Origin of the sequence: Flagellimonas marinaquae (assembly GCF_003992675.1) — a bacterium.
GTDB lineage: Bacteria > Bacteroidota > Bacteroidia > Flavobacteriales > Flavobacteriaceae > Flagellimonas > Flagellimonas marinaquae.
Genome location: NZ_RZMZ01000014.1, coordinates 203760 through 319102, shown reverse-complemented (window position 1 = coordinate 319102; position 115343 = coordinate 203760). Strand labels below are relative to the sequence as shown.

110 protein-coding genes, 1 tRNA gene and 1 riboswitch (1 of these 112 only partly in view) are annotated in these 115343 nt (G+C 43.6%); of the genes, 69 read left to right on the top strand and 42 right to left on the bottom strand.

Annotation, left to right across the window (positions count from 1 at the left end):
• The 17 genes from thrA to EO130_RS08955 all read left to right on the top strand — a co-directional run.
• On the top strand, nt 1-249 hold the 3' portion of the coding sequence (gene thrA / locus EO130_RS09035) for a bifunctional aspartate kinase/homoserine dehydrogenase I (protein ID WP_127141188.1). 3135 nt of this gene lie to the left of the window's left edge; 249 of the gene's 3384 nt are visible here — the last part of the coding sequence; its start codon lies off the left edge, out of view; it ends in the stop codon at nt 247-249.
• Nucleotides 250-350: 101 nt separating this feature from the next.
• Nucleotides 351-665: a GIY-YIG nuclease family protein gene (locus EO130_RS09030; RefSeq protein ID WP_127141187.1), complete on the top strand. Its 315-nt coding sequence runs from the start codon at nt 351-353 to the stop codon at nt 663-665.
• Between the two features lie 82 nt (nt 666-747).
• Nucleotides 748-1914, top strand: a complete 1167-nt coding sequence (locus EO130_RS09025; protein ID WP_127141186.1) for a trans-sulfuration enzyme family protein — start codon at nt 748-750, stop codon at nt 1912-1914.
• Nucleotides 1915-1970: 56 nt separating this feature from the next.
• Entirely contained in the window at nt 1971-2378 is a 408-nt protein-coding gene (locus EO130_RS09020) for an RrF2 family transcriptional regulator (protein ID WP_127141185.1), read from the top strand.
• A gap of 180 nt (nt 2379-2558) precedes the next feature.
• Entirely contained in the window at nt 2559-2822 is a 264-nt protein-coding gene (locus EO130_RS09015) for a DUF2061 domain-containing protein (RefSeq protein WP_127141184.1), read from the top strand.
• A gap of 11 nt (nt 2823-2833) precedes the next feature.
• Complete coding sequence (locus EO130_RS09010; protein ID WP_127141183.1) at nt 2834-3457, top strand: phosphoadenosine phosphosulfate reductase domain-containing protein; 624 nt, start codon at nt 2834-2836, stop codon at nt 3455-3457.
• 117 nt (nt 3458-3574) lie between these two features.
• A complete protein-coding gene (gene cysD / locus EO130_RS09005; RefSeq protein ID WP_262707326.1) occupies nt 3575-4483 on the top strand; it encodes a sulfate adenylyltransferase subunit CysD in 909 nt (302 codons plus the stop codon).
• Between the two features lie 50 nt (nt 4484-4533).
• Nucleotides 4534-5781, top strand: coding sequence for a sulfate adenylyltransferase subunit 1 (locus EO130_RS09000; protein WP_127141181.1), 1248 nt, complete (start codon nt 4534-4536; stop codon nt 5779-5781).
• 75 nt (nt 5782-5856) lie between these two features.
• Complete coding sequence (locus EO130_RS08995; protein WP_127141180.1) at nt 5857-7947, top strand: HEPN domain-containing protein; 2091 nt, start codon at nt 5857-5859, stop codon at nt 7945-7947.
• The gene (gene cobA, locus EO130_RS08990; protein WP_127141179.1) at nt 7940-8716 is read left to right on the top strand and encodes a uroporphyrinogen-III C-methyltransferase; all 777 of its coding nucleotides are present in this window, start codon (nt 7940-7942) and stop codon (nt 8714-8716) included. The genes EO130_RS08995 and cobA overlap by 8 nt, the downstream gene beginning before the upstream one ends.
• Before the next feature lie 92 nt (nt 8717-8808).
• Entirely contained in the window at nt 8809-9870 is a 1062-nt protein-coding gene (locus tag EO130_RS08985; protein ID WP_127141178.1) for an NAD(P)/FAD-dependent oxidoreductase, read from the top strand.
• 115 nt (nt 9871-9985) lie between these two features.
• A riboswitch (SAM riboswitch) is annotated at nt 9986-10098 on the top strand.
• Between the two features lie 112 nt (nt 10099-10210).
• A complete protein-coding gene (locus tag EO130_RS08980; protein ID WP_127141177.1) occupies nt 10211-11212 on the top strand; it encodes a homocysteine S-methyltransferase family protein in 1002 nt (333 codons plus the stop codon).
• Nucleotides 11213-11221: 9 nt separating this feature from the next.
• Nucleotides 11222-13951 carry a methionine synthase gene (metH, locus tag EO130_RS08975; protein WP_127141176.1) on the top strand — a complete coding sequence of 910 codons (2730 nt, stop codon included), beginning with the start codon at nt 11222-11224 and terminating at the stop codon, nt 13949-13951.
• 3 nt (nt 13952-13954) lie between these two features.
• Nucleotides 13955-14908: a methylenetetrahydrofolate reductase [NAD(P)H] gene (gene metF / locus EO130_RS08970; protein ID WP_127141175.1), complete on the top strand. Its 954-nt coding sequence runs from the start codon at nt 13955-13957 to the stop codon at nt 14906-14908.
• Between the two features lie 19 nt (nt 14909-14927).
• On the top strand, nt 14928-16028 hold the full coding sequence (locus tag EO130_RS08965; RefSeq protein WP_127141174.1) for an acyloxyacyl hydrolase: 1101 nt from the start codon (nt 14928-14930) through the stop codon (nt 16026-16028).
• 7 nt (nt 16029-16035) lie between these two features.
• Nucleotides 16036-16860: a head GIN domain-containing protein gene (locus tag EO130_RS08960; protein WP_127141173.1), complete on the top strand. Its 825-nt coding sequence runs from the start codon at nt 16036-16038 to the stop codon at nt 16858-16860.
• A gap of 117 nt (nt 16861-16977) precedes the next feature.
• Nucleotides 16978-18003, top strand: coding sequence for a serine hydrolase domain-containing protein (locus tag EO130_RS08955; protein WP_241244328.1), 1026 nt, complete (start codon nt 16978-16980; stop codon nt 18001-18003).
• Here the strand turns inward: EO130_RS08955 and EO130_RS08950 are convergent.
• Nucleotides 18000-19451, bottom strand: coding sequence for a pyridoxal phosphate-dependent decarboxylase family protein (locus EO130_RS08950; RefSeq protein WP_127141171.1), 1452 nt, complete (start codon nt 19449-19451; stop codon nt 18000-18002). The two genes, EO130_RS08955 and EO130_RS08950, sit on opposite strands and share 4 nt — an antisense overlap.
• A 96-nt stretch (nt 19452-19547) precedes the next feature.
• Nucleotides 19548-20441: a gliding motility-associated ABC transporter ATP-binding subunit GldA gene (gene gldA, locus EO130_RS08945; RefSeq protein ID WP_127141170.1), complete on the bottom strand. Its 894-nt coding sequence runs from the start codon at nt 20439-20441 to the stop codon at nt 19548-19550.
• Nucleotides 20442-20910: 469 nt separating this feature from the next.
• On the opposite strand from gldA, the gene EO130_RS08940 reads away from it, so the two are divergent.
• The 5 genes from EO130_RS08940 (at nt 20911) to EO130_RS08920 (ending at nt 25647) form a co-directional block, all read left to right on the top strand.
• Nucleotides 20911-21738 (top strand): prephenate dehydratase, encoded by an 828-nt coding sequence (locus EO130_RS08940; protein WP_127141169.1) that lies wholly within the window; start codon nt 20911-20913, stop codon nt 21736-21738.
• On the top strand, nt 21738-22880 hold the full coding sequence (locus EO130_RS08935) for a pyridoxal phosphate-dependent aminotransferase (protein WP_127141168.1): 1143 nt from the start codon (nt 21738-21740) through the stop codon (nt 22878-22880). Before EO130_RS08940 ends, EO130_RS08935 begins: the two co-directional genes overlap by 1 nt.
• A gap of 3 nt (nt 22881-22883) precedes the next feature.
• Nucleotides 22884-23744, top strand: a complete 861-nt coding sequence (locus EO130_RS08930) for a prephenate dehydrogenase (RefSeq protein WP_127141167.1) — start codon at nt 22884-22886, stop codon at nt 23742-23744.
• Between the two features lie 8 nt (nt 23745-23752).
• Nucleotides 23753-24835, top strand: coding sequence for a bifunctional 3-deoxy-7-phosphoheptulonate synthase/chorismate mutase type II (locus tag EO130_RS08925; protein WP_127141166.1), 1083 nt, complete (start codon nt 23753-23755; stop codon nt 24833-24835).
• 137 nt (nt 24836-24972) lie between these two features.
• Nucleotides 24973-25647, top strand: coding sequence for a head GIN domain-containing protein (locus EO130_RS08920; RefSeq protein ID WP_127141165.1), 675 nt, complete (start codon nt 24973-24975; stop codon nt 25645-25647).
• Between the two features lie 180 nt (nt 25648-25827).
• On the opposite strand, the gene EO130_RS08915 is transcribed toward EO130_RS08920, so the two are convergent.
• On the bottom strand, nt 25828-26268 hold the full coding sequence (locus EO130_RS08915) for a hypothetical protein (protein ID WP_127141164.1): 441 nt from the start codon (nt 26266-26268) through the stop codon (nt 25828-25830).
• Nucleotides 26269-26362: 94 nt separating this feature from the next.
• On the opposite strand from EO130_RS08915, the gene rsgA reads away from it, so the two are divergent.
• From rsgA to EO130_RS08865, 10 genes are all read left to right on the top strand, one after another.
• Nucleotides 26363-27295 carry a ribosome small subunit-dependent GTPase A gene (gene rsgA, locus EO130_RS08910; RefSeq protein WP_127141163.1) on the top strand — a complete coding sequence of 311 codons (933 nt, stop codon included), beginning with the start codon at nt 26363-26365 and terminating at the stop codon, nt 27293-27295.
• Nucleotides 27296-27303: 8 nt separating this feature from the next.
• Nucleotides 27304-27756 carry a D-aminoacyl-tRNA deacylase gene (gene dtd / locus EO130_RS08905; protein WP_127141162.1) on the top strand — a complete coding sequence of 151 codons (453 nt, stop codon included), beginning with the start codon at nt 27304-27306 and terminating at the stop codon, nt 27754-27756.
• The gene (locus EO130_RS08900) at nt 27756-28082 is read left to right on the top strand and encodes a nucleotide pyrophosphohydrolase (protein WP_127141161.1); all 327 of its coding nucleotides are present in this window, start codon (nt 27756-27758) and stop codon (nt 28080-28082) included. The genes dtd and EO130_RS08900 overlap by 1 nt, the downstream gene beginning before the upstream one ends.
• 69 nt (nt 28083-28151) lie before the next feature.
• Nucleotides 28152-29381 carry a 3-phosphoshikimate 1-carboxyvinyltransferase gene (locus EO130_RS08895; protein ID WP_127141160.1) on the top strand — a complete coding sequence of 410 codons (1230 nt, stop codon included), beginning with the start codon at nt 28152-28154 and terminating at the stop codon, nt 29379-29381.
• An 87-nt stretch (nt 29382-29468) separates the two neighbouring features.
• A complete protein-coding gene (queA, locus tag EO130_RS08890) occupies nt 29469-30518 on the top strand; it encodes a tRNA preQ1(34) S-adenosylmethionine ribosyltransferase-isomerase QueA (protein ID WP_127141159.1) in 1050 nt (349 codons plus the stop codon).
• Between the two features lie 72 nt (nt 30519-30590).
• Nucleotides 30591-31631, top strand: coding sequence for a dual-specificity RNA methyltransferase RlmN (gene rlmN / locus EO130_RS08885; protein ID WP_127141158.1), 1041 nt, complete (start codon nt 30591-30593; stop codon nt 31629-31631).
• Between the two features lie 185 nt (nt 31632-31816).
• A complete protein-coding gene (locus tag EO130_RS08880; protein WP_127141157.1) occupies nt 31817-32791 on the top strand; it encodes a polyprenyl synthetase family protein in 975 nt (324 codons plus the stop codon).
• A gap of 113 nt (nt 32792-32904) precedes the next feature.
• A complete protein-coding gene (locus EO130_RS08875) occupies nt 32905-33483 on the top strand; it encodes an RNA polymerase sigma factor (RefSeq protein ID WP_127141156.1) in 579 nt (192 codons plus the stop codon).
• Between the two features lie 5 nt (nt 33484-33488).
• Nucleotides 33489-34211, top strand: a complete 723-nt coding sequence (locus EO130_RS08870; protein ID WP_127141155.1) for a hypothetical protein — start codon at nt 33489-33491, stop codon at nt 34209-34211.
• Between the two features lie 85 nt (nt 34212-34296).
• Entirely contained in the window at nt 34297-35367 is a 1071-nt protein-coding gene (locus EO130_RS08865; protein ID WP_127141154.1) for a hypothetical protein, read from the top strand.
• 46 nt (nt 35368-35413) lie between these two features.
• On the opposite strand, the gene EO130_RS08860 is transcribed toward EO130_RS08865, so the two are convergent.
• Nucleotides 35414-35656 (bottom strand): zinc-ribbon domain-containing protein, encoded by a 243-nt coding sequence (locus tag EO130_RS08860; RefSeq protein WP_127141153.1) that lies wholly within the window; start codon nt 35654-35656, stop codon nt 35414-35416.
• Nucleotides 35657-35762: 106 nt separating this feature from the next.
• Between EO130_RS08860 and EO130_RS08855 the strand changes: the two genes are divergently transcribed.
• On the top strand, nt 35763-36392 hold the full coding sequence (locus EO130_RS08855; RefSeq protein ID WP_241244327.1) for a 2OG-Fe(II) oxygenase: 630 nt from the start codon (nt 35763-35765) through the stop codon (nt 36390-36392).
• On the opposite strand, the gene EO130_RS08850 is transcribed toward EO130_RS08855, so the two are convergent.
• From EO130_RS08850 to EO130_RS08840, 3 genes are all read right to left on the bottom strand, one after another.
• Nucleotides 36393-36704 (bottom strand): phosphoribosylpyrophosphate synthetase, encoded by a 312-nt coding sequence (locus EO130_RS08850; RefSeq protein ID WP_127141152.1) that lies wholly within the window; start codon nt 36702-36704, stop codon nt 36393-36395. It abuts the gene before it with no gap.
• 9 nt (nt 36705-36713) lie between these two features.
• Entirely contained in the window at nt 36714-37247 is a 534-nt protein-coding gene (locus EO130_RS08845; protein WP_127141151.1) for a flavodoxin domain-containing protein, read from the bottom strand.
• An 88-nt stretch (nt 37248-37335) separates the two neighbouring features.
• Entirely contained in the window at nt 37336-39159 is a 1824-nt protein-coding gene (locus tag EO130_RS08840) for a Xaa-Pro dipeptidyl-peptidase (RefSeq protein ID WP_127141150.1), read from the bottom strand.
• A 137-nt stretch (nt 39160-39296) separates the two neighbouring features.
• On the opposite strand from EO130_RS08840, the gene dnaG reads away from it, so the two are divergent.
• Nucleotides 39297-41270 carry a DNA primase gene (gene dnaG / locus EO130_RS08835; protein ID WP_127141149.1) on the top strand — a complete coding sequence of 658 codons (1974 nt, stop codon included), beginning with the start codon at nt 39297-39299 and terminating at the stop codon, nt 41268-41270.
• Between the two features lie 65 nt (nt 41271-41335).
• Here the strand turns inward: dnaG and EO130_RS08830 are convergent, their stop codons facing one another.
• The gene (locus tag EO130_RS08830; protein ID WP_127141148.1) at nt 41336-41965 is read right to left on the bottom strand and encodes a response regulator; all 630 of its coding nucleotides are present in this window, start codon (nt 41963-41965) and stop codon (nt 41336-41338) included.
• Between the two features lie 159 nt (nt 41966-42124).
• Entirely contained in the window at nt 42125-42913 is a 789-nt protein-coding gene (nadE, locus tag EO130_RS08825) for an NAD(+) synthase (RefSeq protein ID WP_127141147.1), read from the bottom strand.
• 66 nt (nt 42914-42979) lie between these two features.
• Between nadE and gldB the strand changes: the two genes are divergently transcribed.
• The gene (gene gldB / locus EO130_RS08820; RefSeq protein ID WP_164732908.1) at nt 42980-43969 is read left to right on the top strand and encodes a gliding motility lipoprotein GldB; all 990 of its coding nucleotides are present in this window, start codon (nt 42980-42982) and stop codon (nt 43967-43969) included.
• The gene (gene gldC, locus EO130_RS08815; RefSeq protein WP_127141145.1) at nt 43970-44305 is read left to right on the top strand and encodes a gliding motility protein GldC; all 336 of its coding nucleotides are present in this window, start codon (nt 43970-43972) and stop codon (nt 44303-44305) included. It abuts the gene before it with no gap.
• A 43-nt stretch (nt 44306-44348) separates the two neighbouring features.
• Here gldC and EO130_RS08810 read toward each other — a convergent pair whose 3' ends face one another.
• The 3 genes from EO130_RS08810 to EO130_RS08800 form a co-directional block, all read right to left on the bottom strand.
• A complete protein-coding gene (locus EO130_RS08810) occupies nt 44349-45077 on the bottom strand; it encodes a pirin family protein (RefSeq protein WP_127141144.1) in 729 nt (242 codons plus the stop codon).
• A gap of 110 nt (nt 45078-45187) precedes the next feature.
• Nucleotides 45188-45802: a ribosome biogenesis GTP-binding protein YihA/YsxC gene (yihA, locus tag EO130_RS08805; RefSeq protein ID WP_127141143.1), complete on the bottom strand. Its 615-nt coding sequence runs from the start codon at nt 45800-45802 to the stop codon at nt 45188-45190.
• A gap of 2 nt (nt 45803-45804) precedes the next feature.
• Complete coding sequence (locus tag EO130_RS08800; RefSeq protein ID WP_127141142.1) at nt 45805-46569, bottom strand: alpha/beta fold hydrolase; 765 nt, start codon at nt 46567-46569, stop codon at nt 45805-45807.
• Nucleotides 46570-46834: 265 nt separating this feature from the next.
• Here EO130_RS08800 and EO130_RS08795 point away from each other — a divergent pair, with 265 nt between their 5' ends.
• The 15 genes from EO130_RS08795 to EO130_RS08725 all read left to right on the top strand — a co-directional run bounded on the left by EO130_RS08795 (nt 46835) and on the right by EO130_RS08725 (nt 63123).
• Nucleotides 46835-47290 (top strand): division/cell wall cluster transcriptional repressor MraZ, encoded by a 456-nt coding sequence (locus EO130_RS08795; protein ID WP_127141141.1) that lies wholly within the window; start codon nt 46835-46837, stop codon nt 47288-47290.
• Nucleotides 47283-48185: a 16S rRNA (cytosine(1402)-N(4))-methyltransferase RsmH gene (gene rsmH / locus EO130_RS08790; RefSeq protein WP_127141140.1), complete on the top strand. Its 903-nt coding sequence runs from the start codon at nt 47283-47285 to the stop codon at nt 48183-48185. The genes EO130_RS08795 and rsmH overlap by 8 nt, the downstream gene beginning before the upstream one ends.
• A 129-nt stretch (nt 48186-48314) precedes the next feature.
• The gene (locus tag EO130_RS08785; RefSeq protein WP_127141139.1) at nt 48315-48632 is read left to right on the top strand and encodes an FtsL-like putative cell division protein; all 318 of its coding nucleotides are present in this window, start codon (nt 48315-48317) and stop codon (nt 48630-48632) included.
• Nucleotides 48632-50641: a penicillin-binding protein gene (locus EO130_RS08780; protein ID WP_127141138.1), complete on the top strand. Its 2010-nt coding sequence runs from the start codon at nt 48632-48634 to the stop codon at nt 50639-50641. Before EO130_RS08785 ends, EO130_RS08780 begins: the two co-directional genes overlap by 1 nt.
• Nucleotides 50638-52101 (top strand): UDP-N-acetylmuramoyl-L-alanyl-D-glutamate--2,6-diaminopimelate ligase, encoded by a 1464-nt coding sequence (locus EO130_RS08775; protein WP_127141137.1) that lies wholly within the window; start codon nt 50638-50640, stop codon nt 52099-52101. Before EO130_RS08780 ends, EO130_RS08775 begins: the two co-directional genes overlap by 4 nt.
• An 8-nt stretch (nt 52102-52109) precedes the next feature.
• The gene (gene mraY / locus EO130_RS08770; RefSeq protein WP_127141136.1) at nt 52110-53330 is read left to right on the top strand and encodes a phospho-N-acetylmuramoyl-pentapeptide-transferase; all 1221 of its coding nucleotides are present in this window, start codon (nt 52110-52112) and stop codon (nt 53328-53330) included.
• A 2-nt stretch (nt 53331-53332) separates the two neighbouring features.
• Nucleotides 53333-54667, top strand: coding sequence for a UDP-N-acetylmuramoyl-L-alanine--D-glutamate ligase (gene murD / locus EO130_RS08765; RefSeq protein ID WP_127141135.1), 1335 nt, complete (start codon nt 53333-53335; stop codon nt 54665-54667).
• Nucleotides 54668-54670: 3 nt separating this feature from the next.
• Nucleotides 54671-55876 carry an FtsW/RodA/SpoVE family cell cycle protein gene (locus EO130_RS08760; RefSeq protein ID WP_127141134.1) on the top strand — a complete coding sequence of 402 codons (1206 nt, stop codon included), beginning with the start codon at nt 54671-54673 and terminating at the stop codon, nt 55874-55876.
• Nucleotides 55863-56954, top strand: a complete 1092-nt coding sequence (gene murG / locus EO130_RS08755) for an undecaprenyldiphospho-muramoylpentapeptide beta-N-acetylglucosaminyltransferase (RefSeq protein WP_127141133.1) — start codon at nt 55863-55865, stop codon at nt 56952-56954. Before EO130_RS08760 ends, murG begins: the two co-directional genes overlap by 14 nt.
• A 115-nt stretch (nt 56955-57069) precedes the next feature.
• A complete protein-coding gene (gene murC, locus EO130_RS08750; protein WP_127141132.1) occupies nt 57070-58419 on the top strand; it encodes a UDP-N-acetylmuramate--L-alanine ligase in 1350 nt (449 codons plus the stop codon).
• Nucleotides 58409-59128, top strand: a complete 720-nt coding sequence (locus EO130_RS08745; RefSeq protein ID WP_127141131.1) for a cell division protein FtsQ/DivIB — start codon at nt 58409-58411, stop codon at nt 59126-59128. Before murC ends, EO130_RS08745 begins: the two co-directional genes overlap by 11 nt.
• A 3-nt stretch (nt 59129-59131) precedes the next feature.
• On the top strand, nt 59132-60466 hold the full coding sequence (ftsA, locus tag EO130_RS08740) for a cell division protein FtsA (protein ID WP_127141130.1): 1335 nt from the start codon (nt 59132-59134) through the stop codon (nt 60464-60466).
• A gap of 27 nt (nt 60467-60493) precedes the next feature.
• Nucleotides 60494-62482, top strand: a complete 1989-nt coding sequence (ftsZ, locus tag EO130_RS08735) for a cell division protein FtsZ (RefSeq protein WP_127141129.1) — start codon at nt 60494-60496, stop codon at nt 62480-62482.
• A gap of 99 nt (nt 62483-62581) precedes the next feature.
• Nucleotides 62582-63034, top strand: a complete 453-nt coding sequence (locus EO130_RS08730; RefSeq protein WP_127141128.1) for a GatB/YqeY domain-containing protein — start codon at nt 62582-62584, stop codon at nt 63032-63034.
• 12 nt (nt 63035-63046) lie between these two features.
• A tRNA-Arg gene (locus tag EO130_RS08725) sits at nt 63047-63123 on the top strand.
• A 183-nt stretch (nt 63124-63306) separates the two neighbouring features.
• On the opposite strand, the gene EO130_RS08720 is transcribed toward EO130_RS08725, so the two are convergent.
• The 3 genes from EO130_RS08720 to EO130_RS08710 all read right to left on the bottom strand — a co-directional run bounded on the left by EO130_RS08720 (nt 63307) and on the right by EO130_RS08710 (nt 68662).
• Complete coding sequence (locus tag EO130_RS08720) at nt 63307-65139, bottom strand: sensor histidine kinase (protein ID WP_127141127.1); 1833 nt, start codon at nt 65137-65139, stop codon at nt 63307-63309.
• Nucleotides 65140-65480: 341 nt separating this feature from the next.
• Nucleotides 65481-67883, bottom strand: a complete 2403-nt coding sequence (locus EO130_RS08715; RefSeq protein ID WP_127141126.1) for a hybrid sensor histidine kinase/response regulator — start codon at nt 67881-67883, stop codon at nt 65481-65483.
• A gap of 224 nt (nt 67884-68107) precedes the next feature.
• On the bottom strand, nt 68108-68662 hold the full coding sequence (locus EO130_RS08710) for a hypothetical protein (RefSeq protein ID WP_127141125.1): 555 nt from the start codon (nt 68660-68662) through the stop codon (nt 68108-68110).
• Between the two features lie 395 nt (nt 68663-69057).
• Here EO130_RS08710 and EO130_RS08705 point away from each other — a divergent pair, with 395 nt between their 5' ends.
• The 4 genes from EO130_RS08705 to EO130_RS08690 all read left to right on the top strand — a co-directional run bounded on the left by EO130_RS08705 (nt 69058) and on the right by EO130_RS08690 (nt 71806).
• The gene (locus EO130_RS08705; RefSeq protein WP_127141124.1) at nt 69058-69501 is read left to right on the top strand and encodes a YHS domain-containing (seleno)protein; all 444 of its coding nucleotides are present in this window, start codon (nt 69058-69060) and stop codon (nt 69499-69501) included.
• 66 nt (nt 69502-69567) lie between these two features.
• The gene (locus EO130_RS08700) at nt 69568-70053 is read left to right on the top strand and encodes a DinB family protein (RefSeq protein ID WP_127141123.1); all 486 of its coding nucleotides are present in this window, start codon (nt 69568-69570) and stop codon (nt 70051-70053) included.
• On the top strand, nt 70041-70757 hold the full coding sequence (locus EO130_RS08695; protein ID WP_127141122.1) for an NRDE family protein: 717 nt from the start codon (nt 70041-70043) through the stop codon (nt 70755-70757). Before EO130_RS08700 ends, EO130_RS08695 begins: the two co-directional genes overlap by 13 nt.
• A 5-nt stretch (nt 70758-70762) precedes the next feature.
• Complete coding sequence (locus tag EO130_RS08690; protein ID WP_127141121.1) at nt 70763-71806, top strand: ATP-grasp domain-containing protein; 1044 nt, start codon at nt 70763-70765, stop codon at nt 71804-71806.
• Nucleotides 71807-71809: 3 nt separating this feature from the next.
• On the opposite strand, the gene EO130_RS08685 is transcribed toward EO130_RS08690, so the two are convergent.
• From EO130_RS08685 to rpsO, 5 genes are all read right to left on the bottom strand, one after another.
• Complete coding sequence (locus EO130_RS08685) at nt 71810-72799, bottom strand: YpdA family putative bacillithiol disulfide reductase (protein WP_127141120.1); 990 nt, start codon at nt 72797-72799, stop codon at nt 71810-71812.
• On the bottom strand, nt 72799-73458 hold the full coding sequence (gene rpe / locus EO130_RS08680) for a ribulose-phosphate 3-epimerase (RefSeq protein ID WP_127141119.1): 660 nt from the start codon (nt 73456-73458) through the stop codon (nt 72799-72801). The genes EO130_RS08685 and rpe overlap by 1 nt, the downstream gene beginning before the upstream one ends.
• Nucleotides 73459-73645: 187 nt before the next feature.
• Nucleotides 73646-74509, bottom strand: a complete 864-nt coding sequence (locus EO130_RS08675) for a sigma-70 family RNA polymerase sigma factor (protein ID WP_100817395.1) — start codon at nt 74507-74509, stop codon at nt 73646-73648.
• Nucleotides 74510-74745: 236 nt separating this feature from the next.
• On the bottom strand, nt 74746-76986 hold the full coding sequence (locus tag EO130_RS08670; protein WP_127141118.1) for a polyribonucleotide nucleotidyltransferase: 2241 nt from the start codon (nt 76984-76986) through the stop codon (nt 74746-74748).
• Between the two features lie 218 nt (nt 76987-77204).
• Nucleotides 77205-77474 carry a 30S ribosomal protein S15 gene (gene rpsO / locus EO130_RS08665; RefSeq protein ID WP_127141117.1) on the bottom strand — a complete coding sequence of 90 codons (270 nt, stop codon included), beginning with the start codon at nt 77472-77474 and terminating at the stop codon, nt 77205-77207.
• Between the two features lie 175 nt (nt 77475-77649).
• Here rpsO and EO130_RS08660 point away from each other — a divergent pair, with 175 nt between their 5' ends.
• On the top strand, nt 77650-78528 hold the full coding sequence (locus EO130_RS08660; protein WP_241244326.1) for a hypothetical protein: 879 nt from the start codon (nt 77650-77652) through the stop codon (nt 78526-78528).
• Between the two features lie 72 nt (nt 78529-78600).
• Here EO130_RS08660 and accD read toward each other — a convergent pair whose 3' ends face one another.
• Genes accD through tamL form a run of 3 tightly spaced genes read right to left on the bottom strand, consistent with a single transcriptional unit; the run spans nt 78601 to nt 83195 of the window.
• A complete protein-coding gene (gene accD / locus EO130_RS08655) occupies nt 78601-79461 on the bottom strand; it encodes an acetyl-CoA carboxylase, carboxyltransferase subunit beta (RefSeq protein WP_127141116.1) in 861 nt (286 codons plus the stop codon).
• 27 nt (nt 79462-79488) lie between these two features.
• Nucleotides 79489-80556: a class II fructose-bisphosphate aldolase gene (gene fbaA / locus EO130_RS08650; protein WP_127141115.1), complete on the bottom strand. Its 1068-nt coding sequence runs from the start codon at nt 80554-80556 to the stop codon at nt 79489-79491.
• A 53-nt stretch (nt 80557-80609) separates the two neighbouring features.
• Nucleotides 80610-83195, bottom strand: a complete 2586-nt coding sequence (gene tamL / locus EO130_RS08645) for a translocation and assembly module lipoprotein TamL (protein ID WP_127141241.1) — start codon at nt 83193-83195, stop codon at nt 80610-80612.
• A gap of 60 nt (nt 83196-83255) precedes the next feature.
• Here tamL and EO130_RS08640 point away from each other — a divergent pair, with 60 nt between their 5' ends.
• The gene (locus EO130_RS08640; protein ID WP_313781335.1) at nt 83256-83939 is read left to right on the top strand and encodes a TrmH family RNA methyltransferase; all 684 of its coding nucleotides are present in this window, start codon (nt 83256-83258) and stop codon (nt 83937-83939) included.
• 1 nt (nt 83940) lies between these two features.
• Here EO130_RS08640 and porT read toward each other — a convergent pair whose 3' ends face one another.
• Nucleotides 83941-84639, bottom strand: coding sequence for a type IX secretion/gliding motility protein PorT/SprT (gene porT / locus EO130_RS08635; protein ID WP_127141113.1), 699 nt, complete (start codon nt 84637-84639; stop codon nt 83941-83943).
• A gap of 4 nt (nt 84640-84643) precedes the next feature.
• Nucleotides 84644-85372, bottom strand: a complete 729-nt coding sequence (ubiE, locus tag EO130_RS08630) for a bifunctional demethylmenaquinone methyltransferase/2-methoxy-6-polyprenyl-1,4-benzoquinol methylase UbiE (protein WP_127141112.1) — start codon at nt 85370-85372, stop codon at nt 84644-84646.
• A 195-nt stretch (nt 85373-85567) separates the two neighbouring features.
• Between ubiE and trkA the strand changes: the two genes are divergently transcribed.
• Complete coding sequence (trkA, locus tag EO130_RS08625) at nt 85568-86917, top strand: Trk system potassium transporter TrkA (RefSeq protein WP_127141111.1); 1350 nt, start codon at nt 85568-85570, stop codon at nt 86915-86917.
• Entirely contained in the window at nt 86917-88407 is a 1491-nt protein-coding gene (locus EO130_RS08620) for a TrkH family potassium uptake protein (protein WP_127141110.1), read from the top strand. Before trkA ends, EO130_RS08620 begins: the two co-directional genes overlap by 1 nt.
• 129 nt (nt 88408-88536) lie before the next feature.
• On the opposite strand, the gene EO130_RS08615 is transcribed toward EO130_RS08620, so the two are convergent.
• From EO130_RS08615 to EO130_RS08605, 3 genes are all read right to left on the bottom strand, one after another.
• Nucleotides 88537-91008 carry a DUF5686 and carboxypeptidase regulatory-like domain-containing protein gene (locus EO130_RS08615; protein WP_127141109.1) on the bottom strand — a complete coding sequence of 824 codons (2472 nt, stop codon included), beginning with the start codon at nt 91006-91008 and terminating at the stop codon, nt 88537-88539.
• A gap of 215 nt (nt 91009-91223) precedes the next feature.
• On the bottom strand, nt 91224-92411 hold the full coding sequence (locus EO130_RS08610) for a pyridoxal phosphate-dependent aminotransferase (protein ID WP_127141108.1): 1188 nt from the start codon (nt 92409-92411) through the stop codon (nt 91224-91226).
• A gap of 13 nt (nt 92412-92424) precedes the next feature.
• Nucleotides 92425-93528, bottom strand: coding sequence for a fatty acid desaturase family protein (locus EO130_RS08605; RefSeq protein ID WP_127141107.1), 1104 nt, complete (start codon nt 93526-93528; stop codon nt 92425-92427).
• A gap of 112 nt (nt 93529-93640) precedes the next feature.
• Here EO130_RS08605 and rsmG point away from each other — a divergent pair, with 112 nt between their 5' ends.
• Complete coding sequence (rsmG, locus tag EO130_RS08600) at nt 93641-94276, top strand: 16S rRNA (guanine(527)-N(7))-methyltransferase RsmG (RefSeq protein ID WP_127141106.1); 636 nt, start codon at nt 93641-93643, stop codon at nt 94274-94276.
• Here the strand turns inward: rsmG and EO130_RS15640 are convergent, their stop codons facing one another.
• The 6 genes from EO130_RS15640 to EO130_RS08575 all read right to left on the bottom strand — a co-directional run bounded on the left by EO130_RS15640 (nt 94277) and on the right by EO130_RS08575 (nt 100002).
• Nucleotides 94277-94399: a hypothetical protein gene (locus tag EO130_RS15640; RefSeq protein WP_262707325.1), complete on the bottom strand. Its 123-nt coding sequence runs from the start codon at nt 94397-94399 to the stop codon at nt 94277-94279.
• Between the two features lie 141 nt (nt 94400-94540).
• A complete protein-coding gene (locus tag EO130_RS08595) occupies nt 94541-95305 on the bottom strand; it encodes a creatininase family protein (RefSeq protein ID WP_127141105.1) in 765 nt (254 codons plus the stop codon).
• A 74-nt stretch (nt 95306-95379) separates the two neighbouring features.
• A complete protein-coding gene (pruA, locus tag EO130_RS08590) occupies nt 95380-97008 on the bottom strand; it encodes an L-glutamate gamma-semialdehyde dehydrogenase (protein WP_127141104.1) in 1629 nt (542 codons plus the stop codon).
• 73 nt (nt 97009-97081) lie between these two features.
• On the bottom strand, nt 97082-97468 hold the full coding sequence (gene apaG / locus EO130_RS08585; protein WP_127141103.1) for a Co2+/Mg2+ efflux protein ApaG: 387 nt from the start codon (nt 97466-97468) through the stop codon (nt 97082-97084).
• Nucleotide 97469: 1 nt separating this feature from the next.
• Entirely contained in the window at nt 97470-98726 is a 1257-nt protein-coding gene (locus EO130_RS08580; RefSeq protein ID WP_127141102.1) for a DUF3667 domain-containing protein, read from the bottom strand.
• A gap of 31 nt (nt 98727-98757) precedes the next feature.
• Nucleotides 98758-100002 (bottom strand): type IX secretion system plug protein, encoded by a 1245-nt coding sequence (locus EO130_RS08575; protein ID WP_127141101.1) that lies wholly within the window; start codon nt 100000-100002, stop codon nt 98758-98760.
• Between the two features lie 151 nt (nt 100003-100153).
• On the opposite strand from EO130_RS08575, the gene EO130_RS08570 reads away from it, so the two are divergent.
• The 8 genes from EO130_RS08570 to EO130_RS08535 all read left to right on the top strand — a co-directional run bounded on the left by EO130_RS08570 (nt 100154) and on the right by EO130_RS08535 (nt 107688).
• A complete protein-coding gene (locus EO130_RS08570) occupies nt 100154-101509 on the top strand; it encodes a Na(+)-translocating NADH-quinone reductase subunit A (protein WP_127141100.1) in 1356 nt (451 codons plus the stop codon).
• Between the two features lies 1 nt (nt 101510).
• Nucleotides 101511-102761: an NADH:ubiquinone reductase (Na(+)-transporting) subunit B gene (locus tag EO130_RS08565; protein ID WP_127141099.1), complete on the top strand. Its 1251-nt coding sequence runs from the start codon at nt 101511-101513 to the stop codon at nt 102759-102761.
• Between the two features lie 2 nt (nt 102762-102763).
• Nucleotides 102764-103513 carry a Na(+)-translocating NADH-quinone reductase subunit C gene (locus EO130_RS08560; protein ID WP_127141098.1) on the top strand — a complete coding sequence of 250 codons (750 nt, stop codon included), beginning with the start codon at nt 102764-102766 and terminating at the stop codon, nt 103511-103513.
• A gap of 1 nt (nt 103514) precedes the next feature.
• A complete protein-coding gene (locus EO130_RS08555; protein ID WP_127141097.1) occupies nt 103515-104162 on the top strand; it encodes an NADH:ubiquinone reductase (Na(+)-transporting) subunit D in 648 nt (215 codons plus the stop codon).
• Between the two features lie 11 nt (nt 104163-104173).
• On the top strand, nt 104174-104914 hold the full coding sequence (gene nqrE, locus EO130_RS08550; protein WP_127141096.1) for an NADH:ubiquinone reductase (Na(+)-transporting) subunit E: 741 nt from the start codon (nt 104174-104176) through the stop codon (nt 104912-104914).
• 3 nt (nt 104915-104917) lie between these two features.
• Nucleotides 104918-106228 carry an NADH:ubiquinone reductase (Na(+)-transporting) subunit F gene (gene nqrF / locus EO130_RS08545; protein WP_127141095.1) on the top strand — a complete coding sequence of 437 codons (1311 nt, stop codon included), beginning with the start codon at nt 104918-104920 and terminating at the stop codon, nt 106226-106228.
• A gap of 92 nt (nt 106229-106320) precedes the next feature.
• The gene (locus tag EO130_RS08540; protein ID WP_127141094.1) at nt 106321-106680 is read left to right on the top strand and encodes a Na(+)-translocating NADH-quinone reductase subunit F; all 360 of its coding nucleotides are present in this window, start codon (nt 106321-106323) and stop codon (nt 106678-106680) included.
• Nucleotides 106681-107688, top strand: a complete 1008-nt coding sequence (locus EO130_RS08535; protein ID WP_127141093.1) for an FAD:protein FMN transferase — start codon at nt 106681-106683, stop codon at nt 107686-107688.
• On the opposite strand, the gene EO130_RS08530 is transcribed toward EO130_RS08535, so the two are convergent.
• From EO130_RS08530 to gpmI, 3 genes are all read right to left on the bottom strand, one after another.
• Nucleotides 107689-108453, bottom strand: a complete 765-nt coding sequence (locus EO130_RS08530) for a class I SAM-dependent methyltransferase (protein WP_127141092.1) — start codon at nt 108451-108453, stop codon at nt 107689-107691.
• A 152-nt stretch (nt 108454-108605) separates the two neighbouring features.
• The gene (gene map, locus EO130_RS08525) at nt 108606-109424 is read right to left on the bottom strand and encodes a type I methionyl aminopeptidase (RefSeq protein ID WP_127141091.1); all 819 of its coding nucleotides are present in this window, start codon (nt 109422-109424) and stop codon (nt 108606-108608) included.
• A 43-nt stretch (nt 109425-109467) separates the two neighbouring features.
• On the bottom strand, nt 109468-110985 hold the full coding sequence (gene gpmI, locus EO130_RS08520) for a 2,3-bisphosphoglycerate-independent phosphoglycerate mutase (RefSeq protein WP_127141090.1): 1518 nt from the start codon (nt 110983-110985) through the stop codon (nt 109468-109470).
• A 207-nt stretch (nt 110986-111192) separates the two neighbouring features.
• On the opposite strand from gpmI, the gene EO130_RS08515 reads away from it, so the two are divergent.
• Nucleotides 111193-111585 carry an ankyrin repeat domain-containing protein gene (locus tag EO130_RS08515; protein WP_127141089.1) on the top strand — a complete coding sequence of 131 codons (393 nt, stop codon included), beginning with the start codon at nt 111193-111195 and terminating at the stop codon, nt 111583-111585.
• A gap of 105 nt (nt 111586-111690) precedes the next feature.
• Here the strand turns inward: EO130_RS08515 and EO130_RS15695 are convergent, their stop codons facing one another.
• From EO130_RS15695 to EO130_RS08495, 5 genes are all read right to left on the bottom strand, one after another.
• A complete protein-coding gene (locus tag EO130_RS15695; protein ID WP_306456993.1) occupies nt 111691-111858 on the bottom strand; it encodes a DUF6747 family protein in 168 nt (55 codons plus the stop codon).
• A gap of 114 nt (nt 111859-111972) precedes the next feature.
• Nucleotides 111973-112737, bottom strand: a complete 765-nt coding sequence (locus tag EO130_RS08510) for a M48 family metalloprotease (RefSeq protein WP_127141088.1) — start codon at nt 112735-112737, stop codon at nt 111973-111975.
• Nucleotides 112738-112777: 40 nt separating this feature from the next.
• Entirely contained in the window at nt 112778-113512 is a 735-nt protein-coding gene (locus tag EO130_RS08505) for a M15 family metallopeptidase (protein ID WP_127141087.1), read from the bottom strand.
• 69 nt (nt 113513-113581) lie between these two features.
• Complete coding sequence (locus EO130_RS08500; protein WP_127141086.1) at nt 113582-114748, bottom strand: gliding motility-associated C-terminal domain-containing protein; 1167 nt, start codon at nt 114746-114748, stop codon at nt 113582-113584.
• Between the two features lies 1 nt (nt 114749).
• On the bottom strand, nt 114750-115343 hold a 594-nt coding region (locus EO130_RS08495), incomplete at its 5' end, for a hypothetical protein (protein ID WP_206513141.1).

Below are 115343 nucleotides of genomic sequence, written 5' to 3'. Positions count from 1 at the left end.
CACGTGCTTCGCTACATAGGGGATTTACATGGCGATTTGCAACAGGACAAGGGTATTTTAGACGTAAAATTGGTGTCCGTTCCTAAAGAAAGTGCATTGGGGCAGGTAAAGGGTTCTGATTCCATCATTGAAATTTATACGGAATCCTATGGAGAGCAGCCCTTAGTGATTCAAGGCGCTGGTGCTGGAGCTGCGGTGACAGCGAGAGGCGTCTTTGGCGATATTTTACGAATAGCGGAGAAAGTGTAGTTTGGATCTTGGGTATAATTTTTTTGGGAATATGTGTTTGCTCCTAGTGAACTAACATTATCGGAACGGTGGCTGAGCGTAGTCGAAGCCATACTATAGAAATGAAAGGATACGTCTACATATTGGAGTGCTCAGATGGAAGTTACTACACAGGAAGTACTATTGATTTGGATAAACGGTTAAAGGAACATCAAGATGGCCGTGGTGCCAATCATACCAAAAAGAGGTTGCCTGTAGAGCTGTTATATGTTGAAGAGTATTTAAATATTGCGACGGCATTTGAACGGGAAAAGCAGATTCAAGGATGGTCAAGAGCAAAAAAAGAAGCATTGATAAATGGAGAATGTAACCTCCTCCGTAATTTGTCCAAATGCACGAATGAGACAAACTTTAAATATTATAAGGAAAAGCAATAAGTGGTTTCGACTACGCTCAACCACCCAAATACAAGTAGGTTGGAAAGATTAACTTAGTCCAACCAGCAAAAAACAGTACAACATGAAAGACAAAAAATTCGAGACAAAAGCCATACGGACACAAATGGAGCGAAGTCAAAATTTGGAGCATTCCAGCCCTATTTATATGACTTCCAGCTTTGTTTTTGAAGATGCAGAGGATATGCGTGCGTCTTTTGCAGAGGAGAAAGAACGCAATATTTACTCCCGATACTCCAATCCTAACTCCTCTGAGTTGATCGATAGGGTGTGCCAAATGGAAGGTGCCGAAAATGGCTTTGCCTACGCCTCTGGAATGGCGGCTGTTTTTAGCACCTTGGCGGCTTTGTTGGATGCAGGGGATCACGTGGTGTCGTCCAAAAGTATTTTTGGCTCTACCCATACCCTGTTCACTCAGTTTTTCCCTAAATGGAACATCGAAAGCAGTTATTTTGATGCCAATAATCTTTCGGAAATCGAAGGGTTGATACGGCCAAACACCAAGATTCTTTATGCAGAAACACCGACCAACCCTGGGGTGGATGTGCTGGATTTGGAAGAATTGTCTCGAATCGCTAAAAAGCACAACCTCATTTTTGTTGTGGATAATTGCTTTGCGACCCCCTACTTACAACAACCGATAAAATTTGGAGCAGACCTGGTCATTCACTCTGGCACCAAATTGATGGACGGTCAGGGAAGGGTTTTGGCAGGCATCACCGTGGGTAGTGGAACATTAATGGACAAGGTATACCGCTTTTCCCGGATAACCGGTCCCGCATTGTCACCTTTTAACGCCTGGGTGCTTTCCAGAAGTTTGGAAACTCTGGCCATTCGGGTGGACAGGCATTGCGAAAATGCCCTGAAACTTGCCTCGTATTTGGAAGGCCATGAAAAAATCGAATGGGTGAAATATCCATTTTTGAAGTCGCACCCCAAATACGAAATTGCTAAAAAACAGATGAAGGCAGGCGGCTGCGTAGTTGCCTTTGAAGTGAAGGGAGGCCTCGAAGCTGGTCGAAAATTTTTCGATAGCATTCAATTGTTGTCCCTGTCCGCTAATTTGGGGGATGCCCGAAGTATCGTAACACATCCCGCATCGACCACGCACAGTAAACTGACCACCGAAGAGCGCAATGCTGTAGGTATTTCGGATGGCATGGTGCGCATATCGGTAGGATTGGAGCATATTGATGATATCATAGCTGATATTGAGCAGGCGTTGGGCTGATTTTTCCATGATCCAGTTTTTAAGAGAGGATTGTTAATTTTCCCTATCTTCGTGTGATGCTCTCCAAGAAGACAAAATACGGACTCAAGGCACTTACCTATCTTGCAAAAGTTGAAGGAAGGGAACCTGTGCAGATTGCCGAAATTGCCAAGTGCGAGAACATTTCCCAAAAATTCTTGGAAAGTATTTTGCTTACGCTGCGAAGAAATGGACTGTTGGGCTCCAAAAAAGGAAAGGGTGGCGGATACTATTTGATCAAAGATCCCAAAGAAATCCACATGACCACAGTGATGCGCGTTTTGGAAGGACCAATAGCCATGGTACCCTGCGTAAGCCTGAATTTCTACGAAAAATGTGAAGATTGTCCCGATGAAGAAGAGTGTTCCGTTCATAAACTGATGCTTCAAGTGCGAGACAGTGCACTGGACGTGTATCGCAATAACTCCCTTGCCGATCTACTCTGATAAGTTGCTTATCAATCTATTTTATTGAGTTCGAAATCCTTAAAATTCCTTATTTATTTTAGATAATCTACTAAAACTATAGGATAAAAGTAAATTTATGATTGATTTTGCTTTTTGTTCCCAAAATATAATTTACTTTTGAAATCCCTACCAATTAAGTAGGGTAATAAAGGAGCGAAAATGATAACCGATCAATTGATTTTAAAAAGTGATAAACAGCAAAGCACGTACACCAAGGATAGTGCTTCTGAAAGCCCAAAACGAAGTATAGCAAAATCCATTAGCTGGCGTATCGTAGGCACTTTGGATACCATCATCATTTCATGGATCGTTACGGGTACTTTAAGTCTGGCATTTTCAATTGGTTTGGTGGAACTGGTCACCAAAATGGTGCTTTATTTTTTTCATGAACGAATTTGGAACTCCATCAAGTGGGGTAAATAAAATGTAAGGCAATGGCATTGACACAAGAAGAAATACAGAATTTGAACCGTCAATTTAAGGGCATTCCACCAGAGGAAATCATCTCATGGGCCATTAACCATGGAAAAACATCTGTGGTCACCACCAATTTTAGGCCCTACGAAGTCGCTATCCTCCACGCGGTTACCGAAGTAGATTCCAGTATTCCGGTAATTTGGTGCGATACGGGGTACAATACCCCCCAAACCTATAAACATGCAGAAGAGTTGATTGCCAGATTGGGCCTCAACATCAAATTGTATGTACCCAAACAAACGAGCGCCCATAGAGACGCTGTTATGGGTATCCCACAGATAGACAATCCATTGCACCAAGAATTTACGGAGCAGGTAAAGCTGGAACCCTTCCGAAGAGCGATGGAAGAGCATAAACCTGATGTATGGTTCACTAACCTGCGCAAAGGCCAGACCGCCCACCGCGATTCGTTGGATGTATTGAGTTTGAGTAAAGATGGTGTGCTGAAAGTAAGTCCATTTTATCATTGGAGCGATACCCAATTGGATGCTTACCTAAAAGCGCGCCAGTTGCCCAACGAGCACAAATATTTTGACCCTACAAAAGTTTTGGCCAACCGTGAATGCGGTTTGCACACTTAATAAAAGTATGAATTGTCACCTCGAGCCTGCCTTTGTCAGCAGAAAGGCGCAGTCGAGAGGTTAAAACAGAAATAAGCTTTGAGTACACTCACAGAAGAAATTAAAAGACCAGAGCTCTTGAACGGAGTTGATAGGCCAAGCGCCAACGCGCTGGAGCACGAAGCCATTTACATCATGCGCGAGGTCGCCGCACAGTTTGAAAAACCTGTGCTGTTGTTTTCAGGAGGAAAGGATTCCATCACCTTGGTGCGTTTGGCGCAAAAAGCATTCTGGCCCGCCAAAATTCCATTCCCTTTGATGCATATCGATACGGGCCACAACTTTCCCGAAACCATTGAGTTTAGGGATAGGTTAGTAGAGGAATTGGGTGTGGAATTGATAGTTCGCAATGTTCAGGATTCCATCGACGAAGGAAAAGTGGTGGAGGAAACTGGAAAGTACGCCAGCAGGAACATGCTTCAAACAACAACTTTGTTGGATGCCATCGAGGAATTTAAGTTTGATGCCTGTATCGGTGGCGCCCGCAGGGACGAAGAAAAAGCTAGGGCCAAGGAACGGATTTTTTCGGTCCGTGACGATTTTGGCCAATGGGACGAGAAAAATCAGCGCCCCGAGCTCTTCGATATGCTCAATGGGCAAATCGAAATGGGACAAAACGTTCGTGTGTTCCCGATCAGCAACTGGACCGAACTTGATGTTTGGAGCTATATCCAAAAAGAAAATATCGAAATACCCTCCATTTATTTCGCTCATAAACGCAAGACCTTCCTTCGGGACGGACTGATTTGGTCCGCCGAAGACGAGGTTGTTTTTAGGGCAGAAGACGAAAAGGTGGAAGAGCGGATGGTGCGCTTTAGAACCGTTGGTGATATGAGCTGTACCGCAGCTGTGGAATCGCATGCCGATACCATAGACAAGGTGGTCGCTGAAATCAGGAATTCCAGAATCTCGGAGCGGGGCGCCCGAATCGATGATAAGCGTTCCGAAGCCGCTATGGAAAAGCGGAAACAACAAGGGTATTTCTAAAAAAAAATAAGTCGATTTCACCTTTGGTGGAAAACTAAAAATACAAAGCATTGGAAGTTTTAAAGATAGCAACAGCAGGTAGTGTGGATGATGGTAAAAGTACCTTGATCGGAAGATTATTGTACGACACCAAATCCATGACAGACGATAAATTGGAAGCAATCGAGCGGACCAGTAAACAAAAAGGATACGATTACCTCGATTTTTCTTTGGCGACGGATGGATTGGTGGCCGAAAGGGAGCAGGGTATCACCATCGATGTGGCCCATATCTATTTTTCTACCCCATCCAAAAGTTACATTATCGCTGATACCCCTGGCCATGTGGAATACACCCGGAACATGGTTACGGGCGCTTCGACATCACAGGCATCCATCATATTGATTGATGCAAGAAAAGGGGTTATCGAACAGACGCATCGTCACTTTTTCATCAACAACCTTTTACGTATAAAGGACGTAATTGTGGCCATCAACAAGATGGATCTGGTCGATTTTTCGGAAGAAACCTATAATACAATCAAAGCCGATTTTCAGGAATTGATGAAAAAACGGGATTACCAGGATCAGAACATCACCTTTATTCCAGTGAGCGCACTTAAAGGTGACAACGTGGTGAATCGTTCGGGAAATACACCTTGGTACAATGGCCAAACGCTTTTGGAGCATTTGGAGGAACTGGACCAGAAGGATATTTACAATACAGGAACGCCACGTTTTCCAGTGCAATACGTCATCCGACCCAAAACAGAGGATTTCCATGATTTTCGTGGATTTGCGGGAAAGGTGTACGGCGGAGAACTCAATGTTGGTGATGAAGTGGTAGTGCTGCCATCGATGACCAAATCCAGGATAAAGGACATCTATTTTTACAACAAGCAGTATAAAACGGCTCCAAGAAGGTCTTCAGTGACCATCACTTTGGAAGATGAGGTGAATGTAAGTCGTGGAGATATGTTGGTGAAGGTAGGTGACTTGCCTACGATTGACAAACAACTTACGGCAACGGTATCGTGGATGGACAGTGCCAGTTTCACTCCGGGAGGTAAGTATGTGCTTCAACATGGTGTAAACAAGGTTTTGGCCAAAGTGGATGCCATTGAGCACAAAATCCATCCCGACTACTCTGGAATCGAAGAAAATGTGAGCTCGCTGCAAATGAACGATATTGCCAAGGTAAGGCTAAGGCTCAACAAACCCATTTTTTACGATAAGTTCAAGGAGCACCGAACCAACGGTTCTTTTATCATTATTGATAGCCGCACAAATAATACAGCAGGTGTTGGATTTATAGAATAATGCTCTTTTGCCTAGCAAAAGGGAGTTGGTATTTTTTTTGTCAAAAATCTATAAAATAGATAGGATAACTAGATTATGAAAAGCTTTAGAACAGAAATAGAAAACCCGGTGGTAGAAAAGGACATCATCGAATTGGAGAAGAAAATCCGTCAGTTCAAAGGTGGTGAAATGGATGAGGAGAAATTCCGCAGCCTGCGTTTGGCACGTGGGGTATATGGACAACGCCAACCAGGGGTTCAGATGATTCGAATCAAGTTGCCCTACGGAAAAGTAACATCCAACCAATTGCTTCGTATCGCCGATGTTTCCGATGAGTACTCCAGAGGAAGATTGCACATCACTACCCGACAGGATATCCAAATCCACTATGTCGATTTGGAACGCATCCCGGAACTTTGGGCGCAGCTGGAAAGGGACAAGGTAACCCTTCGCGAAGCTTGCGGAAATACCGTTCGAAACGTAACCGCCAGCGAAACCGCAGGAATCGATATAGACGAACCCTTTGATGTTTCTCCCTATGCCCAAGCCGTTTTTGAGTACTTCCTTAGAAATCCGATAGGTCAGGAAATGGGTAGGAAGTTTAAAGTGTCCTTTTCCGCTAGCGATGCCGATACCGGACTTTCCTACATGCACGATCTAGGCTTTATTGCCAAAGAAAAAGATGGTGAAAGAGGTTTTAAAGTGATGCTTGGAGGCGGACTGGGTTCACAGCCACGCCATGCCGACGAACTGTACAGCTTTTTGTCCACTGACAAAATCATCCCTTTGATGGAAGGAGTCATCCGTGTGTTTGATAGATATGGGGAACGGAAAAGTAGGGCAAAGGCCAGAATGAAATTTCTGTTGAAGGATATTGGTCTGGATAACTTCAAACAATTGTTGGAGGAAGAACAGACCGCCATTCCTGTCAAAACATATCCTATCGATTTTGAAAGTTATCCAAAGGTTCAAGTGGCCGAAGTGGAAGTTCCTGAAGTGGTCCTAGAAGATCAACAAGCTTTTGAAGACTGGAAGTCCACCAATTTGGTGCCTCAGAAACAACAGGGCTATGTTGCCATTGGAATCAAAGTACTTTTGGGAGATTTCTACACGGACAAGGCACGCGAATTGGCCCAATTGGTGCAAGATTATGCGGCCGGAGAGATTCGTTTGTCGCTCAGGCAAAATATTTTGATTCCCTACGTGAAGGAAGAGTTGATTCCCTTCTTTTATCAGGAACTTCAAAAACTTGGATTTGCCGAAGCGGGATACAACAAAGCATTGGACATAACGGCTTGTCCCGGCACCGATACCTGTAATCTGGGTATTGCCAGCAGTACCGGAATCGCAGCCGAACTCGAAAGGGTAATCAAGGCGGAATATCCGCAATACATCAAGAATCCAGATGTTGTCATCAAGATCAGCGGGTGTATGAACGCTTGTGGGCAGCACAATATGGCGCATATCGGTTTCCAAGGAATGTCTGTTCGGACCAAGGATAAGTTGGTGGCGCCTGCGCTTCAGGTTTTGTTGGGAGGTGGAAATTTTGGCGATGGCAGGGCCCGATTTGCGGATAAAGTAGCCAAAATCCCAAGCAAGAGAGGCCCACAGGCTTTGCGTCTTATTTTGGACGATTTTGAAGCCAACGGAAATGGAGCCTCCTTCACCGATTATTATGAGAAAAAGGGGCAGTTATATTTCTATGATTTTCTAAAACCATTGACCGATACTGACAATCTCACCCAAGATGATTTTATCGATTGGGGGAACGAGGAAAAGTATAAACAAGAGATAGGAATTGGAGAGTGTGCAGGCGTGATAGTTGACCTTGTGGCAACCCTCTTCCTGGAGAGTCAAGAGAAGATTGAAAAAGCCGAAGAAGCCCTCCAAGAAAATAAATGGGCAGCGAGCATTTATTATTCCTATCAATCCATAGTCAATTCCGCCAAAGCATTGTTGACATCGGAAAAAGTGAAGACCAATACCCATGCCAGTATCGTCAAGGATTTTGATGAGCTGTATGTGGAATCTGGAAAAATAGCCTTTGAGGGTGGGTTTGCTAACATAGCCCTTCAATTGAACAAGAACGAACCATCCGAAGTCTTTGCAAAATCCTATTTACAAGATGCCAAAGGGGTATTGCAACGATTGGAAGCGTTCAGAAAAATAGAGTTGCAACATGCGTAGAGGAAAGTTGACAGTGGTGGGCGCAGGCCCGGGCGATGTGGATTTGATAACGCTCAAAGGCGTAAAGGCTTTACAAAATGCCGATGTGGTCCTGTACGATGCCTTAGTATCCCATGAACTTTTGGAGTACGCACCCAATGCCGAAAAAATATTTGTAGGCAAACGAAGGGGCTGTTACTCGTACCAACAGGCCCAAATCAATGATTTGATCGTGGAACGCGCGACACAAGGATTGCACGTGCTAAGGTTAAAGGGAGGGGATCCTTTCGTGTTTGGAAGGGGTGCCGAAGAAATGGAGCATGCCGCAGCCTTCGGCGTGGAAGTGGATGTGGTTCCAGGTATTTCGTCTTCACTTTCGGTGCCTGCTTCACAAAATATTCCCGTGACCAAAAGGGGAGCAGCAGAAAGTTTTTGGGTAATTACCGGGACCACGAAAGAACATAAACTGTCCAATGATGTGGCTTTGGCAGCAAAATCAAATGCTACCGTAGTCATACTCATGGGAATGTCCAAACTCGGGGAAATCATGCAGCTCTTTAAAAAAGAGGGCAAAATGGAGACCCCAGTGGCCATTATTCAGAATGGAACCACCGAACATGAAAAAATAGGAATTGGCACTGTTACTTCGATTGAGGACAAGGTAAGGGAGCAGCAGTTGTCCAATCCAGCCATTATTGTGATCGGGGACGTGGTCAATCATCGTCAAAACATGGTCGATATCCAAAACAGCTACCAACATCAAGAAATAAAATTGCTAGAGAAAATTTAAATCAAGAATCGGGTCAGATTTTGTCATCCTGAGCGCTCGCCTGTTGCAGGTAGGCCGTCGAAGGGGACTTAAGACTATTTAAAAAGAGAAATATGATCAAAACAGATATCATTATCATTGGAGCAGGTCCAACCGGTTTGTTTACCGTTTTTGAAGCTGGATTGCTCAAGTTAAAATGTCATTTAGTCGATGCCTTGGCACAGCCAGGGGGTCAATGTTCCGAGATATATCCAAAAAAGCCCATTTACGATATTCCCGCCTATCCAGAGATTTTGGCAGGTACTTTGGTGGATAAGCTCATGGAGCAAATAAAGCCTTTTGAGCCCGGCTTTACCTTGGGCGAGCGTGCGGAAACTTTGGACAAACAAGAAGATGGGAGCTTCATCGTCACTACCAACAAGGGAACCCAGCATCATGCTCCTGTTGTGGTGATTGCAGGTGGTTTGGGCTCATTTGAGCCTAGAAAGCCTCTCATCCCCAACATCGAACTTTTTGAAAGCAAAGGGGTGGAATATATGATCAAGGACCCGGAGCAATTCCGAGATAAAAAAGTAGTGATATCCGGTGGGGGCGATTCCGCTTTGGATTGGGCCATTTTCTTGGCCGATGTAGCTTCGGAAGTTTCTTTGGTACACCGAAGAAATGAGTTCCGAGGAGCGCTGGATTCCGTGGAAAAGGCACGCGAACTCGCCAAATTGGGCAAGATTCAACTCTACACCAGGGCAGAAGTGAAAGAAATACACGGGAAGGAAGATTTGCATGCAGTGGTCATTGAATATAACGAAGGTGAAAAAGAATCCACCTATGTGGAAACCGATTACTTTATCCCGCTGTTTGGACTCTCCCCAAAATTGGGTCCATTGGGCAATTGGGGCTTGGAAATCGAAAAAAACGCCATCAAGGTTAACAATGCAAAGGATTATCAGACCAATATCCCAGGGGTATTTGCCATTGGAGATGTGAATACCTATCCGGGCAAACTTAAGTTGATCCTGTCCGGGTTCCACGAAGCGGCCGTAATGTGTCAATATGCATATCAAATCATCAAACCCGATAAAAGATTTGTGATGAAGTATACCACCGTTGGGGGCGTACAAGGATTTGATGGTTCCAAAAAAGAGGCCAAAAAAGAAGTGGTGCAGAGCATCAACTAAGAAAATTATTAGTTTTTAGAAGTGAAAAGCCTTCCGGAAGCGATTTTGGGAGGTTTTTTTGCTTTTCACTTGGGAGTACCGTTTCTTTGCAGTTCAGTTCATTAATAGATTGAAAGTGTTATCAAGAAAGGTGGAGGGATTGGACCCTTTGAAGCCTTAGCAACCCTCGTCTTCGAGAAGGTGCTACATTCTACCCCGGTCCGCAACTTGTTGGGGACCACATGGAGCGTATTTATACCTAATATTTGTATAGGGGGAAGGATAACGAAACGCATACCGCAACGTATCCACACACTTTTCTTGACTGCACGATATCCTTTTTTTGAAGGAAAATGATACTATGGGAAAAATTGAAGACATATTAAAAAAGCGGATTTTAGTGCTGGATGGAGCCATGGGCACCATGTTGCAGCGGTACAAATTCAAGGAAGCCGATTTTAGGGGAGAACGATTCAAGGATTGGCCCAGTGATCTGCAGGGCAATAACGACCTATTGTCCTTGACCCAACCTGAAGCGGTGAAGGAAGTCCATCGGAAGTTTTTGGAAGCAGGGGCGGATATCATTGAAACCAATACCTTTTCTGGCACCACCATTGCCATGGCCGACTATGGCATGGAAGAATTGGTATATGAACTGAACTATGAATCGGCGAAGCTCGCCAAGGAAGTTGCCCAAGAATTTACCCAGAAAAATCCCGATAAACCTAGGTTTGTGGCGGGTAGTATAGGCCCTACCAACAAAACGGCCAGCATGTCGCCCGATGTGAACGACCCGGGTTTCCGTGCTATTTCCTTTGATGAGCTGCGTAAAGCATACAAACAACAGATTGAGGCCCTTCTTGATGGAGGCGCCGATATTTTGTTGGTGGAGACTATTTTTGACACGCTGAACGCCAAAGCAGCACTGTTTGCCATCGAAGAAGTAAAAGAGGAGCGAAATATTGATGTGCCAGTGATGGTAAGCGGAACTATCACCGATGCTTCGGGCAGAACATTGTCCGGTCAGACTGCCGAAGCCTTCTTGATTTCGATATCCCATATTCCCATTTTATCCGTCGGATTCAATTGTGCCCTAGGAGCCAAACAGTTGGTGCCCCACTTACAAGTGGTGTCTGCAAAATCGGAATTTGCCATATCTGCCCACCCCAATGCAGGATTGCCCAATGCCTTTGGGGAATATGATGAAACTCCAGAACAAATGGCCGTTCAAATAAAAGAGTATGTGGAAAAAGGATTGGTGAACATCGTGGGCGGTTGTTGCGGTACCACTCCGGAGCATATCAAAGCCATTGCAGATGTAGTAAAGAATTATGAACCTCGAAAAGTTTTGACGCACGCATAGCGAAGGCTTATGGCAACGAATAACGAACAGCGATACTTAAAATTATCAGGTCTAGAGCCCTTGGTCGTTACCCCGGAAAGCAATTTCATCAATGTGGGGGAACGAACCAATGTGGCGGGCTCCAAACGTTTTTTAAGGCTCATCAAAGAAGAAAAATTCGATGAAGCCTTGGATATCGCCCGTGAACAAGTGGAGGGCGGGGCCCAGATTATCGACATTAATATGGATGATGGTCTTATTGATGGAAAGGAAGCCATGGTCAGGTTCTTGAATTTGATCGTTTCCGAACCCGATATTGCCCGCGTTCCCATAATGATCGATAGTTCCAAATGGGAAATTATTGAAGCTGGTCTTCAGGTAGTGCAGGGGAAATGTGTGGTCAACTCTATCAGCTTGAAAGAAGGCAAGGAAGAGTTTATCCATCATGCCAAATTGATCAAGCGATATGGTGCGGCCGTTATTGTAATGGCTTTTGATGAGGTGGGACAGGCGGATAATTATGAGCGCCGTATTGAAATTGCGAAGCGTTCCTACGATATTTTGGTCAACGAGGTGAATTTTCCTCCCGAGGATATCATCTTCGACCTGAACATCTTTCCCGTGGCCACGGGAATGGACGAGCATAAGAATAACGCCATCGACTTTATTGAGGCGACACGTTGGGTGAGAGAAAATTTACCCTACTGCAGCGTAAGTGGTGGTGTGAGCAACGTATCCTTCTCCTTTCGGGGGAACAACCCTGTTCGTGAGGCCATGCACTCCGCCTTTTTGTTCCATGCCATCAAAGCTGGGATGAACATGGGTATCGTAAACCCCACCATGTTGGAGGTGTACGACGATATTCCAAAAGATCTTTTGGAGCACGTAGAGGATGTGCTGCTCAATAGGCGCGACGATGCTACCGAACGATTGCTCGAATTTGCAGAGACTGTTGTAGGAACAGCCAAGGAAAGCAAGGTCGATTTATCATGGCGGGAAGACCCGCTTCAAGATCGGATTACCCGGGCCTTGGTGAAGGGCATTGACCAATATATCATCGAAGATGTGGAGGAGGCCCGTCAACAGGCCGCCAAGCCTTTACAGGTCATCGAAGGTAATCTGATGACAGGGATGAATGTGGTAGGTGATCTGTTCGGCAGTGGAAAAATGTTTTTGCCCCAAGTGGTCAAATCCGCCCGTGTGATGAAAAAAGCTGTGGCCTATTTGACACCCTATATTGAGGCATCCAAAGACAAGAACGCCAAAGCAGCCGGAAAAATATTGATGGCCACCGTGAAAGGCGATGTGCACGACATTGGAAAAAACATTGTAAGTGTGGTGCTAGCCTGCAACAATTATGAAATTGTGGATATGGGCGTGATGGTACCCCCAGAGAAAATCATCAATAAGGCCAAGGAAGCGCAAGTAGATATCATTGGATTGAGCGGACTCATTACACCTTCATTGGACGAAATGGTCTTCTTGGCAAAAGAAATGGAACGCCAAAACTTCGATGTTCCCTTGTTGATTGGTGGTGCGACAACGAGCAAGGCGCACACGGCTGTAAAAATCGACCCGCAATACAGTCAAGCCGTGGTACACGTCAATGATGCCTCAAGGGCTGTAACCGTGGTGGGCGATTTGCTTCAGGAAGAAACCTCGGCCAACTATAAAAAATCCATCAAACTGGATTACGAAAGTTTTAGGGAGAAGTTTCTAAAACGTGGCAAGCAAAAGGAATATTTAACCTTGTCGCAAGCTAGGGAGAATAAACTTCAAATTGATTGGAAGACATCAGACATCAAAAAGCCAAACCAATTGGGTATAGAAGTCTGGGATGATTTTGACTTGAAAAAACTGGTAGATTTTATCGATTGGTCTCCATTTTTCAGAAGTTGGGATTTGCATGGCAAATATCCCGATATCTTGAACGATGAAGTGGTTGGCGAACAGGCCAAAGAACTCTTTGAGGATGCGAAGGTCCTGCTCCAACGGATTTTGGACGAGAAGTTATTGAAGGCCAAGGCTATTTTCGGATTGTTTCCAGCCAATCAAGTCAACGAAGATGATATTGAAGTGCACTTGTCACCCCGAGCGCAGGCAAGAGGTGATGAATCGGATGCGCTCGAAATGACAAAAGATGCAACCTTCCTATTTAGAACGCTTCGCCAGCAAACCAAAAAGCGCGAAGGGGTTCCCAATATCGCCCTGGCCGATTTCATAGCGCCCAAAGCATCGGGAATTCAGGATTATATCGGTTGCTTTTGTGTGAGTACTGGTTTCGGAACCCAGGAATTGGCCGCGGAGTTCGAAAAGAACCACGACGATTACAACTCGATCATGATCAAAGCTTTGGCGGATAGGTTTGCCGAGGCGTTTGCCGAATATCTGCACAAAGAAATACGGACCCGTTTTTGGGGTTACGCAGTGGACGAGAATCTGGACAACGATGAATTGATCAAGGAAAAGTACCGTGGAATCCGACCTGCTCCTGGCTATCCCGCTTGTCCCGACCATTTGGAAAAGCTCACTATATGGGAAATGATGCAGGTGGAGGAAAAAATAGGGGTCAAGCTCACCGATAGTTTAGCCATGTGGCCCGCCGCCAGTGTCAGTGGGTATTATTTTGCACATCCCGAGGCCAAGTATTTTGGTTTGGGAAAAATAAAACAGGACCAAGTTCAGGATTTTGCCGAACGAAAACATATAACTTTGGAGAAAGCCCAAAAATGGCTGGCTCCCAATATTGTTGATGAATAACCGATGAAGATTACCGACCACATAAAAAAAGCGAACGGCGAAACCCTTTTCAGTTTTGAAATTGTCCCGCCCGTAAAAGGAAAGAGTATCCAGGAGCTGTACAACAACATTGATCCTTTAATGGAATTTAAACCGCCGTTCATTGATGTGACGACCTCCCGCGAGGAATACATTTACAAGGAGAAAGACGGTCTGTTGGACAAAAAACTGATTCGTACCCGTCCCGGGACCTTGGGCATTTGCGCTTCGTTAAAGCACAAGTACGATGTGGATACCGTTCCCCACGTGCTATGTGGTGGATTCACCAAAGAGGAGACGGAGTATTTGCTAGTGGACTGTCAATATCTGGAGATTGAAAACGTCATGGCCTTGCGTGGGGACGCCCGAAAGGAAGAAAAATATTTTACCCCAACCAAGGGTGGACATCAATATGCGACAGAGTTGGTTGCGCAAATCCAGAACATCAACAAGGGAAATTATCTACATGAGACTTTTGAGTCCAGCGATTTGACTAGTTTTTGTATAGGTGTGGCGGGATACCCCGAAAAGCATATGGAAGCTCCATCGCTCCAGTCCGATTTAAAGCGCTTAAAAGAGAAGGTAGATTTGGGAGCGGATTATGTGGTGACCCAGATGTTTTTCGATAATAAAAAGTTCTTTGCGTTCGTAGAAGCGGCCCGCGAAATGGGAATAGATGTGCCAATCATTCCCGGAATCAAGCCGATTGCCGTGAAAAAGCACCTTCACTTATTGCCACAAGTGTTTCGGGTTGATATTCCGCAAGAACTCATTGAAGCAGTAGAGGCCTGTAAAGATAACAAGGAAGTCCGTAAAGTGGGCGTGGAATGGGCCATACAGCAATCCAAGGAACTTCGGGAAGCAGGAGTGCCCGTGTTGCATTACTACTCCATGGGTAAATCGGATAATATCATGGACATAGCTCGGGAACTTTTTTAATTTCCTACTTTAGCGTCCCATGAAGCACCTACTATACTTGGTTGTTCTGCTGTGTGTTTGCTTTGGATTTGCCCAAGATGGTAATATTCCCAAGAAGTATACTTTGGATGTCAGCCAATTTTATGGTTCTATACTTTTGCACAATCCGGACATTTCCCATTTGATTACCAATCACCCGGGTGGGGTTATTATCGGTTTCAACAGAAAACGATTCGGTCACGAATACTGGGAAGCCGATTTGGGATATCCCGATACCGGTTTTTCGTTTGTTTATCAGGATATGAACAATCCAACCCTTGGTAAGCATTTTGGATTGTATGCGCATTACAATTTTTATTTCTTCAAACGGAATTTGCAGTTTAGGGTCGCGCAGGGCGTTTCTTATAACACCAATCCGTACGATAGGACCGAAAACTTCAGGAATAACGCCTACGGTACTCATTTGTTGAGTTCCACCATGTTGATGTTCAACTATCACCGAGAGAACATCGTAGCTGGACTGGGCTTTAAGGTCGGGATTTCTCTGTTACATTATTCCAATGCCAATTTTAAGGCTCCCAACACCTCCACCAATACCATGGCTTTCAATTTTGGGCTCACCTATGATTTGAACCAAGCGGTGGTACAGGACTATTTGGTACCTGAGCCCAAGGAAAGAATCAAAGAACCCATCCGATACAATATCGTGCTACGTGGTGGGGTCAATGAGAGCGATGTCATCAACATGGGGCAATATGGCTTTGCCATAGTTTCCGCCTACGCCGATAAACGATTGGGCAATCGCAGTGCCATTCAGTTGGGAACCGATATCTTCTTTTCAAATTTTTTAAAGGAATTGATACGATATCAGTCCATTTCTTTTCCCGAACTTGATGTAGCTCCAGATACGGATTATAAAAGGGTGGGGGTATTTGTTGGTCATGAACTGTTCGTAAACAAATTGAGCGTAGTGGCACAATTGGGGTATTATGTATATTATCCCTTCGATTTTGAAGGTAGGGTATATAATCGGATAGGGTTGAAACGGTATTTTGGGGATAGGGTTTTTGGCGCCGTGACCCTAAAATCGCATGGGGCGAAAGCAGAAGCCATTGAATTTGGAATAGGAATTAGGTTATAGTATAGCGATGTTGGAATTAAAAAGTTTATCTCCGTTAAAGAATGTTGCCTCTTGGGCCCACTTGGGCTACGGGCAGGTAGTCGAGAGGTGCTTTTTGTTGGCAATTTCTCTAATATTGATTTCTTGCAACGGCGACAATGTTCCCGACTGTTTCCAAAACGCTGGCGATTTGGTAAGGCGACCCATCGAGGTGTCGGATTTTAGCAAGATTACCGTTTTTGAAAACCTCAATATGGTTGTCAAACAAGGTGATGCATATAGCGTTGAAGTGGAAACGGGCGAATATTTGTTCAACGAGGTTTCTGCCGTGGTAGAGGGTGACCGTCTCGTACTTCGGAACGAGAATGGCTGCAATTTTGTCCGGGATTATGGACTCACCACGATTTATGTGACTGCTCCCAACCTTATTGACATACGCAGCAGCACCGGACTTTTAATTTCCAGTGATGGGGTGTTGAATTATCCCAACCTCAATCTATTGGCAGAGAGTTTTGTAAACCCAGAAACTGAAACCACGGATGGTTCATTTGATATGCACCTTATTGCTACCAACGTGAGGATTGTGGTGAACGGCATCGCTTATTTTAAACTTCGTGGGGAAACGGAAAATTTAACTGTTAGTGTAGCAGCTGGAGATTCGAGAATTGAAGCAGAAAATCTAGTTTCAGAAAATGTAAATGTCAATCACCGAGGTTCCAATGACGTTTTTGTGAATCCACAACAACGGTTATCGGGCGTTATCCGGGGAACGGGCAATATAATAAGCGTTAATACACCGCCAGAAGTCGATGTGGAAGAAATTTTCAATGGGCGGTTGATTTTTCAGGATTGACATTCATCTTCAAAAAACATCATTTTTCTCTTTATTTTCGATGTTCAAACCGACTTATTGGGAAATTTAATTTCACATATCAAAAACATCTTTTCACCTTATCCGAAGGTTACATCCATGAATGGACTGACTGGATTGGAAAAAGTGGATGTGCTTTTTCATAATCTGGTAGCTGAGAAAAAGGTGCCAGGATTGGCAGTGTCCATCTTGGAAGATGGGCAAACCATTCTCGAAAAAGGATATGGCTTCGCTGATTTGGAAAGGCGTATAAAGGTGTATCCCGAGCGTACGGTTTTCCGTATCGCAAGTATTTCCAAATGTATTGCGGGACTTGCTTTGGGCAATATGGCAGAAGATGGGGTGGTGGACTTGGATGAATCCTTATATACTTACGTGCCTTACTTTCCCCAAAAAAAGTATGATTTCACGTTACGCCAATTGGCCAGTCATACCGCTGGAATTCGAGGATACCGTGGCAAAGAATACGCCCTGAATCAAGACTTTTCCATTAAAGAGGGTATTGAAGTCTTTAAAGATGACCCTCTCTTTTTTCAACCCGGTACCAGTTATCTATACAATAGTTTTGATTTTGTGCTACTGTCCTTGGCCATGCAGGAAGCCAGTGGAATTCCATTTGAGCAGTATGTAAGGGAGCAGATTTTGATTCCGTTGGGGTTGAAAAATACATTTCCACCATCAGAAAATTTCAGTTCGATTGGAGTCGAGAACATAGCGCAATTCTATACCAAAAGAGCATTAGGTTTTACAAGAGCAGTTGAGGTAAATAACAACTACAAACTGGCTGGCGGTGGCTATTTGTCTACCTGTGCAGATGTAGCTAAATTGGGGCAGGCCATCATGGAAAAAAAGTTGCTCAAAGATACCACCTATCAACAATTGCTGACCTCTCAGATTATTAACGGAAATCCTACTCATTACGGATTGGGGTTTCAAGTGAGCCAAGATGCCAAAGGAAGGTCGTTTGTAGGTCACGTAGGCAATAGCGTTGGCGCATACACCAACCTTTTTGTATATCCGCAGCAGCAAAAAGTAGTTGCTATTTTAATCAATTGCACCGATCCAAAAGTGCAGCCTGTTTTGGATGAAGCAATCAACGCTCTTTTTGATGATCCTTTAGGTTAGACTTTGCTTGCCAACTGCTCTTCGATGTCATGGGCATAGGCCTTACAAAGGTCAAAGGTATCGGTAACATCTTCCATAGTTGTCCGCGGGTTGATGAGACACATTCGCAATACCACCTGTCCGTTCAAAATGGTGGTGACGAGCATGGCCTTGCGTGATGCCATCACTTTGCCAGAAATGTATTGGTTGATACTGTCCAGTTCCTTTTCCGAATAATTTTTGTTGATGGGGTTATACCTAAAATTGATGACCGCCAAGGTGGCCGGGTATACCACTTCCCAACTTTTACTACCACGAAGCATAGTTTCCACTTCTTCGGCCAAATCAATGTTGTAGGTAATGGCATCACGGAACTCCTTTAAACCGAAGGTTTTTAAGGACATGTAAAATTTCAATGCCCTAAATCTTCGGGTCAGTTGGATACCATGGTCATAAAAGTTGATTTCCGATGTGTTGCCTTCGATATCCCTTAAATATTCGGGCTTTTCGGTAAAGGTATGGCTCAGGTTTTTATGGTTTCGAACCAAAAGGCACCCCATTTCGTAAGGCTGAAAGAACCATTTATGTGGGTCCACCGTCAAGGAGTCCGCTTTTTCGATGCCTTTCATGGCCTGCTTGCCCTTTTGGGATAAAATCGACGCTCCGCCGTAGGCGCCGTCAATATGGAACCAGATATCTTCTTTCTTGCAGATTTTGCCCAATTCCACTAAGGGGTCTACGGTTCCAGTGTTGGTGGTTCCCGCAGTTGCAATCAAACAGAAGGGATAAAGGCCCTCCAATCTATCCTTGGCGATACAGTTTTTTAATTTGTTGACGGAAAACTTGAGTTCATTGTCGGTGGGAATGATTCGGATCTGTTCTTTTTTGAACCCGAGTGCCCGAATAGCCTTGATATTGGAAGAATGCGCCTGATCGGATAGATAGATGATGGCCTTGGAAAAATCATCACCACATTTGATCCTGCGTGCGGTGACCACTGCAGTAAGGTTGGCCATGGAGCCACCACTGGTAAAAATACCACCACCTTTTTTCTTTGGGAAACCAAAAATTTTCAATAACCATTGAATGGTCACTATTTCCAGCTCTGCTGCTGCCGGGCTAGCTGCCCATCCCCCAGAAAAAATATTGTAGCCTGTTGCCAAGGCGTCGGCCATAACACTGATAAAGTTACTCGGTCCCGGAACAAAGGAAAATGATTTCGGATGGGCCATATTGGCACTATTGGTCATTACTTTTTCCAAAACAAAATGGAGCACTTGGGATGGGTCGGAACCTTTTTCGGGAGCCTCTTCCAAAAACAAGGAGTCCATTTCTTCTCGGGAGCCGGAAGCTACGGGCAGTTTCTCTGCTTGGGTGGCATAGTGTTCCACAATGGCATCAACAACCTCATACCCGTATTTTTGCATTTCCTCTTTCGAAAGTTCCAATCTGGCGTTGTTCTTCTTCATGTGTCCAATTTCTTCTGGACTGCAAAAGTACCATATTTGGAGCGGTTTTCCACCTCATTTGGGGGTCTTCTCCCATCAAATTGGATAACGGAAAACCTAAGAAGTAAGTTCGGTGAAAAGACTTTCGAGATTTTTGTTCTTTCTGCTCAGTTGAAGTGTTTTCAATTTGTTGTCGTGCGCAAAATCAAAAACAGCAGGCCGCATATCCTTGGAAGTGGTAAACGTGATTTCATAGATAAAGCCACCGGTATTTTTAACTTTGGAAACATCGGGAAGTTGTTGCAGTAACTGTTCCTCTACCCGATAGTCGAATTCCACTTCAATGATTTGTTCTTCTGCCTCGCGAAGTTCCTCCAGCTTTTTATCGGCTACCAATTTCCCTTTATTGATGATGATTACTCGGTCGCAGACGGCCTCTACTTCCTTCATGATATGTGTGGAAAGCAAAATGGTCTTTTCCTTTGCTATCTCACGAATCAATTTTCGGATTTCGATCAATTGGTTGGGGTCAAGCCCTGTGGTGGGCTCATCCAAAATAAGCACTTCGGGATTGTGCAACAAGGCCGCAGCAAGCCCAACCCGTTGACGATACCCTTTGGATAATTGCCCTATTTTTTTGTGTGCTTCCGGGGACAACCCTGTTTGTTCGATAACCTCATTGATTTTGGATTTGTCCACTTGGTAAACATCGGCATTAAAGGCCAGATATTCCTTCACGTACATTTCCAGGTACAGCGGATTGTGCTCTGGTAGGTATCCGATACTTTTTTGAACGGCCTTTTCATCTCCCAATACATCGAACCCATTTACGGCAGCAGTACCTTGGTCCGCTTTGTAGTAGGTGGTCAAAATGCGCATCATGGTGGATTTTCCTGCACCATTTGGGCCTAAGAAACCAACAACCTCCCCTTTGTTGATGCTAAAGGACACATTGTCCAATGCTTTTTGCGTACCAAAGGTTTTTGTAATGTTCTGAACAGTGATGGACATTCCGTTGAATTCTTTGATTTCAAAAATACACTTTTAGTCATTGTAAACCTTACATTTCAAAAACTGGAAAATGAAACGACACTTTTCTTGGAATTAATGGAAACATGAGTATTCGTAAAAAAGTATCATTTCTATAAAATAATGTGCAGCGAAAATGTCTTTTTTGAAAAAAATCAAAAAAAATTTGGGAATCTCTGGGTCTTTCCGATTGAATACCTAAATTAGCCGACAATTAACAACGAGATGACAAACACGTATTTCTGGAACCGTTTTTATTTTTACTTCTTTTTTGAGAGGGGAGCGGGACTGTTATAGATACGTTTAAAGTATAACCACTATAGAAAGTCCCGATGCATCGGGACTTTTTTTTTGAATGAAATCCAAGTTGGCAACTGCCAATTTAATGATTGAATTCATCCCGAACTGCTGCCGGCAGGCAAGGTGTTTCGGGATCTAACATACAAAAAGAATGTCTTTAAAAGTCGCCATACAAGGAATCAAGGGATCGAACCATCATCAAGTGGCCATCGATTTTTTTGGAGAAGCAATTGAACTATTGGAATGTAATTCCTTTGACGCGGTAATCGACAGTTTGTTGGTGGGGGCGGCCGATAAGGGCATAATGGCCATTGAGAATTCCATAGCGGGGTCCATCATCCCCAATTACAATTTAGTGTACCACAATAATATTCATGTGATCGGGGAGCATTATTTGAACATTCATCATAACCTTATGGTGATGAAGGGAAAAACCTTTGATGACATTCAAGAGGTACATTCGCACCCGATGGCGTTGTTGCAGTGCAAGGAATTTTTTAAGGCACACCCACAGATCAAGTTGGTGGAAAGCGTGGATACGGCAGAGACAGCGAAGCGGATTCAAGAGGAAGAGTTAGGGCATATTGCCGCGATTGCCCCTAAAATGGCTGCCGACCTTTACGATTTGGAGATTATCGCGGATAATATCCAGACCATAGTGAATAATTCCACAAGATTTATCATCCTAAAAAAACAGAACAAAGTACTCCCAGAGGAGGAAATCAATAAAGCGTCCCTTCGGTTTATCACCGATCACAAAAGAGGCAGTTTGGCCACCGTTTTGAACGTGATGAGCGATTGTAACATGAACCTGACCAAAATACAGTCATTGCCCGTGATCGAAACTCCCTGGAAATACGCCTTTTTTGTGGATGTAACTTTTGATGAATACGAGCACTTTGCCAAAACCAAATCCCTGATGCAGATTATGGCTGAGGATTTCAAGGTTTTGGGAGAATATAAAAATGCATTGTTGTAATGGTAACAGCGGATCGATTAAATAGCGTTCAGGAATATTACTTCTCGAAAAAGTTGAGAGAGGTTAGGGGATTAATGGCCCAAGGGAAGCCCATCATCAATATGGGGATAGGCAGCCCGGATTTGGCTCCATCGCCTCAGGTATTGGAAACCCTTCGAAATTCCATTATCGATGCCGGTGCGCACCAATACCAAAGCTATCAGGGATTGCCACAGTTGAGGAAGGCTATTGCCGATTTTTATCAGCAAAAGTTCGGTGTCGCAGTGGAGTCAGATTCTGAAATTTTGCCTTTAATGGGATCTAAGGAGGGCATAATGCATATCAGTATGGCCTTTTTGAACGAAGGCGATAAGGCGCTACTGCCCAACCCTGGATATCCTACGTATGCGTCTGTCACCAATTTGGTGGGTGGTGTACCTGTTACATACGACCTTGCGGCAGATAATGGCTGGTTTCCTGATTTGGAGGAACTGGCTAAAATGGACCTGTCAAAAGTAAAGTTGATGTGGGTCAGTTATCCGCATATGCCTACAGGCGCGACAGCAACGACGGAGCAATTGGAATCTTTGGTAGATTTTGCCAGGAAGAACAACATCCTTTTGGTGAACGATAACCCATACAGTTTTGTCCTGTCCCATAATCCAACCAGTATTTTGTCCATTAAAGATGCCAAAGAGCACACGTTGGAACTCAACAGTTTAAGTAAAACCTTTAATATGGCAGGCTGGCGTGTGGGAATGGTACTCGGTAGTGCAGAGCACATCACGGCGGTGTTGAAGGTGAAAAGCAATATGGATTCCGGGATGTTTTACGGTATCCAAATGGGCGCAATAGCTGCCCTACAAAGTGGTGCGGAATGGTTTGAGGCCCTGGATCGGGTATACACCAGAAGGCGAGCGTTGATGTTCAAACTAGCGGATAAACTAGGTTGTACTTACGATACAAATGCTGTGGGAATGTTTGTTTGGTGCAAGTTGCCAGAAGGGGCTGGGCCATCGGAAGAATTTATAGACCAAGTGCTCTACGATAAGGATATTTTTATTGCTCCAGGAACCATTTTTGGAAGCAATGGCGAGGGCTATATTCGGTTTTCGCTTTGTGTGACCGAAGAAAAAATTGAGGAGGCCATAGCAAGATTTTAGGATATGAAAGTAGTTATTATAGGAGTTGGATTGATTGGTGGTTCCTTTGCCAAGGATGTGAAAAGACTACATCCCGAAGCGGAGATTATTGGTGTGGATAAGAGTGAAGCTCATCTTGAGGAGGCATTACAACTTGGGATTATCGATACAAAGGGGAATTACGATTCATTGGCTGCGGCAGATATGGTCTACTTGAGCATTCCGGTAAATGTCTTGGTCAGCGAATTGCCCGGCATATTGGATGCTGCTGGGGAAGAAACCGTGGTCATGGACGCAGGTTCTACCAAGCGTTTGATTTGCGAGCAGGTAGCCGATCATCCCAAGCGTAGGAACTTTATGGCCTGTCACCCCATCGCGGGAACAGAATTTTCTGGTCCTACAGCAGCTTTGGAGGGGTTGTACGCCGGCAAAACGATGATTATTTGTGAGGTGGAGAAAACGGCTTTCAAACTTCAGGAAAAGGCATTGGCCATTTTTCAAGATATCGGGATGCGAATTCGATATATGAATCCCGAAGCACATGATAAACACATCGCCTACGTTTCCCATTTATCACACATTAGCTCTTTTATGTTGGGAAAGACAGTTATTGAGAAGGAAAAAAATGAGCGTGATATTTTTGACATGGCGGGAAGTGGTTTTGAGAGCACCGTTCGCTTGGCGAAAAGTTCACCCGATATGTGGACGCCCATTTTTGAACAGAACAAGGACAATGTGGTGGAAACTTTGGAGGAGTACATTCAGAACTTGACTGCTTTCAAACAACTGATTTTGGACAACGATTTTGAGCAGGTCCACCAAGAAATGAGCAATACCAATAAAATAAAACAAATACTAAAAGGAATACCACTTACAAAAAAATAGAGAGTATTATGGAAAACAAAAAGGAAATGAGGAAATGGTTGGATGACATGAACTTGGGTCATCCCTTGGTAGTAGCGGGTCCGTGCAGTGCCGAAACCGAAGACCAAGTACTAAAAATAGCACACGAATTAAAGGATACCGATGTGAGCTATTACCGTGCCGGAATCTGGAAACCAAGAACTCGACCTGGAAACTTTGAAGGTGTTGGGGCCATTGGTTTGAAGTGGTTGCAAAAGGTAAAGGAAGAAACTGGGCTAAAAACCGCTACGGAGGTTGCCAATAGGGCACACGTGGACCTTGCCTTGGAACACGATGTAGATTTGTTATGGATAGGAGCGCGCTCTACTGTGAGTCCATTTATTGTTCAAGAGATCGCCGATGCATTAGAGGGAACGGACAAAATTGTTTTGGTAAAGAACCCTGTGAACCCAGATCTATCCCTTTGGTTAGGTGCCGTAGAGCGCTTGTATTCTGCCAATATTGAAAAATTGGGTGTGATCCACAGAGGATTCTCTACCTACGAAAAAACCAAATACCGAAATATACCAGAGTGGCAATTGGCCATCGAATTGCAGACCAAGTTCCCCGATCTGCCCATTATCAACGACCCAAGCCATATTACCGGGAAGCGAGATATGATTTTTGATGTATCGCAAACTGCCTTGGACTTGAATTTTGACGGGTTGATGATCGAAACACATTACGACCCAGATAACGCATGGAGTGATGCTGCACAACAGGTGACCCCTAAAACATTGGTACAAATCATGAAAGATCTTAGAATCAGAAAAGAAACTGATGAAGAAGCGGAATACAACAACAGTTTGAGCAACCTTAGGGCCCAAATCGATGTGCTGGACAATCAGTTGATCGATCTATTGGGTAAAAGAATGAAGGTTTCGGACGGTATTGGCGAGTTGAAAAAGCAAAGGAACGTAGCGGTGCTTCAGAGCAACCGCTGGAACGCTATTCTGGGCAGCATGATCTTGGAGGGCGAGCAGCGAGGTTTGAGCGAAGAGTTTATTCTTAAAATGTTCAAGGCCATTCACCAGGAATCCATCAACCACCAAGAAAAAATCATCAACGCATAAGCGAGTTTTCATAGTGGATTGATTTACAAAACTATTTGTGGTTTCGATAAAAAATCGGATCTGCAAATAGTTTTTTTTAGCCCAAACTGTAACAAAACTTGAGAATGGGTATCTTTTAAGGGTAAAAACACTTTATCATGAAAAAAATATACACATTAGGTTTGCTTTTGCTTCCCTTGGTCATGTTTTCGCAACGAATCATCGATACTGAGGTTGGAGAGTTCAATAAAATCAAAGTTTTTGACTTGATCGAGGTCAATTTGATCCAATCCGATGAGAACAAGATTATGATCAAAGGCTGGAATGTTGATGACATCAAATGGACCAACAAAAACGGGACTTTGAAACTCCGTATGCAATTGGACAAAAAGTTTCAGGGTGAGGATACCTTGATTGAAGTCTATTACACCAATTTGGATGTGATCGATGGCAACGAAGGAGCCCAAATTACCTGCAACGAAATGGTTCAGAAAAGCAGAATTGAGCTTAGGGTGCAAGAAGGCGCTACCATCCGTATTGGGATGGATGTGGATTATGCGGACATACGGGCGGTTACAGGAGGTATTGTTCAGGCTTCAGGACTGGCCAAAAACCAAACTGTCGTAATCAATACTGGTGGTATTTTTGAAGGTCGGGAACTACGAACCAGCACCACCGACGTAAAGATTTCCGCTGGAGGCGAGGCTGATGTATTTGCTTCGGAGCTTGTGGATATTAATGTAAGGGCTGGAGGAGACGTTTATGTGTATGGAAATCCGCAAACCGTGAACAAAAAAACCTTTGTGGGCGGAAGGGTCTACATTAAGGATTAATGAAACTTGTTAACAAAAAACAAGAGGCTGTCTAAAAAGCTGTTTGCCTGTCGGTTCGAGCGCAGTCGAGAACTTAAGACGCATTGGTGATCAATGGGTTTCGACTGCGCTCAACCTGACAAAGTTCAGATATTACCGCTTTTTAGACAACTTCTTTTTGATTTAAAAAGGTAGTAAGACCTATTTTCTAAAGATATATCGGGTGATAAAAATACCCTGTCCATCTCCTTTTCCACCTTCACTCTCAACACCACTTACCACAAAGGCCAATTCCCATCCATTGGAAATCATATCATTGATCATGGAAGTGATCACGGCATCGTTGGCAGCGATATTCTGGAACCGGATACCACCGAGGTTATAGAAGTTCAAAAGCTTGGTCTCCTCAAAATTCTTTACACGGATTTCGCTTCTATCTGACTTGTTTCGCGTGTTGTCGTCCTCCGTTTGTACAGTGGTAAATTCCTTATAATCTTTCTCTTCCAGGGCATTGATAATCCTCGATCTTCCCAAACCATTGGGGACGATGGATTCAACACTGGTAATGACCCGGTACTGCTGTGCACTCATGGTAAACGTTGCTGCGAACAATACCACAGCGGCCAAAATGATTTTTTTCATAATAAATACGTTAATGATTGTTAAAACTGTTAACAAAGATATACGACGAAAAAGAAGGAATATTGTTTCTTTGTAATCAAAATATGAACAAAAGGTGAACGGAACTGTTTATAAATCAACGGGAAGTTGGTACACTGTAAAATCCTCCGAAGGAGCTTTTTACGAGTGCCGCATCAAGGGCAAGTTCCGGACACAGGGAATTAAGAGTACCAATCCCGTCGCCGTAGGCGATCATGTGGAGTTTCAATTGGAAACCATTGGGGATGAAACTGTTGGGGTGATTTCCAGTATAGGGGATCGCAAAAACTATATAGTTCGCAAATCGGTTAATCTTTCCAAGCAGACCCATATAATAGCAGCCAACCTAGACCAGGTATTTTTGTTGGTTACATTGAACAATCCCACCACCTTTACCAGTTTTATCGACCGATTTTTGGTTACGGCAGAAGCTTACGATATTCCCGTGGTGCTTCTTTTTAACAAGATGGATACGTATACCGATGAAGAAAGAGCCGAGGTTTCTTATTTGGTGGATTTGTACACTAAAATAGGGTATAGTTGTCTTCAAATTGAGGCCAAACAAGCCAAAAATTTGGAGAATGTAAAGGAATTGATGCTTGGCAAAACAAGCATGTTCGCTGGGCACTCTGGCGTGGGAAAGTCAACCCTGGTCAATGCCTTGGAACCTGGACTACAACTCAAGACCGCGGAGATTTCTGAACAGCATATGCAGGGACAGCATACGACCACTTTTGCCGAGATGTACGACCTTTCTTTTGATGCCCGAATCATTGATACCCCTGGGATCAAAGGATTTGGAATTGTGGATATGGAGAAGGAGGAAATCGGTGATTATTTCCCCGAGTTTTTTGCATTAAAATCCGAATGTAAGTTCAATAATTGTCTCCATTTGGACGAACCCAAATGTGCGGTAAAGGAAGCCTTGGAACACGATGAAATAGCTGCTAGCCGTTACCGAAGCTATGTTCAGATGATTACAGGGGAAGAAGATCAAACATATAGGTAGGGAATATTATGAGAGCTGTATTGCAAAGAGTATCCAAAGCAAGCGTTACCGTAGATAGCGAGTTGATTTCGTCCATTGGGAAAGGCCTATTGGTTTTATTGGGGATTGAGGATGCCGATGGCCAAGAGGATGTGGAATGGTTGACAAACAAGATTGTAAATCTCCGCATCTTCAATGATGAAAATGATGTGATGAACCGATCGGTGCTCGATGTTCATGGTCAAATTATTGTAGTGAGCCAATTTACCTTGCATGCCCAAACCAAAAAAGGAAATAGACCTTCCTACATCAAAGCCGCCAAACCCGATATTGCTGTTCCTATGTACGAAAGATTCGTGTCTGTTTTGGAACAAAAGCTCGGGAAGAAGGTGGGTACTGGCATCTTTAGTGCCGATATGAAAGTGGAACTACTTAATGATGGTCCAGTGACCATAGTAATTGACACAAAAAATAAGGAATAATGAATATTGCAGACGCACAAAAAGCGGTTGATGAATGGATCAAGAACCATGGGGTCCGATACTTTAACGAATTGACCAATATGGCCCAGCTCACCGAAGAAGTGGGCGAGGTGGCACGAATAATAGCCAGACGCTACGGTGAGCAAAGCGAAAAGGAATCCGACAAGGCCAAAGATCTAGGGGAAGAACTCGCCGATGTGGTCTTTGTGGTACTTTGCTTGGCCAATCAAACAGGCATTGACCTACAACAGGCTTTTGATAAAAAGTTGGACCTAAAGACCAAACGCGACCACGACCGTCATCAAAATAACAAAAAGCTCAAATAAAGTTGGCCTGCTGACAGGACATTAAGGCTGTTTTTTCTAGTTTTGACCATTCATGCAAACCCAAAAGAATTGAAACTCCAACTTTCAGCACCCGACCACAAAAAAATCCAAAAGACCATTGCCATTACTGGCTCCAAGAGTGAAACCAACCGCTCTTTGTTGTTGCAGGCACTTTTTCCCAATATCAACATAGAGAATCGTTCCAATTCTGATGATGGAGAGGTAATGCAGAAAGGGTTGTCCAAGTCTGAAGGTGAGGTTGATATTCATCACGCAGGCACAGCCATGCGCTTTTTAACTGCTTATTTTGCTTCGCAAGAAGGCAAGCACGTTACCCTGACAGGTTCGGAGCGCATGCAAGAGCGCCCTATCAAAATCTTGGTCGATGCGTTACGCTCCTTGGGTGCGGATATCGAATACCTTAAAGAGGAAGGCTACCCTCCGTTGAACATCAAAGGGAAAACGTTGGAAAAAAGTCAGGTTTCGCTTCCAGCTAATATCAGTAGCCAATACATTTCAGCGCTATTGTTGATTGCGCCGAGCCTAGAAAATGGCCTAGAGTTGGAACTGGTAGGAAAGATTACGTCGGTGCCCTACATTAAAATGACCCTGGCTCTTTTGGAACAAATTGGTGTAGAAACCAATTTTGAAGGAAACAAAATCACCGTTGCGCCAAAAAAGACCGTTGAAGATATCACATTGGTAGTGGAATCCGATTGGAGTTCCGCTAGTTATTTTTACAGCATAATTGCGCTCAGCGAAGCAGGCTCAGAAATTCAACTGGCATCTTATAAAAAAAATTCATTGCAGGGAGATAGCATTTTAACCGAAATCTATACACATTTTGGAGTTGAGACTTCATTTGCCAACAACACCATTGTGTTGAAAAAAACCACTGCTCCCATTGTAGATCATTTGGAGTATGACCTGTCCAATGCCCCGGATATTGCACAGACCATCGCTGTGACCTGTTTGGGTTTGGGCATAGGATGCCACTTGACGGGATTGCACACCCTCCCCATAAAGGAAACCGACCGTTTGGCTGCATTGCAGACCGAATTGGGCAAGTTTGGGGCCAAGGTGGATATTGATGCCGAGAGCTTGACCTTGCATCCACAAAAGGTCCTAAATCAAGAGGTTAGGGTCGACACCTACAACGATCATAGAATGGCGATGGCCTTTGGTCCACTGGCGCTCAAGGTTGATTTTACCGTGAACGATGCTGAGGTGGTTTCCAAATCTTATCCCGATTTTTGGAGCGACCTAAAGACGCTTGGATTCCCGGTCCAAGAACTGTAATCCACATTTAATCATCAAATTACTTGACATCCGCTATGGGTAGGTCGTATATTTGCCCCTCTTTAAAAAAATCGAAAAAAAGTCCACATGAAATTATCAAACTTCAATTTTGAATTGCCTAAAGAGTTATTGGCAGAATATCCTGCGGAACACAGGGACGAATCCAGACTAATGGTGGTTCACCGTGATAGCGGAAAAATTGAACATAAAATGTTCAAAGACCTAGTCGATTATTTTGATGAAGACGATGTCTTGGTCTTGAACAATACTAAGGTATTTCCAGCCCGACTTTTCGGTAACAAGGAAAAAACAGGAGCCCGTATCGAGGTTTTTCTATTACGGGAACTAAACCAAGAACAGCGTTTGTGGGATGTGTTGGTAGATCCAGCACGAAAGATCCGTATCGGAAACAAACTTTATTTTGGTGATGACGAAAGTTTGGTGGCTGAGGTTATCGATAACACCACATCAAGAGGTAGGACCCTTCGTTTTCTTTACGATGGCTCTTATACCGATTTTAGAAGAAAATTGAGGGAGCTGGGTGAAACGCCTCTTCCAAAGTATATTAAAAGGGAAGTGACCCCAGAGGATGAGGAGCGTTACCAGACCATTTATGCCAAGCATGAAGGTGCCGTAGCCGCCCCCACTGCAGGACTTCACTTTTCCAAGCATTTGCTCAAGCGATTGGAAATAAAAGGTATCAACTTTGCCGAGGTTACGCTGCACGTAGGATTGGGTACTTTTAACCCTGTTGAGGTGGAAGACCTATCCAAGCACAAAATGGATAGCGAGGAATTGGTAATCGATGAAAAGGCCACCGAAATTGTAAACACGGCCAAGGCCAACAAACGCAAGGTGTGTGCCGTAGGAACCACAGTGATGAGAAGTTTGGAAAGTGCCGTTTCATCCGAGCATACATTGAATACGTTTGAGGGCTGGACCAACAAGTTCATTTTCCCTCCCTATGAATTCAGCATAGCCAATTGTATGGTGACCAACTTTCACTTGCCCAAATCCACCTTATTGATGATGATTTCGGCATTTATGGGTCACGACCTGATGAAAAAGGCCTACAAACAGGCCATTTTGGAAGGATATCGCTTCTATTCCTATGGCGATGCGATGTTGATTCTGTAAACGGAATATTTATAAAACAGAAATCCCGTTCGCTTATGGCCAGCGGGATTTTTTCTTGCTTATCTTTAACTAGTGGAAGTCAAAAAAAAGGACATAAGGGCATTGACCAAGGACCAGCTTCGCAATTTTTTCATGGAGCAAGGCGATAAGGCGTTCCGTGGCAACCAAGTCTATGAGTGGTTGTGGCAAAAGTCTGCCCACGATTTTGATGCCATGACCAATATTTCCAAGGAAACCCGTAAAATGCTGGAGGATAACTTTGTGATCAACCACATTCGGGTGGACCAAATGCAGCGTAGCTCGGATGGTACCATTAAGAATGCCGTTCGATTACACGATGGTCTGGTGGTGGAGTCCGTTCTGATACCCACTGAAACCCGCACCACGGCATGTGTTTCCAGTCAAGTAGGCTGTAGTTTGGATTGCCGATTTTGTGCAACGTCACGATTAAAGCGGATGCGAAACCTAAATCCGGATGAAATCTATGACCAAGTAGTAGCCATTGACAACGAAAGCCGATTGTATTTTGACCGTCCGTTGAGCAACATCGTTTTTATGGGGATGGGCGAACCCTTGATGAACTACAACAATGTGCTCAAGGCCATTGATAAGATAACTTCCCCTGAGGGACTCGGTATGTCCCCCAAACGGATTGTGGTTTCCACCTCTGGCGTACCCAAAATCATAAAGAAAATGGCCGACGAAGAAGTCAAGTTCGGCTTGGCGGTGTCCTTGCATTCGGCAATTGATGAGGTGCGAACTTCCATCATGCCCTTTAATGCCACATTCCCTTTAAAAGATTTGCGGGAGTCCTTGGAATATTGGTACAGTAAGACCAAGAACAGGATTACCTACGAATATGTGGTGTGGAAAGGAATCAACGATACTCAAGAAGCAGCGGATGCCTTGGTCAAGTTTTGCAAGTTTGCGCCATCAAAAGTGAATCTGATAGAGTACAACCCCATTGATGACGGGGAATTTCAACAGGCTTCCAATCAAGCGGTGGAAATGTACCAAAACACCTTGGAAAGAAATGGAATCACGGTCACGATTCGTAGGTCCCGTGGCAAGGATATTGACGCTGCTTGTGGTCAGCTTGCGAATAAGAGCTAGTTTTTACACACAGAAGACGGGAAATATGTTGTTCATCCTTTTGCCTTCCACCTTTCACCCTTTTGCTTCATTCCCTGCAAATCACCGATAGTTTTAGGACTGTATCTTAAAACTCGGATTTCATTCCATCAACTCTTTCATTTTCCCTACTTTTAGGGTTTCAAAACCAAACACCACCCGTTACGTTGAAAATCGTTTCGCAGATAAGGGAGCCCATTGAAAAGGAGATGCAGCTTTTCGAGGAAAAATTCCTCAAATCCATGTCCTCTAAAGTCGCGTTGTTCAATAGGATTACCTACTACATAGTCAATAGAAAGGGCAAGCAAATGCGGCCCATGTTCGTTTTTTTAACGGCCAAATTACTGAACGGTGAAGTTAACGAGCGCACCTATACAGGAGCTTCCATTATTGAGTTGATACATACGGCAAGCTTGGTGCATGATGATGTGGTGGACGATAGCAACAAACGCAGGGGCTTTTTCTCCATCAATGCCCTGTGGAAAAATAAAATTGCCGTTTTGGTGGGCGATTTTCTGTTCTCCAAAGGCCTTTTGGTCTCTTTGGAAGGCAAGAATTACGATTTACTGCACATTATTTCCAATGCCGTTCGCGATATGAGCGAGGGGGAACTGCTCCAAATCGAAAAAGCACGTCTTTTGGACATCACCGAAGAGGTGTATTACGATATCATCCGGCAGAAGACCGCCACTTTGATTGCAGCCTGTTGCAGCATGGGAGCCTGCTCCGTACGCCCCGATTCGGAAGAAGTGGAAACCTTCAGAAAATTTGGGGAACTCTGCGGCATGGCGTTTCAAATAAAAGATGACCTTTTTGACTACGGCGCCGAAAAAATCGGCAAGCCCACTGGAATCGATATCAAGGAACAAAAAATGACCCTTCCATTGATCTATGCCTTAAACCATAGTGATAAGGAAAAGAAAAAGTGGTTGATCAACTCCATCAAAAAGCACAACAAGGACAAAAAACGGGTCAAGGAAGTCATATCCTACGTAAAAGCGAAGGGCGGATTGGATTATGCCGTGGTGAAGATGTTGGAGTTTAAGGATGAAGCCTTGGCCATATTGGACAATTACCCCGATTCCGAATACAAAAGTGCCCTCAAACTTATGGTCAACTACGTGGTTGACCGAAAAAAATAATTTTTAATAGTTTGAAAATCAATCATATACTGAAAATCTGTACTTTTCAGGCAACCATTTTTGTTGATATCCCGTCTATGTTAATAGAAGCACTTTTGTAAACCAAACTTTTTTTGAAAATCATCGCGCTACATAACAACGAAAGGCAGTTGATCAAAAAATCGATCAAAGGAGATCCGCAGGCCCAAAAGCAGCTGTACGATAGGTTCTCGCCAAAGATGCTAAGTGTTTGTCGGCAGTACATTAAGGACCTGCATTTTGCGGAAGATGTGATGATCTATGGCTTTGTAAAGGTATTCAACCATTTAAGCTCTTATCAATTTAAAGGAAGTTTTGAAGGTTGGATTCGAACCATTATGGTACGGGAAAGTATCTCATATCTGCGGAAACGACAGTTTGTGGTCTACGATGATGAAGCCATGAAGGAGCCCCACAGCACTGATTTGACCCCCAACACCGGTGTATTGGATGTGGAATATGTACAGCATTTGATCGATGGACTTCCAGAAGGTTATAAAACTGTGTTTTTGTTAAATGCCATTGAAGGCTATGGACATAAGGAAATCGCTGAGATGCTCGAAATCACGGAGGGCACATCAAAATCACAATTGTTCAAGGCCCGAAAGATGCTTCAAGATAATTTGAATTTAAAGGGAATGTCGCCCAAATCACAATCGGCGAACAAACAATAAGGGATATGGATAAATTGGAAAAACATATCAAGGATAAGCTGGAGGAGCGAACCATTGCGCCATCCGAAGGTGCTTGGGATAAGATTGCTTCACAGATCAAGAGTTCTTCACCTAAAAAGCGAACCCCTTGGTTAATATATGCCGTAGCGGCAAGTGTGGTTGGTGTGGTATTGGTATCAGTTTATTTTTTCACAAACGAGTCGCCAAGGGTGGATGAAAACCAAGTAGTGGAAACAGAAACAAAAACCGGAGTCATAACCGAACCAGAACAAACCACCGGCAAGGAATCTATGGAGGAATCGATTGAGGTGGCGGCAATCGAAGCGGATTCCAAGATTACCGAAGAAAACCCAACAATGGATGCGGATAACCCGATTTCCAACGGTGCATTGGTCCAAGAAGAGACGAAAGCCCCGCTAAAGGATGAAATCTTGATCAATTCAGATGCATTGATTGCCCAAAAAGTAGAAGAAGTGGTGGCACAGGTAGAACTGATGGAGCATGCGCAACAGGATGTGACCGATGCTGAGGTAGACTCCCTTTTGAGGGCGGCGCAACGCCAAATCTTAACGGATAAACTGTTCACGGAAAGTGGTTCCGTGGATGCGATGTCACTTTTGGCCGAAGTGGAAGACGAGCTGGACGAGACATTTCGGGACCAAATCTTTGATGCCCTAAAATCAGGATACCTAAAATTACGTACTGCGGTGGCAGACCGAAATCAGTAAAATTATTCATCAATCAAGTCAAACCTCTCACAGCTTCCTGTTCAAACGGGCAGGAAGGAGGGAGGTTTATAATCCAAAAACAATCATGAAAACAATTGCATTTTATTCAACTATCTTAATCTTGTTCCTTGGTTCCGTAATGGCTTTTGGACAAGAAGACTATCAACAGAAAATTGAAGCGCTGAAACAGGAAAAGCAGCGCATCATAGAGCAGGAAAAGGAAGCCCTAAAGTTTGAAGTAAGGGACATCAACCAGCGTTTGGAGAATGGCGATATCAGCGAAAATGAAGCAAGAAGCTTAAAGGAAGAGGTGGCCAAGCAACGTGCCCTAAATATTGAAAACAGGGTTGCCATTATAGAGAACAAGATAGCTCTATTGGAACGCAACCAAGGGGATGTGTTGACATTAACCGAAATGGACACCATTTATGGGGACAGAATGCGGCTTGGTCTTTTGATTGATGGCAAACCGATAATTAGCTTCAAGCCCCATCGAAGGAAAAGAGAAATCCAATACGATAGACGTACGTATTCTGATTTTGTGATGGCCGTTGGTTTAAACAATGCCATTATTGAAGGACAATCCCTAAGCGATTCGCCCTATAAAGTTGGGGGCAGCCGTTTTTTTGAAATGGGCTGGCAATGGCGCACCAGGGTATTTCAAAATTCAAACTGGTTGCGGTTCAACTACGGTTTTTCCTTTCAGTTCAATGGCCTAAAACCCGACGGAAACCGAATTTTTGTTCAAGAGGGGAACCAAACCGTTTTGGAGGAGTTTGAATACGATTTGGACAAATCTAAGTTTCGAATGGACAATCTTGTTTTTCCTGTTCATTTTGAAGTTGGCCCTTCACGCTTGCGTAAAACTGAGCGTACCTTGCGATACTCCATCAGAGATCAATTTAGGCTTGGCTTCGGTGGTTACGGCGGATTTAGTCTGGGTACCCGTCAAAAATTAAAGTACAATCGGGACGGCGAGAATGTCAAGGATAAACTCAAAAGGGATTACAATAGTAGCGACCTTATTTATGGTGTAAGCGGATATATGGGGTTCGACGGGGTGTTGCTCTACATCAAATACGACTTGAACCCAATTTTCAAGGATGCGGAAATCAAACAAAACAATATATCACTGGGCCTTCGGTTTGATATATGACCATTTCCAAGGTTGAACGAACGGTCGGGGTTTCCCGGCCGTTTTTTTATTCCAAAAGGGCCTGTTCCATTTCTGGCGTAAAGTCTTCCTTGTAGTAGACCTTTTTGCAGTGGGAACATTCCGCATAGCGGATATTGTTGATGGTAAAGATGGGAATCCAGAACAAATGGGCATAGTTAGGTTGTGCCACCGCTGTCAATGTCCCTGTCTGGTTACAATAAGGGCAAGTGATATGGGTAAGCACCTTGGTCTCTTTTTTGCCTGGTCGTGTTCCGAAAAAAAGAATCATCGCAAATCAATATTCATGGTTTTCAAAAGTAGCATTTTCAGCAATGATTAAAGAAAAATGAATTTCGTTTTTAATTATTTTCTACATTCGCCCACATTTTTGAAACATGAACACCTATCACGGTTTGGACGATTGGTTGTCTTGGATGGATGACATCTCCAGTAAGGATTATGTGATTATCGACCGTTTTCTGCGGGACGAGCTGTATACCGAGATCAAATCTTTTTTTCTTGGTAAGCTCCCCAATTTTAAGGAAGCAGGGATTGGTGCCCATGCGGATAATCAAATTGACGCAAAAATAAGGGGCGATTTCACCTATTGGTTGGATAGGAACCGAGATGCGCAATTAACGGACTATTGGAGCCTGCTGGATGAGACGATGCATATTTTCAACCGATATTGCTACCTCAGTCTGTCGGGATACGAATTCCACTTGGCCCATTACCCATCAGGTGGCCATTACGATAAACATTTGGACCAGTTCGAAAACCGTAATAACCGGATGATATCCATGATCATCTATTTGAACGATGACTGGAAACAAGGGGATGGCGGTGAGTTGGAAATCTTTGAAAAAGATGGTTCCAGTTTTTTGGTAGAACCCTTGGCCGGTCGATGTGTGATGTTCAAGAGTGCAGAAGTACCGCATGCTGTCCTCAAAGCCCACAAAAGCAGATTTAGCCTCACTGGATGGTTATTGTACCAACCCTCGTCGGTGGGCAAATTGTTTGTTTAATCAATCCTTTTTACCCGGAATCTGCTGAATAAGACTCTCGTTTTGAACAGTTGATGCACCATAGGACATTACCAATGTTCCCTTGGTGCCATCTTTGGCCTCAATGGTAAATACTATAGATTCATCACTTGGGTTTGTCATGCCTTCAAAACGATATGAATTGATTATTTTCAGGTCACTCGGCTGATACTCCCTTTTGGAATAAAGTGCTTTGATACATGTTTCTTCTGCCTCAAAATCCTCTTTGTATCCATCCTCTTGGGTAAGGGTATTTATTGCTTCTGAAAGTGTTGTGAAACTATGTCTATCCATATGTACTGATTATGTTTTTAATCGGTTCGAAAAACTGAGAACCTGTTCTTTTACCTTGGTCCAATCCGTATATTCATGATCTTTGTCCGTATCCACAGATCCACCTTCCTTTTTGGCAATGGAGCGCATGATCAATTTTTTGAAATAATTATATTTTGTGTATTTCAATGCGCCAGCGATGTGCCAAACAGTAGAGGTATTCCATTGGGTCTCTTTTAAAAAGTCCTCGGCTACTTGGGCTATCTCCGCATGTTCCTCTTTAATGGAAGAAGCCATGGCCATACTCACCGAAAAAAAGGCCGTTGGCATGCTGTTCAAGGTATCTAAATGCTCTATCACATAATCCTTGATCGAGGTATTGTATTTCTGCACATGCACGGAACTCCCGATCAGGGCTGCGTCAAAATCGTCGGGTATAGGTGGTTCTTCCACGGCGTTGGCAATAACCACTTGATGCCCCTCTTCTTGAAGTACCTGTTCCATAAACCGGGCAATTTTTCGGGTCTGCCCCTCCACGGTACCATAAATAATCAATATTTTCATGGGAATTAAGGTATTGGTTAAACTACCCTAAGTTCATGAATATCCCCTTTAAGTTACATGATTTTGGTCAGTTTACCATCCAAAAGCATCATAATTTGCCGCCAACAATGGGAAGAGTGAGTGCTGTTCCGTCCAAATCTACCGTCAATTCGGTGCCGGGCTCCGGCCAAAGGGTGAATTCCTTATCGCTGGAAAAAATCATCAGTCCTATTTGTTGGCCTTTTGGAATAATTTGGTCATCTGGCATCAATTCAAATTCCATTTCATAAAATTTTCCAGGGACCAAGGGTTCACTTTCGGTCAAGGAACTATGATTTTGGGGGTCGGCCCATCCACGGGTAATGATGTTATCTGTTATTTTAGTGTTCAAGGCTTCGGACCACGGCAAGGAAACCAACCAAACGGATAGATTGGCGGCAGGTTTGCTACTTGCTAACTTGATTTTGATTTTTGGCGTCCCAGAAATGTGGACATCCTTGGTCAAAGTGGGAGTAACATATAGCAATCGGTGTTCCGTGGTTTCTGCAGCTGCCAGACTGGAACCTGAAAAGGAATAATTATCGACCAAGGTTTCGGTCCCTGCCTTTTTTGGTTTGTCCACAGTCAAAATACCTTTTCTGGGAGCACCGGGGCTCGGGTAAAGGGTAATGTCTTTGGCATCTGGGTTGGGGTAGTCCTCGTAGGGTGTTGGGTTGTCCTTTGTATCATTTTCCCTTACAATCCATGCCCTTGGTTCGTTTTCCACTCCATTTTCCACTCCGTACAAATAACGTGTAAACCATCGGTTCATCATGGAAATTGGGGGAGGGCCACCATGCCCGTTCTGATGGTAATAGATTTTCACGGGCAATCCCATTTCCTTGGCTTTTTTATAAATCCGATAACTATGCTCTGGCATTACGTTCCAATCGTTAAAACCGTGAGACATGAAAAGGGCTGCTTTCATCGGCTTCATATCGTTGAGATAATCCCGTCCAGCCCAAAAGTCATTGTAATCACCGGTAATACGATCTAGTCCGTTCTTCATTTCAGTGTCGCGGACCACTTTATTGTTCCGTTCCCTTTTAGATTCGTCACCGCTATGGATAAAGTCATAAAGAACATCAATATCCTCTCCCAAATAGCCGCCAGGAGAACGTACCAATCCATTGGAACGGTAATAATGGTAATACGAGGTGTTGGGAGCGATGGGTATAATGGCCTCAAGTCCTTCGACCCCTGTGATCGCTGCGGCTAATGGAATGGTTCCGTTGTACGAAGTACCGGTCATGCCAACCTTTCCTGTAGACCAGTAGGCCTTCACTTCGGTGTCCCCGTCTCTTTCAGAATAGCCTTTGGCCCTTCCGTTGAGCCAATCAATAACGGCTTTGGGAGCCAAGGATTCGTTGTCGCCTCCCACTGTTGGGGCGCCGTCCGAAAGACCTGTGCCCGGCGAAGAGGAATGAACCACGATGTAACCTCGTGGGACCCATGTCATCACCTGGGAGTTGGATATAATAGGGCGTTCGCCCACGCGTGTAACGTTGGGGTGCGTTCTAGGTTTTCCAACTTCACCCAGTTCGTGCTGTACGTTCCAAAAAATAGCTTTGTCCATACCGGCAGTGCCAGCATAATAGGGACTGGATTCGTAAATTATGGGAAGTTGTAGCCCTTCGGAATCTGTTTGCTCCGGCCGGGTTACATCCACGTGCATACGGTCAAGTTTTCCATCCCCATCCGAATCAAACTCGGTTTCCACCCAGAGGTCATGGCGAATCCATTTACTTGGGTCGGAAAATGCTTCTACCACTTGTGCTTCGCCATTTTCGATGATGGGTTCGGCCTTTTTGGCCATTTGCCCATAAGACGACACAACGAAAGTGAACAGTAAGGCGGTGATTGCCCATGAGGGGCCAGCAATTTTTTTGATCATGATATCCCTTGTTACAAAGTTTCCTTGCTCCGATGGCAAGAACCTCTAAGATACAAAATGTAAAAGAGGGAATTCCTTTTTGGATTCATCAAAACATTGTTTTTATTTACCTTTAACAGCTATTTTAGTCGAATACCGTGATTTCAAAAACCACCATAGACCAAGTATATGAAACTGCCCGTTTGGAGGAGGTAATCGGTGATTTTGTCCAATTAAAAAAATCGGGTTCCAATTTTAAGGGATTAAGTCCATTCACGGATGAAAGGACTCCTAGTTTCATGGTTTCCCCGGTAAAACAGATTTGGAAGGATTTTAGTAGTGGGAAAGGCGGGAATGTGGTGGCTTTCTTGATGGAACACGAACATTTTACCTATCCCGAAGCTATAAAATACCTAGCCAAAAAATACAACATTGAGGTAGAGGAAACCGAACAGACCAATGAGCAAAAGGAACAGGCCAACGAACGGGAAAGTATGTATTTGGTCTCGGAATATGCCCAAAAGTACTTTGAGGAAACTTTGTGGCAAAGCGAGCCGGGGAAGGCCATAGGGCTCTCGTACTTCAAGGAACGGGGATTTACGGACGACATTATTAAAAAATTTGGTCTCGGCTACAGTTTGGACGAGTGGGAGGCCTTTACCAAAACAGCGTTGGATAAAGGGTATCAATTGGAGTTTTTGGAAAAAACGGGACTAACCATAGTCAAGGAACAAACGGGAGGCGAAAGCAGAACGTTCGACCGCTTCAAGGGTAGGGTCATGTTTCCGATACATTCCATGAGTGGACGGGTACTTGGTTTTGGTGGACGTATTTTGACGAATGATAAGAAAGCTGCCAAATACTTGAACTCGCCCGAGAGCGATATTTATCATAAAAGTAAGGTGCTCTACGGTATTTATTTTGCCAAACAGGCCATTGCCAAAGAGGACAACTGTTTTTTGGTGGAAGGATACACGGATGTCATCCAAATGTACCAAAGTGGTATTGAGAATGTGGTATCCTCAAGCGGAACGGCACTGACCCCAGAGCAGATTCGCCTTATCAATAGGTTGACCAAAAATATCACTGTGCTTTTTGATGGCGATGCAGCTGGTCTTCGGGCATCCTTGCGTGGTATTGACCTTATTTTGGAACAGGGGATGAACGTAAAGGTGTGCACTTTTCCTGAAGGCGAAGACCCCGATAGTTTTTCAAAAAACAATACCTACGAGGATTTGGTGGGCTATTTGGAGGAGAATGCCATGGATTTTATTCAGTTCAAAACCTCCTTGTTGGCCAAGGAAGCTGCCAACGATCCTATCAAAAGGGCAGATACGGTGCGGGATATTGTAAACAGTATCAGTAAAATTCCCGATCGTATCCGACAGGAAATCTATGTGCAGGAATGTGCCAAGATGATGCAGATTTCCGAAGAAGTGCTGTATAATACCTTGGCGCAATTAGACAAAAAGCACCAGACCGATACGGCTAAAAAGGCCAAGCTAGAACAGAAGGCCTTTGAAGTGGTCAAGAACGATGCCGTCGTGGAAAAGGTGGATGTCCAGTACGAGCTGGAGCGTAAGATTATAGAGGTTCTCTTGTTGTACGGTAATCAAAAACAGGAATTTGAGGACTTGGTGCTGAAAGAGAATGAAGATGGAGAATTGGTCTTGGAGCCAGAAATTGTGGAATCCAAAGTATATGAAAAAGTGTATTTGGATCTTCAGGATGATGAAATCGAACTGACCAATGAGCAGTTCAAGACCATTTATTATAAATTGATAGAGCGACTGAACGAGGATACCGAGTTTTCGGTGAGTTCTTTTCTATCGGAACTGGACCAAGAAGTGGTTGCTGAGGTATCCTCCATATTGATGGAGGAGGAGCAATATGTGCTCCATGATTGGGAGCGACGGGATATTTATCCTAAAGAGAAAAAAATTGGTGTGGCCCAATTGGTAGGTGAGACCATTCTAACCCTTCGATGCAACCTTATTAAAAATAGGATCGAAAAACTGAAGGAAAGAACACAGGACAACTTGGGAGATAACACGGAAATTTTGGAGGAAATCATGAATTACCTTCAACTCAACAAACTCTTGAACGCTAAATTGAACAGGGTGCTATCCTAAACGTAAAAACCCTTTCCAATAGAATTGAAAAGGGTCAATACAATAGTTGGTTTGGTTGGGTATTTCTAATAGAGTTCCAAGGCTTTGGCCTGTTGTAGCAAGTCCACCAAATTATCTACGTTCAACTTCTTCATCAATCTGGCTTTGTAGGTACTTACCGTTTTTTCGTTCAGATTTAGTCCCTCTGCAACCTCTTTGTTCCTTTTACCGCTGGCCAACAGCTTCAATACTTCAACTTCTCTGGAAGAAAGTTTTCTAAAGAATCTTCTTGGTTTCTGGGTACTTTCATCGAAGGCGAGTCTTTGGGCCAGTTCATTGGTGATGAACATATTGCCTTCGCTCACTTTTCTTACGGCTGAAATAATGTACTCCAAATCGGCAGTTTTGGAAAGGTACCCATAGGCACCGGCACGGATGGTGCTTAGGGCGTAAACGTCTTCGGACTGTCCGCTGTACATTAAAGTTTTAATGTCAGGGAAATCCTGTTTCATTTTTCTTAGGGTGGCAATTCCGTTGATTTCGGGAATGTCCATCTCTAAAATAACTACATCGGGGGTTATGGATTTCAATGTATTAAAAAGCTCTTCGGTAGTCGAAACATCTGCTGTGACCTCAATGTCAGAGCTGGATTCAAGTACCTTTTTGATACCAAGCCTTACAACCGGATGGTTATCAGCTATCAATACTTTTATCATTTTCTTAAGTTTTGTTTAATGAATGGTTAGTGGCTAAAAACTTACAATAATTAGCAAGCAAGATAACAATTTAATCATGTAAAACTGTAACTTTTTTCTTAAAACCATAGTTTTTCTATGGTTTTTTTCGTCTTAATCAAGGGTTTTAAGGGTGAACCGCTATTTTAAATTACTTGGAATTTCACAAATAGGAATCGGAACCATCTTGTGTTTGTTGGCTGTATTGTATCTTTTATAAATCATAAACACTTCTTTTTCGCGTCCCGAAAAATCCGCTGCGGTTTTACCCTTATCGTCCATTTCCATGGCCCATTCCAGTTCGGGGTACGATGCCCCTATTTGGTCTTCATCCGTTCTGCTGTCCCCCCAAAGGCCATCGGTTGGTGGCGCTTCCATAATATCCTGATGAATACCGAGTACTTTTCCCAGTTCGTAAACTTCCGTTTTTACTAGGTCGGCAATAGGACTAAGGTCTACGCCACCATCTCCGTATTTGGTATAAAATCCAACGCCAAAATCTTCCACCTTGTTTCCGGTACCTGCCACCAAATACCCTTTTAAGGCTGCGAAATAATAAAGGGTCGTCATTCGGAGCCTTGCACGGGTATTGGCTAACGACATGAGCCGTTCTTCTTCATCCTGTACTTTTGGGAAAGCATCTACCAAACTGTCAAAAACAGGTGTAAGGTCGACTGGCTGCCTGGAAACATTTGGGAAGTTTTCCATTAACCAATCAATATGGTTGTCGGCCCTGGTTACTTGACTTTTTCCTTGGTGGATGGGCATTTCCAAACACAAAAGGTTCAGTCCGGTCTTGGCACATAATGTAGAGGTGACCGCAGAATCTATGCCTCCCGAAACTCCAATGACAAAACCTTTACAATTGGCGTTTTCTGCGTACGACTTTAACCAACCAACAATGTGCTCAATTACCTTTTCTGTTTGCATATCTTCCTATTTAGATTCAATAATTTACCTTTGTGCCCTGTAAATTTAAACCCTGTACCCTTAAAAATGAAGTGGTTGTTGAAATACTTTAGGAATCCGATAGGCCATGGGCTTTCTTTGGCACTTATCTTAATGCTTTCATCCTGTGGGGAAACGGACCAAACGGAAGCAGAAATCAATAAAGTTGCCATTGATTTGCAGATTTCAAGGTTCGATCAAGAATTTGCAAATGCCGATGCAGCCGACATTCCAGGATTGAAGGCGACGTATCCCTACCTGTTCCCGGAACAGTTCCCCGATAGTGTTTGGGTAGCCAAACTTACAGATACCATACAAGTGGAACTTTCCGAAGAAGTGGAAAAGGCTTTTGGTAACTTTAAGGCGGAAGCTGCTGATTTGGAATCCCTTTTCAAGCATATTAAATATTACTTTCCTGATACCAAGATACCCCATGTGGTAACGTTGACTTCCGATGTAAGATATGAGAACCGGATTATATTGACGGATTCCCTTTTGCTCATTGGTCTTGATAATTATTTGGGAGAGGACCATCACTTTTATGAAGGGATGCAACGCTATATTGCAGCATCGCTGAACAAAGAGTTTTTGATTTCAGATGTGGCGAGTGCCTTTGCCAAGAAAGTACTTTCCTATCCACGCAACCGAACGCTTCTCTCCCGAATGGTCTATTATGGAAAGGAACTCTACTTAAAGGACAAATTGATTCCATCGGCTACCGATGCCCAAAAAATAGGATATTCCCAAGAACAAATGGATTGGGCCAAAGCGAATGAAGAGCAAATGTGGACCTATTTTGTAGAGAGAGAACTGTTGTACAGTACAGATACGGGCTTGGACCGTAAATTTTTGGACCCTGCACCCTTCACCAAGTTTGGTCTGGAGCTCGACAATGAATCCCCTCCGCGTTTGGGAAGGTATATGGGATGGCAAATTGTAAGGGCCTTCATGGAAAAAAATGAAACTGATTTGCAGCAATTGCTGGAAATGTCAGCGGATGAAATTTTAAAACAGTCAAATTACAAACCAAAACGATAAATGGCAGTAAAACATACTTCGGAAATCACTTTAAAAGTAGGATTGGACGAGAACCGAGTTCCCGAGGAATTGAAGTGGTCGGCACAGGATGGTGGCATCAATGAAGAGGAGGCCAAAGCCATGCTATTGTCCGTTTGGGACAGCAAAAACCAAGAATCCCTCAAAATAGATTTGTGGACCAAGGATATGCCCGTGGATGAAATGAAGATATTTTTCCATCAAACCTTGGTGACCATGGCCGATACTTTTTACAAGGCGACCCAAGACGAAAAAATGACAGCTACCATGAAGGATTTCTGTGACTATTTTGCGGAAAAGCTGGAATTGAAAAAGTAGGTAACAAAAAAGCCCCGTTTCGGGGCTTTTTTTGATGGACAACTTATCGTCCAATTTGGTCTAAGCTCATGGGGACCTCCATAAGCAACACCCTGCTGTTGGTAAGTGATGTAATGTTAAACGAATCGGTATCCCAAATACCAAAACCGTCCCGTTTGTCCAATTTTTGACCATCTATTTCCACTGCTCCTTCCAGAATAAAGGCATACACCCCATTCCCTTCTTTTTTGATGTGATAGGAATCGGTGGCACCTGCCTCAAATTTCCCTAAATGGAACCAAGCGTCTTGGTGTACCCAAACTCCTTCGTCATCAGGATTGGGCGAAAGTACTTGGTAAAATGCATTTTCCTTCTCGATATCCCGAATGGAAATCTGGTCGTATCGGGGTTCCACATTACGTTTGTTGGGGAAAACCCAAATCTGCAAGAACTTAACCTCTTGGTCACTGTTTTTGTTGTATTCGCTATGTTGAATCCCGGTTCCTGCACTCATTACTTGAACATCACCTTCCCTAATGGTCGTGGTATTGCCCATGCTGTCCTTGTGTTCCAAATCCCCTTCCAAAGGAATGGAAATGATTTCCATATTGTCGTGTGGGTGGGTGCCAAAACCTCTTCCAGGAGCAACTTGGTCGTCATTCAGTACGCGCAACACCCCAAAGTGCATGCGCTCTGGATCATGGTATCCTGCAAAACTAAAGGTGTGGTATGAATTTAACCAGCCATGGTCTGCGTGTCCGCGGGTCGCTGCTTTGTGCAATACAGATTTCATTTTATCAATCTTTTAATAGTTAAAAAAATAATTTTTGGGTATGGGATTAGTCGTACCTATCAACAGAATCTTACCGTTTTGGCTCATCGGTAAAATTGGGAGCTTTGCTATTATTTGTTGCTTTGAAAAAACTCTTGGTTAATGCCATCAATAAATTCCAAAAGCTCTTCCCGTCCCATTCGATTACTGGAGGAAGTGGTGAAATGTGGAGGTGCTTCTTCCCAGGCCCCTTCCAATAATTTTTGTAAATAATAGTTTACTTGGCGTTCGATGGCATTGGGTTTCAGTTTATCCGCTTTGGTAAAAATAATAGCAAAGGGAATCTGGTTGGTGCCCAGCCATTCCATAAATTCCAAATCCACAGGTTGCGGGTCATGGCGTATATCCACCAAAACAAAACCGCAGACCAGTTGTTTGCGCTGTTGGAAGTAGTCGGTGATATATTTTTGAAAGGTCTTTTTGTCTTTTTTGGAGACGCGGGCATAGCCATATCCCGGCAAGTCCACCAAAAACCAATTGCTGTTGATTTTAAAATGGTTGATGAGCTGCGTTTTTCCAGGTCTTCCCGAGGTCTTGGCCAATGCTTTGCGCTCTACCAGCATATTGATCAAGGAAGATTTTCCCACGTTGGACCTCCCGATAAACGCATATTCGGGCAACGGTTCATTGGGGCATTTGGCAACATTCGAGTTGCTCATCACAAATTCTGCCGAGGTGATTTTCATGCCTAGAAGTTACGCTTTTTCAGCCAAGCTTCCAGAATTCGGTTAAAGTCGTTGGGGTGCTCCATCATAGGGGCGTGGCCGCATTTTTCTATCCAATACAAATCGGAATCTGGCAAGAGCTCATGGAATTCCTTGGCTACATTTGGAGGGGTCACCGTATCATTTTCTCCCCAAATAATGCAGGTTGGCGTGTGCATATGTGGTAAATCCTTGGCCATGTTGTGGCGAATTGCACTTTTGGCAATGGCCAACGTTTTTACCAATTTCATTCGGTCGTTTACCGTAGCGAATACTTCATCAACGATTTCTTTGGTGGCTACTTTTGGGTCGTAGAATACGTCTTCTGCCTTCTTTTTGATGAACTCGTAGTCGCCGCGCTTTGGGTAACCATCGCCCATGGCACTCTCATAGAGTCCAGAGCTGCCGGTAATCACCAATGCCTTGACCATTTTAGGAAACATTTTGGTGTGCAAGAGGCCAATGTGTCCGCCAAGTGAATTTCCCAACAAAATCACATCTTTAAGTCCTTTGTGCTCAATGAAGCCCTCCAAAAAATTGGCAAAGTTCTTTACCGTGGTCTTCAAGAGGGGCATGTCGTAAATGGGCAGTTCGGGAATCAGCACCTTGTAGCCTTTCGATGGAAAATATTCCGATACGCCTTGGAAGTTGCTCAACCCTCCCATCAAACCGTGTAGTATGATCATGGGAGTACCTTCTCCCTTTTCTATATACCGGTATTTGCCATCCTCAATTAAGTGCTCTTCCATCTATAGTCAGTTGGTAGTAAGAGGCGCAAATATAGGAATTTCATATCACAAAGATTTTAGGTTTTTAACATATCCGACAGAAGTTTTTCAATTCCGGACAAAACACATTTCCTATCAACAAGAAAACTCAGCTTCCATTTGAGGGTAAGGAGATGTGCTTTTCGTCTAAAAGTGGAGAATTTATTAACAAAAGTGGTGGTAAGTGGAGAAATGTGGAAATAAAATCTATATATTTGAGTTGTATTAACTAACCAATTGATTTCTAGTGACCCATATCATCGGACAACATGATTGCAAAGCGGACTCCAAAGGAAGGGTATTGTTGCCCATTTCTTTGAAGAACCAATTGGTGCCCGTAATCAAGGATGGGTTTGTCATCAAACGGTCGGTCTTTCAGCAGTGTTTGGAACTATATCCCAAAGCACAGTTCGATGTCTTGATGCAGAAGGTGATGAAGAAAAGCAAAATCAACCGAAAGTATGATGCTTTTGTGAGAAATTTTGTGGCAGGTATGAAGGAAGTGAGCATTGATGCCGATTCCGGACGACTTCAAATTCCCAAGAACCTGGTTGATTTTGCGGCTATAGAAAAGGAAGTGGTCCTGAACGCGGTTTTTGATAAAATCGAGATTTGGAACAAAGATATGTACGAGAAAGTCTTGGCAGAAGGTGAGAAGGACTATGCCGATTTGGCCGAGGAGATTTTTGACGACGATGAGTAGTGCATACCACAACCCCGTACTCTTGAAAGAGTCGGTGGACGGATTGAACATAAAGCAAGATGGAGTGTATGTGGATGTCACTTTTGGTGGCGGTGGGCACTCCAAAGAAATTTTGAAAAGATTGGGTGAGGGCGGAAAATTGTTCGCCTTTGATCAAGATGAAGATGCCTTGCAGAATGCATTGGAAGATGAGAGGTTTCAATTGATCAATCAGAACTTTCGCTATCTCAAACAGTTTTTGAAGTTCTATGGCATTCGGAAAGTTGATGGAATCTTGGCGGATTTTGGGGTTTCCTCCCATCAGTTCGATGAGGCTGAACGAGGTTTTTCCATCCGTTTCAATGCGGATTTGGATATGCGGATGGACAAAAGCGGCGAATTATCGGCCTATCAGGTCGTAAACACCTATTCCCAAGAAGAATTAGCATCGGTTCTTTTTCAATATGGCGAGTTGCGCAATGCCAATGCCATGGCCAAAACCATAGTTGAGGCCAGGGTGGAGGAGCCCATCAAAACTACCGATGACCTTAAAAAGGTGTTGAGTAGGTTTTTGCCCAAAATGAAAGAGAATAAAATTTTGGCACAGATCTATCAGGCCATTCGAATTGAGGTCAACCAAGAAATCGAGGTGCTAAAGGAATTTTTTGAGCAGGTGCCAGAGGTGCTGAAGGAAGGTGGACGATTGAGTGTTATCAGCTATCATTCCTTGGAAGATAGATTGGCCAAACGATTCATCCGATCAGGAAAGTTTGAGGGAGAGCCGGAAAAGGATTTTTATGGGAATATCAATGTTCCCTTGAAAAAAATAGGGGGGTTGATCACTCCATCAGCAGAAGAAATAGCCAATAATAATAGAGCAAGAAGTGCAAAGCTCCGCATTGCGGAAAAAACATAAAAATTCTCGGACGCTGAGCTGTCACCCTGAGCGCAGTCGAAGGGGTAGTCGAAGCGTAAGAGAACTAGAAGTCGAAAGATGGGATGTGGATGGATTCCCGCCTGCGCGGGAATACAAAAAGAACACAATATGAGAAAAGGATTACTGGACATACTAAAAGGAAAGTTTTTGGTGAGCGGGGATGCTCCCAAGAACTGGATGTTTTTGTTGTTTGCCTCTTTCTTGGCGGCTTTGATGATTTCCAGCAGTCATAATGCCGATAAAAAAGTATTGGAGATTGCCGAACTCAATGAGGAGGTTAGAAAACTTAAAAGTGAGTTTTTCGAAGCCCGTTCCAGTGTACAGCAATTGAAACTCGAATCGACCTTGCGGGAGGTGGTGGCCGAAAAAGGATTGGTGCCATCACAAAACCCACCAAAAAAAATCAAAGTTAAATCAGCGGAATAGTGGCCATTACGGAAAAAAATATCATGAACAGACTGTACCTCGTAGCTGGGGGACTTCTTGTTTTGGCCATTGCCGTAGTGGTAAAGTTGGTGGATATCCAAATGGTGCAGGGCGAAAAATATAAGGAGCTCGCCTTGAGCAAGACCGAGAAGATGTTTACCATTGAGCCCAATCGGGGTAACCTATACTCGGAGGATGGTAGCTTGTTGGCCGCATCCGTTCCCAAATATGAAATCAGGTTCGATGCGCAGACCGTCTCCCAAGAAAATTTTGAAAACTACGTGGGAGCCCTTTCCGATTCCTTGGGCAATATGTTCGACAGACCTTCTTCGTATTACAGGCAATTGTTTAGAAAAGCGCGTGCCAATGGTAATCGATATCAATTGGTGGCCCGTAATGTGGGCTATCTGGATTATGTCCGCATCAAACAATTTCCATTGTTCAATCTAGGACCCTATAAAGGTGGATTCATAGAAACGCATCGAGTGGTTCGGGAATATCCTTTGGGAAAAATGGCGGCCAGAAGTATTGGTTATGAGCGTGTGGATGAAAATGGATACTACACACGTGTGGGGCTGGACGGTGCCTTTGGAGAAACCTATTTGAGGGGCAAAGAAGGCAAGCGATTAAAGCAGAAAATAGCCAAGGGACAATGGAAGCCTGTTGGGCTGGACAATATTGTGGAGCCCAAAGATGGTTTGGATGTGGTGTCCACCATCGACATCAACATACAGGATATTGCCCATCACGAATTGCTAAAGCAACTCGAAAAATATAAGGCAGACCACGGTTGTGTGGTGGTCATGGAAACAGAGACGGGCGAAATCAAGGCGATTTCCAATTTGGGAAGGACCTCAGAAGGAAAATATTACGAAAAATTGAACTATGCGGTCGGGGAGTCCCATGAGCCAGGTTCTACCTTTAAATTAATGTCCATGGTAGCTGCTTTGGAAGACAAGGTCATCGATACGAGTACCGTGATTGATACCGAAAAAGGCCGCTATCGTATCTATGATGGGGTGGTGAAAGATTCCAAGTGGGGCGGATATGGTAAGATTTCGGCTGCCGAGGCCTTTGCTGTTTCCTCCAATACCGCTTTCGCCAAAATCATACATGAAAATTACAAAGAGCAACCCGAAAAGTTCGTCAATCGCCTGATGAACATGGGGCTTCATAAAAAATTGGACCTTCCCATTATAGGGGAGGGCGACCCGGTCATTCGGTACCCTGGCGATAAAGGATGGTCCGGTATTTCCCTTGGTTGGATGTCGCATGGGTATGAGGTTTCGCTCACCCCGATTCAAACTTTGGCCTTTTATAATGCCATTGCCAACGATGGCGAATATGTAAAGCCCCGTTTGATACAAGAGGTCCGGGAGGGAAACAAGGTGGTCAAGCGATTTGATAGAGAGGTGCTCAATCCTTCCATCTGTTCCAAGGAAACCGTAAAAAAAGCACAACAACTTTTAAAGGATGTTGTGGAGAAGGATTATGGAACCGGCCATCGAATGTATTCCAAAAACTTTTCCATGGCAGGCAAAACCGGCACCACGCAAAAGAATTATGTGGAGAAGAACCCAGATAAATTGGCGTACATATCATCTTTCGCGGGATATTTTCCGGCAGATGATCCAAAATACTCGTGCATTGTTGTTATCCATGAGCCGGATAAAGAAGAGGGCTACTACGGTGCTGATGTATCGGGTCCTGTATTCAAGTCCATGGCACAAAAGATTCATGCCATTTCACCCATGGTCGATGAGGTAGATGGCAAACTGATAGAGGACAAAAAGCTGGACGAAGCATACAAACAATACTTTGCCCAAGTCCAAAAGAAACACAGTACTGTTCCCAATCTCAGAGGAATGAGTGGAATGGATGCAGTTTCCTTATTGGAGAATTTAGGAATAGAAGTGGAGGTGCATGGTAATGGAAAGGTTAAAAATCAATCAGTGAACCAAGGAACTAGCATCAAGCAAGTCAAAAAAATAGTATTGGAGCTTTCATGAAGTTATTGAAGGACATATTATATGGAGTAAGTCTCTCCGCAGTGAGCGGGGATACCAACGTTATGGTGAACGATGTGCATTTCGATTCCAGAAGAGTGGAGATGGATGATGTGTTCGTGGCCATTCGTGGTACGGTAGCCGATGGTCATAACTTTATCCAAAAAGCCGTAGACTTTGGGGCCAGGGCCATCGTTTGCGAAGAACTTCCCGAGCTCATGGTGAACGGCGTTACCTATTTGCAGGTTGCTAATTGCAATAGTGCCTTGGCCGTAATCGCTTCCAATTTTTATGGTAACCCATCCAAGAACCTGAAACTGGTCGGGGTAACGGGTACCAACGGAAAGACTACGGTAACCACACTCTTGTACAATTTGTTCAAAAAAGCTGGATTTAAGGTGGGATTGATTTCTACCATCAAAGTGCTGGTGGATGATCAGGAATACAAAGCAACCCATACGACTCCCGATGTGCTTACCACCAACAACTATCTGTCCAAAATGAACGAAGTTGGGGTAGAGTTCTGCTTTATGGAAGTAAGCTCACACGGAATCCATCAGAAAAGAGCTGAGGGATTGCATTTTGAAGGCGCCATTTTCACCAATTTGTCCCACGATCATTTGGATTACCATAAAACCTTTGCCGAATACAGAGACACCAAGAAAAAGTTGTTCGACGGACTGTCCAAAAAGGCATTTGCCTTGGTAAATAACGACGATAAAAATGGTTTGGTGATGCTGCAGAACACCAAGGCCAAAAAATATACCTACGCCTTAAAATCCTTTGCTGATTACAGGGCCCAAATTTTGGAAAAACAATTCAACGGTCAGTTGTTAAAGGTAGATGACAATGAATTGTGGTCTAGGCTAATTGGGGACTTCAATGCGTACAATTTACTGGCCATTTACGCCACCGCCGATATTTTGGGTCTCGAAAAAATGGAGATCCTACGATTGATGAGTGAGCTGGAAAATGTGGATGGCAGGTTTCAATATTACATATCAAAAGATAAGATAACGGCTATTGTTGATTATGCCCATACGCCGGATGCACTAAAAAATGTGTTGATAACCATCAATGCATTGAGGACTGGAAATGAAAACGTCATCACCGTAGTGGGGTGTGGTGGTGACCGTGACAAGTCTAAGCGTCCGGTTATGGGTCATATCGCATCCGAAATGAGCAACCAGGCCATATTTACTTCGGATAACCCAAGAACCGAATCGCCCACAACCATCATCGAAGAGATGGAGGCTGGAGTGGAAGCGCAGAACGTTCGCAAGGTGCTGTCCATAGAAAATAGAAGACAGGCCATTAAGGCCGCTTGCAAATTGGCGGTGCCCAACGATATTATCCTAGTGGCGGGAAAGGGCCACGAAACCTATCAGGAAACCAATGGGGTCCGGGTAGAGTTTGACGATTTTAAAGAAGTAAAAGAAGCGCTGGAAAGCCTAAAAAAGTAATGTAGTCCATGCTATACTATCTGTTCGAATATCTAGAGAAACAATACCAGCTTCCCGGAGCGGGACTTTTTCAGTTCCTCACCTTTAGGGCGGCCATGTCCGTATTGTTGTCCCTGTTGATAGCGATGGTCTACGGAAAGCGTATCATTATTTTCCTTCAGAAAAAACAAATAGGCGAAAGTATACGTGACCTTGGCTTGGAAGGGCAGAAACAAAAAGCAGGAACGCCTACCATGGGCGGATTGATCATCATCATCTCGACCCTTTTGCCCGTGATTCTTTTTGCTGACATTAAAAATATTTACGTCATCCTGTTGATCGTGACCACTATTTGGATGGGCATTATCGGTTTTGTTGATGACTATATTAAAATCTTTAAAAAGGACAAACAAGGTCTTAAAGGAAGGTTTAAAGTGATGGGCCAAGTGGGCTTGGGACTGATTGTTGGGCTCACCCTCTATTTCCATCCTGCAGTAACCATCAAAGAGAAGGACACCACCACCATAACCAAAAACTTTCAAGTGGAGCAGGTCTACGGCAAAGAGACCAAAACACTTAGGACCAACGTCCCGTTTTTCAAGAACAACGAACTAGATTATGCCGATTTCATTTCATGGATGGGTGAAGGAGCGGAAGACTATGCGTGGCTCATCTTTATTCCTGTGGTGATTTTGATCGTGACAGCCGTATCCAACGGTGCAAATTTGACCGATGGCATCGACGGACTGGCAGCAGGTTCATCGGCAATTATAGTATTGACCCTTGGGATTTTTGCCTGGATATCTGGAAACATACTGTTCTCAGGCTATCTCGATATTTTCTATATACCTCGGGTAGGGGAATTAGTGGTGTTCATTGCCGCTTTCGCTGGAGCTTTGGTGGGCTTTTTATGGTACAACACCTTTCCGGCTCAAGTATTTATGGGAGATACGGGCAGTTTGACCATCGGGGGCGTCATTGCCGTAATCGCCATCATAGTCAGAAAAGAACTATTGATTCCCATTTTATGCGGAATCTTCTTTGCTGAGTCCTTATCCGTGATGTTGCAGGTGGGCTACTTTAAGCATACCAAGAAGAAATATGGAGAGGGCAAGCGCATATTCTTGATGGCGCCGTTGCATCATCATTATCAGAAGAAATCTTATCACGAAAGCAAAATAGTGACCCGTTTTTGGATTATCGGAATTATGCTGGCCATCATCAGTATCGTTACCCTTAAAATTCGATAGGCATGGGTCGTTTGGTGATACTCGGAGGAGGAGAAAGTGGCGTTGGAACAGCCATTTTGGGGAAGCAAAAAGGATTTGAGGTCTTTGTTTCGGACAAAGGCGAAATCCAAGAAAAATATAAAGAAGTTCTTGAACATTTTGAGATTGAATGGGAATCCGGTGAGCATACCGAAGCCAAAATTTTGAATGCCGACCTGGTGATGAAAAGCCCTGGCATTCCAGATAAGGTGCCGTTGGTAAAGGAACTGGTTGAAAAAGGGGTGCCCGTGATTTCGGAAATTGAATTTGCATCGAAATATACGGATGCCACTTTGATCGGAATCACTGGGAGCAACGGAAAAACCACCACGACCATGCTTACCTATCACCTTCTGAAAAATGGAGGTCTGGATGTAGGTATGGCAGGGAACATCGGCGACAGTTACGCCAAAATGGTGGCCGAAAAGGACTTTGACCACTATGTGTTGGAGATAAGCAGTTTTCAGTTGGACGGTATTGTGGATTTCAAACCGCATATCGCCATAATCACCAACATCACACCCGACCATTTGGACCGATATGAGTACAAATTTGAAAACTATATCGCCTCCAAATGTAGGATAGGCATGAATCAAGATGCCAACGATTATTTGATTTATGATGCTGATGATGACGTGATTCGGGAGGCATTGAAAAAGCACCCTATTCAATCCAAATTGGTGCCCTTTTCGGTAAAGCAAAAATTGGAAGAAGGAGCTTGGTTGGAAGACAAAACGATAAAAATAAAATTAGAACATAAAACCTTGGAAATGAGTGAAGATATTTTGGCCTTGGAAGGTCAGCACAACGTAAAAAACACAATGGCCGCAAGTATGGCTGCCATGTTGGTGAAGGTCAGAAAAGAGGCCATTCGCGACAGTATTCAATCGTTTCAGGGCGTACCCCATAGATTGGAAAAAGTGTTGAAGATCAATCATGTGGAATACATCAACGATTCAAAAGCCACTAACGTGAACGCTACGTATTATGCTTTGGATGGTATCAAGAAGCCCATTGTTTGGATTGTCGGTGGTGTGGATAAAGGGAACGACTATGCTGAGTTAATGCCAATGGTACGAGAAAAAGTAAAGGCCATTGTTTGCTTGGGCGTTGACAATTCCAAATTGATCGATGCTTTTGGCAACGTAATCGACTTGATGGTAGAGACCTATTCCATGGAAGAGGCCGTTAAAGTTGCCTACAAAATCGCCGAACGAGGGGATGCCGTATTGCTGTCCCCGGCATGTGCCAGCTTCGACCTGTTCAAAAATTATGAGGATAGGGGAAATCAATTTAAAAACGCCGTAAAAAATTTGTAGAACGTGTTCGCAATTTTCAAAAATCTGAAAGGTGATAAAGCCATTTGGGGCGTAGTGGCCCTCTTGGCACTTTTCTCATTTTTGCCTGTATACAGCGCTAGTACCAATTTGGTTTATGTAAACGGGGATGGGACCACTTTTGGGCATTTGGTCAAGCATGCCGTACTGCTCTTTTTGGGCTTCGGAATTATCTATGCCGTGCACAGGATACCTACGCATTATTTTAAAGGCTTGTCCATTATCGCCATGCCCATCGTAATTCTATTGTTGATTTACACCTTAACGGTTGAAACCCGAATTGGTGGGGTTACGGCCAACCGATGGATCAAGATTCCTTTGGTCGGGGTCAATTTTCAGACATCAACACTGGCAGCTGTGGTTTTGATGATTTGGATAGCACGATACCTTACCAAGATCAAGGATGTCAAGATTACTTTTAAAGAAAGTATTTTGCCGCTCTGGCTGCCTGTGGCCTTGGTAGTACTATTGATTTTGCCCGAAAACTTTTCTACGGCCGCCATTATCAGTTTGATGGTGCTGGTACTATGCTTTTTGGGCGGATACCCGTTAAAATATCTGTTTGCTATGGTAGCTACGGGAATCGTATTTGCGGGAATGTTTCTGTTTGTACTGTTCAAAGCACCGGAGGTATTGCCACAACGTGCTGGAACTTGGAAATCACGGATAGAGACCTTTATTCATCCTGAGCAAGCCGACAAGGACGACCTGCACCAGTTGACCCTGGCCCAAATAGCGGTAGCCGAAGGTGGCGTGGTGGGCAAAGGAGCAGGGAAGAGTGTGATGAAGAATATGTTGTCGCAAAGTACATCGGATTTCATTTTTGCCATCATCATTGAAGAATATGGATTGTTGGGCGGGGGAGCTTTGCTCTTCTTTTATCTCTTATTGCTGTTCCGTATCGTGGTTGTGGCACATTCATCCAAAACGGTTTTTTCAAAATTATTGGTGATTGGCGTAGGGCTGCCGATTGTGTTTCAGGCCTTTATCAATATGGCCGTGGTGGTGCAGTTGTTCCCGGTTACCGGTCAGCCGTTGCCATTGATAAGTATGGGGGGAACCTCCATTTGGATGACCTGTATGGCCATCGGAATCGTATTGAGCGCGAGTAACAAAAAAGAAAATTTAGAGGAGCAATCCCATGGAATAGATGAAACAAACCCTTTAGAAGTATTAAGTGGACAGATATAGGTTTATACTTTCTGGGGGAGGAACGGGAGGACATATTTACCCTGCCGTGGCTATTGCGAATGAGTTGAAACGGAGATATCCCGATGCAGAATTCTTGTTCGTAGGAGCCAAGGATAAAATGGAAATGGAAAAAGTACCACAAGCCGGATATGAAATAAAGGGCTTGTGGATAAGTGGAATACAACGGAAACTGACATTTAATAATCTCATGTTTCCCTTTAAATTGATAAGTAGTTTGTTCGAAGCACGCAAAATAGTGAAGCAGTTCAAGCCCCATGTTGCCATAGGCACTGGAGGGTTTGCCAGCGGACCATTGTTGAGAATGGCCGAGAGCTCGGGCGTTCCCTGTGTGCTTCAAGAGCAGAATTCCTTTGCGGGAATCACCAACAAACTATTGGCTGGAAAAGCGGAGAAAATCTGTGTGGCCTATGATGGCATGGAGCGATTTTTTCCAAAGGAAAAGATTGTGAAGACTGGTAATCCTATCCGTACCGATTTAGTGAACACGAAAGTAGGCAAGGATGAAGCAGCTACCTTTTTTGGATTGGATAGCAGTAGAAAAACCGTACTGATACTTGGTGGTAGTCTTGGGGCAAGACGAATCAATCAATTGATTGAAAAGGAACTAGAATTTTTTGAAGAACAAGGATTGCAGGTGCTTTGGCAATGTGGCAAATTATATCATGAAGAATACGCCAAGCACGAATCCGATACGGTAAAGGTCATGGCCTTCGTCGACCGAATGGATTTGGCCTACGCCGCCGCCGATGTTATCATCTCAAGGGCAGGTGCGGGGTCGGTCTCTGAGCTTTGTTTGGTGGGTAAACCAGTCATTTTTATTCCATCGCCCAATGTGGCGGAGGACCATCAAACTCAAAATGCCAAAGCCTTGGTTGCGAAAGATGCTGCAATCATGCTTAAGGAGTATGACTTGGATGCGGAATTTGAAACCCGTTTTTCAAACTTAATGGCCTCCGAAGAGTTACGAGAAAAATTGGGAAAAAACATCAAAAAAATGGCTATGCCCAAGGCTACGGAACATATTGTGGATGAAATTGAAAAATTATTAAAGAAATAATGCAGGGAAACGATTTGCAAAATATGGAAAAGTGTCACCTCGAGCGCAGTCGAGAGGTGGCAATAATGTTCCCAAGCAATGTTCTCGACTGCGCTCGAACTGACAGGAAGACTGTATGAATTTGAAGGATATACATAGCGTTTATTTTATAGGTATTGGTGGTATCGGAATGTCCGCCTTGGCGCGCTATTTCACATTCGTGGGCAAAGAGGTGGCTGGGTATGATCGCACCCCTACGCCCATCACCGATGGTTTGATGGAAAATGGTGTTTCCGTGCATTTTGAGGACAACGTCGATTTGATTTCCGATACTTTCAAACATCCGGACACCTTGGTGGTCTATACCCCTGCAGTTCCTTCGAAACATTCCGAATTCCAGTTTTACAAAAACGGAGGTTTCAACCTTAAAAAGCGTTCCGAGGTGTTGGGTATCATCACTAAAGATTCCTTTTGTTTGGCCGTTGCTGGCACACATGGTAAAACCACTGCATCCAGTATTTTGGCACATTTGCTCAAGGAGTGTGAATTGCCCATGACCGCATTTTTGGGCGGTATTTCGGAAGATTTCGATAGCAACTTTGTGTTGGATGGCACCGAATATTCGGTAGTGGAGGCTGATGAGTTCGATCGTTCGTTTTTACGATTGACGCCAACAGTGGCTTGTATCACATCCATGGATGCCGACCATTTGGATATTTATGGGACAAAGGAAGAATTGGAGCATTCATTCCGCGAATTTGTGGAACTAATCAAGCCGGGCGGAAAGCTGTTCGTGCGAAAGGGACTTCCTTTGGAAGGAACCACTTTTGGCATAGAGGATGGAGCCGATTACTGCATAGAAAACATCAAAATTGAACATGGAGCCTACATATTTGATATCGTAACACCTTCCGAGGTGATCAGGGACGTAAAGTTCAACAAGCCGGGTAGACACAATCTGCTCAATGGATTAGCTGCTTTTGCGATGGCGGTGCAAACAGGTTGCCCACCTCACCGCCTTGCCAAAGCTTTGGAAACCTTTAAGGGGGTACAACGCAGATTTTCATACCAAATTAAGGAGGAGAATTTTGTTTTCATCGATGATTATGCGCACCATCCAACGGAAATTAGTGCGGTGCACCAAGCGATTCGTGAGATGCACGCAGGACAAAAGATAACCGTCATTTTTCAGCCCCACCTTTTTTCACGTACGCAGGATTTTGCGGATGATTTTGCAGCAAGCCTTTCCGATTTTGATGAAATCATCCTGTTGGACATTTACCCGGCCCGCGAAGAGCCTATTGAGGGTGTTACATCGCAATGGCTGTTGGACAAAATAGAAAACCCCAATAAAAAACTGATGTCAAAATTGGAATTATTGAAAGAGGTAAAGAACTGTAAAACAGGGGTGTTGGTTGCTCTTGGTGCAGGGGATATTGGAATGGAAGTGCCAAAAATCAAAAAAATAGTGGGTTATGCGCATTAATTGGGATTACATAAAACTTGCATTTTTGTCGGTTGCCGTAATTGCGCTTTACGGGTTTGCCGGCCAAAGAAACGAACGCAGAACGGTACAGGGAGTGACCGTAAAATTTGTGGGTGAAAACAATTTGTATTTAACTGAAGATGCGGTTAATAAATTGTTAATACAAAAATACGGAGCTCTAGAGAATAGGTCCAAAGAACAGTTAGTTTTGAATAACATAGAGGAGGTTATACTATCCAACGATATGGTCAAAAATGCCCAGGTCTATCTCACTGTAAACGGGGAACTTGTATCCAAGATTGTTCAGCGAAAGCCAATTGGAAGAATAGAAGGCACCTCCAAATTTTATTTGGATGATGAGGGCAAACGCATGCCGTTGTCGAGATACCATTCGGCAAGGGTGCCCATCATTACAGGGAAAATCACGGGAAAAACCCTCGAGGATGCCTACGTGATTTTGGATTATATCAACAATGATGATTTTTTGAGAAAGAATGTCATTGGGATACATATAGAGGAAGAAAGTAAATATCAGCTTAGGTTCCGCATGGAAAACTTTGTGGTGAACCTGGGCGGAGTGGACAATTTGAACAAAAAGTTCAAAAATTTTATGGCCTTTTATGCAAAGGCGGCCAAGGACAATTCCTTGGAGGATTATGCAACGGTGAGTTTGGAATTCAACAATCAAGTGGTTTGCACCAAAATATAACGTATGGAACAAGGTAATTATTCAGTTGGGTTGGATATAGGAACTACCAAGATCGTAGCGATCATAGGTAGGGAAAATGAGTATGGAAAAATCGAGATTTTGGGCACCGGGCGGTCTAAAAGTTTGGGTGTTCACCGTGGTGTGGTCAACAACATTACACAGACCATATCCTCCATACAGCAAGCTGTGGAACAGGCCGAATTGAATTCCGGTCTAAAAATCGGCTCCGTGGTCGTGGGCATTGCTGGTCAGCACATCCGTAGCCTACACCACAGCGATTATATCACCAGGCCCAATTCTGAAGAAGTGATAGACAATGAGGATTTGGACAAGCTGTGCAACCAAGTGTACAAGTTGGTGATGCTTCCGGGTGAAGAAATCATCCATGTGCTGCCTCAGGAGTACAAAGTGGATGGACAGTCCGAAATCAAGGAGCCTGTTGGGATGTATGGTGGTCGATTAGAGGCCAATTTTCATGTTGTGGTAGGCCAAGTTTCTTCGATAAAAAATATTGGAAGATGTATCAAAAGTGCTGGGTTGGACTTGGGCAACATCACGCTGGAACCATTGGCGTCCGCAGATGCCGTTTTAAGTCAAGAGGAAAAAGAAGCCGGTGTTGCTTTGATTGATATAGGTGGCGGAACCACGGATTTGGCCATCTTCAAGGATGGAATCATTCGTCACACCTCCGTTATTCCTTTCGGGGGCAACGTCATCACAGAGGATATCAAAGAAGGTTGCTCGATTATCGAGAAGCAAGCTGAACTGTTGAAGATAAAATTTGGTTCTGCTTGGCCCGGAGAGAACAAGGATAATGAAATTGTATCGATACCTGGGCTTAGAGGCCGAGAGCCCAAGGAAATTACCTTGAAAAACCTTTCCAAGATCATTCACGCACGAGTGGTGGAAATCATCGAGCAGGTGTATGTGGAAATTAAAAATTACGGTCACGAAGAGCAAAAGAAAAAATTGATTGCAGGCATCGTACTTACTGGAGGCGGAAGCCAATTGAAACATTTGAAGCAATTGGTCGAATACATTACGGGAATGGATACCAGAATAGGTTATCCTAACGAGCACTTGGCTGGTGATTCGGACGAGGAAGTGGCTAGCCCGTTGTACGCTACCGCTGTCGGCTTGCTGATGAATTCCTTGGAATCCAAGAAGAAAAATAGAAAAATAAAACACCAAGAAGAAGAACTCAAGGAAGAGGAGGTCTTGGTAGGTGAGGAAACCGAGATGGGAGCTAAAGCCAATACAGTTACCCATACGGAGCGTAAATCCATTTTTGATAAATGGTCAGAAAAGTTGAAGGACTTTTTGGACAATGCAGAGTAATAACCCCAATAGAGAAACACAACTGTCATGAGTAAGAACACTGAATTTGACAACATCGCTTTTGATCTGCCCAAGAACAAGAGCAACGTAATTAAAGTTATAGGTGTTGGTGGGGGCGGAAGCAACGCCATCAACCACATGTTCCAGGCCGGTATCAACGGAGTGGATTTTGTAATCTGTAATACAGATGCCCAAGCCTTGCAGAACAGTCCAGTGCCCAACAAAATCCAGCTAGGGGTTTCCCTTACGGAAGGATTGGGTGCAGGTGCCAATCCTGAGATTGGCGAACAAGCTGCCTTGGAGAGTATGGAAGACTTGAAGGCCATGTTGGAGCACAATACCAAAATGGCATTCATTACGGCAGGAATGGGCGGAGGAACTGGTACTGGTGCTGCTCCGGTTTTAGCCAAATTGGCCAAGGAGATGGATGTTCTTACCGTGGGGATCGTTACCATGCCATTCCAGTTCGAAGGTGCCATGCGTAACAAACAAGCACAACTTGGAATTGAAAAGCTTCGTGCCAATGTGGACTCCTTAATCGTCATCAACAACAATAAACTTAGGGAAGTATACGGTAATCTTGGGTTTAAGGCAGGTTTCTCAAAAGCTGATGAAGTTTTGGCCACTGCGGCAAGGGGTATCGCAGAGGTAATTACACATCACTACACCCAGAACATTGACCTTAGGGATGCCAAAACTGTGCTTTCAAACAGTGGAACGGCCATTATGGGCTCATCAACAGCATCCGGTTCTGCAAGGGCAACAGAAGCGATCATGAAAGCATTGGATTCACCATTGTTGAACGATAATAAGATCAACGGTGCCAAAAATGTGTTGCTATTGATTGTTTCCGGTTCACAGGAAATCACTATAGATGAAATCGGTGAAATCAATGACCATATCCAAATAGAAGCTGGCCATGGAGCCAACATTATCATGGGGGTAGGAGAAGATGAAAGCCTTGGTGAAGCCATTGCAGTTACTGTTATTGCGACAGGATTCAATGTGGACCAGCAAGACAATATTGTAAACACAGAGTCCAAAAAGGTGTTTTACACTTTGGAAGACGAACAAATCGCCGAGCAAGATTTAACACCCGAATCAACATCGGTGCAGGAAGTCAGAACGGAAAAGGTACCAGCTCCACAACCGGAACCAACCCCTGAGCCAGAACCAAAGGTGGTGAAACATACTTTGGAAATGGAAGAGGAAGAGCCAGTGGCCAAAGTTCCGGCAAAGGACCCTGATTTGATTCCGACGACCAGCTATATCAGGAACTTCAATGTGTTCTATGAGGAAGTGGTCGCAGATAAGGTTGAAGATGATTTTGTCATTATTGAAGCAAAGAACGTTATCGATAGTTTTGATGTCATCGATGCCGAAGTGGTGTCGCCAAAGAGCAATGAAGACCAGTTTACGCTTAGCTTTGATATGCCTTTGAACCATACTGAGGAAGAAGAAGAAAAGCAGCATACGGTCACCTTTAATCTTGATGATGACGGTCTAGGGGATGTAGAAGTAAACGATTATGTAGAGGTAAAACCTGTGCTGGAATACAAGAAGGAAGGGGAGACCCGATATGATCTTCAAGAGTATATGGAGTTGGAGGAACGTTTGACAGGAGCCAAATCCAAAGCGGAGACCCATGAGCCAAAATTAGTGGAGAACGAGCTTGTTTTTGAGAAAAAAACGGTCAAGGTTGAAGAAAAAGAAGGTTCTGGCAAGCAAGAGGAAATTACGGATAGCCTTGACCCCATGAACAGTTCCATCAGCGAAATTTTGAAGAACCGTGCCGATGAGCGTAGAAGAAAATTGAAAAATTTCAACTATAAGTTCCAAAATAACAGGAGCAGTATAGATGATATCGAAAAGGAGCCTGCATACAAACGCCAAGGAGTGGATTTGAGTGATGTTCCGAAGGAGCAAAAGGTCTCCAGAACCACATTGGGGGAGGACAGCAACGATGACCTGCAACTGCGTTCCAACAACTCTTTTTTGCACGATAATGTTGATTAGTAGTGTTTAGATTAACTTCCATTTTTATGGAAAGCATAAACCCGAAGGTGACCATACTTTCGGGTTTATTTTTTATCTTCGCGCTCTAAATGGAAATAGATGAGTTTGCAGGATAAGGTAATGACTGAGATGAAGGCCGCAATGAAGGCGAAGGATACCGTTGCCTTGGAAGCGTTGCGAGCCATTAAATCAGCTATTTTGCTGGCCAAAACCGATAAAGGCGGTGGAGCAGAATTGTCTGAAGAGGATGAGATAAAATTGGTTCAGAAATTGGTAAAGCAACGCAAGGATAGCGCTGTAATTTACCAAGAACAAGGTCGTGAAGACTTGGCCGAACCAGAATTGGCACAGGTTGCTGTGATTGAAAAGTTTTTGCCGGAACAGCTAACCGAAGAGGAAATAGAAAAAGTGGTCGTACAGACCATTGATTCTGTTGGTGCTTCGGGAATGCAGGATATGGGCAAGGTGATGGGGATTGTTTCCAAGGAGTTGGCCGGTCAGGCTGACGGGAAGACCATTTCAGCCATTGTCAAGGCAAAACTGGGTTCGTAGGATAAAATAATTGGCCCAGTAGTTCAACTGGATAGAATATCAGATTTCGGCTCTGAGGGTTGGGGGTTCGAATCCTCCCTGGGTCACCACAAAAAAGCAAGCTTTAGTTGTAAGCTTGCTTTTTTGTTTTCATGGAAAGTGAATATCTTGATTGTTTCATCTTTTTGATTTCGGCTTAAGATAAATTAATAGTTCCCATTGGCAACAAGTTTTAAACTTCTGTTTTAAGTATTGGGCGATTTTTAATTGGATTACAAAAATGGAATCTCAGTTTATTTAACTAAAATGGTAAGGGTTACTTTGGTGCCTAGCGGTTTACCATGGCTATCATGAATATCTTCAAAATTTACAGTAGAATCGTTGAAACTATTTTTTCTAAGATTATCTAGGCGCTTTTTTATCAGGGATATCCCTATGGATTTATGACGGGTATAGTTTGTTTTACGTTCTTGACTGGCTGCACGCCCAATACCATTGTCCACGATAATACATTCAATGATATCATTATCCTTTTTATTAAAATAAATCCAGATGTTTTTGGGTCCATTGGTTTTGGGTATTAATCCATGGATTATGGCATTTTCAACAAAGGGCTGGGAAACCATTTGAGGAATTTCTATTGTATTGGGATTGATTTCTTTATCGATTTCAATGCTATATTCAAATCCATTATCAAATCGCAAAGCCTCAAGATCCATATAGGTTTTTAAAAAACTTATCTCGTTTGACAAAAGGATACTTTCTTGCGAGGAACTTTCCAAAGTGAACCTCATTAGTTTGCTAAATTTTCCAAGATAATTCAAAGCATTTGTCCTATTCCCGGACAATACCAATTGTTGTATGGAATTCATAGCGTTAAAAAGGAAATGTGGATTGAGCTGGGAACGTAAAAGCTTGATGTATGTCATGGAAGCTTCTTGCTCCGTCTTTATTTTTTCTTTGTTTTCCAAGTGCACTTTATAGCCCAAACCGAGAGAAAATACCGTTATTTCTCCTATGGCTGCCAACCTAAGATAATTTCCATTTCCAGTAAGATATACCAGAACGGAACCCGTGCCATAAATCAAAGACCCAATTATGATAAACCAATTTAGGTTTGATTTAAAGTTTATGGATAGATATAATATGGCGAACAATACCAAAATAGATAAAAGAACTGCTCTTATATCCAAAAGCACAAGGTGAAGCGTATATTTTTCAAAAATGATCACGGCAGTATCAAACAAGAGCCAGAAAATAAAAATTATCACAGCTCCTTGAATCACTTTGTCCAATATGGGATAGTTAATAGTTGTTCCTAAAAAGTGCTTCTGGAATAATGCATAAAACATCCCGGCCAAAAGTTCAAACGCATTATTTAATATAAAATTCACTAAGGAGTAATTTCCTATGTGATTGGCATACCAGTCTATCCCGAAGCGACCTAGAAAAAGGGCCAATGATAGCGCATACAAACTATAATAAATATATTCACGTTGTTTGAAAGTGCGATAAAAGATTAAGCTTATTACAATGCCCACAAAAACACCTCCCCACAATAAATAGCTCAATGCTATAATGTTTGATTGTGCTACGTGTACATAATCTTTAAGAAACTTATGTTGCTCTTTGGGATACAACATAAACTTTTTATTTCCGAGGATTTGTCTATTGTTTAGCTTAGAAAACTTTAATAGAAGAAATTGATCATTCAATAATTGATCACGTGAAAACTCAAAACTACCGGTAAAATCTTTATTCAGTTCAAAACTGCCCAGAATAGTGGAATCCAGCCTACCCTCGTTAAGAAAGTATATTTTGGCAAGGTTTAGATAACCTATATCCAAAATCCACTTGCTATCGTCTTGTGCCTTTTCCGGAAAAACCGAGGAAAAATCTAGTTTGGTCCAATAAATATTTTTTGGTGAGGTCGTTTTGGAATCAGGGGGAGCTTTGAAATCAATTTGTGACATATTGCCATTGAAACTGACCGTGTCCAATTGAGTTTCAAAAATGGTATATGGGATTGATTGGGCTATTTGCGAGACTAACGGTTGGACAAAAAAAAATAACACGAAAAACAAGATTCCACCACTAAACCCTATCTGTAGCTTCTCTTTTTTCATTATTGAGCCGTCTTTATATAAATCATTATGGGGTAAATGACTTCAATTAAAATAGGCAATTCTTGGCTGTTTTTTTGAGACTTTTTTAATAAATCATCTAATTTTTTCAGTTGGGTGTATTTTGTAAGTAATTAATACATATCACTAATCTTTAAACGATTATTTAATTCAGAAAAAAAGGGTTAAATTTTTGTTATAGTGTTTTGTATCAATGGGTAATAAGGGACAAACCTGAGGTATTCAGGTTCAGGTACGCTGGGGATTGATATGCTTCTTGTTTTTTTGGCAGTTATGGTATAAACTTGATTTATTTTCAGCCTACCATTTTTGTTTTCATAGGTTTATGCCACCTTATCAATCTTTGCGGCATCTACGATCGATATTTTCTGCATTTTTGCCAACAGACGCGGGCCGTTAACAGGTTTTGTGAGAAGGTCGTTCGCCCCTAATCGGAAAATCTTTTTACGTGTTTTCGCGGTATTGTCGGCGGTGAGCACTAAAATGGGAATTTTTGGTTCACAAGGAGCCTTTCCACTTCGTATGATGGAAGTGGTCTCAAAACCATCCATTTCGGGCATTTGCAAATCCATCAAAATAAAATCAAAGCTACCATCTTTTAGTATTTCAAGTGCTTCTTTACCATGGTTGGCTATGCTAAGTTTCGCATTGGGCAAGTTCTTTTTGAACAACAGTTTTACCACGGTTTGGTTCATTTTGTTATCCTCCACAAGCAGTACATTGTATTGATTTGACTCATTCTTATCAACAATGGCATTTGGAACTGGCTCCAAAATCTCTTCATCCTCCTCTATCTCAAAATTCAAACTCAGTTTACAGATGGTACCTTTAACATCATTGTCAATGAACTCAACGGTTCCCTTCTGTAAGTCGACATAGGTTTTTACAATGTAAAGGCCTAGGCCCAAACCACTGAACTCCCGCTTGTCCATGAAGGATTTCTTGGTGAACGATTCAAAGATGGTGCTCATCTTTTCTTTAGATATCCCAATTCCGGTATCCTTAATGGTAAAATCGAGTGATGCTCTGTCATCTTTCTTTTTGCAAGCGATGTCTATATCCACTGCACCTACATTGGTAAATTTAATGGCATTGTCCACTAAATGATTCAAGATTTGGGTAAGCTTGGCCTTGTCACCCACGATGCGGGCAGGTAAATTTTCATCAACTGAGCTCTTAAACTCCAACCCTTTGGCAAGTGCTTTCTTTCTCTGTTGATCGATTACTTTTTGTAGAGTCGGTTTCAGTTCAAAGGGTACTTCTTTGAGTTCTTGATCGCCCTTTTCGATGACGGTAAAATCCAAGATATCCTCAATATGGCCCAAAAGGTTCTTGGATGAGCCCAAGATCAATTTGCACTTTTCTTCGAGCTCCTTATCCTGTTTTTCCTCTTTAAGTGAAGAGGCTACCGCCATGATCAGGTTTAAGGGAGTTCGCAATTCATGGCTGATATTGGATAAAAAGGATGATTTGATTTGGTTCATGTCCTCAGCTCTTTGCAGCGCCAATAGTTGGTTTTGCTCATTTTGCATTCTAAGGTCCCTTATCCTGTTGATCATGGAGATGGATAGGAATGCAATTTCCAAGCCTATGCCAAACTTGGCCCCATTACTGGTAAGGAACGAATTTTCAATCGCATTGAAATTGTTCAGGATAAAAACAATAAACCCGATAAGCAAAAAGGAAATACCTATGATGAAGTAGGGGTCAATTTTTACTTTTTTGATTTTCAACACAACTATAGAAACAATCATGTGGGCCAAAACCAAGATGCCCAAACCATTGGCCAATGGATAACAGTACTCAAATGACGGGGCAACGGCCAATAGGGTGAGACCTACAATCAAAGAAAAGGCCAATACCTTGTTGGCGATGTGCAACACAGGGCTATTTTTTTTCAAATCGAGGTAGGAGCCACCATATTTGCCAAAAAAGAAAAGGGAAACAAAAGCCGTTAACAGTACGGCTCGATCGGACAGCCATCCTCCCTGTGGGGTAAAATATTGATGGAAAAAGCCATCTAACGAGAATTGCATCAATGCAATAAAAAGTACATAAAGCGGGTAATACAAAAAAGCCCGGTCCCTTAAGGCAAAAAAGAAGAATAGGTAAATGATGCAGGCCAAGATCAAGATTCCGTAAAAGAAACCATAGAATACCTGTTCTTTGTAGGTAAGCTCAAAAAAACTACTCTCTTGGTACAGTTTCATGGGAAGCATGACCACTTCGCCATCACTTTTTAGATGTAAAAAGGCCTGTAACTTTTCATTGGGCTTTAGCCGTATGTCAAAAATGGATTTTCTATGTTGGACACTCTTTTTGGCAAACGGGATTTGATCACCGCTGATTTGCTTACTTACTTTGCCATTTTTATTGACTACATACAATTCGACCACATCCGTGATGGGTCGGGCAGTTTCCAAATAATAATTGGCAAACTGGTCCGATGGATTATCCAAGGTAAATTTTAGCCAATAGTGTTCATTGGAAAACCCGAGGTTTTCCTTTACACTGGTCAATGGAACAAAATCCGCTTCTTTATGTCCTTGGATTTCCTTAAAGCTATAAGCTTTTTCACCTGCGAAAAACAGAGAGGTCTGGGAACGAAGGGAAATAATATCGGAATCGATTTTTTCAGGATGCAGTTGTGCATGGCAAACGAAGGACCATAATAAAAACAGGACCGAAATACCGGCATAGGATGTGGGGGGAGTTATGCGGCGCATGAAGTAGGCTTTTTAGGTTCGCCATTGGGAAAGCGAACATATTTGCTTATTTGAACGTTGGCAATGCCTGGATTATTTCATTTTATGCGATTAACAGGCTTTTCTAGGGATATGATGCGATGTAATGCCAAAATCTTCGATGAACGAATAAAAGAATAAGCCCGATGCACATCGTTTATGTCGCATCGGGCTTGCGTGGTTCCATATGTAATAGGTAGGTAGGCTTATAGCCCTAGAATCTTGGATGCCTCTTTATAGTTGTTCAGATTTAAACCGCTTGCTTCTGATACGTTTGCTGGCACTAGTACGTAACGGACATTATAGTTCGGGTTGTTTGCGTAACTTGGAACAATGTTGTCTGAACTACTCATTGTGATAGTGATTCCACTAGTATCAGTAGAATCATAAAGTGCAAAATCGACATACAGGTTGCCTAAGGTAGCCGGAAGTGAATAAACAACAGTATCTGATTCATCAAGTATTAGCTTAAAATATACCATGATAACTCCACCCGTGGTGATAAATTCTTGCAAATCGATATCCTTAACTTCTATAAGCATGACTCCAAAATTTTGTTGTGAATTTAGGTTCCACTCAATATTTTGCCATTCAGAGGCGAGTACATCGGCATTCCCATCTTGTCCGGCTGGCCCTTGGGCACCATCTTTGCCATCAATACCGTCCTTTCCGTCTTCAGGGGAACAAGAGGTTAAGAGTACACTAAGGCCCATAATCGCATACAGACCCATTTTCAAAAAATTCAAAGTTGTTGTTTTCATAATTTTTGATCTTTGTTAAGGTTCCATTTTGGACTTGGTTTCGGGTTTTCACAGTTAGTGTTTCTTTACCCTTCGTTGGCCAAAATCTTAGATGGAGGTTGTTTGTTTCGATGTCAAAGTTAGATGGAGATTTTATCCGATTTTGAACCAATTGACGGATGCCCCTTTTGAATTGACGGATGGGCCTTTTGGGTTGATCTGTGAAAATCAGGATGCGAATTATCTTACAATTTTTTATTGCTTTTGATCTTTTGGGTGGTTACGGAAAGTCGTGTCTAGGGACTATTACATTTCATAATTGAAGAAATTAGCAAGGCAACTGAAAGGATTTTATGCGGTTCTTGACTAATCCTTGGGTAATGCATTCATTCCTACCATAAATACATCAGAAAATCATGCGAATATTTTTAATACTGTTCATACTGTCCACAAGTACCTCCGGTTGGACACAGTCCATCGATTACAATACCAAAAACGGCTACGCCATCCACGGCTACGATGTGGTTTCCTATTTTGAGGGCGAACCAGTCGAGGGAAAAAAGGAGTTTACTACAACATACGACGGTACCAAATTCCAATTTGCGAGCAAAGCCCATTTGCAAAAGTTCCAGAGCGACCCAACGGCCTATTTGCCAAAATATGGGGGCTATTGTGCCTATGCTGTTGCCGTTAATGGGAAGAAGGTGAATGTTGACCCACTTACGTATGAAATCAGGAAAGGCAGGCTCTATCTGTTTTATAACAAAGGCAAAAACAACACCTTGGAGTTTTGGCTCAGCGAATCGCCAAACGAGTTGGTCTCCAAGGCAGACGAGAACTGGGAGCAAATCAAAAATTGAATATTCTTTCTATCTTAATGGACCAATAATCAAAAAACGAATCGAAACCACCAATAAATAAACATCATGTTCAAATCATCCATGGAAACCTTGGAGCAGTTTAAGCAAGTGCTTTTGGAGTTGCCTGCCGACTGTTATTCCCAACCCTGCAAAACCTTGTCCGATGCCTCGATTGGCCAGCATACACGACACATTATTGAACTATACCTTTGTTTGGTCCAAGGGTATGATTTTTCCAAAATTTCGTATGACCGCAGGGAGCGTAACCTTCAGATTGAAGAGGATTTGAGCTATGCGTTGGAATGCATTTCATACATTCAACAACATTTGGAAAAACCAAACAAGCCGATTCGGATTAGCTACGAACTGGGAGGTGAAGAAAATGATTTGGATTCCAATTATTTTAGGGAGGTGATGTACAATTTGGAACACACCATACATCATCAAGCCTTGATCAAGGTAGGGATTCAATATTTTTCCAACCAAAATATACCGGAGTCCTTTGGGGTAGCCCCGTCCACCATGCAATATAGAAAGCAATGTGCACAGTAAGTTTTATTTCCCAAGGTGAAAATTACTGGATTACCTCCAACAGGGATGAACATGTGTCGAGACCGTCAGCATTGGAGCCCAAAGAAGTGATAATCGGTAATGTAAAGGTTCTTTTTCCAAAAGATGCCAAAGCGGGGGGTACCTGGTTTGCGCTGAAGGAAGATGGCGCCGTTGCCGTCTTGCTGAATGGGGCCTTCGTGAATCACACATCCAACGGAAATTATGCCAAAAGTAGGGGGTTGGTGCTGTTGGACATCATAGCTTCGGAAGAGCCCTTCGTGTTTTTGGAAAATATGGATTTATTTCAGATTGAGCCCTTTACTTTAGTATTTTTTCATAAGAAATTGTTGGAATTTAGATGGGATGGTCACCAGAAATATTTCAAGCCCTTGGACCCTCAAGAGAACCATATATGGTCATCCGCAACTTTATATCGAGATGATGTCATTGCACACCGGAAGCACTTGTTTGAGAAGTTTATAGCGGACAGTAATGCCATTTCTCATGAAAAGATAATGGATTTCCATTCCAACAATCATAGTGACTTTGAAAACGGTTTTATTATTGATCGACAAACAGGGTTGAAGACCTTTAGCGTTACCCAAGTGGTTTTGCATTCCGAGCAAACCGTAATGCGCCATTTGGATTTGCGAAGCGATAAATTTTTTCAAGTACCTTTCGCGCCCAATCAACTCATGCACTAACGGCCATGGATTTTTTCAAGTTGACATGGCATCGCATCACCTATTGGGAGTATTGGCCCTTCTGGTTGATTTATTATCCCATGTTTCCCGTTTGGCTCTATTATTCGTTCAAGGCGAGGTCGATTTTCTTTTTTAACGCTGCCAATCCTAGCATGAAGAATGGTGGTATGGCGATGATTTCCAAAATGGACATCTACCAAATGATCCCTCCACAGTTCATCCCCAAAACCTTGTTCGTGGATAAAAATGCCGCCGCTAATGTGACTTTGGAGCGTGTTATGGACCAAGGCATTCATTTTCCGTTCATTGCGAAACCTGATATTGGGATGAAAGCGTTTGGCGTGGAAAAAATTCATACCGAGGAGGAATTTGAGCAGTATGTGCAATGGAGTCCATCCCATTTTTTGGTGCAGGAACTGATTCCCTACCAAAACGAAGTGGGCATCTTTTATGTGCGAAGGCCTGGAGAACCATCGGGTACCATTACCGGTGTGGTGTCCAAGGAGTTTCTATCCATTACCGGCGATGGCCATAACAATATGTTGGAGCTCATCAAGAAAAATCCTAGAAGTCATCTACAACTAAAAGTACTGCGAAAGAAATACGGTGCCCGACTGAATGACATATTGGAAGCAGAGGAAACCATGGTTTTGGTGCCCTACGGAAGCCATACCCGAGGAGCCAAATTTGTGGATATCAGTCATCGAATAAATTCTGATTTGATAAAAACCATTGATGGCATTTGCGCTCAAATGAACGGATTTTATTATGGTCGGTTAGATGTGCTGTGCAACTCCTTTGAAGATTTGTGTGAAGGTCGCAACTTTAGCATCATCGAAGTGAACGGGGCAGGAGGGGAGGCGACTCACATTTACGACCCCAAGCACTCCTTGTGGTGGGCTTGGCGAGAAGTAGCCCGACACTGGGGCATGTTGTGTGAAATAAGCATACTTAACAACCAAAAGGGGCATGCCTACTTAAGTTTTCGTGATGGGAGATCTATGCTGAAGCAAAATGGTGCCTTGCAGTCCCGCTTAAAGTTTCATTGAGAATTACTCAGCTTTCTGTGCTGCTAATTCCAATTTGTGCTTGATAGCAGTCATGATGATGGGTGCATGAATTCGGGAGTTCTCTATAAACCATTTATGGGTTTCCATCCCACCACAGATGACGCCTGCCAAAAATAAACCGTCAACATTGGTCTCCATGGTTTCAGGGTCATACTTTGGAAGTCTTTTGGAATCATCCGACAAGGCAATTCCCAATTTTTCCAAAAAAGCAAAATTGGGGCGATAGCCTGTAAGCGCCAGCACAAAATCGTTATCTAAGGTAATTTGGCCGTCAGGAGTTTCGATGATAATCTCATTGGGCCTGATTTCCTGAACAGTAGAATTATAAAAAGCCTTAATACTGCCTTCCTCAATACGGTTAATGATGTCGGGGCGCACCCAGTACTTTACCCTAGGACCAACTTCAGGGCCACGAATGATCAAGGTCACTTCAGCACCTTTACGCCAACACTCCAATGCCGCGTCTATCGCCGAGTTACTGGCACCAATAACCGCCAACTTTTGGCTGGCATAAAAATGTGGGTCGTTGTAATAATGCGATACCTTGGGCAAATCCTCCCCGGGGACATTGATGGTGTTGGGCAAATCGTAAAAGCCAGTGGCGAGTACTACATTTTTCGCAACATATTCACCCTTATCAGTTTTTACCAAAAAGGAATCTTCCTGTTTTTCGGTATCCAGCACTTTTTCAAATAGATGAATGTTGAGTTGGTTGGAGGTCACAATACGGCGGTAGTACTCCAAAGCTTCGTTGCGTTTGGGTTTGGCTTCCTTGCTGATGAAAGGAATCCCGTCGATTTCAAGTTTTTCCGAGGAAGAGAAAAATTGCATGTTCACTGGATAATTGAACAACGAATTCACTATGGTCCCTTTTTCAATGATGATATAGGAAATCCCTTGTTTTTTCGCTTCCAGCCCGCACGCAATCCCAATGGGACCACCTCCTATGATGACAACATCAAACTCCTGCATTATGCAATTTTTTCCTTTAATTCTTTAATTGTAGCCCTTGGGTCTTCACTTTTGAAAACAAAACTGCCCGCTACCAATACATCTGCCCCATGGTCTATTAGTTTTTTTGCATTTCCTGCATTTACACCTCCATCGATTTCAATCAAGGTTTTGGCCTTCTTGCGGTTGATGAGCGCCTTGAGGTCTGCCACTTTTTGGTAGGTGTTTTCGATAAACGATTGCCCGCCGAATCCCGGATTTACACTCATCACAATAACAATATCAATATCCTGAATGGTGTCCTCCAGTAAATTTATCGAAGTATGCGGGTTAATGGCCACACCTGCTTTCATACCTTCGGCTTTGATGGCTTGCAGGGTTCTGTGTAAATGTGGACATGCTTCGTAATGAACCGTGAGATGGTTCACCCCCAAATCGGCAAAGGTTTTGATGTACCTATCGGGATCAACAATCATTAAATGGGTGTCCAATGGTTTTTTGGCATGTTTGGCAATGGCCGCTATCACGGGCATTCCAAAGGAAATGTTGGGCACGAACACCCCGTCCATAACGTCCAAATGGAACCAGTCGGCATCACTTTGATTTACCATTTCTATTTCCTGTTGAAGATTGGCAAAGTCGGATGCCAGTAGCGAAGGGGCAATCATTGATTTGTTCATGTCACAAAGTTAGCCAATTAGGGCCATCTTTAAACGAAAAAAACTCCGGTAATCAGCCGGAGTTTATTCATCAATCAAAAAACGAACAGTCATGATAAACTGTTATATCTTACTAAATTACAACTTTCCTGCCAAAAATCAAATTTAAGGATAGTTTAACTGTAATTTAGAGCGTGTTTTTTACACTTTATCCTAAATAGGTCTTTAAAATCTTACTTCTGGAAGTATGTTTTAGCCTTCGGATAGCCTTCTCCTTAATCTGACGAACGCGTTCCCTTGTCAGATCAAAAGTTTCGCCGATTTCTTCCAAGGTCATGGAATGTTGACCTGCCAAACCAAAGTAAAGTCTAATAACGTCGGCTTCACGCGGCGTCAAGGTCTCCAGCGCACGCTCGATTTCCGTACGAAGGGAGTCGTGCAAAAGTTCCTTGTCCGGGTTAGGGGATTCACCACTGCGCAATACATCGTACAGGTTGGAATCCTCACCATCGATCAAAGGTGCATCCATGGATACGTGGCGACCCGAGTTTTTCAAGGATTGCTTCACATCTTCCACGGTCATGTCCAATTCTTTGGCAATTTCCTCGGCAGATGGTGGACGTTCATGCGCTTGCTCCAAAAAAGCAAAGGTTTTGTTGATCTTGTTGATGGAACCGATTTTGTTCAAAGGCAAACGAACAATACGGGACTGCTCCGCCAAGGCCTGAAGAATGGATTGGCGAATCCACCAAACAGCATAAGAAATAAATTTAAATCCACGGGTTTCATCAAAACGTTGAGCTGCTTTAATGAGTCCCAAGTTTCCTTCATTGATCAAATCAGGAAGTGTCAACCCTTGGTTTTGGTATTGTTTTGCTACAGAAACCACGAACCTAAGGTTGGCTTTGGTCAATTTTTCCAGGGCAACCTGGTCTCCCGCTTTAATGCGCTGTGCCAATTCCACTTCCTCATCGGCGGTAATCAAATCCACCTTTCCAATCTCCTGCAAATACTTGTCCAACGACGCGGTTTCCCTGTTGGTAACCTGTTTTGTAATCTTTAACTGTCTCATCTAATAATCCCTTCAAATTAAATTTGTGAACCGGAGCTCAATAGGTTATACGTTCAAAAAACAGAAAAAGTTACATTTTGATTACATTTTTTTTAAAAAACCTTATTTCCAGCTATTGACATCAATCATTTCACGACTGCGCTCGAAGTGACCTTGTAAGACTCTGAGACTTCTTAAAAAACAAAACCCCGAGGTGTCTCCCCGGGGTTGTTTTTCTGGTAAAGAAAGGATTAAAACTAGTCCCTTCTTGGCTTTCTGTCGCGGTTGCCACCTCTACGATCGCCACCACCTCTACGGTCGCCGCCTCTGCGGTCACCGTCTCTATCATTTCGTGGTGCACGCTCTTTGTACCCTTCAGGTTTGGGCAACAAGGCTTTCCTTGATACCTTCTCCTTCTTGGTCCGTGGGTCAAGGCCGAAGTATTTCACATCGAACACATCTCCCATGTTGACAACGTCAGATACATTTTCCGTACGTTCCCATGCCAATTCGGATACATGGAGCAGAACTTCATTGCCAGGCGCTTCAGTGTATTCCACTACAGCTCCAAAGTCAAGCATTTTGATGACTTTTACTTCATAAACGCTACCGACTTCCGGTTTGAACATCAATGAATCGATTTTGGCCAATACCCTGTCGATACCATCTTGATCTGTACCCAAGATTTCCACGATACCTTCTTCGGTATCAGGATCTTCATTGATCACAATAGTGGTCTTGGTTGTTTTCTGAAGTTCTTGGATGACTTCACCACCTTTACCGATCAAGGCTCCGATGTATTCACCTGGAATCACTCTGGTCACTATTTTAGGTGCGTAGGATTTCACCTCTGGCCTTGGCTCAGCAATAGTCTCCGTAAGTTTGTCCAAAATATGCATTCTACCATCTTTGGCTTGCATCAATGCTTTTACCAAGATTTCGTAAGAAAGTCCTTTTACCTTAATGTCCATTTGGCAAGCTGTGATACCGTCTGCGGTACCGGTTACCTTAAAGTCCATGTCTCCCAAGTGATCTTCATCGCCCAAGATATCGGATAATACGGCATACTTACCGGTTTCCATATCGGTAATCAATCCCATGGCAATACCGGAAACTGGTTTTTTCAGTTGAATACCAGCATCCATCAAGGCCATAGTTCCGGAACATACAGTGGCCATTGATGAGGAACCGTTGGATTCCAATACTTCGGACACCACACGAACGGTGTATGGGCAATCCGCAGGAATCATGCCTTTTAATGCACGTTGCGCCAGGTTACCGTGACCTACTTCTCTACGTGAAGTACCTCGAATGGGTCTTGCTTCACCAGTGGAGAAAGGAGGGAAGTTGTAGTGCAAATAGAATGTTTCTTCACCTTCATAGGATGGCATATCTATTTGGTTCGCTTCTCTTGAGGTACCTAAGGTGACCGTAGCCAATGCTTGGGTCTCGCCACGGGTAAAGATGGCAGAACCATGTACCGATGGCAAATAATCGATTTCGCACCAGATGGGGCGGATATCGGTAGTTTTACGGCCATCCAAACGAAGTCCTTCCTCTAGGGTAAGGTTTCTAACGGCTTCTTTTTCGGCTTTATGGTAATATTTGGAAACCAAATCACCAATCTCTTCCAATTCTTCCTCGGAAAAGGAGGCTTTGATTTCTTCCTTGATCGCAGCAAAGGCTTCGCTACGTTCTTTTTTGGATGAACCTGCCTTGGCCACTTCGTAAACTTTGTCGTAAGCCATGTCGTGGATTTTCTTTTCCAGATCGGCATCTTCGGCTTCGGGTTCGTACTCACGAACCTCTTTTTTGCCAAAAGCTTCAGCCAATTTTACTTGGGCGGCACATTGTACTTTGATAGCTTCGTGGGCAAATTTGATGGCTTCTACCATCTCCTCTTCGGAAATCTCACTCATTTCACCTTCTACCATCATCACAGAATCTGCGGATGCACCGATCATCATATCGATGTCCGATTCTTCAAGTTGGGCTCTGGTTGGGTTGATAATGAGCTCGCCATTGACTCTCCCTACGCGTACCTCAGAAATAGGGCACTCGAACGGAAGGTCCGATAGTTGGATGGCTGCGGAAGCGGCCAATCCAGCCATTGCGTCGGGCATCACTTCTTCGTCATGCGACATGAGCTGGATCATTACCTGTGTTTCGGAATGGTAATCCTTTGGAAACAAGGGTCTCAATACCCTGTCCACCAAACGCATGGTCAATACTTCGCCATCGCTCGGTCTGGCCTCCCTTTTGAAGAAACCACCGGGGTAACGTCCTGCAGCAGCAAATTTTTCACGATAATCAACGGTAAGTGGCAAAAAGTCCACATCCGAAGCTTTGTAATTGGAGACAACCGTACATAGTAACATGCACTTGCCTGATTGGACAACAACAGAACCATGGGCCTGCTTTGCCAGTTTTCCGGTTTCGATAGAAATCTCCCTACCGTCACCAAGGTCTATGACCTCTCTGAATGTCTTTGGAATCATAAAAATAATCTTACCCTGCCTTGTGGCGGGGTCGTTAAACATTTGGTCTACCGCCATCCGGGCGGTCGGGTTGTGTTGTTGTTGTGTGTGCCTTGGAGGCACTTGACCAATGAAAAACTATTTGTAGCTTTTTGTGTTTGCCTGGTTGCCCAGGACTTTTGGATGACTGAAACAAGTTCAATCAAAACAAAGGGGAAGCCAAAGCCTCCCCTTATGTTTTATTTTCTAATATTCAATTCCTTGATCAAGGAACGATATTTTTCAATGTCTTTTTTCTTTAGGTAATCCAAAAGACTACGTCTTTTACCTACCAATGCCACCAAAGAACGCTCGGTGTTGTAATCCTTGTGGTTCCTTTTTAGGTGACCAGTCAAATGGTTGATACGGTGCGTGAACAAGGCAATTTGTCCTTCCGTAGAACCGGTGTTGCCCTCGGAGCCGCCGTATTTCTTGAAAATTTCAGCTTTTACTTCTTTTGTTAAATACATTCCAATATTTTTTTAAATGATTTTTATGTATTGATTGTCAGTTCCTTCACCATGCTCAGGATAAGCAATCAGCCTGCAAAGATAAACTCTTTTTCCTAATCTACGAATTTTAACGGCAAATTAAACCTTTTGCCAAAGTTCCTATCCAAGAAGCAAACCTATAAATTCAATCATTATGAAAAAGAGACTAAAATTAACCCATTTAACTGGAATCGCTTCTTTGTTTACGGGTGCATTGTTGTTGGGATTTGTTTCCTGTAGCAAAGATGACTCAAATGAAGAGGTGCTCACAACTGCGGAGGTCATGTCTGCCACAGAACTACAATTTAGCGATGAAACTGATTTGATCGCTGATGAAATCATGGGCATTGCCGAAGATGTGTACGCCACCGAAGAAATTGCCAGTACCTCCAAGGGAGACTACAGCTCGGATTATTTGCCAGATTGCGTTACCGTAACAGTTACTTTGGAGAAAGGCATGAGGGCGGTTACCTTGGATTTCGGTGAACGTTGTGAACTTCCCACAGGAAACGTTTTGGGTGGAAGGGTTTACCTGAGCTATGCTCTTGATCTTGCAGCTGCTTCCAATAGTGTGGAACTGACCCTGGAGGATTTCACCTTTAACGACGTTTCGGTAGAAGGTGATGCCACCATCGTTCGGGTACGAAGCAATGAAAATGGGAATCCACAAGGAACGGCCAATGCTATTTTTGTGGCGACATGGCCTAATGGGGAAACAGCTTCTTTTACTGGTACCCGAACCCGAGAATGGATTGAAGGATTTGGCACCGGGTTTTGGGGAGACAACGTGTTCTTGATTACGGGTAAACGCACCTATGTTAGTAGAGCAGGAAATGAATTTGTAAAAGAGGTGATTGCTCCTTTACGCAGGGAATTGTCATGCCGTTTTATAGTGAGCGGAATCATGGATATTTCACGTTTGGGGAACACAGCACGTCTGGATTTTGGGGATGGTAGTTGTGATGCCAAAGGCGTACTTACCTATGCTGATGGAAGTGAAGAGGAAATGTATTTGCGACGGTTTAGGAAATAATTTTCAAGTAAAAGGTTCTCGATAACGCTCGAACTGACAGTAAATGAAAAAGCCCCGATTTCGGGGCTTTTTTTAATCTCTTATGGGTTGATTGGTAATCAAATCTATATACAGATTGATTTTTTTCTTCAAGTCCCTTCGATGCGTGATAAAGTCCAAGAAACCATGTTCTTTCAAGAATTCCGCGGTTTGGAAACCTTCGGGGAGGTCTTTTCCCGTAGTGTCCTTTACTACTCTGGGCCCTGCAAATCCTATCAAAGCACCTGGTTCGGCAATATTGATGTCGCCGAGCATGGCGTAGGACGCCGTTGTTCCTCCCGTGGTGGGGTCGGTGCACAATGAAATGTAGGGAATACCTGCTTCGGCCAATTGCGCCAGCTTGGCGGAAGTTTTGGCCAATTGCATCAAGGAAAGTGCGGCTTCCATCATACGGGCGCCCCCGGATTTGGAAATCATGACGAACGGAATCTTTTTTCTCTTGGCCACATCAATGGCCCTTGAAATTTTTTCACCGACAACGCTACCCATGGAGCCACCAATAAAGGCGAAGTCCATACAGGCGACTACAATGTCTTTCCCTTGGGATTTGCCTACTGCTGTCCTTACGGCATCTTTGAGGCCCGTTTTTTTCTGTGCAGCCTGCAAACGGTCCGAATATTTTTTGGTGTCCACAAACTTTAAAGGGTCTTTGGACGTCATTTTGGTATCAAGCTCACGGAACTTGTTGTCATCAAAAAGAATCTCAAAATATTCTTTGCTCCCTATTCTAACATGGTAATCATCTTCTGGACTTACATAAAAGTTTTTGGCCAAATCCTCGGCCTCCACAATCTTACCGGTCGGGGATTTGTACCACAGCCCTTTGGGGGTGTCCTTTTTCTCTTCCGTTGCGGTTTGTATTCCTTTTTCCTTTCTTTTAAACCAAGACGACATGCAATCAATATTTAGTTAGACAAAGGCTTATAGGGTGTTCACGTTGTTCAGGTCTTCAAAAGCCTTTTTCAAGCGGGCAATAAAGGTTTTTTCACCTTCACGAAGCCAAACACGTGGGTCGTAGAATTTTTTGTTGGGTTGGTCTTCGCCATCCGGGTTGCCGATTTGCGATTGTAGGTAATCTGCCTTTCCTTGGATGTAGTCCCGTACACCTTCCAAAAATGCGTATTGCAGGTCGGTATCAATGTTCATTTTGATGACACCGTAACCAATGGCTTCGCGGATTTCCTCCACAGTGGAGCCAGAACCTCCGTGGAATACAAAATCAATATGGTTATGCTCCACCCCGTATTTTTCCGTGATGAACTCTTGGGAGTTTTTCAAGATTTTCGGGGTCAATTTTACGTTTCCGGGCTTGTAAACGCCATGTACGTTGCCGAATGCTGCTGCTACGGTAAATCTGTGGCTAACTTTTGAAAGCTCTTCGTAGGCGTAAGCAACTTCTTCGGGTTGGGTATATAATTTGGAATCGTCCACATCGGTATTGTCCACACCGTCTTCTTCGCCTCCGGTAATTCCCAATTCAATCTCCAAAGTCATGTCCATCTTGCTCATTCGCTTAAGGTACTCTTTGCAGATCTCAATATTTTCCTCGATCGGTTCCTCGGAAAGATCGATCATATGTGAACTGAACAATGATTTTCCAGTTTCTTTATAATGTTTTTCACTCGCGTCCAACAGCCCATCGATCCAAGGAAGCAATTTTTTCGCACAGTGGTCTGTGTGAAGGATAACGGTTGCTCCGTAAGCTTCAGCCAACTGGTGTATGTGCTTGGCTCCCGCAACAGCTCCCAAAATGGCGGCTTGCTGATTTTCATTGGAAAGTCCTTTTCCCGCATTGAACTGCGCCCCTCCATTTGAAAATTGGATGATTACAGGGGAGTTTAGGCTAGCTGCGGTTTCCATCACGGCATTGATGGTATCCGATCCAATCACATTTACCGCAGGAAGTGCATATCCGTTGGCTTTGGCATGGTTGAAAATTGCTTGTACTTCGTCACCGGTAGCAACGCCGGGCTTAATATTGTGGGACATAGTTTAAATTGGTTTCAAATTAAATAGGAAACAAAAGTAATAAAATATTTCCTCTAGAACGGATAATTGATCCCTATGTTAAACACGGCCCTCTTAAAGTTATAGCCATCGAACCAGCGATCGGAACCTTCCCTGGCAGGATTGTAGGTTTTAAATCCTACATCCAATCTAAACACAAAATAGGTGAAGTCGTAACGTAACCCCAATCCAGTGCCCAATGCAATGTCGGCCAATGAGGAGAATCCGCTGAATACGGCTTCGGGATTGTTCTCGTTATCGAATACGTTCCAAATATTCCCAGCATCGGCAAAAAGGGCACCTTTTACGTCTCCGGCAATGGGGAATCGATATTCCAGATTTAAGGCAAGTTTTAGGTTGGCTTCATTAAAATCATTGATGTTATTGGTTCTTCCCGGGCCCAATTCGTAGGCGTTCCAGGCACGGTTGTCGTTGGAGCCACCGGCAAAGTAACTTCGTACAAAGGGAATATTGTCCGCATTGCCATACGGAATCGCAATACCTGAAAAACTCCGAAACGCAATTACCTGTCCACCTCCAATGCTCCAATGACGGATGTAGTCAAATTCCGTTTTTACATATTGGGAAAAGGGTACCCCGAAAACAAGGTTTTGGCCTTGGTCGTTTCTATTGTAGGGAATCACATTGGTGAGCAGGGATAGCATTGCTCCTGCGCTTTCCAGTTTGATGCGATATTGATAGAAATCCAGATCATTGATTCCGGATTTGCTGTTCTTCGTATGGGTGAAGTTGGTAGCGAAAATGAGGTTGTTTTCTGTAAGTCGCCTACGTCTTTCGGCAATGCTGTTCACTTGCTCAAAGTCTTCATTGCTCACTGGGATCTCACCGTTCAATACACGACTCACAAAATCGTTGGCACCTCTGGGAATGTTCAATCGGGGATTTTCACCCTCTTCATCCACGGGATTGAATAAGTCCGCATACTGTGGATCGTCCTGAAAGGCATCGGCGATGTTGTCCAAATTGGAAAATGTATTCCGGTAGACGTTGAAGAAATTGTTAGGGTTCACATTGCGCACAAATTCCACGTTGAGCAACTCGATATTGTTTTTCAATCGTTCTGTGGGAGACCAATTGAACGAAAGTATGGAGTTGAGGGATTGCCTGTCCAGACCGATGTTCTTTTGAAAATTGGTACCTACGGACAACCTACTTTGCGGCAACATATAGTAAGGGATGATTCTTTCCGTATTAAACGGAAGCCAAATCCGTGGGAAGGTGATATTGATATCGCCCCCAAGTTCTGAGGTAAAGGGTTCGTCGGACAGGGAGCCATCGCTCAACAGACCAATGGAACCCCTAGCTGAGATATTTAGGGTTTCTGCTCCGCCGAACACATTTCTGGTGATTACACCGGCACTGAATGCCGTACCCACCCGCTGAATGTTGGAGTGGGTCACATCAAAGTTCAGGTTCAGTGAATATTTGGGCTTTGCCGCCAAATAAATGTTCGATTCCAAATGGGTGTGTGTGGAATCGGGTATAAACTCAACGTTCGGATACTTAAAGGTATTGAGGTTCGTAATTTGTCTGTAGGTGCGAATACGGTCCAAATCCCTATAGATACTATCTTTTTCAAAGAAAACGGCATCGGTAAGTGCTTTTGGCCTGTACTTTAATTTTCCTTTGTAGTAAATGTTGTAATTGTCATGCTGAACTTTTTGTAAAGTGTCCGTGCCGCTGCCAATATCATAATCTGCATAAATGTTGATTTCTTTATGTCGTGCCACTTTATAGGGCATACTGGTGTCAGTACTGTCGTTGGTGCTTCGGAATTTTTTAATGTTCAACTGTACATCCATTGATTGGTCGTCGGCAGCAAGCGTAGTATCTCGCAGAATGTTGTAGTTGATGGAGCTTTCCTGAAAATTATACACCCCAGAGTTTCGGAAGAGGTTGGTCAAGCGTTCCCGTTCCATGGTGAATTTTTCCAAATCGAACTGTTCGCCTTCTTTTACGAGACTACTGCGCTCCGCACTTTTGTAAATGGAATCCAACTCCGGAGAGGTAATGTTCTTTTGAATGGTGTCCACAATAAAAGGTTTGTTCAGTGTAACACGATATTCGATCTCTGCCTTTTTTTTGTTCTTCCCTGGGATGATTTCATATTCCCCCGAGTTGTTGAAGTATCCCTTGGTGTTGTAGAACGCCTCTATCTTACTTACAGATTTGTTCGTTTTTGCGGTGTCGATAATCGCCGGTGGTTCCCCGATACGTTTGAGAAATTCACTAGCTCCTTTTACCATAAATGATTCCCTTAGGCGATTTACCTGTTTTTCGGAGAGCAGATTGTTCAGGCGTTTTTCCCTTTTTTCTTTTCGGTTCAGCCAATCTTCAAAGGAAGAGTCGGGATTTTCTTTGGCAAGGTTATAAAGATTAAGCTTTAGCGGGTACCCAAGTACATTGCTATTGGGTTTTTGGGTGATAAGACCTTTTATTTCGCTGCTGGTCACTTTTTCGTCATCGACCAAAATGGTGTTTTTGGTGAGCAATAATTCATCCTCCCCCACCTTTTTTAAGGTATTGCAACCCAAAATGCTTAGCAAAAGCAACAATAATCCTATTTTTGCCCAGTTGCACGATACACCAAAACCACTCATAGACGCCAAAAATACACGATTTAGATGGTTACAAAAAACCAAATTAAACTAGTTGTAAGCTTGAAGCAAAAAAAGTACCGATCTCAACATGGTCTTTTTGTGGTGGAAGGCGAAAAGGTGGTTCGTGAGTTGATAGAAGCCGCTGTAAAACCCTTTGGACTATTTGTGGACGAACCAGAACTTCTGAAACAGTTTGACCAGGCAAAGCTTGTTTCCGCCCAAGTGCTGAAGCAAATGAGCAGTTTGACCCGTCCTAGTGGGGTCTTGGGGGTTTTTCACATGATGGAGCCCAAAGATAAAGTAAAAGCGGATTGGACAGTGGTTTTGGATGCTGTCCGAGATCCAGGAAATTTAGGAACCATCATCCGTTTATGCGATTGGTTCGGTATATCTGAATTGGTGTGCTCCACGGATACAGTAGATTGTTACAATCCCAAAGTGTTACAGGCGACCATGGGGTCCATTGCCAGAGTTTCCGTTAGCTATACCGATGTGGTTGACTATCTTACCCAAACAGAACGTCCGGTTTATGGCGCCTATATGGACGGAGCCTCTATTTATCATTCCAATTTGGGTAAAAACGGCATTTTGGTCATGGGCAACGAGGCCAATGGTATTTCGGAAAAAGTCGGGAAATTGATTGCCGAACGTATCTCAATTCCGCAATTTGGAGGAGTCACTACCGAAAGCTTGAATGTCGCCACGGCAACTGCCATCCTGTTGAACGAAATTAGAAGGGAATAGGTTATTCAAAAGTAAAGTTGATAAAAATGCCCCTGGTTCGCATGGCTGCTATGTTACCGGTCCATGGGCTATTGGGGTCATTATCTGGGACCAGCTCGTCCGTAAGTGCGAAAACGCCCCTTATGGATGGGGTAAATTTGAAATATTCGGTGTAAAAATCGATTCCAAACCCAAGTTCATATCCATATACGTTCTGCTTCATGCGGAACTGTCCCGTGCTGTTGTCATCCAAACTATCTTCGTTGCTGCCCAGGTTGATGGATGTGTACACCCCAGCTGTAATAAATGGTTTCCAGTTACCGATGCGTCGAGTACTGGCCTTGAGCAAAAACGGAAATCGAATGTAGGTGGAACGCACCTCACGGATAGCATCCACTTGATTGGTGAAGCCAGGAAAGCCCAAAGTTCGGGCTGTGTAAAGTAGGCCAGGCTCAAACCGCGCATCCAAAAATTCATTGATTCGCAGTTCGCCAATCAACCCCACATTGAAGCCAAAACTCTTGTCGACCAAGATATCCCTTCCTATATCCTCCTTGTATTCAAACTGAAAATCGTACTGGTTAAAACCAAGATAATACCCCCAGTTCAGAAATTTTTTGTCCTCATTCTGAAGGTTTAAAATAGGGTCGCTGCCAAATTGGGCATTGGCCATTGGGCTTGATAACACGATCAGTCCTAAGAAAATCAGGAGATTTTTCATCAATCTATTTTGAAGCAACATAAATGGATGCAACACCCATTGTCTGTGGTTTGTTCTCTACTCCTATAAACCCGATTTTCCTCAAAATATTGTTGAAAGCCTCCCCATGTGGAAAAACAGAGGCCGATTCGCTTAAATAGGTATAGGCGGACCTGTCCTTGGAGAACAGTTTGCCAATGGTGGGCATAATGTGTTTTGTATAGATGTTGTAACCTTGCTTAAATGGGGTTTTTGTGGGCACCGAAGTTTCCAATACCACAAAATGTCCTTCTGGTTTGAGTACCCTATAGATTTCTTCCAATCCTTTTTCAAGGTCTTCAAAATTACGCACACCGAAGGCCACGGTAATCGCATCGAACGAATTGTCCTCAAAAGGGAGGTTTTCGCTGTCGCCTACCACCATCTCAATGGTACTTTCGAGATTTTTATGTGCCACTTTGTGCTTTCCCACCTCCAGCATACCGGGAGAAAGATCGAGGCCCACAATTTTTTTGGCCCCTGTATGGGCCATGGCGATGGCCAGGTCGCCTGTACCAGTGGCGATGTCCAAGATGGAATCCGGGGATTTTTCTTTTAAAAAGGTAACGATGCGCTTGCGCCATTTAACGTCCGTTCCAAAGGAAATTACCCGGTTGAGACCATCGTAACTTCCAGATATATTATCGAACATTTGTCTTACTTGCTCCTTTTTTCCCAGCTCTGATTCTTTGTAGGGGGTTACCTTTTTTGACATCGCTTTAATTTGATCGCAAATATACAACTTAGGTTAGGGGATGAAGACAAAAATATTTGTGTAATTTTGCCCCCTAACGGATTTTGTTTTTCCGTAGTTGTTTAAAAGTATGGACTTTACGTTGGGCATACCAATCTTTGCCACGGTTGTGCCGTGCAAATTGAACTTATTTAAGAACACATCCTATTCTAATCCATGAGAATCATTATTGCAGGTGCTGGTGAAGTTGGATTTCATTTGGCAAAATTACTGTCCTACGAAGCCCAAGAAATCACCTTGATCGATACCGATAAGGAACGCTTGTCCTATGCGGATAACCACTTGGACATCCGTGTGCTTCGTGGCGATGCCACTTCCATACAGGTTTTGCAGGATGCCCAAGTAGATGGTTCCGATCTTGTAATCGGTGTTACGGCTTCGGAGACCACAAATTTGACCTTGTGTGTTCTTGCGAAGCAGCTTGGTTGCAAAAGGACCATGGCACGTATCTCCAACACCGAGTTTATGGACAACCGGGATTTGATCAAGTTTGAGGAATTGGGCATCGATGAACTGATTTCCCCTGAACGCCTTGCCGCCATGGAAATCCAGCTAATGCTCAATCAGTCGGCTTTTAACGATACCTACCAATTTGAAGAAGGCTTGTTGACCATGTTTGGGGTAATTCTCCCCAAAACGGCACCCTTTGTCGGTAAAATGGTCAAAGAAGCTGCAAGAATTTTTCCTGAACTCAATTTTATGCCTATCGCCCTGCAGCGTACGGGCACCCAATTTACCTTGATTCCTCGGGGTGATACCATTTTCAAGGAAGGTGATCAGGTGTATTTCATTACTTCAGACAAAGGAGTGGAGGAGTTGTACAAACTCTCCGGTATGCAAAAACAGGACATCAAAAATGTGATGATCTTGGGAGGAAGCAAGGTCGGATTTAAAACGGCACGCGATCTCTGCAATAAAAAATTCAATGTAAAGTTGATTGAAAAGAACAAGGAAAAGGCCTTTGATATTGCGGATGAATTGCCACACGCCTTGGTTATTAATGGAGATGGACGCAACGTGGAGCTTCTGGAGGAGGAGAATCTCGAATCCATGGATGCCTTTATCGCGGTAACTGGGAACTCCGAAACCAATATTATGTCATGCCTGGTGGCGAAGAACAAAAAAATTAAGAAGACCATCGCCTTGGTAGAAAATATGGATTACTTCCAGTTGTCCCACTCTATTGGAGTTGACACCTTGATCAATAAAAAGCTGCTTGCCGCCAACAGTATTTTCAGATACATTCGTAAGGGCGAGGTATTGGCATTGACCCGTTTGAACAACTTGAATGCCGAGATTTTGGAATTTGAGGTGAAGGCCACTTCTTTGGTGAACGGAGAGATTATCCGGGAGTTGAACTTTCCGAGAGAAGCCAGTATCGGTGGGGTCATCAGAAATGGCGAAGGGATTATTGCCCTTGGTGATTTTAGAATTATGGAAGGGGATAAGGTTGTGGTCTGCTGCTTGCCAAAAGCCATACCTAGGATAGAAAAGCTGTTCCTCTAATGAAGCTCAATACACAGATCATTATTCATATTATGGGACTATTGCTGCTTTGCAATGGTTCCTTTATGTTATTGGCCGCACTGGCGAGTGGTATCTACAAGGATGGTGTGACAATGGATATCATGCTTGCTGCCATAGTCACCATGCTTTTTGGGGTCATGGCCATGTTCTACACTAGAGGTCATAAAAAAGAAGTCAAAAGAAAGGAAGGGTATATTGTAGTGACCTTTGGATGGATTATCATGTCTATCTCAGGCACGCTGCCTTATCTTTTTTCCGGTGCCATACCCTCCATTACCGATGCTTTTTTTGAGACCATGTCGGGATATACCACAACAGGAGCTTCCATTTTGGATGATATTGAGGCCTTGCCAGAAGGCATTTTGCTATGGAGGAGCCTTACGCACTGGATCGGGGGGATGGGAATCATCGTTTTGGCCATCGCCATATTACCGCTGCTGGGCATTGGAGGGATGCAGCTATTCGCTGCAGAAGCACCAGGCCCTGGCGGGGATAAACTGCATCCCAGGATTACCGATACTGCAAAGCGTCTTTGGCTTATCTATTTCGGCTATACCGTATTGGAAAGCTTGTTGCTAAAATTTGCTGGAATGTCATTTTTTGATGCCATCAACCACGCGCTGGCTACCATGTCCACAGGAGGGTTTTCCACCAAAAATGCCAGTTTGGCCTACTGGAACGACCAACCCTTGATTCAATATATCGTTATCCTGTTTATGTTTCTGGCAGGAAGTAATTTTGTACTCAGTTATTTTGCCCTCACGGGCCGCGGACAGCGTATCTTAAGGGATGAAGAGTTCAAGTACTATTTTGGATTTATCGTGATATTCACCCTGATTGCCGCACTCGGGGTTTACTTTAAGGCAGATGTTCCCATCTCTGATTTTCATCCGAAGGTGCTTGGGGAGGCCGAAAGTGCCTTTAGGCATAGTCTTTTTCAAGTGATAGCGGTCATTACTACCACAGGTTTTGTGTCGGCAGATTTTACCTCATGGACCCCATTTTTAACGGTTTTCTTTTTTGGTTTGATGTTTCTCGGCGGATCTGCGGGTTCCACGGCTGGTGGAATCAAGGTGATGCGGCACCTGCTCATCATTAAGAATGGTATTTTGGAATTTAAGCGTACACTTCACCCCAATGCGGTGATTCCCGTTCGCTACAATCAAAAAACGGTAACAGAGCATATCGTGTACAACGTAATCGCTTTTTTTGTGCTCTACATGCTGTTGTTTATAATAGGGTCATTGGTGCTAGGGTTTTTAGGACTGGACTTTGTTTCTGCGGTAGGTGGTTCGGCCTCTTCTCTGGGTAATGTAGGTCCTGCTTTAGGAAGTTTAAACCCCGTGAGCAACTATAACAGTCTCCCAGCGGCTGGAAAATGGTGGTGTGGCTTTTTGATGCTCTTGGGGCGATTGGAACTATTTACCGTACTGATTGTCCTTACCCCGTACTTCTGGAAAAAGACTTAAGGTTAAAGAATCTCTTAAAAAGAGACTTTTGTTTTTCTTTTTGTGGGCAAAACAATACATGAAAGTATTCCCATAAAAACAGTTTGGGACCTGCACGAGAATCCAATCACAAGAGGACCATATCTTTCGTTACGGAAAGCTCAGTCCTATGTTGATACCTCTTTCCACTGTACCATTAAAATAGCTTTGGGCATATCCTACTCGTAAAAAGCGGAACTTTTTAATACCCAGGTTACCCAATGCAACGCCAAATTCGGAGTAGGGGGTGTTCCCTTCAGTAGCCAAAAGTTTCCCTGAAAAAATCAAATGGGCGTTCAGTTTGCGCAGTAGGGGTAGCTTGTTCATGACCCAACCCTTGAAATTATGCTCGAGATGCCCTTCAAAATAGCTTTGATTGGTACTAAAGTTATAATAGGGCAGTAGGAAAAAGGAATCCATGTAGCTCCTTAATGTGATGTGGGATTCGTTTCCGTTGAAATGCTGATAATCCACAAATGATATATTTTCCGCGTTTAAAAAGCTTCCGCCCCTAAAATTATAGGCAAAACGGCCCTTGTCGGCGATGTTAAAGGCTTGGGACAAGCCAGCCTTGAACTGGTGGAAGTGATTATCGCTGTTGTTTGACAAAAATCCGTTTTCATAGCCCAGTGATAGCGTAGGATACCGTTCATTGGGAATATTTATTTTTTCGTCTGGATAGCTCAGATATTTTTGCCCAAACCGAATACGGAACCCCAAATCCATACGCACCAAGGTATGATCTACAATCCCGGCGTTGTTGGTATCGGTAGGGTCTAAAGGGTTGTTGGACGAGAAATCAGCCGGGTCGGAACTAAAAGGGGTGCTCGATACGGTATTGAAGAGCGGCTTCCGGTCTTCGTAAACGACCAACACATTGCCTCGAATCCCATTGGTCAATTCTATGGAATGGAAAACCTCTGTAAAGGTACGGTCGTAGAATTTTGCAAAATTATTTTCAAAGAAAATAGTAGTAATGGTATTCCCTAGAGGGGTAATGGGTTCTTCATTATTAAATTGAACTACCTCTGTTCCAGCTCTGAACCTTATATAGGGCCTAGAGAACTTATTGAAACGGTACGACATGGAGAAAGTGGGTCTCAAGCGTTTGTCGGATTGGCCATAATTAAGTGTTCCACCAAGACCAAAACGACTGCCTTTTTCCTCATTCAATTTTATATAATCCAGTGTTAGCGAGCCATGCCATCCTTGCACGGTATTGAAAAGCAGATTCTGAATAGGTGATTCCACCACATAATAGGTCTCATTGAACGTATCGCTGTAGGTGTAGCCCAAAAATAGGTTTGACCATTTAAACCGATTCCCCTTGGCATCTATCGAGTCCAAATATTGTTCTGATTTTCGAATAACCTGAATACTGTCTTTTCTTAGGTAGTCTTTTTTTTCCTCAGGCGTCAACGGAACAGGGCGGAGACTGGACCAGTATAGGGAGTCTTTCTTATTGGCGTTTTCCTCAAAATCCAGAATTTTATTGGTAAAGTCTGATTTTGTTAGTTGGGGCTCTAGATCATAATTCTTGTAGGCCGCTGTGAACCTGCCATCCCCTTTAAAGCCCAAAATTGAATATTTAAAATCCAGACTTTGTAATACTTTGAGCCACAACTTTTGTTTGGGGGAGTAATTGTAACGTTGTTTTAGAAAAAAAGTATCTACCGGAATAATCTGGGCTTGCTGTCCGGTAGTTTGAAGGTCTGCAGCATAAATGGACCAGTCATTTTCAACAATATAAATGGTCCCGCTGAACGTCTTGTCCTGCTCCCGCTTTGGTGTGATTTCTATTTGGTTGATCAAAACATTGCCGTCTTCGTAAAAAGTACCGACCAGCTTGTAGTTGTAGTAGCTAAAGGCATTTTCCGCGATGGGCGATACGAGCTGAGTGGCCCCTCCGAGCGAAAAGGAATTGTCATACAGAGAAAAGTCAACGTCAGAAGCTGCGTTGAAACTAAAGCCATTGTCATCTCCGGCCACTTTGGAGGCTACAATGGTCTCGGTAAAGTGTTTGTCTTTTTTTGAAATATTGGAAACGGTTTCGGATAGATACACAATGCCTGTACGTGTCGAATCCAGTCCTCCTCCAAAATCACCCAAATCCTGACCTAGGATTCGTTCGGGGGCACCCTCGATACGGATAAGTCCTTTGGAATAGAAATTTGCCGTGTAAGTGGCCAACTTTTCTTTGATGTCTGCTCTTTTTTCAATGGCTTTTTGAATGATATTATTGGCCGGATTTTCTTTGGCGTTTACTTCAACACCGCCCAATTGTACAGATTCCTCTTCGAGTACCATGTTCAATTCTACCTTGTTTTGACTAGCTGTAAGAGTTCTTTTCTCTGTCTTGTACCCCAAATATTTAAATACGATCACTTGTTCTTCATCGGCGGACAAAGGTAATTGATACGTACCCGCGTCATTGGTGGTTGTACCATTTAGGGTACCTTCAACATAAATGTTTACAAATGGAAGTGGCTCTTGTTCGGAATTCGTTACTTTTCCAAACACCTGTGCGTTGCAGTCGATACTGACCACCATCAAAAGCAATAAGAAAATAATTTTATAGTACATGGCAGATGACACTAAAATTATGAAGTAGGTAAAAATGATAATTCAGGAAACACCCCTATTCAGCGTAAATATAGTAAAGGTCAGGTTGAAGCGAACATGATTGGTACCGAATCGTTTTATTTTTAGGATATGCGGTAGAAATTATGGTCTGAATTGTATCCAAAAAAAAAGGCCCTAGCTTAAGCTAAGGCCCTTGATATACTTTTGGATCCATATTAGGTCAATGCATTTTTAATCCGCACAATGGCTTCCTTCAATTCATTTTCCGATGCCGCATAAGAAATTCGAATGCAATTTGGATTTCCAAAGGCTTCGCCCGTAACGGTGGCTACATTGGCATGTTCCAATAGATACAGTGAAAAATCGGAAGCATTATTAATGGTCACCCCATTCAAGCTTTTTCCAAAAAATGCAGAGATATCCGGGAATACATAAAATGCTCCTTCTGGCACGTTTAGGTTGAATCCTTCGATTTCTCCTAAAAGTTCAAGGACAAGGTCCCTTCTTTCATGGAACTTGTCAATCATGTATTTGATTTTGCTTACGGGTGCTTCCAAAGCGGTTATAACGGCCCGTTGTGCAATGGCGTTCGCTCCACTGGTTACCTGTCCCTGGAGTTTGGTACATCCTTTGGCAATCCATTCGGGAGCACCAATGTACCCAATCCTCCAGCCTGTCATGGCAAAAGCTTTGGATACGCCGTTCACGGTTACTGTTCTGTCATACATCCCATCAATCCCAGCTATGCTTACATGTCCGCCAGCAAAATTGATGTGCTCGTAGATTTCATCCGATACTACATAAATGTCTGGATACTTTTTGAGTACCTCGGCCAAACCTTCCAATTCTTCCTTACTGTAAACCGAACCACTAGGGTTACAGGGCGAGCTGAACCAAAGCATTTTGGTTTTTGGAGTAATAGCCGCTTCCAATTGCTCGGGCGTCATTTTAAAATCGGTATCGATTTGGGTAAGGACCTCTACGGGCACCCCTTCGGCCAATTTAACGATATCGCTATAACTTACCCAGTAGGGTGCGGGCAATATCACCTCGTCTCCTGGATTGAGAACCACCATGGCCACATTGAAGAGCGACTGCTTTGCCCCTGTAGAAACCACGATTTGGTTGGGTCCGTAATCAAGATTATTGTCCCTTTTGAACTTGTTGGAAATGGCGGTCTTTAGCTCCGCATATCCATCCACTGGCGTGTAACTGCTATAATTTTCGTCGATGGCCTGTTTGGCGGCATCCTTTATAAAATCGGGAATGTTGAAATCGGGTTCCCCCAAGCTCAAGCCGATAATATCTTTTCCTTCATTTCGTAATTCCCGTGCTTTGGCAGCCATGGCCAAAGTTGCTGACGTGGACATGTTCTTGATCCTGTCAGATAGATGGTTGCTCATTGATGCTTCTTTTTTACTGATACTGAAGGGCTGGATTTTTGCCCAGTTCCTTTAGGTGTTTGAAGTGCGAAATTATAGCTTTTCTGGTAGTTTTATACTCGTGGTAGGGCAAATTGAATTCCCGTGCCGTTTGTTTCACAATTTTGGAAATATTTGTGTAATGAATGTGGCTGATGTTCGGGAAAATATGGTGCTCTACCTGATGGTTCAATCCGCCGGTAAACCAGTTTACGATGCGGTTCTTGGTACCAAAATTCACAGTGGTGAACAATTGGTGGATAGCCCACGTATTTTTCATATTTCCGGCTTCATCGGGAAGCGGTGTGTCTGCATGATCCACAATGTGTGCCAATTGGAAAACAACGCTAAGGATAACCCCTGCCACATAGTGCATGATAAAGAATCCAAGCAAAACTTGCCACCAAGCTATGTCCACAAAAATCAATGGTAGTACAATCCAAATGGTTATATAAATCACTTTTGTGATGACCAATGTACTCCAGTTGATTACTGGATTTGGCAGTTTTCCGTAGCTCAGTTTCCGTTTCATGTAGCGATACATCTGTTGGAAATCTGTAGTAATTGCCCAGTTAAAGGTCAATAGGCCATATAGCAAAATGGAATAATAATGTTGAAATTTATGGTGTTTTCTCCACTCAGCGTGTTTTGAAAATCGTAATATCCTTCCCGCTTCCATGTCCTCGTCATGTTCGTGGATATTGGTATAGGTATGGTGCAGCACATTGTGCTGTACTTGCCAGTTGTAAACGTTTCCAGCCAAAATGTAGATGCTGCTGCCCATTAGTTTGTTTACCCATTTCTTATTGGAGTAGGCACCGTGGTTGCCATCATGCATCACGTTCATTCCCACTCCGGCCATTCCCACACCCATGGTTATGGAGAGTAACAAATAGCCCCAGAAGGGCAGGTTCAAGGTCAACATCAAAAAATAAGGGGTCAAAAAGAGGGCAAACATCACAATGGTTTTCAAGTGAAGTTTCCAGTTCCCGGTTTTCTTGAGGTTATTTTCTTTAAAGTATTCGTTTACTCTTTTGTTCAGCGTTCTGAAAAATTGCGCGGAATCCTTTCTAGAAAACCGGACGGTATTCGTATTCATATTAAAAATTTTTACAAAGGTAACTAAAAAGCTTCTTTAGGTTAACAAGGTTATGTTAGAACGGTGTTAAGGTCGTTAAAAGTATTAGTTTTGTCAAAAATAATGGTTGTAGATGAAAGCGGAACTTGTCTTTAAATATTTTACGACGCTCAATGAAGAACAGCAAGAGCAGTTCGCTAAGCTTGAAGCGTTGTACAAGGATTGGAACCAAAAGATAAATGTGGTTTCCAGAAAGGATATTGATGAGCTGTACCTGCGCCATGTGCTGCATTCTCTAGGCATTGCGCAGATTCAATCGTTCAATGAAGGTTCCCATATTTTGGATGTCGGTACTGGTGGCGGCTTTCCGGGCATCCCTTTGGCCATACTATTTCCAAATGTGAAGTTCACCTTGGTAGATGCCATAGGAAAAAAAATTAAGGTGGTAGATGAAGTGGTAGAAGGCTTGGGCCTGACCAATGTTAAAACCTATCATTCCCGAGTGGAGGATATTCCTGGCCAGTTCGATTTTATCGTAAGCAGGGCCGTGGCCGCTATGCCAACCTTTGTGCACTGGACCAAGGGAAAAATCAAAAAAGATTCGTCCCACCAACGAAAAAACGGCATACTTTACCTTAAGGGCGGAGACCTTACCGAAGAATTGAAAGGCTATGAGACCGTTCAGGTATTCGATTTAAATGAATATTTTGAAGAAGAGTTTTTCGAGACCAAAAAAGTAGTGTATCTGCCCCAAAAGTATAAGGGGTAATTAAATACTGTACATCCTTTTATACACCAATCTACATTTTCTGGCGTATTCCTTGGCATATTGCCATAATTGCTGATACTTTTTGATCATCAATTTTCCCCATGCACTTATTCCTGCTGTCATAACAAATTGATTTTGAAACGTAAATATAGTTAGATTACGTTTAATTTACAATTAGTTAACGTTAAATTTACATTGATATTGCGCTGACAACACTCTTTTAGGCACTTTTTTATGGTAATGCCTCCACATGGTGCAACGGTCTTACTGGTATAGTTCGTCCATATCTGTTTGGGCTATATCCACAAAAAGTTGTCCCATCTTCGCACAGACCATATTAAAAAATACTTCCCCTTTTTCTTTGGTCGCTTTACTAGGGTCGCCAACTCCGGTATCTTCACTTATTTTGGACCATGGGCGTTCGGACCAAGCCCAGCCCTCGGTAAAGGCTTTGATTTTGTTCTTGAGTTCCTTGCCGCTTCCCCATTCTTCTCTGGGCAATACTAGTTCAGGGGCCAAGTGCAGTATTAAACTGGTCTCCATTTCATCGGCATGGTCACCTGGTAGTTCAAATACTCCAGATTCACTGCCTAGTTTAAACCAGTTGGTGATGCAAAGGAACATTTCGGGGAAAAGAAGCCCTAATTCCCGAACGATGGCCTTCCAATTGTTTCCACCGTGGCTGTTCAAAATCATGAACTTTTTCACTCCCTGACGGTCCAATACCGTCAGGATGTCCTTGAGTATGGCAAATTGGGTGCTGGGGTTCAGGTTCATGTCCAAATAGATATCCGATTGCCCTGTGTTTACTCCAAAAGGGATGGTGGGCAGCACTACTACCTTGCTTCCTTTCTCCCAGGCAATGCGCGCAGATTCCTCGGCAATAGAGGTCCCTTCGATTACATCGGTGGCGTATGGCAGGTGGTAATTATGGGCTTCGGTAGCGCCCCAAGGCAGTATGGCCAAATCGAAAGATTCGTTTTTTAGGTGTTTCCAATTGGTCTCGGCCAAAATATAGGGTCTGGGCATGAATACTCGGGATTAGGTTGAACAAAAAAGCCGCCATTGGTGAATGACGGCCTTGAAAATAGTGGTTTTTGTGATTATCCCAAAAATGGATAGCGGTAATCCTCAGGGGTCACAAACGTTTCCTTGATCAATCGAGGGGATACCCATCGCAATAAGTTTTGCATAGACCCGGCTTTATCATTGGTTCCGGAAGCCCTAGCCCCGCCGAAGGGTTGTTGTCCCACAACGGCCCCTGTCGGTTTGTCGTTGATATAGAAGTTACCGGCAGCATTCTGTAATGCTTTCGTGGCTTCGTCGATGGAGTAGCGGTCACCTGATAGGACAGCTCCTGTCAACCCATATTCGGAGGTGCCGTCTACCAATTTTAAGGTCTCGCTCCAGTCGTTGTCTTCATACACATATACGGTGACCACAGGCCCAAAAAGCTCGGTGTACATGGTCTCATATTGTGGATTGGTAGTCAAGATCACGGTCGGCTCAATAAAGTAGCCCACGGATTTATCGTAATTGCCACCGGCGATGATTTCGGCATCTTTATCTTCTTTTGCCTTGTCGATGTATTTTGCCAATTTATCAAAAGCCCCTTCGTGGATTACAGCGGTAATAAAGTTGCTCATATCCTCAGGCGAACCAGGCTTATTGAAGGAAGCAATATCCTTCTTGACTAATTCCAAGATTTCGTTGGCTGTGGACTTGGGCAAGTATACGCGGGATGCGGCGCTACATTTCTGTCCTTGGAACTCAAACGCACCTCGTGTGATAGCGGTGGCCACTTGTTGCGGCTTTGCCGTTGGGTGGGCAATGATGAAATCCTTACCTCCGGTTTCCCCAACAATTCTTGGGTAGGTTTTATAGTTGTGGATGTTGTTTCCAATCTGTTTCCAAAGGGATTTAAAAACATCCGTAGAGCCTGTAAAGTGAATACCTGAAAAATCCGGGCTGGCAAGCACGGTATCGGAAATCATCACAGGGTCGCCGTACACCACGTTGATGACGCCATCGGGCAGTCCGGCCTCCTTGAACACATCCACAATGATTTTTGCGGAATAGATTTGACTATCACTTGGTTTCCAGACCACTACATTGCCCATCATCGCAGCACTGGCGGGAAGGTTCCCTGCAATGGCGGTAAAGTTGAAAGGAGTGATGGCGTAAACAAATCCTTCCAGCGGACGATACTCTACGCGGTTCCAAACGCCTTCGGATGATTCCGGTTGCTCCCCGTAAATCTGTGACATGTACTCCACATTGAAACGCAAAAAGTCGATAATCTCACATGCAGAATCGATTTCGGCCTGATAAATATTCTTGGATTGCCCCAACATGGTGGCAGCGTTCATTTTCTGGCGGTACGGTCCGGCAATAAGCTCGGCGGCCTTTAAGAAAATGGCAGCACGTTGCTCCCAAGTAAGGTCTGCCCATCGCTTTCTTGCTTCCAAACAGTTGGAAATGGCCTTTTCCACATGACTTTTTTCTGCCAAATGGTAATGGCCCAAGATATGTTTATGGTCGTGTGGAGGAGAAAGTGGCTTGGTATTGCCCGTCTTTATCTCTTCGCTACCGATATATAGTGGAATGTCCACTTTCTGGTTGTAGAATGATTTATATTGATTCAGTACTTCTTCTCGTTCGGGAGAACCTGGAGCATAGCTCAATACAGGTTCGTTGTAAGCCGTCGGAACTTGAAAAAATCCTTTTCCCATAGAAATGTATTTTTAGAGTTTTACAATTCTATCAAAGGTAGTGAAACCTGTAGGGAATATAAAATGGCCTGCGTTAGTTTATCGCAAATGGTGCGGCAAACTTAAAAGTGGGGATTTCTACCTCAAATTCCTTGGCGTCGGTAAAGTTGACCATGTGGTAGTGGCCGCGCATGGCGCCTACGGGCGAAGCCAAAAGGCAACCGGAACTGTAGGTGTGTGAGCCGCCCGGCTTGATTACTGGCTTTCTACCAATAACGCCTTCGCCATCTATGGTCTCCATTTCCTTAAGGGCGTCGAATACGTCCCAATGCCTTGCGGTAAGCTGCACGGTATCCTTGCTGAGATTTTCAATGCAGATGGTGTAGCCAAACGCATAGTGCACCTTGTAGTTTTTGAAGAACGTACCTTCAAAAGTGGTGCGGACCGAAACTTTGATTCCTTTCGTTACTTGTGTAAACATATCAATTGTAGGTAAAGACACTTCCCGTGAACGTCACGATTATGGTCAAAAAGGCCAAAATCATAAATATGGTGTTCAGAAAAATATATTTCACAATAGTTTTAAATCTTCCCTGGCCGTAAAATTTTCGCATGGCCTTGTACAGGTAAATGCCAAAAATCAAAAGAAAGATTCCCGAGCTGTTCCAGTTGAAAATGGTATCCAATGTTAGGCTAAGGATGAGCAAGATAAATAAGAGGGACTGATTGTGAAAACTAAAAATAAGATGATCGGTGTAGGTATTATTATTTCTGATGTACACCAACCAAATGAAAACCGTGAAGACCGGCATAAAGAAAAATATGATAAACGGAAGCTTGGAAATGGTGCTGTTGATCCATCGTCCGGGTGAACTCATTATCTTCCAAATGCTATTGGAAAAGTTAAAGGCCATTTTGTTGGTCGTGGTTTCTTCCACGCCATATTTTTCCCGTGCTTCATCAAAACTATACAAGGTGTCCTGTTTAATGAAATACCCAAAAAATTCCGCTTTTTTGGAAAAGTTTTCGATTCCTGAACCATTCCCCAGACTTTTAAAATAGGCCCTAGGGTCTGCATGCATCAAGGAATCCTTTTGCCTTTCTTTACGTTGGGCGCTTTGTACAAACACCCCGATGGAGTCCATATATTGGAGCTGTTCGGACAGTTTTGGGTCGGCTTCCTTTATGGAGTCCAACTTGTTCATGCCCATCAAAACACCGGGATTTGTCTTCTTTAAGGAGTCCAACATTTTTTTGGTTTTGTCGGATTGTTCCTCAAGGGCCGTGCTATCCACCTCAAAATTGCCCGAGTCCACATCAAAACTGATGGGGGAGCCATCATAAATATTCCCGTCGAATTCCCGTGCGGCCTTGTCCAAACCGGAAAAACTATTGTTGTAGGTGAACATCAAAAAGTAGAGGAAGGCCAAGCTCAATAAAAAACGGAATGGATTGGTGTAAGTGATTCGTTTTCCGTTTACATAATCCTTAGTGATGCTTCCGGGCCTAAGTAGCAGTGCGGAAAGGGTCTTCAGTAGTTTGGAGTCATAGTTGATCAGCCCAGAGAAGAACTCATCCAGAAAGTCTTTAAGTGTTAGCTTTTTAGTACTATTGGCCTGTGAGCAATTGGGGCAATACCTGTCACTAATGTCCAATGGATGGCCGCAGTTAAGGCACTCCACGCCACGGAACTTTAGTTCGTACCTTCCTTTGGTAATCAACCCACCCTTTTTAGCCATGAGAATTTAGATAAGGATAGGGTAAAGATAATTAATTGCTGATATTTTGAGAGTTTACGGAGCCTATACCTATTATACTGTCATACATTTCGCCAAAATCACGATAGTATACGAGGATGAGGTAGTTGTTCTCTGTGAAATGGAAATTTCCGCTGACCAAATTGGGTTCTATGGTGCCGTCTTCGCGCTGCACCACATATTTGTAGTTGTAAAAGCCTTGTTTAATGGGAAGGGTTACTTCAAATTTCCCGCTTTCTTCATTAAAGGTCATCTTGTTCTCCTCGGAAAGTGCGTAGTTGTTGAACTTTCCGATAACGTATACATTGTCCAATCCAATTAAGTTGCTGTAGGGTAGGCTAAAGTGTACCTTGGAATATTCCGCTTCGCGGGAAACATCTTCTCCTTGCATTGTTCTCACCACAAAATCTCCGTTGATGTCGGGAAAATAGGTATACTCTTGATCGAATCTGTATTGATTGGTAAATAGATAGTGATGGTACACCTCTCTCATTTCAATCTTGGAAATGGCAAATGTAGGTGACCTGAGGTCTTTGGTGTCAAAATTCAGGTATTCGTTGCCGCCGTAAAAACTGGTTTCCTCGTTGTAACGATATACGAGTTCGGTGCCAATGGTAAATTGGGGCGGAATGTTGTAAAGTGCCGTTGGCCATTGGTGGTTTTGGATGATGGCTACCTTGATTTCCCGCTTTGGGTTGACTACGTTAAAGCCAGCAGTGTTTATGGTAAACTGCACCACTTGTTTGGTGTTGATGAAATTGAAGTCCCTTGACCTTTTTACCACACCGGCCACATTCACCACATTGCGGTATACAACAAACCTTCTTGAAAATTGAAGGTCGCCATAGCTATTGTAGACTTCCAGTACATAGTTGCCGCTCACCCTCAATCGTACGTTTTGATTGGGAATGGTGAGTCGATAGTTGGAGTAGGGCTGTAGGGTGGTGTAGCTGTTTTCGTAATCAATAATGCGCTGGTTGTCCGCTCCGTCCAAATACTGGGATTTCAACAATTGTGACGGGGTCCAATCGTAATCGCAGTGAAAGATTTTGTAATAGTAGTCTTGTTCATTGGCCAAAAGATCGTCGAACTCCAAGGTGATGGACTCGCCCATTTGAATGACGGGAAACTGGTCTTCCGTGGGACCTTTAAAGACTATCGATTTGATATTCTCTGGTGGCTCCACCTCCTCCATCACTTGGCCAAAAGTTGGCCTGGCCATCAAAACGAGTAGAACTAAAATGTAGGTTAAACGCATCTGGGACACTATTTTGTGGTAAAGTTAAACAAAAAGTGTGCTTTGTGAACTAAGCTCGTTATAATCCCAATTTTATAGTTAATTATTATGAAAACAATCCTTTTAGTGCTATTTTTGCGTTCGATTTTGATAATAAAAGGTCTACAATAATATGTCTAAAGACATCCGGATTAAAAAGGGGTTGAATATCAACCTCGTTGGGGCAGCAGAGCAGACTATTTCCAATGCCGTTGCGAGTAACGTATATGCCCTGAACCTAGATGATTTCCATGGAATCACTCCAAAAATGTTGATTAAGGAAGGGGAAGAGATAAAGGCGGGCGAGCCCATCTTTTATAACAAGAACAACGAAGACATGCACTTCGTTTCCCCTGTCAGCGGTGAGTTGGTGGAAATCGTTAGGGGGGCAAGAAGGCGAATCTTAACGCTAAAAATCCTTGCCGACAAGGAACAACAGTACATGATCAACAAGGTGCCGGATTTGGACACGGCGGATGGTGAGGCCATTAAATCCTACCTTTTGCAATGTGGTGGATGGCCCTTCATCAAACAACGACCTTATGATGTGATCGCTGATCCCAGCGCCACTCCCAAAGCTATTTTTATTTCCGCCTATTCAACGGCTCCTTTAGAGGCCGACCCGGATTTTGCCTTGAGAGGCAAGGAGCAGGAAATCCAAGCAGCAGTAATGGGCTTGAGCAAGCTGACACCAGGAAAAATACACGTATCAGTAGGTAAGGGCAATGCAAGGTCTCCTTTTGTTGATATAAAAGGAATCGAGCTTCATAGGATTTCAGGTCCGCACCCTGCAGGATTGGTGGGAACACAGATCAATAAAATTGACCCGATCAACAAGGGAGAAGTGGTTTGGACCCTTTCACCGCAAGATGTTGTCATGTTGGGTGAGCTTTTGTTGACCGGTAAGTTCAATGCGGAGCGAGTGGTCGCGTTGGCTGGTTCTGTGATCAAGGCACCAAAATACTATAGAACCAAGATTGGAGCTGAAATTTCTACCTTTTTGTATGCCAGTGGCGTAACGGAAGATAGGTTCAGGTTGATCAATGGCGATGTGCTTACGGGTACCAAAACCAATACCGAAGGATATTTGGGCTTCTACAATAATACGGTTACGGCCATTCCAGAAGGCGACGATTATGAGTTTTTTGGATGGAACAAGCCGGTTTTCGATAAAATATCGTCCACAAGGGCATTGACCTTTTCTTGGTTGCAGCCCAAAAAGAAATATGATTTGGATACCAATACCAATGGCGAGCACAGGGCTTTCGTGGTAACGGGAAGGTATGAGGAGGTTTTTCCAATGGATATCTACCCGCTTCAACTGTTAAAGGCCTGCATGGTAAAGGATTTGGACGAAATGGAACAATTGGGCCTTTATGAAGTGGCCCCTGAGGATTTCTCTTTGACGGAATTCATCTGTATCTCAAAACAACCGCACCAACAAATAATCAGGGAAGGATTGGATTTGTTACAAAAAGAACTTGGATAATATGGCTTTGAAAGAAAAATTACATCAGTTAAAACTTAAGTATCAGGGCAAAAAGATGGCCCCGGCCTTTAACGCACTGCATACTTTTCTTTATACCCCGAACGAAACCACCCATTCAGGGGCTCACGTTCGTGCTGCGGACGATTTAAAGCGTACCATGAACACCGTTATTTTGTCATTGGTGCCCTGTTTGTTGTTCGGAATGTTCAATGCAGGATATCAACATTATTCTGCGATCAACGGTTTCCCAGAGAACTTTTCCCTTTTCGAGCATTTCTTGACGTGGGACAATTTCTGGGTAGGGGTTACGACCGTATTGCCACTGGTCATCGTTTCCTACGGTGTCGGTTTGGCTATCGAATTCTTGTTTGCCGTAATTAAGGGCCACGAGGTAGAGGAAGGATACTTGGTGACAGGTATGTTGGTTCCTTTGATTGTACCTGTTGATACTCCACTTTGGATGTTGGCCATCGCCGTTGTATTCGGCGTTGTTATCGGTAAGGAAGTCTTCGGAGGTACCGGAATGAATATTTTGAACCCAGCATTAACGATTCGTGCGTTCTTGTTCTTTGCCTATCCAACTTGGATGAGCGGGGATAAGGTATGGGTGCACGAAGCAGTTGAAAGAGCGGGTACTGCAGATGCTATTTCCGGGGAAACCATTCTTGGGTCATTGGCCCAAGGTTCGGATTATTCCTATTCACTGGCAGATATGTTCTATGGATTTATACCTGGTTCCGTAGGTGAAACATCTACCTTGTTGATTCTATTGGGAGGACTTTTCTTGATTTTCTCCAAAATAGCTTCATGGCGAATCATGGTGAGTGCCGTTATCGGTGCTTTGGCTATGGGACTTATATTTAATGGTATCGTGGATGCTGGATGGCTTCCGGAGTACAGTAAGTTCTACTCGTTGATGAGCTTTCCTTTCTGGCAGCATTTAATTGTTGGAGGTTTGGCTTTCGGTATCGTCTTCATGGCGACCGACCCTGTAACGGGCTCCCAAACCAATAAAGGAAAGTGGTACTACGGATTCTTTATCGGGTTCCTGTCCGTGATGATCAGGGTGTTCAACCCAGGGTATCCGGAAGGCGTATTCTTGGCCATCTTGTTGATGAACGTGTTTGCACCTACCATCGATCACTACGTGGTGAAGGGCAATATCAAAAAGAGATTGAAGAGATTGAAAACAGCAACCATCTATCCCAAAGCTTCGGATGAGGTTGATTCACTAAAAACGGAAACAGCGTAATTATGGCAATCAATACAGAAAAGAATGGCTATACTGTAATTTTTGCAGTGCTAATGGTTGTGGTTGTCGGCTCCTTGCTTGCCTTTATGGCTTCGGGCCTAAAGCCAATGATCGATGAGAACGTGCGCTTTGAAAAGCAACAGAACATCCTTTATGCCATGGGAGTCAACGAGAATGAAGGCGATGGAGATGTGTCTTTTGTACCTACTTCCGAGGTAGAGGGCGCATTTTCAAAATACATCACCCAGCAATTGGTTTGGGACGGGTCCCAGGTGGTTGAAAAGGACAACGCTTACCTTATTAATGTAGAAAAGGCACTAGCACAAGCCAAAAGCGGGGGAAATACTGAACTCCCACTCTTGGTCGGAGAAAAGGATGGCGAAAAGTATTATATCATCCCGATGTACGGTAAAGGTCTTTGGGATGCTATTTGGGGATACATGTCCGTTGGGGAGAATATGGAAATCAAAGGGGTCTTTTTTGATCACAAAGGGGAAACGCCCGGACTTGGTTCCAACATCAACCAACGTTTCTTTATGGATGACTTTAAAGGAGAATCCGTAATGGACGGGGATACATACGAAGGTGTTCAGGTAGCCAAAGGAAACAACGATCCCCTAAACGAAAATAAAGAAGATAATGAAGTGGATGCTTTGGCGGGTGCTACCATTACCGGAAACGGGGTAAGTGCCATGATCAAAGAGAGCTTGAAGCTTTACAAACCTTATTTACAAACTATTAGATCCAATTAATATGGCGCTACTATCAAAAAAAGATGCAAATCTTATAAAAGACCCGTTGGCCGATAACAACCCGATTACCATTCAGGTATTGGGTATCTGTTCTGCCTTGGCGATTACCGCAGAATTGAAAGCTTCGGTAGTTATGGCGATATCCGTATTGTTTGTAATGGGAGTAGGTAACGTGGTAATTTCATTGATCAGGAACATTATCCCTTCCAAAATCAGGATTATTGTTCAGTTGGTGGTTGTTGCCGCCTTGGTAATTATTGTGGATCAAGTGTTGAAGGCATTTGCCTATGACCTTAGTAAAACCTTGTCCGTATTTATTGGACTTATTATTACCAACTGTATCATCATGGGACGTTTTGAGGCATTCGCACTCGGAAATGGCCCAAGAAGAGCTTTCCTTGATGGAATCGGTAACGCGTTGGGATATGGAGTTATCCTTGTTATTGTTGGTTTCTTTAGGGAGCTTTTAGGTTCCGGAACCTTGTTCGGAATCAAAGTGCTTGGAGACCCCATCGCCAAAACTGGATTGTACTCCATCGGATATGAGAATAATGGATTTATGATTATACCTCCTGCAGCTTTGATTGTAGTAGGAGTCATCATTTGGGTACAACGCTCCAGAAACAGGGCATTAATTGAAGAAGCATAAACTGAGGAAGCATGTTAGAGCATTTAGAACTATTTTTTAAGTCAATCTTCGTAGACAATATGGTGTTTGCGGTCTTTTTGGGCATGTGTTCCTATTTGGCCGTATCCAAAAAAGTGACCACAGCCGTAGGTTTGGGAGCCGCCGTAATATTCGTATTGGGTGTAACCGTACCGTTGAACTGGTTGTTGGACAAATATTTGCTTCAAGATGGAGCCTTAGTCTGGTTGGGTCCAGAATATGCCGATTATGACCTAAGCTTTTTGTCCTTTATCCTATTTATCGCGACCATTGCGACTATGGTTCAGCTGGTAGAAATTGTAGTGGAGAAATTTTCTCCATCCTTGTATAACTCTTTGGGTATCTTTTTGCCGTTGATTGCGGTAAACTGTGCCATTCTTGGGGGCTCGTTGTTCATGCAGACCAGGGATATCCCTAACATCGGTTTGGCGTTGAACTACGGAATTAGCTCCGGTATCGGCTGGTTCTTGGCTATTTTGGCCATTGCAGCTATCCGTGAAAAGATTCGTTACTCCAACGTGCCCGCCCCATTGCGAGGATTGGGTATTACCTTTATCATAACAGGTTTGATGGGAATCGGGTTCCAAAGCTTCGGTGGAATGCTTACCGGGGATAACGAACCGCCAGAGGAGACCCAAAGCACCACTGCGGAGACCCAAAAGGAAAAAGAAATTAAAAAAGAGATTGATGAAGATGAAAAAGCAATCTCTTATAACGAAGCCTTAAACAAATAAAAGATGATATTAGCCGCAAGTACCGGAGGTACTATCTTGATCACAGTAGTTGCATTTCTTGTTTTGTTGTTAGTGTTGGTGGCGTTGTTGCTGTTCACTAAGGAAAAATTATCACCCTCGGGACCTGTAACCATTACCATTAATGGCGAAAAGGAATTGGAAGTGGGTTCCGGTGGATCATTGTTGTCCACCTTAGGTAATCAAAAGATATTCTTGCCATCCGCTTGTGGTGGTGGTGGAACCTGTATCCAATGCGAGTGCCATGTGCTTTCCGGGGGAGGAGAGGCATTGCCTACCGAAACCCCTCATTTTTCCAAAAAGGAATTGCAAGAAGGAGCACGATTGGCCTGTCAGGTCAAAGTAAAGCAGGATATGGAAATCACGATTCCAGAAGAGGTGTTTGGTATCAAAAAATGGGATGCCAAAGTGGTGCGTAACTATAACGTGGCCTCTTTTATCAAGGAATTTGTAGTGGAAATTCCTGAGGATATGAACTACAAAGCAGGTGGATATATCCAAATTGAAATTCCGCCATGTGAGGTAAAATATTCGGATATCGATATCACCGCTCACCCAGAAGAGCACGAAACACCAGACAAGTTTCAAGCAGAGTGGGATAAATTTAACTTGTGGCCATTGGTCATGAAGAACCCTGAAACCGTTGAGAGAGCCTATTCCATGGCCTCTTACCCTGCGGAAGGAAGGGAAATTATGTTGAACGTTCGTATTGCGACCCCACCATGGGATCGTAATAAAAATGGATGGATGGACGTAAACCCGGGTATTGCTTCCTCTTACATATTTAGTTTGAAGGAAGGTGACCCTGTAACCATTTCTGGACCTTTTGGTGAATTCTTCATCAACGAATCCGAAGCAGAGATGCTTTACGTAGGAGGTGGTGCTGGAATGGCTCCGATGCGTTCCCACTTGTACCATTTGTTCAAGACCTTGAAAACGGATAGAAAAGTGACCTATTGGTATGGAGGACGTTCCAAGAGAGAGTTGTTCTACATTGACCACTTTAAGAAATTGGAGAAGGAATTCCCCAACTTTAAATTCTACATGGCACTTTCTGAGCCATTGGAAGAAGATAACTGGAAGGTGAAGAAGGATATCAATGATGAGGAAGGTGATGGATTTGTTGGATTTATCCACAACTGCGTTATCGATAACTACCTGAACCATCATGAAACCCCGGAGGACATCGAATTGTATTTCTGTGGACCACCATTGATGAACAAGGCCGTTCAAAAAATGGGCGAGGACTTTGGTATTCCCGATGAGAATATCAGATTTGATGACTTTGGTGGATAGAAACCAAAATTGAATATCACCTCGAGCATTGTCGAGAGGTATAATAAAACCAAACCGATGCTCCCAGCATCGGTTTTTTTGTTAGCTATGCTATGGGAAGAGAATTAACGGAACAGGAACTTCATAACTTGGCCATGAACATTGTGGGCAGGGAACTCGAGGCCGATGGTTTTGAGTTTATGGCCATCAACAGTAAACTCAAAAAGAATCCGCAGTACGTATGCCTTAAGGAGAAAGTACTGCACTTTATCGTAGTGCGTAATGTGGAGTTTCCATTCAACCCGAGGGAGTACGATAAAGAACTGATGCACAAGGTGAAAAATCACGCAGAAAAGTTCGAAGCAAGGACCTATTTTGCCGGTGTAGGGCTTTCCAATGCCGCGGATAGGACCGAACCCCTGTATCTGAACGAGGAGTACGTAGTGGATTATCAAGGATTAATAGAGATTTAGATGAAGAACAATTGGATCATTTCAGTGTTGACAGTACTTTTTTTGGCCGGGTGTACCCCCGAAGCGCATGTAAAGAACCAATCTTGGGGCAATGCCCTGGGAACCACCTATTCCATCATCTATATTGCAGACGAGGAGTTGGATTACCAACAAGAAATCGACTCGGTGTTTCAAGTACTCAACCAATCCATGTCCACTTACATCCCTACTTCAGATATTTCAAAGATCAATACCGGGGACTCCACCATTCAGGTAGATGATATGTTCCGGGAGGTTTTTGAGGTGTCCAGTGAGGTCTATAAAGCCTCGGACGGTTATTTTGACCCTACTATCGGTGTTTTGGTAAATGCGTGGGGATTTGGCCCAGGTGAGCAAATGCAGCTCGATAGCCTTCGTGTAGACAGTTTGTTGCAATATGTAGGGTGGGACAAGGTAAAACTGAATGCGAATAATACTATCACTAAGGAACATCCATCCATCCGTTTCGATTTCAATGCCGTGGCCAAAGGCTATGCCATTGATCGATTGGGGGCTATGCTCGACCAGAAAGGCATTGATAATTATCTCGTTGAGGTTGGCGGCGAAGTCTTGGCCAAGGGAACCAATTTGGTGTCCGGAAAACAATGGACCGTAGGTATTGATGATCCCCAAGTGGAGACAGGTCGTCAGCTTAAGCAAATAGTTTCGCTCAAGGATGTGGCCATGGCATCATCAGGAAACTATAGAAAATTTAGGGTAGACCCTGAAACTGGTGAAAAGTTTGTGCATACTATTAACCCAAAAACAGGATACACCAAAAATTCCAATGTATTGGCCACCAGTGTGGTTGCTAAGACCTGTGCCGTGGCTGATGCCTATGCCACCACATTTATGGCGCTAGATTTGGAAGACTCCAAGGCCATACTTGAGGGCCATGATGAACTTGAGGCCTATATCATCTATTTGGATAGCAATGGTGTGACTCAAGAGTATTTCACCCCTGGCTTTGAAGCTTTGGTCAAGAAGTAATTACTTTTTTACCAGCGGGATGATTTCCCCCTTGGCCAAACGGTATTTTTCCACATCTTCCTTTGGAAGCCTGTTGGTGTAATCTACCTCTTCTACCGTAAAGCCAATGCTACGAAGTTTGTCAAAATAGTCCCTGCCGTAAATGCGCACATGGTCATATTGGCCAAAAATCCGTGCTCGCTCCTTTCGGTCGGTAATGGTGTTGTCCTCAAAGGTTTGCTCTCGTTTAAGGTCCTGTGGAATTTGGAATATGCCCCAGCCTCCCGGTTTCATTACACGGTAAAGCTCCTGCATCGCTTTGGTATCATCCGGGATATGTTCCAAGACATGGTTGCAAAGGATTACGTCAAAGAAGTTGTCATCAAATGGCAAGTCACAGATATCCGCTTTCACATCTGCCAAAGGTGAATTCAGGTCAGTGGTGGTGTAGGTAATATGGTTCAACTTTTTAAACCGCTTGTAAAAGGCTTGTTCGGGCGCAAAGTGCAACAGTTGAATAGGCTTGGTAAAGAAATCCGTTTCATTTTTGAGATAGAGCCATAAAAGGCGATGCCTTTCCAGGGATAGGGTCGAAGGAGAGAGAACATTTTCACGGGGGTTTTCGTATCCGTAAGGCAAAAACTTCCTGAAACTTTTTCCATCGATGGGGTCGGTATATGTTTTTCCCTTTAGGGAAAATGCAATCAACGGCCGCACCCAATAGCTCAGTCGGATGAGTAAAGGACGAGGGATTAGATTCAGAAAATATTTAAACAGTTTTGACACGAATTAAGTGGTTATTGCCTATGGTAAAGTTTGAATGCAAAATGTCAGTTCAAGAACTGGAGTTTTTTTCTGATACTTTAATTCTCGATACAATTTTTCTTCGTTTCACTCCTAAAAATCACTCGAATTGACAAATTTTATCAGAAACTCACTTAAAGCACCAACTTCTTACTACGAAATTCATCCTCTTCATCACTGGTGATGCCCAAAGCTTCGTAAATATATTGGAAAGTAGACAGCAGTTCTGGTTTTCCATCAATCAGGGCAACATCGTGTTCAAAGTGGGCGCTAGGTTTGCCATCAGCAGTCAATATGGTCCATCCATCACGTAATTGCTTGATACGCTTGGTTCCCATATTGATCATGGGCTCTATGGCCACTACCATTCCGTCGACAAACTTTTTACCGCGACCTCTTTTGCCATAATTGGGCATTTGAGGATCTTCGTGGAGCTCTCGGCCCAGACCATGACCCACCAATTCCCGGACAACTCCGTAGCCGTGGTCTTCTGTATATTTTTGAATGGCATAACCCACGTCACCTACACGGTTACCCAATTTAAATTCCCGTATCCCGATGTAAAGCGATTCCTTGGTTACTTTAAGCAGTTTTTTGGTTTCCTCGGCCACTTCACCCACTTCAAATGTATAGGCATGGTCACCATAAAAGCCATTTTTTACGGCCCCACAATCCACAGAAATGATATCTCCTTCCTTTAGGGGTTCATTTCCCGGAATGCCATGTACTACTTGTGCATTGGGGCTCCAGTTGAGCGTGTTAGGAAAGTCATACATCCCTAAGAAACCGGGTTTGGCTCCTTGTTCCCGGATGAAATCCTCGGCCATTTTATCCAATTTCAAGGGGTTGGCACCAGGTTTTATCTCTTTCGCCAACATACCCAAGGTACGGGATACCACCAACGCGCTTTCCCGCATCAACTCAATTTCCTCTGCTGTTTTTACTTGAATCATGCGGCAAAGATAAATTGATTCTGTGGATTTCAAGGTATTTCACCTAAACCAATGGCTTTTGGGTCATTGCTTCGGGCTGTGGAACGTTCAACATTTTCAGAATCGTAGGTGCAATATCCCCAAGCACACCATTTTTTACTTCTTTAATATCCTTATCTACCAAAATAAGCGGAACAGGATTGGTGGTATGGGCAGTGTTGGGACTGCCATCAGGATTGATCATGGTGTCGCAATTGCCGTGGTCTGCGATTACGATAGTGGAATAACCGTTTTCCAAACCGGCGGTAATTACATCCTTGGCACATTCATCAACAGTTTCACAAGCTTTTATGGCTGCTTCCATAATTCCAGTATGGCCTACCATATCCGGATTGGCGAAATTAAGGCACACAAAGTCGGCTTCCCCTTTTTTGAGCTTGGGAATGATGGCGTCCCGAATGTCATAAGCGCTCATCTCGGGCTGAAGATCGTATGTGGCCACTTTAGGCGACGGGCAAAGAATACGCTGTTCGCCTTCGAAAGGTTCCTCACGTCCACCATTAAAGAAGAAGGTAACATGCGGATATTTTTCGGTCTCGGCAATGCGAATCTGCTTTTTTCCATGCTTGGCAAGGGTTTCCCCGAGGGTGTCCTTAATATTTTCTTTGTTGAAAATGATTTTGATGCCCTTGAAGGATTCGTCATAATTGGTCATGGTCACATAATACAAATCCAATTTGTGCATGTTCTGCTCATGAAAATCCATCTGGCTCAGGACTTGGGTAAGCTCACGGCCCCTATCCGTCCTGAAATTAAAAAAGATGATGACATCACCATCCTTGATTTTTGTAAGCGGTTCGTTATTGGAATCGGTCATCACCAAGGGTTTGATGAACTCATCTGTTACACCTTCATCATAGCTGTTTTGCATGGCTTCCCCAATATTCTGGGTTTTTTCGCCTTCGGCGTTTACCAATACCTCGTAGGCCATTTTGACGCGCTCCCAACGTTTGTCACGGTCCATGGCATAGTATCTTCCGATTACCGTGGCCAATTTGGTTTTTTTGTCTGAGCAGAATTGGTCCAAGTCCACTAAAAAGCCCTTACCACTTTTGGGGTCCACATCGCGGCCGTCGGTAAAGGCATGGACAAAGGACTGTTGTACGCCACTCTCGTCGGCCGCCTTAATCAATGCCTTTAAATGGTCTATATGGCTATGCACCCCGCCATCGCTCACCAATCCTAAGAAATGGACTGGTTTGTTGTTGGTTTTGGCATATTCAAATGCATCCTTTAGGACCTGTTCATTTTTTAAGGTGTCTTCCTTTACGGCCTTGTTGATTTTGGCCAGATCTTGGTACACAATACGTCCGGCACCCAAATTCATGTGGCCCACTTCACTATTGCCCATTTGCCCTTCGGGCAGTCCCACGTTCATGCCATCGGTAAGCAAGTCCGCATCTGGGTAGTTTTTATAGAGTGAATCAACGAATGGTGTGTTGGCTTTTTCAATGGCTGAAACGTTTGGATCGGGAGATTTTCCCCATCCATCCAAAATCATAAGAATTACCTTTTTGCTCATAGTTGAAAGTTGTATTACAAAAGTAAAATGTTCTCCTTGGATGCCCTAGCTTTTTGTTAAAATTCTAATTACGAACTTGTTAATTATTTTATGTTAAAATTGAAGTATTGTTAAAATTTGGTTATATAACTGTTAATCCTGTAACATGATGGGTTTTTGAGAGTCTATTTTTATAACAAGTAAATTCATTAATCAAAAACATTCATCATGAAAAAAACAATTTTCACAGTGGCTGCATTATCCATGTTGGCCCTAAGCGGCGTTGCTGCCCACGAACCTGTTTCCGCGAACAGTACAGCCAATCTTGAAATCGTAACTCCCGATGAGCTCAGCGCTTTTTGCAAAGCAGTGATGCAAGGAGATGTAGAGACTGTAAAAAAGTTTATTGAACTGGGAGAGGATGTCAACCAAAAATCTTTGGGAAAGGCACCTATTCATTATGCCGCCCGGTATAACAAGGCGGAAGTTTTGAAAGTACTCATTGAAAACGGCGCCAACCTAAAAATGCGCTGCGATGGGGGGATGACCGCTATGAAGTATGCCAAGGTGTCCAATGCCACCGATGCACAAGCCGTATTGGAAGCTGCTATGAAAAAATAGAAAAGGAGTTTATTCGTCTAATGTAAAAGGCCCTATCCAAACGGATGGGGCCTTTGCTCATTTTAAATAATTATAGTGTCCTTGCAAAAGAGTGTGTCTCGCGGCTTAGAATTCAAAGCCTGTAAAAGCTCTGTACAAAAATGCGTAAAAGGCCATGAACAACATGACCGCGCAAAATATCGAATATCCCTTCAAGAAATATACGACAAAGCTAGGTTTGCAATCGTCAAATGCCTCTAAATAGAGATCTTTAAAGTGTACTAGTGTTCCCATATGTTCTCTCTTTTTACCGCACAAAAAGGTCAAGAGAACGTAGGTAGGATTCGGGTTTACTCAAAGATAAGGAATAAAAGATAGAATGCCTTTTTTATCGATAAACAGCCAATTCTATCGACCTGAATATTTTTCGATGGCCTCTTTTATTTTTTCAATCCTATTCTCGGGATCGGGATGCGTGCTTTGGAACTCCGGCACCCTGTTTGGGCCCGCGGCCGATTTTAAGATTTCCATTACGCTGATCATTTCGTTGGGGTCGTATCCGGATTCAATCATAAAAAGGACACCCAGTTCGTCGCTTTCCAGTTCGTCTCCCCTCCCGTTTTTCAATAAGGTGTTTTGCCCAATCCCAGCGACCAGGTTCCCCATGTCTCCACCAACAGAGGCTCCCGTGGCCAAGGTCTGCCAAAAACTGCTCTCCGCGATACGTTCGGCGGAATGCCTTCCCAGCACGTGGCCTATCTCATGACCTAAAACACCCGCTAATTGTGGCTCGTTCAACTGGGAAAAAAGTGCGTAAGTGATAAAAATCTGTCCGCCTGGCAGCGCAAAGGCATTAATGGTTCTATCGTCTGCCAAAAGATGGAATTCGTACCGGTACGGAGTTTCGCGGGCCACGCTATTGTTGACCAGTTTGCTGCCTACGGCGTCTACAAAAGCCTGTAATTGCTCGTCGGGGTAGAGTCCTCCATGCTGTTGCGCCATTTCGGGTGCGCTTTGCAGTCCTATGGCAATTTCTTGCTCTGCCGTCATGTCAATATTCTGGGTCCGGCCGGTATAGGGGTTTTTCTCTTGGTTGCTGCAGCGCCGAATAAAGGCGAAGGCCACTATAGCCAAGCCGATAAGGATGCGTATCCTCCAACTTCCTCTTTTCATGATGTTAGTGTTCTAGCTACTGGAAGATACAAAAAAACGCTTATAGCAATACGGGGTTGATGTCCAAAATATTGTCCTGAATGTAGGTGCGAACAAACCTATTGGTAAAATGTTCGCTACCGAAGAAATCCTCTTTTTGGAGTAGTTTCAAAATGTTCAACCTTCGGTATTCGGTAAGCATGGGGATGGAAAGTGGGGCATAGCTGTAGTGCCATGGCTCATATTTGAATCCTCTTCGTTTAGGATTGTTGGTGTAGACCAGATAGAACCCATATTTGGTCGAATTCTCATCCAACCAAAGTTTTAAGCCTTCAAAAGGACCACCTGCCTCGAATTTCTCTGCGACCAGCACATCTCCTGAAACTTCAGGATAACCATCGATAATATCAATGTCGGTACCCCAATGATGGCGACTTGTGCCAGGTATGGTAGAATATTCAATGATTTTGTCAATGGCATCCAAGGGTGTCATCCCATCCTCTTCGGTAAAGGCAAGATATTTTCGTTCCCAAATCGTCCGCTGACGGAAAAAATCCCGGTAACTGGACACCATTTTAATGTCAAAACCGTCCGAATAAGCGGCCTTTTTCATTTCCAAGAAGGACTCATAGGCCTCTTTTCTAAGGTTGATGCCTTCACCAAATAATTCTATTTTGGCTTTTCCCATTAACTCTTCGGTAGAGTAATTTGGGTCAAAAATAGTTGGAAATACAGGGGGTAGGGCACAGGCCAATCCTGAGGCCGACGTAGTTTTGATAAAGGTCCTTCTTCTCATGAAAATGAATTTTGACCCAAGTTAAGAAGTATTTTTAATTCGTCTTTTGAAAAGTTTTTGTTCGGTAAATTATCTGTCCAAAAAGAGGAAGCCAGTGTATTCCAACTCTAGGTCATCCAAGGAAACCAAGTAAAAATAGACACCTTCGGGCAGACCAGCATCTTGGCTCACCACAAAACTTCCCGTGTTGGATACCCCATTAAACTCGTTGATGTAGTTGAACTTTTCAAACACCTTTTGCCCAAAACGGTTAAAGATGCGCAAACTGTTGTTCGGTGATTCCTCCATGCCATCGATCACCAAAAAATCGTTGATACCGTCCCCGTTGGGACTTAAAAAATAATTACCGAGGGTCGGATTTTCCACGGCAAATGTATCGGTGGGCAATGGAATGGTGCCAAAGGTAATGGCCGCAAAATCACTGGGAACAAAGGTCTGTGAGGTGATAAACCCCTGTGCAAGGTCACCACTAATGGCCGAATTTCCTATAATGACCCATTGGTTGGATGCTTTGCTCCAACCTACCACAATAATGGATTCGGGTGTGGCATTGGGTATGGTGGCCAGGTCGCTTCTTGTGTTCCAGGAAATGGTCACCTGTGCTGGGACATCGCTTTGGATGATCCAAAATTCACGGTCCGATACCGTTCCAATATCCCTGACTTTTTGTTCGGTATCGAAACCTTGTAAAATGGATTCAGGATTGGAAGGGTCCTCAAAAAAATAGGCGCAAACGGCCAAAGGCGTATTGCCTTGGGAGTTTAGAATAAGGGGTCTGAGCTGCGCCGAATCACCCACAGGGAAGGAAAACACATCCTGATTGGTAATAGCGGCAAAGCCGGTGACTTTGGAGGCATCGCTTTCGCCGGCAAAAAACCCGGTGTCCACAAAGTTGAGGTTCACTGCCGAAATATTCGTAGGCGATAAAAAGTCCCCATCAATAAAATTTATATTATTGCGCACCAACAGGGCGTTTTGCAAAAAAACGTTACTGTTCATCAAAATCTCGGTGTCCCATAGGGTGGGGGGAATGCTTCCGGAAACGATGATGGGCCTATTCCCATAAAATCCGACCAGTCCGTTGGTTTGGTCAAAATTAGCATCGTTGATAAAATCGGTATGCAACCCGATCTGGGCATTGTTGTGCACCGTAAAGTTGCCACTATTGTACAGCCCGCTCTGGGCCAAACAAAAAGAGACCGAAAGGAGGGCGGTTATGTAGAGGAGGGGTTTCATTCTAAGGATTTACAACGATGTATTGCCAATTTGCATCCGTGAGTGTTGGTGGGCCTCCACCGGTAAACTCATATACTTTAACAGAAAAATCACCATTATTTTGAGAGGTTAGTTGTATCATGATAGCATCACCTGATGCATTTTCCTCTACAGTAAGATGAATAATTGATGAAGTTGTAATGGCATCATTATTTATCGTGTACTCTCCAGTACTTGTACTTGTTCCTGAGGCCACTTGCCCTGATAATGCTATTTCATCCGTTACGGAATCCACGTATGCCTTTGTTGCAGCATCCTGAGGGTTTGTTGGGTCGGTCACGTCTGTGATTGCGTTGTTTCCGGCACTTGGGTCGATGGCTATGACATCGGCCAGGTCTTGTGCCTCGGTAAACGTGCTATTTATTACGTAGGGGGTTCCAGTGGTGCCGTCCCCCGTGATGTTGATGTCGGTGCCCGCGTTGATCAATGTTTCCGACCCATCCGCGGCATTGTTTGTTATTTCGTTGTCCACATAGTTTTTGGTGGCAGCGTCCTGAGGGTTTGTTGGGTCTGTAACATCAGTGATTACGCTGTTCCCGGCACTTGGGTCTATGGC

Excerpts from the sequence above, each read along its gene's own strand:
- EO130_RS08935 (WP_127141168.1), top strand. The coding sequence starts at position 21,738 with ATGGTAACAGCGGATCGATTAAATAGCGTTCAGGAATATTACTTCTCG.
- EO130_RS08900 (WP_127141161.1), top strand. The coding sequence starts at position 27,756 with ATGAATATTGCAGACGCACAAAAAGCGGTTGATGAATGGATCAAGAAC.
- map (WP_127141091.1), bottom strand. The coding sequence starts at position 109,424 with ATGATTCAAGTAAAAACAGCAGAGGAAATTGAGTTGATGCGGGAAAGC.
- apaG (WP_127141103.1), bottom strand. The coding sequence starts at position 97,468 with ATGTTTACACAAGTAACGAAAGGAATCAAAGTTTCGGTCCGCACCACT.
- mraY (WP_127141136.1), top strand. The coding sequence starts at position 52,110 with ATGCTATACTATCTGTTCGAATATCTAGAGAAACAATACCAGCTTCCC.
- EO130_RS08730 (WP_127141128.1), top strand. The coding sequence starts at position 62,582 with ATGAGTTTGCAGGATAAGGTAATGACTGAGATGAAGGCCGCAATGAAG.
- metH (WP_127141176.1), top strand. The coding sequence starts at position 11,222 with ATGGCAACGAATAACGAACAGCGATACTTAAAATTATCAGGTCTAGAG.
- EO130_RS08925 (WP_127141166.1), top strand. The coding sequence starts at position 23,753 with ATGGAAAACAAAAAGGAAATGAGGAAATGGTTGGATGACATGAACTTG.
- EO130_RS08860 (WP_127141153.1), bottom strand. The coding sequence starts at position 35,656 with ATGATTCTTTTTTTCGGAACACGACCAGGCAAAAAAGAGACCAAGGTG.
- nadE (WP_127141147.1), bottom strand. The coding sequence starts at position 42,913 with ATGCAAACAGAAAAGGTAATTGAGCACATTGTTGGTTGGTTAAAGTCG.
- EO130_RS08865 (WP_127141154.1), top strand. The coding sequence starts at position 34,297 with ATGAAAACAATTGCATTTTATTCAACTATCTTAATCTTGTTCCTTGGT.
- EO130_RS08535 (WP_127141093.1), top strand. The coding sequence starts at position 106,681 with ATGAAGAACAATTGGATCATTTCAGTGTTGACAGTACTTTTTTTGGCC.
- gldB (WP_164732908.1), top strand. The coding sequence starts at position 42,980 with ATGAAGTGGTTGTTGAAATACTTTAGGAATCCGATAGGCCATGGGCTT.
- EO130_RS08855 (WP_241244327.1), top strand. The coding sequence starts at position 35,763 with ATGAACACCTATCACGGTTTGGACGATTGGTTGTCTTGGATGGATGAC.
- EO130_RS08570 (WP_127141100.1), top strand. The coding sequence starts at position 100,154 with ATGTCTAAAGACATCCGGATTAAAAAGGGGTTGAATATCAACCTCGTT.
- EO130_RS08850 (WP_127141152.1), bottom strand. The coding sequence starts at position 36,704 with ATGGATAGACATAGTTTCACAACACTTTCAGAAGCAATAAATACCCTT.
- tamL (WP_127141241.1), bottom strand. The coding sequence starts at position 83,195 with ATGAGTGGTTTTGGTGTATCGTGCAACTGGGCAAAAATAGGATTATTG.
- EO130_RS08720 (WP_127141127.1), bottom strand. The coding sequence starts at position 65,139 with ATGAAAAAAGAGAAGCTACAGATAGGGTTTAGTGGTGGAATCTTGTTT.
- porT (WP_127141113.1), bottom strand. The coding sequence starts at position 84,639 with ATGAAAAATCTCCTGATTTTCTTAGGACTGATCGTGTTATCAAGCCCA.
- ubiE (WP_127141112.1), bottom strand. The coding sequence starts at position 85,372 with ATGTCAAAAAAGGTAACCCCCTACAAAGAATCAGAGCTGGGAAAAAAG.
- EO130_RS08565 (WP_127141099.1), top strand. The coding sequence starts at position 101,511 with ATGGCTTTGAAAGAAAAATTACATCAGTTAAAACTTAAGTATCAGGGC.
- EO130_RS08930 (WP_127141167.1), top strand. The coding sequence starts at position 22,884 with ATGAAAGTAGTTATTATAGGAGTTGGATTGATTGGTGGTTCCTTTGCC.
- EO130_RS08840 (WP_127141150.1), bottom strand. The coding sequence starts at position 39,159 with ATGATCAAAAAAATTGCTGGCCCCTCATGGGCAATCACCGCCTTACTG.
- EO130_RS08695 (WP_127141122.1), top strand. The coding sequence starts at position 70,041 with ATGTGCACAGTAAGTTTTATTTCCCAAGGTGAAAATTACTGGATTACC.
- EO130_RS09025 (WP_127141186.1), top strand. The coding sequence starts at position 748 with ATGAAAGACAAAAAATTCGAGACAAAAGCCATACGGACACAAATGGAG.
- EO130_RS08705 (WP_127141124.1), top strand. The coding sequence starts at position 69,058 with ATGCGAATATTTTTAATACTGTTCATACTGTCCACAAGTACCTCCGGT.
- EO130_RS08515 (WP_127141089.1), top strand. The coding sequence starts at position 111,193 with ATGAAAAAAACAATTTTCACAGTGGCTGCATTATCCATGTTGGCCCTA.
- ftsA (WP_127141130.1), top strand. The coding sequence starts at position 59,132 with ATGGAACAAGGTAATTATTCAGTTGGGTTGGATATAGGAACTACCAAG.
- EO130_RS15695 (WP_306456993.1), bottom strand. The coding sequence starts at position 111,858 with ATGGGAACACTAGTACACTTTAAAGATCTCTATTTAGAGGCATTTGAC.
- EO130_RS08995 (WP_127141180.1), top strand. The coding sequence starts at position 5,857 with ATGAAAAGCTTTAGAACAGAAATAGAAAACCCGGTGGTAGAAAAGGAC.
- EO130_RS08500 (WP_127141086.1), bottom strand. The coding sequence starts at position 114,748 with ATGAAACCCCTCCTCTACATAACCGCCCTCCTTTCGGTCTCTTTTTGT.
- EO130_RS08715 (WP_127141126.1), bottom strand. The coding sequence starts at position 67,883 with ATGCGCCGCATAACTCCCCCCACATCCTATGCCGGTATTTCGGTCCTG.
- gldC (WP_127141145.1), top strand. The coding sequence starts at position 43,970 with ATGGCAGTAAAACATACTTCGGAAATCACTTTAAAAGTAGGATTGGAC.
- gldA (WP_127141170.1), bottom strand. The coding sequence starts at position 20,441 with ATGTCCATCACTGTTCAGAACATTACAAAAACCTTTGGTACGCAAAAA.
- murD (WP_127141135.1), top strand. The coding sequence starts at position 53,333 with ATGGGTCGTTTGGTGATACTCGGAGGAGGAGAAAGTGGCGTTGGAACA.
- EO130_RS08960 (WP_127141173.1), top strand. The coding sequence starts at position 16,036 with ATGTTGGAATTAAAAAGTTTATCTCCGTTAAAGAATGTTGCCTCTTGG.
- EO130_RS15640 (WP_262707325.1), bottom strand. The coding sequence starts at position 94,399 with ATGACAGCAGGAATAAGTGCATGGGGAAAATTGATGATCAAAAAGTAT.
- EO130_RS09010 (WP_127141183.1), top strand. The coding sequence starts at position 2,834 with ATGGCATTGACACAAGAAGAAATACAGAATTTGAACCGTCAATTTAAG.
- EO130_RS08830 (WP_127141148.1), bottom strand. The coding sequence starts at position 41,965 with ATGATAAAAGTATTGATAGCTGATAACCATCCGGTTGTAAGGCTTGGT.
- EO130_RS08955 (WP_241244328.1), top strand. The coding sequence starts at position 16,978 with ATGAATGGACTGACTGGATTGGAAAAAGTGGATGTGCTTTTTCATAAT.
- rpsO (WP_127141117.1), bottom strand. The coding sequence starts at position 77,474 with ATGTATTTAACAAAAGAAGTAAAAGCTGAAATTTTCAAGAAATACGGC.
- EO130_RS08575 (WP_127141101.1), bottom strand. The coding sequence starts at position 100,002 with ATGCGTTTAACCTACATTTTAGTTCTACTCGTTTTGATGGCCAGGCCA.
- EO130_RS08785 (WP_127141139.1), top strand. The coding sequence starts at position 48,315 with ATGAGAAAAGGATTACTGGACATACTAAAAGGAAAGTTTTTGGTGAGC.
- EO130_RS09020 (WP_127141185.1), top strand. The coding sequence starts at position 1,971 with ATGCTCTCCAAGAAGACAAAATACGGACTCAAGGCACTTACCTATCTT.
- nqrE (WP_127141096.1), top strand. The coding sequence starts at position 104,174 with ATGTTAGAGCATTTAGAACTATTTTTTAAGTCAATCTTCGTAGACAAT.
- EO130_RS08595 (WP_127141105.1), bottom strand. The coding sequence starts at position 95,305 with ATGCCCAGACCCTATATTTTGGCCGAGACCAATTGGAAACACCTAAAA.
- EO130_RS08710 (WP_127141125.1), bottom strand. The coding sequence starts at position 68,662 with ATGAAAACAACAACTTTGAATTTTTTGAAAATGGGTCTGTATGCGATT.
- EO130_RS08965 (WP_127141174.1), top strand. The coding sequence starts at position 14,928 with ATGAAGCACCTACTATACTTGGTTGTTCTGCTGTGTGTTTGCTTTGGA.
- nqrF (WP_127141095.1), top strand. The coding sequence starts at position 104,918 with ATGATATTAGCCGCAAGTACCGGAGGTACTATCTTGATCACAGTAGTT.
- EO130_RS08985 (WP_127141178.1), top strand. The coding sequence starts at position 8,809 with ATGATCAAAACAGATATCATTATCATTGGAGCAGGTCCAACCGGTTTG.
- EO130_RS08690 (WP_127141121.1), top strand. The coding sequence starts at position 70,763 with ATGGATTTTTTCAAGTTGACATGGCATCGCATCACCTATTGGGAGTAT.
- EO130_RS08610 (WP_127141108.1), bottom strand. The coding sequence starts at position 92,411 with ATGAGCAACCATCTATCTGACAGGATCAAGAACATGTCCACGTCAGCA.
- accD (WP_127141116.1), bottom strand. The coding sequence starts at position 79,461 with ATGTCGTCTTGGTTTAAAAGAAAGGAAAAAGGAATACAAACCGCAACG.
- EO130_RS08670 (WP_127141118.1), bottom strand. The coding sequence starts at position 76,986 with ATGATTCCAAAGACATTCAGAGAGGTCATAGACCTTGGTGACGGTAGG.
- EO130_RS08950 (WP_127141171.1), bottom strand. The coding sequence starts at position 19,451 with ATGAAGAAGAACAACGCCAGATTGGAACTTTCGAAAGAGGAAATGCAA.
- EO130_RS08555 (WP_127141097.1), top strand. The coding sequence starts at position 103,515 with ATGGCGCTACTATCAAAAAAAGATGCAAATCTTATAAAAGACCCGTTG.
- ftsZ (WP_127141129.1), top strand. The coding sequence starts at position 60,494 with ATGAGTAAGAACACTGAATTTGACAACATCGCTTTTGATCTGCCCAAG.
- EO130_RS09015 (WP_127141184.1), top strand. The coding sequence starts at position 2,559 with ATGATAACCGATCAATTGATTTTAAAAAGTGATAAACAGCAAAGCACG.
- EO130_RS08580 (WP_127141102.1), bottom strand. The coding sequence starts at position 98,726 with ATGGCTAAAAAGGGTGGGTTGATTACCAAAGGAAGGTACGAACTAAAG.
- EO130_RS08980 (WP_127141177.1), top strand. The coding sequence starts at position 10,211 with ATGGGAAAAATTGAAGACATATTAAAAAAGCGGATTTTAGTGCTGGAT.
- EO130_RS08810 (WP_127141144.1), bottom strand. The coding sequence starts at position 45,077 with ATGAAATCTGTATTGCACAAAGCAGCGACCCGCGGACACGCAGACCAT.
- EO130_RS08920 (WP_127141165.1), top strand. The coding sequence starts at position 24,973 with ATGAAAAAAATATACACATTAGGTTTGCTTTTGCTTCCCTTGGTCATG.
- EO130_RS08775 (WP_127141137.1), top strand. The coding sequence starts at position 50,638 with ATGAAGTTATTGAAGGACATATTATATGGAGTAAGTCTCTCCGCAGTG.
- EO130_RS08560 (WP_127141098.1), top strand. The coding sequence starts at position 102,764 with ATGGCAATCAATACAGAAAAGAATGGCTATACTGTAATTTTTGCAGTG.
- yihA (WP_127141143.1), bottom strand. The coding sequence starts at position 45,802 with ATGAAAATCACCTCGGCAGAATTTGTGATGAGCAACTCGAATGTTGCC.
- cobA (WP_127141179.1), top strand. The coding sequence starts at position 7,940 with ATGCGTAGAGGAAAGTTGACAGTGGTGGGCGCAGGCCCGGGCGATGTG.
- EO130_RS08915 (WP_127141164.1), bottom strand. The coding sequence starts at position 26,268 with ATGAAAAAAATCATTTTGGCCGCTGTGGTATTGTTCGCAGCAACGTTT.
- EO130_RS08675 (WP_100817395.1), bottom strand. The coding sequence starts at position 74,509 with ATGAGACAGTTAAAGATTACAAAACAGGTTACCAACAGGGAAACCGCG.
- EO130_RS08870 (WP_127141155.1), top strand. The coding sequence starts at position 33,489 with ATGGATAAATTGGAAAAACATATCAAGGATAAGCTGGAGGAGCGAACC.
- EO130_RS08540 (WP_127141094.1), top strand. The coding sequence starts at position 106,321 with ATGGGAAGAGAATTAACGGAACAGGAACTTCATAACTTGGCCATGAAC.
- rsmG (WP_127141106.1), top strand. The coding sequence starts at position 93,641 with ATGAAAGCGGAACTTGTCTTTAAATATTTTACGACGCTCAATGAAGAA.
- gpmI (WP_127141090.1), bottom strand. The coding sequence starts at position 110,985 with ATGAGCAAAAAGGTAATTCTTATGATTTTGGATGGATGGGGAAAATCT.
- EO130_RS08620 (WP_127141110.1), top strand. The coding sequence starts at position 86,917 with ATGAAGCTCAATACACAGATCATTATTCATATTATGGGACTATTGCTG.
- trkA (WP_127141111.1), top strand. The coding sequence starts at position 85,568 with ATGAGAATCATTATTGCAGGTGCTGGTGAAGTTGGATTTCATTTGGCA.
- pruA (WP_127141104.1), bottom strand. The coding sequence starts at position 97,008 with ATGGGAAAAGGATTTTTTCAAGTTCCGACGGCTTACAACGAACCTGTA.
- murC (WP_127141132.1), top strand. The coding sequence starts at position 57,070 with ATGAATTTGAAGGATATACATAGCGTTTATTTTATAGGTATTGGTGGT.
- queA (WP_127141159.1), top strand. The coding sequence starts at position 29,469 with ATGAAATTATCAAACTTCAATTTTGAATTGCCTAAAGAGTTATTGGCA.
- dtd (WP_127141162.1), top strand. The coding sequence starts at position 27,304 with ATGAGAGCTGTATTGCAAAGAGTATCCAAAGCAAGCGTTACCGTAGAT.
- EO130_RS08845 (WP_127141151.1), bottom strand. The coding sequence starts at position 37,247 with ATGAAAATATTGATTATTTATGGTACCGTGGAGGGGCAGACCCGAAAA.
- EO130_RS08605 (WP_127141107.1), bottom strand. The coding sequence starts at position 93,528 with ATGAATACGAATACCGTCCGGTTTTCTAGAAAGGATTCCGCGCAATTT.
- EO130_RS08685 (WP_127141120.1), bottom strand. The coding sequence starts at position 72,799 with ATGCAGGAGTTTGATGTTGTCATCATAGGAGGTGGTCCCATTGGGATT.
- EO130_RS08800 (WP_127141142.1), bottom strand. The coding sequence starts at position 46,569 with ATGGAAGAGCACTTAATTGAGGATGGCAAATACCGGTATATAGAAAAG.
- EO130_RS08700 (WP_127141123.1), top strand. The coding sequence starts at position 69,568 with ATGTTCAAATCATCCATGGAAACCTTGGAGCAGTTTAAGCAAGTGCTT.
- EO130_RS09030 (WP_127141187.1), top strand. The coding sequence starts at position 351 with ATGAAAGGATACGTCTACATATTGGAGTGCTCAGATGGAAGTTACTAC.
- EO130_RS08660 (WP_241244326.1), top strand. The coding sequence starts at position 77,650 with ATGAAAAAGAGACTAAAATTAACCCATTTAACTGGAATCGCTTCTTTG.
- EO130_RS08510 (WP_127141088.1), bottom strand. The coding sequence starts at position 112,737 with ATGAAAAGAGGAAGTTGGAGGATACGCATCCTTATCGGCTTGGCTATA.
- EO130_RS08745 (WP_127141131.1), top strand. The coding sequence starts at position 58,409 with ATGCGCATTAATTGGGATTACATAAAACTTGCATTTTTGTCGGTTGCC.
- rsmH (WP_127141140.1), top strand. The coding sequence starts at position 47,283 with ATGAGTAGTGCATACCACAACCCCGTACTCTTGAAAGAGTCGGTGGAC.
- EO130_RS08940 (WP_127141169.1), top strand. The coding sequence starts at position 20,911 with ATGTCTTTAAAAGTCGCCATACAAGGAATCAAGGGATCGAACCATCAT.
- rpe (WP_127141119.1), bottom strand. The coding sequence starts at position 73,458 with ATGAACAAATCAATGATTGCCCCTTCGCTACTGGCATCCGACTTTGCC.
- fbaA (WP_127141115.1), bottom strand. The coding sequence starts at position 80,556 with ATGTCCCACAATATTAAGCCCGGCGTTGCTACCGGTGACGAAGTACAA.
- metF (WP_127141175.1), top strand. The coding sequence starts at position 13,955 with ATGAAGATTACCGACCACATAAAAAAAGCGAACGGCGAAACCCTTTTC.
- EO130_RS08505 (WP_127141087.1), bottom strand. The coding sequence starts at position 113,512 with ATGAGAAGAAGGACCTTTATCAAAACTACGTCGGCCTCAGGATTGGCC.
- EO130_RS08615 (WP_127141109.1), bottom strand. The coding sequence starts at position 91,008 with ATGTACTATAAAATTATTTTCTTATTGCTTTTGATGGTGGTCAGTATC.